The following is a 115,343-nucleotide window of genomic DNA, read 5'->3' on the forward strand; positions in this document are numbered from 1 at the left end:
GTTATCCCAATGGGAAAGTTAAATGACAGGTAAGAAGCGTTCTGCCAGCTCCAGCCGCTGGCTTCAGGAACACTTTAGCGATAAATATGTTCAACAGGCACAGAAAAAGGGGTTACGTTCCCGTGCCTGGTTTAAACTTGATGAAATACAGCAAAGTGACAAACTCTTTAAACCGGGAATGACGGTTGTCGACCTTGGTGCTGCGCCGGGTGGTTGGTCACAATATGTGGTCACCCAAATTGGCGGCAAAGGCCGTATCATCGCTTGCGATCTTTTACCTATGGATCCTATCGTTGGTGTGGACTTTCTTCAGGGCGATTTTCGTGATGAACTGGTGATGAAAGCACTGCTGGAGCGCGTTGGCGACAGCAAAGTCCAGGTTGTCATGTCCGATATGGCACCAAACATGAGCGGAACACCGGCGGTGGATATCCCCCGTGCCATGTATCTGGTGGAACTGGCGCTAGAAATGTGTCGTGATGTATTAGCGCCAGGTGGCAGTTTTGTAGTGAAGGTGTTCCAGGGCGAAGGTTTCGATGAGTATCTAAGGGAAATTCGCTCCCTGTTTACGAAGGTCAAAGTTCGTAAGCCGGACTCTTCTCGTGCACGTTCGCGGGAAGTGTATATTGTAGCGACCGGGCGTAAACCCTAACCGGGAGATTTCAGACGAAAGTTTGAAAGATGCTGGATATAGAGTATCCTGACGCTGTTTTTAACACAGTTGTAATAAGAGGTTAATCCCTTGAGTGACATGGCGAAAAACCTAATACTCTGGCTGGTCATTGCCGTTGTGCTGATGTCAGTATTCCAGAGCTTTGGGCCCAGCGAGTCTAATGGCCGTAAGGTGGATTACTCTACCTTCCTACAAGAGGTCAATAACGACCAGGTTCGTGAAGCGCGTATCAACGGACGTGAAATCAACGTTACCAAGAAAGATAGTAACCGTTATACCACTTACATTCCGGTTCAGGATCCGAAATTACTGGATAACCTGTTGACCAAGAACGTCAAGGTTGTCGGTGAACCGCCTGAAGAACCAAGCCTGCTGGCTTCTATCTTCATCTCCTGGTTCCCGATGCTGTTGCTGATTGGTGTCTGGATCTTCTTCATGCGTCAAATGCAGGGCGGCGGTGGCAAAGGTGCCATGTCGTTTGGTAAGAGCAAAGCGCGCATGCTGACGGAAGATCAGATCAAAACGACCTTTGCTGACGTTGCGGGCTGCGACGAAGCAAAAGAAGAAGTTGCTGAACTGGTTGAGTATCTGCGCGAGCCGAGCCGCTTCCAGAAACTCGGCGGTAAGATCCCGAAAGGCGTCCTGATGGTCGGTCCTCCGGGTACCGGTAAAACGCTGCTGGCGAAAGCGATTGCAGGCGAAGCGAAAGTTCCGTTCTTTACTATCTCCGGTTCTGACTTCGTCGAAATGTTCGTCGGTGTGGGTGCATCCCGTGTTCGTGACATGTTCGAACAGGCGAAGAAAGCGGCACCGTGTATCATCTTTATCGATGAAATCGACGCCGTAGGCCGCCAGCGTGGCGCAGGCCTGGGCGGTGGTCACGATGAACGTGAACAGACTCTGAACCAGATGCTGGTTGAGATGGATGGCTTCGAAGGTAACGAAGGTATCATCGTTATCGCCGCGACTAACCGTCCGGACGTTCTTGACCCGGCGCTGCTGCGTCCTGGCCGTTTCGACCGTCAGGTTGTGGTTGGCTTGCCAGATGTTCGCGGTCGTGAGCAGATCCTGAAAGTTCACATGCGTCGCGTACCATTGGCACCCGATATCGACGCGGCAATCATTGCCCGTGGTACTCCTGGTTTCTCCGGTGCTGACCTGGCGAACCTGGTGAACGAAGCGGCACTGTTCGCTGCTCGTGGCAACAAACGCGTTGTGTCGATGGTTGAGTTCGAGAAAGCGAAAGACAAAATCATGATGGGTGCGGAACGTCGCTCCATGGTGATGACGGAAGCGCAGAAAGAATCGACGGCTTACCACGAAGCGGGTCACGCGATTATCGGTCGCCTGGTGCCGGAACACGATCCGGTGCACAAAGTGACGATTATCCCACGCGGTCGTGCGCTGGGTGTAACTTTCTTCTTGCCTGAGGGCGACGCAATCAGCGCCAGCCGTCAGAAACTGGAAAGCCAGATTTCTACGCTGTACGGTGGTCGTCTGGCAGAAGAGATCATCTACGGGCCGGAACATGTTTCTACCGGTGCGTCCAACGATATTAAAGTTGCGACCAACCTGGCACGTAACATGGTGACTCAGTGGGGCTTCTCTGAGAAATTGGGTCCACTGCTGTACGCGGAAGAAGAAGGTGAAGTGTTCCTCGGCCGTAGCGTAGCGAAAGCGAAACATATGTCTGATGAAACTGCACGTATCATCGACCAGGAAGTGAAAGCACTGATTGAGCGTAACTATAATCGTGCGCGTCAGCTTCTGACCGACAATATGGATATTCTGCATGCGATGAAAGATGCTCTCATGAAATATGAGACTATCGACGCACCGCAGATTGATGACCTGATGGCACGTCGCGATGTACGTCCGCCAGCGGGCTGGGAAGAACCAGGCGCTTCTAACAATTCTGGCGACAATGGTAGTCCAAAGGCTCCTCGTCCGGTTGATGAACCGCGTACGCCGAACCCGGGTAACACCATGTCAGAGCAGTTAGGCGACAAGTAAGTTCCCGCATCAGATGACTGTATTTGTACCGAAAACCCCGGGGCGTGCTCCGGGGTTTTTTCTTATCAATTCATACCAGGGATAACACCATGAAACTCTTTGCCCAGGGCACTTCACTGGACCTTAGCCATCCTCACGTAATGGGGATCCTCAACGTCACGCCTGATTCCTTTTCGGATGGTGGCACGCATAACTCGCTGATAGATGCGGTGAAACATGCGAATCTGATGATCAACGCTGGCGCGACGATCATTGACGTTGGTGGCGAGTCCACGCGCCCAGGAGCGGCGGAAGTTAGCGTTGAAGAAGAGTTGCAACGTGTTATTCCTGTGATTGAGGCAATTGCTCAACGCTTCGAAGTCTGGATCTCGGTCGATACATCCAAACCAGAAGTCATCCGTGAGTCAGCGAAAGTTGGCGCTCACATTATTAACGATATCCGCTCCCTTTCCGAACCAGGGGCTCTGGAGGCAGCTGCAGAAACCGGTTTACCGGTTTGTCTGATGCATATGCAGGGAAATCCAAAGACCATGCAGGAAGCCCCGAAGTATGACGATGTCTTTGCGGAAGTGAATCGCTATTTTATTGAGCAAATAGCACGTTGCGAGCAGGCGGGTATCGCAAAAGAGAAATTGTTGCTCGACCCCGGATTCGGTTTCGGTAAAAATCTCTCCCATAACTATTCATTACTGGCGCGCCTGGCTGAATTTCACCATTTCAACCTGCCGCTGTTGGTGGGTATGTCACGAAAATCGATGATTGGGCAGCTGCTGAACGTGGGGCCGTCCGAGCGTCTGAGCGGTAGTCTGGCTTGTGCGGTCATTGCCGCTATGCAAGGCGCGCATATCATTCGTGTTCATGACGTCAAAGAAACGGTAGAAGCGATGCGGGTGGTGGAAGCCACTCTGTCTGCAAAGGAAAACAAACGCTATGAGTAATCGTAAATATTTCGGTACCGATGGGATTCGTGGTCGTGTAGGGGATGCGCCGATCACCCCTGATTTTGTGCTTAAGCTGGGTTGGGCCGCGGGTAAAGTGCTGGCGCGCCACGGCTCCCGTAAAATCATCATTGGTAAAGACACGCGTATTTCTGGCTATATGCTGGAGTCAGCACTGGAAGCTGGTCTGGCGGCTGCGGGCCTTTCCGCACTCTTCACTGGTCCGATGCCCACACCGGCCGTGGCTTATCTGACGCGTACCTTCCGCGCAGAGGCCGGCATTGTGATTTCTGCATCGCATAACCCGTTCTACGATAACGGCATTAAATTCTTCTCTATCGACGGCACTAAACTGCCGGATGCAGTTGAAGAGGCCATCGAAGCGGAAATGGAAAAAGAGATCAGCTGCGTTGATTCGGCAGAACTGGGTAAAGCCAGCCGTATCGTTGATGCTGCGGGTCGCTATATCGAGTTTTGCAAAGCCACGTTCCCAAACGAACTTAGCCTCAGTGAACTGAAGATTGTGGTGGATTGTGCAAACGGTGCGACTTATCACATCGCGCCGAACGTGCTGCGTGAACTGGGAGCGAACGTTATCGCTATCGGTTGTGAGCCGAACGGTGTAAACATCAATGCCGAAGTGGGGGCTACCGACATTCGCGCGCTACAGGCTCGTGTGCTGGCTGAAAAAGCGGATCTCGGTATTGCCTTTGACGGCGACGGCGATCGCGTGATTATGGTTGACCATGAAGGCAATAAAGTCGATGGCGATCAGATCATGTATATTATCGCGCGTGAAGGTCTTCGTCAGGGCCAGCTGCGTGGTGGCGCTGTGGGGACATTGATGAGCAACATGGGGCTTGAACTGGCGCTGAAGCAGTTAGGTATTCCATTTGCGCGCGCGAAAGTGGGTGACCGCTACGTACTGGAAAAAATGCAGGAGAAAGGCTGGCGTATCGGTGCAGAGAACTCCGGTCATGTGATCCTGCTGGATAAAACCACTACCGGTGACGGTATCGTTGCTGGCTTGCAGGTGCTGGCGGCGATGGCGCGTAACCATATGAGCCTGCACGACCTTTGCAGCGGCATGAAAATGTTCCCGCAAATCCTGGTAAACGTGCGTTACACCGCAGGTAGCGGCGATCCGCTGGAGCATGAATCAGTCAAAGCTGTGACCGCAGAAGTTGAAGCGGCGCTGGGTAGCCGTGGACGTGTGCTGTTGCGTAAATCCGGCACCGAACCGTTAATTCGCGTGATGGTGGAAGGCGAAGACGAAGCGCAGGTGACTGAATTTGCACACCGCATCGCCGATGCAGTAAAAGCCGTTTAAAACGATAAATAACTGGCTAAAAAGGCGGCGATAGTCGCCTTTTTTCTCAGCGAACACATCGATTTTGCTGTTTTTTTCCGCAGTTGATACAATGCAATAAAATTGCCCTTGCGAAGGTCATTCGCTTTGGTTAGTATTCACACCCGCTTCAGTGGGAAAGATTAAAAACTCCCGCTTTATTGGTTGAAGCATTGGTACGCGGCAACTCCGCAAGGAACAGGTTGATTATGTACGAAGCTCTTTTAGTAGTTTTCCTTATTGTGGCAATTGGCCTTGTTGGTCTGATCATGCTGCAGCAAGGTAAAGGCGCTGATATGGGAGCCTCCTTCGGAGCAGGCGCTTCCGCTACGCTGTTTGGTTCAAGTGGTTCTGGTAACTTCATGACCCGCATGACGGCGCTGCTGGCAACGTTATTCTTCATCATCAGTCTGGTGCTGGGTAACATCAATAGCAATAAAACCAATAAAGGTAGCGAATGGGAAAACCTGAGTGCGCCGGCGAACACCGAACAAACTCAGCCAGCTGCTCCGGCTAAGCCGACCAGCGATATCCCGAACTAAAAAGTAGTATCCGTGCCGAGGTGGTGGAATTGGTAGACACGCTACCTTGAGGTGGTAGTGCCCAATAGGGCTTACGGGTTCAAGTCCCGTCCTCGGTACCAAATTCCAGAAAAGAGACGCTGAAAAGCGTCTTTTTTCGTTTTGGTCCTGGTCTGAGGAATGGTTGTCAGGTATCTGTATCTCGTCCAGTTGCTTTACTCGTAGCTGGTACTTTGAAACGATGGTGCCGGTACGCCTTAGTTATAAACTTTTCCCTACTGCTGACATAATTGGCACTTTATTGTGTCAACTCCAGTTCCGGTACGAATACGGATATGTTTACTTCTCGATAAACCATCCTGCTCCTGTCAGTATAACTACTGATGGCTACGTTCTGCGTAATGTTTAGAGACGCATTGATAATGTTATTTAATTACTGAGAACGCAATGGCCGCATCATTTAAAAAGAAAAAACTAACAGTGTTTCGGTCTGATATGGATCAGAGTTGAAAAACATGTCTGATATAAAATTGAACATTGTTGATAATTGTTTATATTGGTTGTGAACTTGGATTTCTGGATGACAGTATTCAACAAATTTGTTAGAAGTTTTAAATCTCATTGGTTGTTGTATCTTTGTGTTATTGTTTTTGGTATTACGAACTTAGTCGCCTCTTCCGGAGCGCATATGGTTCAGCGATTGCTGTTCTTCGTTCTGACCATCCTGGTTGTTAAACGTATATCATCCCTTCCGCTTCGCCTGCTTGTTGCCGCACCATTTGTGTTACTGACAGCGGCAGACATGAGTATTAGCCTCTATTCATGGTGTACCTTTGGTACAACTTTCAATGATGGATTTGCGATTAGCGTGCTGCAGAGTGATCCGGATGAAGTTGTCAAAATGCTGGGGATGTATATCCCTTATCTATGTGCTTTTGCCTTTTTATCCCTTCTTTTTTTTGCAGTAATAATAAAATATGATGTTTCCTTGCCGACGAAAAAAGTGACAGGAATATTATTGCTGATTGTCATTTCGGGCAGTTTATTTTCCGCTTGTCAATTTGCTTATAAAGATGCAAAAAATAAAAAAGCGTTCAGTCCATATATACTAGCGTCGCGATTTGCTACCTATACGCCGTTTTTCAATCTCAATTATTTTGCTTTAGCAGCGAAAGAGCATCAAAGATTACTCTCAATTGCAAACACGGTGCCGTATTTTCAATTATCAGTCAGGGATACAGGTATTGATACCTACGTGTTGATTGTGGGGGAGTCTGTACGTGTCGACAATATGTCTTTGTATGGATATACACGCTCTACGACACCGCAAGTCGAAGCACAAAGAAAACAGATCAAACTGTTTAATCAAGCAATAAGCGGTGCACCTTACACTGCGCTGTCGGTTCCCCTTTCTTTAACTGCTGATTCTGTTTTGAGTCATGACATTCATAATTACCCGGACAACATTATTAATATGGCTAATCAAGCAGGATTTCAGACTTTCTGGCTAAGCTCGCAATCCGCTTTTCGGCAGAATGGTACAGCAGTTACCAGTATCGCCATGCGCGCCATGGAAACAGTCTATGTCAGAGGATTTGATGAATTGTTGTTGCCGCATTTATCGCAAGCATTACAGCAAAATACGCAGCAAAAGAAACTGATTGTTCTTCATTTAAATGGAAGCCATGAACCGGCTTGTAGCGCCTATCCGCAATCCAGCGCCGTGTTTCAACCGCAGGACGATCAGGATGCCTGCTATGACAACTCCATTCATTACACAGATAGTTTGCTAGGTCAGGTTTTTGAATTATTAAAAGATCGCCGCGCCTCGGTCATGTATTTTGCCGACCACGGCCTGGAACGTGACCCTACGAAGAAGAACGTCTATTTTCATGGAGGCAGGGAGGCTAGCCAGCAGGCATATCATGTCCCGATGTTTATCTGGTATAGCCCCGTTCTTGGGGATGGCGTGGATCGCACAACGGAAAACGATATCTTTTCCACTGCGTACAATAATTACCTGATTAATGCGTGGATGGGGGTAACAAAGCCGGAACAACCGAAAACGCTGGAGGAAGTGATTGCACACTATAAAGGAGACTCACGGGTTGTGGATGCAAACCATGATGTTTTCGATTATGTGATGCTCAGAAAGGAGTTTACAGAGGATAAGCAAGGTAACCCCACCCCTGAAGGGCAGGGTTGATGTCGAATTACTGGCCTTTATTTTCCAGATTCTCCACCTGCGGCACGCCTGAAGCGGCAGAGGAGGAGAGCAGGCCAGTTTTGGCATAACCGAAAAGTTTCTCGCGGGTATCGGTGATATCCAGGTTACGCATGGTCAATTGACCGATACGATCATCTGGCGAGAACACCGAGTCGCCTTTTTCCATCGTCAGACGCTCTGGCTTGTAGGTCAGGTTCTCTGAGACGGTATTCAGGATTGAATAATCGTTCCCGCGGCGCAGCTCCAGAGTAACTTCACCAGTGATCTGGCTGGCAACCCAGCGTTGCAGAGAGTCCCGCAGCATCAGCGCCTGGGAGTCAAACCAACGTCCCTGGTACAGCAGACGACCCAACTGACGACCATGCGCGTGATACTGCTCAATGGTGTCTTCGTTGTGAATACCGGTCAACAAACGTTCATACGCAATGTGCAGCAGTGCCATCCCAGGGGCTTCATAAATGCCGCGGCTTTTTGCTTCGATGATACGGTTTTCAATCTGGTCGCTCATGCCCAGGCCGTGACGACCGCCGATGCGGTTAGCTTCCAGCATCATTTCTACGTCGTCGCTAAAGGTTTTACCGTTCAGCGCCACCGGATGACCTTGCTCAAAGCGTACTGTGACTTCTTCTGCCGGGATTTTCACGCTCTCATCCCAAAACTTCACGCCCATAATTGGATTGACGATTTTGACGCTGGAGTTGAGGTATTCCAGATCCTTCGCTTCATGCGTTGCACCAAGCATGTTGGAGTCCGTGGAGTAGGCTTTTTCGACAGACATTTTGTAGTCGAAACCGCAGGCAATCATAAATTCAGACATCTCATGACGGCCGCCCAGTTCATCAATAAAGTCAGTATCAAGCCACGGTTTGTAAATCTGCAGTTCAGCATTGGTCAGCAGACCATAACGATAGAAACGTTCGATATCGTTTCCTTTATAGGTGCTACCGTCACCCCAGATATTCACGCCATCTTCTTTCATGGCAGCAACCAGCATGGTACCAGTCACGGCGCGGCCCAGCGGCGTCGTGTTGAAATAGGTCAGGCCGCCGGTGGTGTTATGAAATGCGCCACACTGAATAGCGGCAATACCTTCGGCCACCAGTTGTTTGCGGCAGTCGATCAGACGTGCGTTCTCCGCGCCGTATTCCATGGCACGACGAGGGATCGCATCATAATCCTCTTCGTCTGGCTGGCCCAGGTTTGCAGTATATGCATAAGGAACCGCTCCCTTTTGTCGCATCCACAGCAGTGCGGCACTGGTGTCCAGACCGCCGGAAAAAGCGATACCAATACGTTGACCTACCGGGAGATGCTTGAGAATCGTCGTCATAAAATAACACCCTGCTTAATTAACTGATGATGAGCCTGGATTTCCGCTCTCACTGAATTTTTATGCAAAATAAATGAGTTTTCATTTAATCATCTTTTATCGGAGACAGGAAGAGTTTAGTGTGTTTTTTGTAAAATAATGCGCTTAAGGGAGAGCAGGAGAAGGCAAAAGTATTCAACAAATGAAAGTGAACCGGATATTCATTCACGTGATTAGCAATAAACGTTGACAAAATGTGGCATGGATCACTATAATGCCTGCAGATTTTACGTCCCGTCTCGGTACACCAAATCCCAGCAGTATTTGCATTTTTTACCCAAAACGAGTAGAATTTGCCACGTTTCAGGCGCGGGGTGGAGCAGCCTGGTAGCTCGTCGGGCTCATAACCCGAAGGTCGTCGGTTCAAATCCGGCCCCCGCAACCACTTTCCCTTAGAGTCCTTTTTCAAATATACTGTGAAGACTTCGGCCTTCGTAGTGGGATTTGAAAAAATCCTTCTGGAAAGTGCTCCAGACCGCAGTTGCGGTTATAGGGTTCAGTTATATAAAGCCCCGATTTATCGGGGTTTTTTGTTATCTGACTACAGAATAACTGGGCTTTAGGCCCTTTTTTTATGTCTTGGGGGTGGGCTTGTCCACATTAGAGCAAAAATTAACAGAGATGATTACTGCGCCAGTTGAGGCCCTGGGTTTTGAACTGGTTGGCATCGAATTTATTCGCGGTCGCACATCCACACTGCGCATCTATATTGATAGTGAAGATGGCATCAATGTTGATGATTGTGCTGATGTGAGCCACCAGGTAAGTGCTGTGCTGGATGTTGAAGATCCCATCACCGTTGCTTATAACCTGGAAGTCTCCTCACCGGGTCTCGATCGCCCACTGTTCACGGCTGAACACTACGCCCGTTTCGTCGGAGAAGAGGTGACTCTGGTTCTCCGCATGGCGGTACAAAACCGTCGTAAATGGCAGGGCGTTATCAAAGCGGTAGACGGTGAAATGATCACAGTTACCGTCGAAGGTAAAGATGAAGTGTTCGCGCTGAGTAATATCCAGAAGGCGAACCTGGTTCCCCACTTTTAATAGTCTGGATGAGGTGAAAAGCCCGCGATGAACAAAGAAATTTTGGCTGTAGTTGAAGCCGTATCCAATGAAAAGGCGCTACCTCGCGAGAAGATTTTCGAAGCATTGGAAAGCGCGCTGGCGACAGCAACAAAGAAAAAATATGAGCAAGAGATCGACGTCCGTGTACAGATCGATCGCAAAAGCGGTGATTTTGACACCTTCCGTCGCTGGTTAGTTGTTGATGAAGTCACCCAGCCGACCAAGGAAATCACCCTTGAAGCCGCACGTTATGAAGATGAAAGCCTGAACCTGGGCGATTACGTTGAAGATCAGATTGAGTCTGTTACCTTTGACCGTATCACCACCCAGACGGCAAAACAGGTTATCGTGCAGAAAGTGCGTGAAGCCGAACGTGCGATGGTGGTTGATCAGTTCCGTGAACACGAAGGTGAAATCATCACCGGCGTGGTGAAAAAAGTAAACCGCGACAACATCTCTCTGGATCTGGGCAACAATGCTGAAGCCGTGATCCTGCGCGAAGATATGCTGCCGCGTGAAAACTTCCGTCCTGGCGACCGCGTTCGTGGCGTGCTCTATTCCGTTCGCCCGGAAGCGCGTGGCGCGCAACTGTTCGTCACCCGTTCCAAGCCGGAAATGCTGATCGAACTGTTCCGCATTGAAGTGCCGGAAATCGGCGAAGAAGTGATTGAAATTAAAGCAGCGGCTCGCGATCCGGGTTCTCGTGCGAAAATCGCGGTGAAAACCAACGATAAACGTATCGATCCGGTAGGTGCTTGCGTAGGTATGCGTGGCGCGCGTGTTCAGGCGGTTTCTACTGAACTGGGCGGCGAGCGTATCGATATCGTCCTGTGGGATGATAACCCGGCGCAGTTCGTGATTAACGCAATGGCACCGGCAGACGTTGCTTCTATCGTGGTGGATGAAGATAAACACACCATGGATATCGCCGTTGAAGCCGGTAACCTGGCGCAGGCGATTGGCCGTAATGGTCAGAACGTGCGTCTGGCTTCGCAGCTGAGCGGTTGGGAACTCAACGTGATGACCGTTGACGACCTGCAGGCTAAGCATCAGGCGGAAGCGCACGCAGCGATCGACACCTTCACCAAATATCTCGACATCGACGAAGACTTCGCGACTGTTCTGGTAGAAGAAGGCTTCTCGACGCTGGAAGAACTGGCCTATGTGCCGATGAAAGAGCTGTTGGAAATCGAAGGCCTTGATGAGCCGACCGTTGAAGCACTGCGCGAGCGTGCTAAAAATGCACTGGCCACCATTGCACAGGCCCAGGAAGAAAGCCTCGGTGATAACAAACCGGCTGACGATCTGCTGAACCTTGAAGGGATAGATCGTGATTTGGCATTCAAACTGGCCGCCCGTGGCGTTTGTACGCTGGAAGATCTCGCCGAACAGGGCATTGATGATCTGGCTGATATCGAAGGGTTGACCGACGAAAAAGCCGGAGCACTGATTATGGCTGCCCGTAATATTTGCTGGTTCGGTGACGAAGCGTAATAAACTGTAGCAGGAAGGAACAGCATGACAGATGTAACGATTAAAACGCTGGCCGCAGAGCGACAGACCTCCGTGGAACGCCTGGTACAGCAATTTGCTGATGCAGGTATCCGGAAGTCTGCTGACGACTCTGTGTCCGCACAAGAGAAACAGACTTTGATTGACCACCTGAATCAGAAAAATTCAGGCCCGGACAAATTGACGCTGCAACGTAAAACACGCAGCACCCTTAACATTCCTGGTACCGGTGGAAAAAGCAAATCGGTACAAATCGAAGTCCGCAAGAAACGCACCTTTGTGAAACGCGATCCGCAAGAGGCTGAACGCCTTGCTGCGGAAGAGCAAGCGCAGCGTGAAGCGGAAGAGCAAGCCCGTCGTGAGGCAGAAGAATCGGCTAAACGCGAGGCGCAACAAAAAGCTGAACGTGAGGCCGCAGAACAAGCTAAGCGTGAAGCTGCTGAACAAGCGAAACGTGAAGCTGCGGAAAAAGACAAAGTGAGCAATCAACAAGACGATATGACTAAAAACGCCCAGGCTGAAAAAGCCCGCCGTGAGCAGGAAGCTGCAGAGCTCAAGCGTAAAGCCGAAGAAGAAGCGCGTCGTAAACTCGAAGAAGAAGCACGTCGCGTTGCTGAAGAAGCACGTCGTATGGCGGAAGAAAACAAATGGACTGATAACGCGGAACCGACTGAAGATTCCAGCGATTATCACGTCACTACTTCTCAACATGCTCGCCAGGCAGAAGACGAAAGCGATCGTGAAGTCGAAGGCGGCCGTGGCCGTGGTCGTAACGCGAAAGCTGCGCGTCCGAAGAAAGGCAACAAACACGCTGAATCAAAAGCTGATCGTGAAGAAGCACGCGCAGCAGTACGTGGCGGTAAAGGCGGAAAACGTAAAGGTTCTTCGCTGCAGCAAGGCTTCCAGAAGCCTGCTCAGGCCGTTAACCGTGACGTTGTGATCGGCGAAACCATCACCGTTGGCGAACTGGCGAACAAGATGGCGGTTAAAGGCTCTCAGGTCATCAAAGCGATGATGAAGCTGGGCGCAATGGCGACCATCAACCAGGTCATCGACCAGGAAACCGCACAGCTGGTTGCCGAAGAGATGGGCCACAAAGTTATCCTGCGTCGTGAAAACGAGCTGGAAGAAGCGGTAATGAGCGACCGTGACACGGGGGCAGCGGCTGAACCGCGCGCGCCGGTTGTGACCATCATGGGTCACGTTGACCACGGTAAAACCTCTCTGCTGGACTACATTCGTTCAACGAAAGTGGCCTCTGGCGAAGCGGGCGGCATTACCCAGCACATTGGTGCATACCACGTTGAAACTGAAAACGGCATGATCACCTTCCTGGACACCCCGGGGCACGCCGCGTTTACTTCAATGCGTGCTCGTGGTGCGCAGGCAACGGACATCGTAGTCCTGGTTGTTGCTGCCGACGACGGCGTAATGCCGCAGACCATCGAAGCAATCCAGCACGCGAAAGCGGCGCAGGTTCCGGTGGTCGTTGCAGTGAACAAGATCGATAAACCAGAAGCCGATCCGGATCGCGTTAAGAACGAACTCTCCCAGTACGGCGTCCTGCCGGAAGAGTGGGGCGGTGAAAGCCAGTTCGTACATGTGTCTGCGAAAGCGGGTACTGGTATCGATGAGCTGCTGGACGCTATCCTGCTGCAGGCGGAAGTTCTGGAACTGAAAGCGGTACGTAAAGGTATGGCGAGCGGTGCGGTTATCGAATCCTTCCTCGATAAAGGTCGTGGTCCGGTTGCTACCGTTCTGGTACGTGAAGGTACTCTGCACAAGGGCGATATCGTTCTGTGTGGCTTCGAATACGGTCGTGTTCGTGCGATGCGTAACGAACTGGGTCAGGAAGTGCTGGAAGCGGGTCCGTCCATTCCGGTGGAAATCCTCGGCCTGTCCGGCGTTCCGGCTGCGGGTGATGAAGTTACCGTTGTACGTGACGAGAAGAAAGCGCGTGAAGTTGCACTCTATCGTCAGGGTAAATTCCGCGAAGTTAAACTGGCGCGTCAGCAGAAATCTAAACTCGAGAACATGTTCGCCAACATGACCGAAGGCGAAGTTCACGAAGTGAATATCGTCCTGAAGGCAGACGTACAGGGTTCTGTGGAAGCTATCTCCGACTCCTTGCTGAAACTGTCTACTGACGAAGTTAAAGTGAAGATCATCGGTTCTGGCGTAGGTGGTATCACCGAAACCGACGCTACCCTGGCTGCGGCGTCCAACGCCATCCTGGTTGGCTTCAACGTACGTGCTGATGCCTCTGCACGTAAAGTGATTGAAGCGGAAAGCCTGGATCTGCGTTACTACTCCGTCATCTATAACCTGATCGACGAAGTGAAAGCGGCAATGAGCGGTATGCTGTCTCCGGAACTGAAACAACAGATTATCGGTCTGGCGGAAGTTCGTGACGTATTCAAATCACCGAAATTTGGTGCCATCGCAGGTTGTATGGTTACCGAAGGTGTGGTTAAACGTCACAACCCGATCCGCGTTCTGCGCGACAACGTGGTTATCTACGAAGGCGAGCTGGAGTCCCTGCGCCGCTTCAAAGATGACGTTAACGAAGTCCGTAACGGTATGGAATGTGGTATCGGCGTTAAGAACTACAACGATGTCCGCACTGGCGATGTGATCGAAGTATTCGAAATCATCGAAATCCAACGTACCATCGCTTAAGGTTTTTAGGGTTCCATGCGGGATAAGGCGTTTACGCCGCATCCGGCATGGATTGCCTGATGCGACGCTGGCGCGTCTTATCAGGCCAACGTGAACAGCCCTTCCACCTGAAATTAATTTTAAAAAGGGGCTAACAGCCCCTTTTTTGTCAGGAGAATTTATTATGGCGAAAGAATTTGGTCGCCCGCAGCGCGTAGCGCAGGAAATGCAAAAAGAGATCGCTCTCATCCTGCAGCGTGAAATTAAAGATCCTCGCCTGGGCATGATGACCACCGTTTCCGGTGTCGAAATGTCTCGCGACCTGGCGTATGCCAAAGTATATGTGACGTTCCTCAACGACAAAGATGAAGACGCGGTTAAAGCGGGCATCAAAGCGCTGCAGGAAGCTTCTGGTTTCATCCGCAGCCTGTTGGGGAAAGCGATGCGCCTGCGTATCGTGCCGGAACTGACCTTCTTCTACGACAACTCGCTGGTTGAAGGGATGCGCATGTCAAACCTGGTGACCAGCGTGGTCAAACATGACGAAGAACGTCGTGTTAACCCGGACGACAGCAAGGAGGACTAATGAGTCGTCCTCGTCGTCGCGGTCGCGACATTAACGGCGTGTTGTTGCTGGATAAACCGCAGGGTATGTCCAGCAACGATGCGCTGCAAAAAGTGAAACGGATTTATAACGCCAACCGTGCCGGGCATACCGGTGCGCTGGACCCGCTGGCAACTGGCATGTTGCCAATTTGCCTCGGGGAAGCGACGAAGTTTTCCCAGTATCTGCTGGACTCCGACAAACGCTATCGGGTGATTGCGCGTCTTGGACAGCGTACCGATACGTCTGACGCCGATGGACAAATCGTTGAAGAACGTCCGGTAACCTTTAGCGCAGAGCAACTGGCGGCGGCACTGGATACTTTCCGTGGCGATATCGAACAGATCCCATCGATGTATTCAGCACTGAAATACCAGGGCAAAAAACTGTACGAATATGCGCGTCAGGGCATTGAAGTACCGCGTGAAGCGCGCCCGATTACCGTTTATGAATTGCTGTTTATTCGCCACGAAGGCAATGAGCTGGAGCTGGAAATTCACTGCTCAAAAGGCACTTATATCCGCACCATTATTGATGACCTGGGTGAAAAACTCGGTTGTGGCGCGCATGTTATTTACCTGCGTCGTCTGGCGGTAAGTAAATATCCGGTTGAACGGATGGTGACCCTGGAACATCTGCGTGAACTGGTTGAACAAGCCGAACAGCAGGATATTCCAGCCGCGGAGTTACTTGATCCATTACTGATGCCAATGGACAGTCCAGCTTCGGACTACCCGGTGGTGAATCTTCCGTTAACGTCTTCTGTTTACTTCAAAAATGGTAACCCGGTTCGTACATCCGGTGCGCCGCTGGAAGGACTGGTTCGCGTTACAGAAGGTGAGAACGGCAAGTTTATCGGTATGGGCGAAATTGACGATGAAGGCCGCGTCGCGCCTCGTCGCCTGGTGGTTGAATACCCGGCGTAATGTTAACCGTCTTGCGATAACAGGTCGCTACGAGTAGAATACTGCCGCTTAACGTCGCGTAAATTGTTTAACACTTTGCGTAACGTACACTGGGATCGCTGAATTAGAGATCGGCGTCCTTTCATTCTATATACTTTGGAGTTTTAAAATGTCTCTAAGTACTGAAGCAACAGCTAAAATCGTTTCTGAGTTTGGTCGTGACGCAAACGACACCGGTTCTACCGAAGTTCAGGTAGCACTGCTGACTGCACAGATCAACCACCTGCAGGGCCACTTTGCAGAGCACAAAAAAGATCACCACAGCCGTCGTGGTCTGCTGCGCATGGTTTCTCAGCGTCGTAAACTGCTCGACTACCTGAAACGTAAAGACGTAGCACGTTACACCCAGCTCATCGAGCGCCTGGGTCTGCGTCGCTAATTCTTGCGAGTTTCAGAAAAGGGGGCCTGAGTGGCCCCTTTTTTCAAGCTGACGGCAGCAATTCACTGGAAACTAATGTATTGTTGCTATGAATGATCTTCCGTTGCAGAGGTTCGCGCGGCTAATGAGAGGCTTTACCCACATTGGGCTGGGTTAGGGTTGTCATTAGTCGCGAGGATGCGCAGAAGATCGGGTATTAACACCAGTGCCGTAAGGTACTGTCTAAGAAAGAGAAAGGATATTACATTGCTTAATCCGATCGTTCGTAAATTCCAGTACGGTCAACACACCGTGACTCTGGAAACCGGCATGATGGCTCGTCAGGCTACTGCTGCTGTTATGGTTAGCATGGATGACACCGCGGTATTTGTTACCGTTGTTGGCCAGAAAAAAGCCAAACCAGGTCAGGACTTCTTCCCACTGACCGTTAACTATCAGGAGCGTACCTACGCTGCTGGTCGTATCCCGGGTAGCTTCTTCCGTCGTGAAGGCCGCCCAAGCGAAGGCGAAACCCTGATCGCGCGTCTGATTGACCGCCCGATTCGCCCGCTGTTCCCGGAAGGCTTCGTCAACGAAGTTCAGGTTATCGCCACCGTGGTTTCTGTTAACCCGCAGGTTAACCCGGATATCGTCGCGATGATTGGTGCTTCCGCAGCACTGTCTCTGTCTGGTATTCCGTTCAATGGTCCGATTGGTGCTGCCCGCGTAGGTTACATCAATGACCAGTACGTACTGAACCCGACTCAGGACGAGCTGAAAGAGAGCAAACTGGATCTGGTTGTTGCGGGTACTGAAGCCGCTGTACTGATGGTTGAATCTGAAGCTGAACTGCTGAGCGAAGACCAGATGCTGGGCGCAGTAGTGTTCGGTCATGAACAACAGCAGGTTGTTATTCAGAACATCAATGAACTGGTGAAAGAAGCCGGTAAACCGCGTTGGGACTGGCAGCCGGAGCCGGTAAACGAAGCGCTGAACGCGCGCGTTGCTGCACTGGCTGAAGCTCGTCTGAGCGATGCTTACCGCATCACCGACAAACAAGAGCGTTATGCTCAGGTTGATGTCATCAAATCTGAAACCATCGCGACGCTGCTTGCTGAAGATGAAACCCTGGACGAAAACGAACTGGGTGAAATTCTGCACGCTATCGAGAAAAACGTTGTTCGTAGCCGCGTACTGGCAGGCGAACCGCGTATCGACGGTCGTGAAAAAGATATGATTCGTGGTCTGGATGTGCGTACTGGCGTGCTGCCGCGTACTCACGGTTCTGCGCTGTTCACCCGTGGTGAAACTCAGGCGCTGGTTACCGCAACGCTGGGTACTGCACGTGACGCGCAGGTTCTTGATGAACTGATGGGCGAACGTACTGACACCTTCCTGTTCCACTACAACTTCCCTCCGTACTCCGTAGGCGAAACCGGCATGGTCGGTTCTCCGAAGCGTCGTGAAATTGGTCACGGTCGTCTGGCGAAGCGCGGTGTGCTGGCAGTCATGCCGGATATGGACAAATTCCCGTACACCGTACGTGTGGTGTCTGAAATCACCGAATCCAACGGTTCTTCTTCTATGGCTTCCGTGTGCGGCGCGTCTCTGGCGCTGATGGACGCAGGTGTGCCGATCAAAGCTGCTGTTGCGGGTATCGCAATGGGTCTGGTGAAAGAAGGCGACAACTACGTTGTACTGTCTGACATTTTGGGCGACGAAGATCACCTGGGCGATATGGACTTCAAAGTTGCGGGTTCCCGCGACGGTATCTCTGCATTGCAGATGGATATCAAAATTGAAGGTATCACCAAAGAGATCATGCAGGTTGCACTGAACCAGGCTAAAGGTGCGCGTCTGCATATCCTGGGCGTAATGGAACAGGCGATCAACGCGCCGCGCGGCGATATCTCTGAGTTCGCTCCGCGTATCCATACCATCAAGATCAACCCGGACAAGATCAAAGACGTTATCGGTAAAGGCGGCTCTGTTATCCGTGCCCTGACCGAAGAAACTGGCACCACCATCGAAATCGAAGATGACGGTACTGTGAAGATCGCAGCGACCGACGGCGAGAAAGCGAAACATGCTATTCGTCGTATCGAAGAGATCACTGCAGAAATCGAAGTGGGCCGCGTCTACAATGGTAAAGTGACCCGTATCGTTGACTTTGGCGCATTTGTTGCCATCGGCGGCGGTAAAGAAGGTCTGGTACACATCTCTCAGATCGCTGACAAACGCGTTGAGAAAGTGACCGATTACCTGCAGATGGGTCAGGAAGTACCGGTGAAAGTTCTGGAAGTTGATCGCCAGGGCCGTATCCGTCTGAGCATTAAAGAAGCGACTGAGCAGTCTCAACCTGCTGCAGCACCGGAAGCTCCGGCTGCTGAACAGGGCGAGTAAGGTTGCCATTTGCCCTCCGCTGCGGCGGGGGGCTTTTAACCGGGCAGGACGCCTTGTTAGCAACCGGGAACAGGACGTTCATTCAACCGTGGTCTTCGGGAGTGGGAAATGAAGCCTTTTTTGCGCTGGTGTTTCGTTGCGACAGCACTTACGCTTGCAGGATGCAGTAATACTTCCTGGCGTAAAAGTGAAGTCCTCGCGGTACCATTGCAACCGACTTTACAGCAGGAAGTGATTCTGGCACGTATGGAACAAATCCTTGCCAGTCGGGCTTTAACCGATGACGAACGCGCACAGCTTTTATATGAGCGCGGAGTGTTGTATGATAGTCTCGGTCTGAGGGCATTAGCGCGTAACGATTTTTCGCAAGCGCTGGCAATCCGACCGGATATGCCTGAAGTATTCAATTACTTAGGCATATATTTAACGCAGGCAGGCAATTTTGATGCTGCCTATGAAGCGTTTGATTCTGTACTTGAGCTTGATCCAACTTACAACTACGCGCACTTGAATCGCGGGATCGCATTATATTACGGCGGTCGTGACAAGTTAGCGCAAGATGATCTGCTGGCGTTTTATCAAGACGATCCCAATGATCCTTTCCGTAGTCTGTGGCTTTATCTCGCCGAGCAGAAGCTCGATGAGAAGCAGGCTAAAGAAGTGTTGAAACAGCACTTCGAAAAATCGGATAAGGAACAGTGGGGATGGAACATTGTCGAGTTCTACCTGGGCAACATTAGCGAACAAACGTTAATGGAAAGGCTCAAGGCGGACGCAACGGATAACACCTCGCTCGCTGAGCATCTCAGTGAAACCAACTTCTATTTAGGTAAGTACTACCTAAGTCTGGGGGATTTGGACAGCGCCACGGCACTGTTCAAACTGGCGGTTGCCAACAACGTTCATAACTTTGTTGAGCACCGATACGCATTGTTGGAATTATCGCTCCTGGGCCAGGACCAAGATGACCTGGCAGAATCGGACCAGCAATAGCTGACGTACACATCAGCCCGTAATCTTTTTTGATTGCCATCACCTTAACGGGTGAGGGCGTTGTTGTTCGTTAATACACCTACTTTGAGCCGGTTCACACTTTTCAATGAAAATTGCTGATCAATTTCATGATGAGTTATGTAGACTGGCCGCCATTAATTTTGAGGCACACGTACTACATGGCTGAATTCGAAACCACTTTTGCAGATCTGGGCCTGAAGGCTCCTATCCTTGAAGCCCTTAACGATCTGGGTTACGAAAAACCATCTCCAATTCAGGCAGAGTGTATTCCACATCTGCTGAATGGCCGCGACGTCCTGGGTATGGCCCAGACGGGGAGCGGAAAAACTGCAGCATTCTCTTTACCTCTGCTGCAGAATCTTGATCCTGAGCTGAAAGCACCACAGATTCTGGTGTTGGCACCGACCCGCGAACTGGCGGTACAGGTTGCTGAGGCAATGACGGATTTCTCTAAACACATGCGCGGCGTAAACGTGGTTGCCCTGTACGGCGGCCAGCGTTATGACGTGCAATTACGCGCCCTGCGTCAGGGGCCGCAGATCGTTGTCGGTACTCCGGGCCGTCTGCTGGATCACCTGAAACGTGGCACTCTGGACCTTTCTAAACTGAGCGGTCTGGTTCTGGATGAAGCTGACGAAATGCTGCGCATGGGCTTCATCGAAGACGTTGAAACTATTATGGCGCAGATCCCGGAAGGTCATCAGACCGCTCTGTTCTCTGCAACCATGCCGGAAGCGATTCGTCGCATTACCCGCCGCTTTATGAAAGAGCCGCAGGAAGTGCGCATTCAGTCCAGCGTGACTACCCGTCCTGACATCAGCCAGAGCTACTGGACTGTCTGGGGTATGCGTAAAAACGAAGCACTGGTACGTTTCCTGGAAGCGGAAGATTTTGATGCGGCGATTATCTTCGTTCGTACCAAAAACGCGACTCTGGAAGTGGCAGAAGCTCTTGAGCGTAACGGCTACAATAGCGCCGCGCTGAACGGTGACATGAACCAGGCGCTGCGTGAGCAGACACTGGAACGACTGAAAGATGGTCGTCTGGACATCCTGATTGCGACCGACGTTGCGGCCCGTGGCCTGGACGTTGAGCGTATCAGCCTGGTAGTTAACTACGATATCCCGATGGATTCTGAGTCTTACGTTCACCGTATCGGTCGTACTGGTCGTGCGGGCCGTGCTGGCCGTGCGCTGCTGTTCGTTGAGAACCGTGAGCGTCGTCTGCTGCGTAACATTGAACGCACCATGAAGCTGACCATTCCGGAAGTTGAACTGCCGAACGCAGAACTGCTGGGCAAACGTCGTCTGGAAAAATTCGCCGCTAAAGTACAGCAGCAGCTGGAAAGCAGCGATCTGGATCAATACCGTGCACTGCTGAGCAAAATTCAGCCGACGGCAGAAGGTGAAGAGCTGGATCTCGAAACTCTGGCCGCCGCACTGCTGAAAATGGCACAGGGTGAACGTACTCTGATTGTTCCGCCAGATGCGCCGATGCGTCCGAAACGTGAATTCCGTGACCGTGATGACCGTGGTCCGCGCGATCGTAACGACCGTGGCCCGCGTGGTGACCGTGAAGATCGTCCGCGTCGTGAACGTCGTGATGTTGGCGATATGCAGCTGTACCGCATTGAAGTGGGCCGCGATGATGGTGTTGAAGTTCGTCATATCGTTGGCGCGATTGCTAACGAAGGTGACATCAGCAGCCGTTACATTGGTAACATCAAGCTGTTTGCTTCTCACTCCACCATCGAACTGCCGAAAGGTATGCCGGGTGAAGTGCTGCAACACTTTACGCGTACTCGCATTCTCAACAAGCCGATGAACATGCAGTTACTGGGCGATGCACAGCCGCATACTGGCGGTGAGCGTCGTGGCGGTGGTCGTGGTTTCGGTGGCGAACGTCGTGAAGGCGGTCGTAACTTCAGCGGTGAACGCCGTGAAGGTGGTCGTGGTGATGGTCGTCGTTTTAGCGGCGAACGTCGTGAAGGCCGCGCTCCGCGTCGTGATGACTCTACCGGTCGTCGTCGTTTCGGTGGTGATGCGTAATCATCGCTAAACAGCGAACACAATCTGTAAAATAATATATACAGCCCCGATTTTTACCATCGGGGCTTTTTTTCTGTCTTTTGTACTCGTGTACTGGTACAGTGCAATACATAACAACGCAGTCGCACTATTTTTCACTGGAGAGAAGCCCTCATGGCAACACTAACCACCACCCAAACGTCACCGTCGCTGCTTGGCGGCGTGGTGATCATCGGCGGCACCATTATTGGCGCAGGGATGTTTTCTCTGCCTGTGGTCATGTCCGGGGCGTGGTTCTTCTGGTCAATGGCGGCGCTGATCTTTACCTGGTTCTGTATGCTGCATTCTGGCTTGATGATTCTGGAAGCTAACCTGAATTACCGAATCGGTTCGAGTTTTGACACCATCACCAAAGATTTGCTGGGCAAAGGTTGGAACGTAGTCAACGGCATTTCCATTGCCTTTGTGCTCTATATCCTGACTTACGCCTATATTTCTGCCAGCGGTTCGATTCTGCATCACACCTTCGCGGAGATGTCGCTGAACGTCCCTGCACGGGCAGCTGGATTTGGTTTTGCACTACTGGTGGCGTTTGTGGTGTGGTTGAGCACCAAAGCGGTCAGCCGGATGACGGCGATTGTGCTGGGGGCGAAAGTCATTACGTTTTTCCTCACCTTCGGTAGCCTGCTGGGACATGTGCAGCCTGCGACATTGTTCAACGTCGCCGAAAGCAATGCGTCTTATGCACCGTATCTGCTGATGACGCTGCCATTCTGTCTGGCATCGTTTGGTTATCACGGTAACGTGCCGAGCCTGATGAAGTATTACGGCAAAGATCCGAAAACCATCGTGAAATGCCTGGTGTACGGTACGCTGATGGCGCTGGCGCTGTATACCATCTGGTTGCTGGCGACGATGGGCAACATCCCTCGTCCGGAGTTTATCGGCATCGCCGAGAAGGGCGGTAATATTGATGTGCTGGTACAGGCATTAAGCGGCGTGCTGAACAGCCGTAGCCTGGACCTTCTGCTGGTCGTGTTCTCAAACTTTGCGGTAGCAAGTTCGTTCCTCGGCGTAACGCTGGGTTTGTTTGACTATCTGGCAGATCTGTTTGGTTTTGATGACTCTGCCCTGGGCCGCTTTAAAACGGCGTTGCTGACCTTTGCCCCGCCTGTTGTGGGTGGTCTGCTATTTCCGAACGGATTCCTGTATGCCATTGGTTATGCTGGCTTAGCAGCTACTATCTGGGCGGCAATTGTACCGGCGCTGTTGGCCCGCGCATCGCGTAAACGCTTTGGCAGCCCGAAATTCCGCGTCTGGGGCGGCAAGCCGATGATTGCGCTGATTCTGGTGTTTGGCGTTGGCAACGCACTGGTGCATATTTTATCGAGCTTTAATTTGCTGCCGGTGTATCAGTAATCAGCGGTGCCTTATCCGACATTTCTGCTGCCTACACAATGCCTGATGCGCTTCGCTTATCAGGCCTACGTAGGACAGCGTTGCCAGCTCGGATAAGGCTTCCCGCGTTAAGACACACTATCCCAACAACTCTTCCTTAGCATCCATCGCCAGTTCAAACGAATGCAGGCGCGCCTGGTGATCGAAAATCTGCCCGTTAACCATAATCTCATCGGCGTCGGTTTCGCGCAGGATCGACTGCAAGCCATGACGCACTTTCGCTTTATCACCCACCAGCGACATACTCAGTGCCTGCTGCACGCCATACTGCTCGGACGGTGACCAGAACTGATCCATATTTTGAATCGGCGGCGGTAGTTGCCCGGTTTCGCCACGGCGCAGCTTCACAAAGGCTTGCTGCATTGAGGTAAAGAGAAATTCAGCGTCGCGGTTGCTGTCGGCGGCGATAATATTGATGCACACCATCGCATACGGTTTTTCCAGCCGTGCCGACGGTTTGAAGTTGCTGCGATAAAGATGCAGCGCCTGGAACAACATATCCGGCGCGAAGTGTGAGGCAAACGCAAACGGCAGACCAAGCTGCGCCGCCAGTTGCGCGCTGTAAAGGCTGGAGCCTAACAACCACACGGGGATTTTTTCGCCATAGCCTGGTACCGGGCGCACATGTGGATTGGGATCGCGGGCGTCAAACCAGTCCACCAGCTCCGCGACATCGCGGGGGAAATTATCAATATCGCCGCTCATATGACGACGTAGAGCCATCATGGTTCGCTGGTCACTACCCGGAGCACGACCCAGCCCCAAATCGATTCGCCCCGGATAGAGCGTATTAAGCGTGCCGAACTGTTCGGCGATCACCAATGGTGAGTGATTAGGCAACATCACGCCGCCAGACCCCAGATGCAGCGTAGTGGTATTCGCCGCCAGATAGCCAATCAAAACTGATGTTGCAGCACTGGCAATGCCAGTCATATTGTGGTGTTCTGCCAGCCAGTAGCGATGATAGCCGCGCTTTTCAGCCAGACGGGCGAGATCGAGAGAGTGGGAGAATGCTTCTCGCGCTGAAGAACCTTCGGGAATGGGGGCCAGATCGAGTAGCGAAAACGGAATGGTTTTATCAGTCATAACAGCTCACTTTGTTACCGATTAATCTTTAATACTGCATTAAAGAGTAGTTAAAGTTGTTAACAAAGTGAGCTATATACTTACGCTTGCAGCTCCAGCCCGGCCAGCCGCCGCCAGTAGCCGTTACAATCGCTGTTTGCCGTCAACGGCAGTGGTGCAGCGCCATTTTCATTGGCGCGGAAGGCGTCGAGCATTGCGAAAGTGTCAGTACCCTGCGGTGACAGGCGGACCACATCGACCAGCCCCTGCATGGATGTCAGCTCGTTACCGAGGTTGTAAACGTAGCCGCTCATGGTCTGAATGCCATTGAGTACAAACACTTGTTGGTTTTCCTGCGATAGCACGTTGCGCCCGTTCGGATACTTAATGCAGCAGGTTTCACACTCATCTTTCGGGCGGTCTTCCGAACGCGCGGTAAAGCAGCGGGCGGAGTAGGCCAGCGGCAGATGACCGTAGCTCAGGACTTCCACTTCAAACTGGTTGCGAATGCCCAGCTCATCGCACTGATTAAGCAGATTCACCAGCCAGTCGCGGGATAGCTCCACCGGCATACACCAGCGCATCATGCCCTGTTTAAGCAATATTTTCAGCGTCACCGCGTTGTAGCAGTTCAGCGCATGTCCGGCGACGAACGGCAGTTTGCGTTCAGCGCACATATTCACCACGCCGAGATCGCTGGCTTCAATCAGAAACTCACCGTTCTCAACATAGCGTTTCAGTTCGCCCAGTTCAGAGGATGCCTGCACCAGCGCCAGCGTGGAGAGCACAATCTGCTTACCACTTCCGGCGAGTGATTTTGCCATCTCCAGCCAGTCGCCAACTTTGGTTGCCCGGCGCTTGCTGCATACCGCTTCACCAAGATAAATCACGTCGGCGCTGCTGGCGGCGGCCTGCTGATAAAATTCTTCCAGCGTCTCTTTTGGCCAGTACCACAGCACTGGCCCTAAGGAATATTTCATTGCTTTTCTCACTGCCATTTACGGTGATACGCGCCAAGGGTGGTCTGCGTGCCTTCGGACATCGACCCGAGCGTCTCCATCCACGCGCTTTGCGGTACGAAGTTTTGCGGATCGGCCTTACAACGGTCGATAGCCTGACGCCAGACTTTCGCCACCTGGCTGACATACGCCGGGCTACGCTGGCGGCCTTCAATTTTCACCGAAGCAATATTCGCTGCCATTAACTCCGGCAGCAGTTCCAGGGTATTGAGACTGGTGGGTTCTTCCAGCGCGTGATAGCGCTCGCCGTCCACCAGATAACGCCCTTTACACAGCGTCGGATAACCTGCGTTTTCGCCGTCCTGATAACGGTCGATCAGCACTTCGTTCAGGCGGGATTCCAGCCCCTGCGGCGTTTGCTGCCAGCGCACGAAGCGAGCCGGAGAACATGCACCGACGGTGTTGGGCGATTCACCCGTCAGATATGACGACAGATAGCAACGGCCTTCCGACATAATGCACAGGCTGCCGAAAGCAAAGACTTCCAGTGGTACAGGCGTGACCCGCGCCAGTTGTTTCACCTGATGAATCGACAACACGCGCGGCAGCACCACGCGGGCAACGTCAAAATGGCGATGATAAAAGTTAATCGCCTCTTCATTGGTCGCCGAAGCCTGCACTGACACATGACGCTCAATATGCGGGTAACGCTCGGCGGCGTACTCCAGCATGGCGAGGTCGGCGAGGATCAGCGCGTCGGCACCCAGCTGCGCCGCCATATCCACGGCGCGCTGCCAGCGGGCGTAACCGTCCGGGTGCGCAAAAGTGTTAATCGCGATGTGAAGTTTGCGGCGATGTTGATGGACAAAACTCACCGCTTCCTGCAATTTTTTCTCGGTAAAGTTAAGGCCGGCGAAGTGACGGGCATTGGTATCATCTTTTAGCCCGATATAAACAGCATCTGCGCCGTTTTCGATGGCCGCCTTAAGCGCCGGGAGATTTCCGGCAGGGCAGAGCAGCTCCATAATTTTTCCTGAAGGTTGCGCTATCAAAGCGCAAAAATGTTAACGAACTGGGATTTTAGTTAACCTTGCTGCGACAATTTTTGATTTAAGGCAGTTAAAGTTGTATTGGTGGTAGCAGCAATTTCATATGGAATTGTTGATTTATACCGCTATGTTATTTTTCTGATATGGCAAAATAGGATGATTGTTGAAACAGGGAGTAAAACTCGTGTTGGATAAACTGCGTTCCCGTATTGTGCATTTGGGGCCATCTCTGTTGAGTGTACCGGTAAAACTGACGCCATTTGCGCTAAAACGCCAGGTTCTTGAGCAGGTCTTAAGCTGGCAATTCCGTCAGGCGCTGGATGATGGCGAGCTGGAGTTTCTTGAAGGCCGCTGGTTAAGTATTCATGTGCGTGATATTGACCTGCAATGGTTTACCTCGGTGGTGAATGGCAAACTGGTCGTTAGCCAGAACGCGCAAGCTGATGTGAGTTTTAGTGCCGACGCCAGCGATCTGCTGATGATTGCGGCGCGTAAACAAGATCCGGATACGCTCTTCTTCCAGCGTCGGCTGGCGATTGAAGGCGATACGGAGCTGGGGCTGTATGTGAAAAACCTGATGGACGCCATTGAACTGGAGCAAATGCCGAAAGCCTTACGCATGATGCTGCTGCAACTGGCGGATTTTGTTGAGGCGGGAATGAAAACCGCGCCTGAAACCAAACAGACATCGGTAGGTGAACCATGCTAATTCGAGTAGAAATTCCCATTGATGCGCCGGGTATTGATGCCCTGCTGCGTCGTTCATTCGAAAGTGATGCGGAAGCGAAGCTGGTTCACGATCTGCGTGAAGATGGCTTTCTGACGTTGGGGCTGGTGGCGACAGATGACGAAGGTCAGGTCATTGGCTATGTGGCATTTAGTCCGGTTGATGTGCAGGGCGAAGACCTGCAATGGGTCGGCATGGCACCGCTGGCGGTAGATGAAAAATACCGTGGACAGGGGCTGGCACGCCAACTGGTCTATGAAGGACTCGATTCGCTCAATGAGTTCGGCTATGCCGCAGTGGTGACGCTGGGCGATCCGGCGCTGTACAGTCGTTTCGGCTTTGAACTGGCGGCTCATCACGATCTGCGTTGCCGCTGGCCGGGCACTGAAAGCGCCTTCCAGGTACATCGTTTAGCGGATGACGCGCTGAACGGCGTAACCGGTCTGGTTGAGTATCACGAGCATTTCAATCGCTTTTAATCTCCGGGGTTTGCAGGCTGCTCAACAGCTCTGCAAACCCTGCGCCTTCCGCTACCAGACGCTCTTTTTGCCGTTTGGTCAGTTGCTTAACGCGATATTCCGCCCGTAGTGCCAGCGAACGATCGCCCACTGGCGCGGAAAACGCCAGCGTTAGTTCTCCTTTCCCGCGCAGTGCTTTCGCCCCTTTGCCGCTTTGGTGCTGCTGATAGCGGCGTTCGACATCCGTGGTGATCCCGGTATAAAGCTTATTGTCGGCGGTACGGATCAAGTAAAGAAACCAGGGTGTCATCGTCTGCGTCGCATGTTAAGGTCAGGCCCACAGTATAAAAGAGAACAGCAATGGAAACACTCACCGCCATCAGCCGTTGGCTGGCAAAACAACATGTTGTCACCTGGTGTGTGCAGCAGGAAGGGGAATTGTGGTGCGCCAATGCCTTTTATCTTTTTGATGCGCAGAAAGTCGCCTTCTACATTTTGACGGAAGAAAAAACGCGCCACGCGCAGATGAGTGGGCCGCAGGCGGCAGTTGCCGGAACTGTAAACGGTCAGCCGAAAACGGTAGCGTTAATTCGCGGCGTGCAATTTAAAGGCGAGATCCGCAGGCTTGAAGGTGAGGAAAGCGACCTCGCACGCAAGGCGTACAACCGTCGCTTTCCGGTTGCCAGAATGCTGTCGGCCCCGGTATGGGAAATCCGGCTTGATGAAATCAAATTCACCGACAACACGCTGGGCTTTGGTAAAAAAATGATCTGGCTACGTAACTCAGGCACCGAGCAGGCGTAACGCCTCGCGGTTAAACGCTGGCAGATCGTCCGGCGTTCGGCTGGTAACCAGCTGATCTTTATCGACCACCACTTCCTGATCGTAAAATTCCGCGCCCGCGTTTTTAACATCAATAATGATCGGTTTAACTGCAGTCAGTTTGCGCCCCCGAATCACATCGGCACTGATCAGCAACTGCGGGCCGTGACAGATGGCGAAAACTGGTTTGCCGCTATTCACAAAATCACGGGTGAAAGTGACAAAACGGTTGTCGCCACGCAGATAATCCGGTGAATGGCCGCCCGGTAGCAGCAGGGCATCAAACTCCGCTGGCGTCACTTCATCGATGGATTTATCGATGGTCACACTGGCTTCTCCTTTTTTGCCTTTCACCGTTTTACCCGCTTGCTTTTCAATGGTAATCACTTCGTGTCCGGCTTTACGGAACTCGTCTGCGGGTGAAGTAAATTCTGAATCCTCAAATTCATCACTGATTAAAACGGCAATTTTCTTACTCATGCTTCCTCCGCGATGTTGCATTGGATGAGGCGAATTTCCCACAATCGGGGATAATTACCTCATGGTCTATTAAGCCTGGTGCATGAGCCGTGGAGCGCAAGGCAGACAATTCTGTAAAGGAGCGAAGATGAGTCAGGTACTGATTACAGGCGCAACGGGGCTGGTGGGCGGTCACCTGCTGCGGATGTTGATTAACGAACCGAAAGTTAACGCCATAGCCGCGCCGACGCGACGTCCGTTGGGCGATATGCCAGGGGTGTTTAATCCCCATGATCCGCAACTGACCGACGCGCTGGCGCAGGTCACCGATCCCATCGACATTGTGTTTTGTTGTCTCGGCACCACGCGGCGAGAAGCGGGGAGTAAAGAGGCGTTTATTCATGCCGATTACACGCTGGTTGTGGACACCGCATTAACCGGGCGGCGGTTGGGCGCACAGCATATGCTGGTAGTCAGTGCTATGGGTGCTAATGCCCACTCGCCGTTTTTCTATAACCGCGTGAAAGGGGAGATGGAAGAGGCCTTAATTGCCCAGAACTGGCCGAAACTGACCATCGCTCGCCCGTCGATGTTGCTGGGCGATCGTAGTAAACAGCGGATGAACGAAACGCTTTTTGCGCCGCTGTTCCGTCTACTGCCAGGTAACTGGAAATCCATTGATGCGAGAGACGTGGCGCGGGTCATGCTGACAGAGGCGATGCGGCCCGAGCATGAAGGTGTGACGATTTTAAGCTCTTCAGAATTACGCAAAAGAGCTGAATAATTATTCCCAAGAATTGATAGTGAGCGTAATATTCACGCGCTCAATTATCATAACTTATTCCTGGGGAATGCTATGACTGGTCAGTCTTCATCTCAGGCGGCAACGCCCATTCAGTGGTGGAAACCCGCGCTTTTCTTTCTCGTTGTCATTGCTGGTCTCTGGTATGTGAAATGGCAACCTTACTACGGCAAAGCGTTTACTGCTGCCGAAACCCACAGTATCGGTAAATCTATCCTTGCGCAGGCAGATGCTAATCCGTGGCAGGCGGCGTTGGATTACGCGATGATCTATTTCCTCGCGGTATGGAAAGCGGCGGTGCTGGGGGTGATCCTCGGTTCGTTGATTCTGGTGCTGATCCCGCGTGACTGGTTGCTGCGTACGCTTGGGCAATCGCGCTTTCGCGGCACGCTGCTGGGAACGCTGTTTTCGCTGCCGGGTATGATGTGTACCTGCTGTGCGGCTCCGGTCGCGGCGGGAATGCGTCGCCAACAGGTATCGATGGGCGGGGCGCTGGCATTCTGGATGGGGAATCCGTTGTTAAACCCGGCGACGCTGGTGTTTATGGGGTTTATCCTCGGCTGGGGCTTTGCTGCGATTCGTCTGGTGGCGGGGTTGGTGATGGTGTTGCTGATTGCGACGCTGGTGCAAAAATGGGTACGTGAAACACCGCTAACGCAGGCACCGGTCGAAATTGACATACCGGAAGCGCAGGGCGGATTTTTTAGCCGCTGGGGCAGGGCGCTATGGACGCTTTTCTGGAGTACGATCCCGGTTTACATCCTTGCCGTACTGGTGTTGGGTGCCGCTCGCGTCTGGTTATTCCCCCATGCTGATGGTGCTGTCGATAACAGCCTGATGTGGGTGATTGCGATGGCGGTAGCGGGATGCTTGTTTGTCATTCCCACGGCGGCAGAAATTCCAATTGTACAAACGATGATGCTGGCAGGCATGGGAACCGCTCCGGCGCTGGCATTGTTGATGACGCTCCCGGCGGTGAGTTTGCCGTCACTGATTATGCTGCGCAAAGCGTTCCCGGCGAAAGCCTTATGGCTGACGGGGGCGATGGTGGCAGTATCTGGTGTGATTGTCGGCGGGTTGGCGCTGTTGGCCTAAGATGTTGGATGCTCCTGAATACAGCACTGGACGGTCCCCTCTCCCCTTTGGGGAGAGGGTTAGGGTGAGGGGAACAGGTCGGCTAAGGTGTGAATATTTACTTCAACGACCGATCAATGGCTTATTTAATAAACGTAAACGCTGTGGTTACCCGCTTCACGCCGCTTACCCGGCTGGCAATATCTGCCGCCGCTTTCGCTTCACGTTCAGTCACCAGCCCCATCAGGAACACTTCACCGTTTTCGGTGGTCACTTTCACGTTGGACGATTTCACCAGGTCGCTGGTTAAGAGCTGCGAACGCACTTTGGTGGTGATCCACGTATCGTTAGACGCTTCGCCCAGACCAATCGGCTGGCCCTGACGAATCTCGTTATACACTTCGTTGGCACCGTCTACGCCCATCGCAATTTGTTTAGCGCGAGCCGAAAGTTCAGAGTTTGGTGACTGCCCTACCAGCAGCACTTTGCCCTGATACGCCGTGACATTAATACGGGTTTCTTTCTTAATCTGTTCGTCTTTCGACAATGCGCTGTTTACGCGCACTTCCAGGGTACCATCGTCCACCTGGGTGCCGACACTGCGTGGGTCAGTTGCGGCTTTGGTACCCACAGCAGCAGTACCCACTACGGCAGCGGCAACACAACCTTGCAACAGCAGCGCGGAAATAAGGACTGCGATTGGCGATAATGCCTTCATGTATTCTCCTTAAACATCCTGGTGAGGGAAAAGCGTGTTATCGATCAGATCGCACAGGCAATTTACCGTCAGCATATGCATTTCCTGAATGCGAGCACTACGATGCGAAGGAATGCGGATCTCCACATCCTGTGGCCCTAACAAACCTGCAAGTTCACCGCCGTCATAGCCGGTTAATGCCACAATGGTCATATCACGCGTAACGGCAGCTTCTACCGCTTTTACAATATCGCGGCTGTTGCCACGGGTGGAAATGGCTAACAATACATCTCCCGCATGACCCAGCGCCCGCACCTGTTTTGCATACACTTCATCATGTAAGCGATCGTTGGCAATCGCCGTTAAGACAACATTATCAGTATTTAGTGCAATGGCAGGTAAGCTGGGCCGCTCCGTTTCGAAACGGTTGATCATGCTGGCAGCAAAATGCTGTGCATTGGCAGCGGAAGTTCCATTACCACAACAGAGGATTTTGTTGCCATTGAGCAGAGACTGAACCAGCGTCATAGCTGCACGCGAGATGGCATCCGGAAGCGCCTCTGCCGCCGCAATTTGAGTTTGAATGCTTTCAGTGAAGCAAGCTTTAATTCTTTCTTGCACGCTAATCCTTAAACCTTAATTATGAGTGGTCATTAAAGGCATCCTTAATCCACTCAACCTCATTCCCGGTGAAGGCTACCACATCGAACCGGCAATCCACAGTATCAAAACTCCCATTATGACGCGCGAGCCACAAGCGGGCAGTCTGTAATAATTTGTGTTGTTTGCTGCGGGTCACACTGGCTGCCGCGCCGCCATAAAGCGCAGAGCGGCGGTAACGCACCTCGACAAAAACGGTGATCCGGCCTTCACGCATTATCAGATCGATCTCGCCGCCACGCTCGTTCACGTTAGCGGCGATAAACCGCAGTCCTTTGCCTTCCAGCCAGCGACGCGCTTGTGCTTCCCACGCATCGCCGGTCTGTTTGGTGGTTAACTGGCGGGGACTACCTGACCTTGTTGGTACTGTAGCCATGATAACTTCCTGTTAATCACGCAATCCGGGTTAGCCGTCAGACTTCCGGTATTACCGTTGATTTCAAAACCCTGAACCTGGCGCATTTGTGAGAAATGATTTGCCAACGACCAGGCATCGACGCCCATCGCATACATGCGAGCCAGCGAATAATCGTTGTTCACCGCGCTGAGCGCCTGCTGCATTAACGGCAGATTACCGCCTGCCAGCATCGGGATTTCGCTGTACTGCAAGCCTTCCATCTCCAGGCGGAAATCCGGGCCAGCGGTCCCTTGCGCACTGCGGGAGCTGGCGTACAGCGTTGCACCGCTCTGGCTACCGTTACGCATGGCGATCATTGGTTTGATAAAAGCGATTTCACCCGGCGTTGCCACAATGTACACCGCATCGACACGACCGCCATTATTGGTGAACTGATCATCGGTTGGCGTGGTTTGCAGCGTTGGATTGTTGGTCGTCATGCCGGAGTCGGTTGTTTCTCTGGGAGTAATCGGGCTACCCGTTAAAGCGATACCCGAACCGCCGTTAACACCCGCGCGTAATTCGCTGGTGGAACCAAATTTTTGTTGCAGAACGGGGCCGCCGCCCAGTTTCTGCCACTCTTGCGCAAACGCATTGGCTACGCGATCGCCCAATGAACTGCGTGGGATCAGCACCAGCGGCGCTTGTTTACCCTGGTCACGAATATGACGCGCTGCATCGCGCGCTTCGTCTTCCGGTGAAAGCGCGAAGTAACAAATATTGACGCGGTTTTCGATGTTCTCCGGCTGGTTCAGTGCCAGCACGTTCAGCGGAGTGTTGCTCTTCAGCAACTCTTCAACGTTATTTTTCAGCAACGGACCGACCACAATACTCGCGCCATCCTGCTGAACCTGGCTTAAGATCTGGCTAAGTGGTTGTGATGAGGTATCGTAGATTTTCAGCTCTGCGGATGGATTTGCGGGTGCGCTTACCGCTGCGGTGCTTGTCGCCGGGGCGCTTACAGGCACCGGCTGGGCCGCAGGCTGTTCACCGGTCAGATCGCTAACCGAGGCTTGTGCCGGGCTGGCAACGCCATCCACGGTTTGCGGCTGAGGTTGTTCTGCTACGTCTGCGGCAGGTGCGGCAGCTACCTGGGCCGCCACTGGCTGAGTGCCGATATTTTTCGCCGCTTCAAAGCCTTGCTGAATAGTGCGACCAAATACCGCTGCCTGGCCATTCAGTGGCAACAGCAGGGCGATTTTGTTGGTCGATGCGGGTTTAAACGCTTTTACGTTAACCAACTGCGTTGGCAGCATTTTCGCGCCCGGGTTGTTCGGATAACGTTTCTGCCAGTCGGCGATCCCGGCTTTCATCATGTCGGGATCGTTACGGTTATCAAACCAGATGCGCTGCAGATCCAGCCAGCCTTGCAGAATATTTTCGTCGGCATTGATCACCAGCGTATTCGCCTGTTCCTGAGTCATGGAGGAGAGCGCCTGCCAGGTGGCGTCAATATTCTGCTGCTTTTCTTTCGCGCCGAGCAGCGGTTCCTGAGCAATTAACGCGCGCAGTAAATCAATGGAAGGACGCCCCTGGCTGGCATCGATTTTTGCCTGCCAGTAACGCGCTTGCTGGTTTTGTTCTAAATCTGCAGGTGTGATTTTCGCCAGCAAGTTTTGCGCGCCAGCAAAATCTTTCTGCGCCAGTTTAATCTCTGCCGCCAGCAGTGTTTTCTCGCGACGCTGAGAATCGTTCAGTTCTTGCGGTAGTTGGTTAAACAACTCCACCGCCTGTCCGGTTTTACCTTCTTTCACCAGTGCACGAATGGCGAGTAATTGCCAGTTGATCCTGGTATCATCAGAACTTTGCTGCATCTGTTGCAGGTAAAAGGCAGAATCAGCCTGCGCCGTGCCCTGCATATAAGCAGTGGACTGATCGGGAGTATGGGTGCCACAACCGGCGAAAATCAGGGCTGCCAGAACAACAGGCAGACAACGCGCGGCTTTCAAACGAGAAAATGTTGAGGGTACCATAATGTATCCAGTGATATTTTTTTTACGCAATGCTCAATATTAAATCGGCAATACGGACGACACAATGAAACAACACCAATCGGCGGATAATTCTCAGGGCCAGCTTTACATTGTACCGACGCCAATCGGCAATCTGGCGGATATCACCCAGCGTGCGTTGGAGGTATTACAGGCCGTTGATCTGATTGCCGCCGAGGATACGCGTCACACCGGTTTATTGCTGCAACATTTTGGGATTAATGCTCGGTTGTTTGCGCTGCACGACCATAACGAACAACAAAAAGCCGAAACGCTGCTGGCGAAGCTGCAAGAGGGGCAAAACATTGCGCTGGTTTCCGATGCCGGAACGCCGCTAATTAACGATCCTGGCTACCATCTGGTGCGTACCTGCCGTGAAGCGGGGATTCGCGTGGTGCCGCTACCCGGGCCGTGTGCTGCTATCACTGCGTTAAGCGCCGCGGGTTTACCATCCGATCGTTTTTGTTATGAAGGCTTTTTACCTGCCAAATCAAAAGGCCGCCGTGATGCGCTAAAAGCCATTGAAGCGGAGCCGCGCACGCTGATTTTTTATGAATCTACCCACCGTCTGTTAGATAGCCTGGAAGATATCGTTGCGGTATTAGGCGAATCCCGCTACGTCGTTCTGGCGCGTGAGCTGACCAAAACCTGGGAAACCATTCACGGCGCGCCCGTTGGCGAGCTGCTGGCGTGGGTCAAAGAAGATGAAAACCGTCGCAAAGGCGAAATGGTGCTGATTGTCGAAGGCCATAAAGCGCAGGAAGATGACCTGCCTGCTGATGCCCTGCGCACGCTGGCGCTGCTACAGGCAGAACTGCCGCTGAAAAAAGCGGCAGCGCTGGCCGCAGAAATTCACGGCGTGAAGAAAAATGCGCTGTATAAGTATGCACTGGAGCAGCAGGGAGAGTGATTACAGGCGTCGCAGCAGGAATAGCGTTGCAACGCCTGTAGCAGGCGAGTTAACGACGACACATCTCATCAATCATGCATGTGAAATAGTTATGCAGCCATAAAAACGAAGCCGGGATAGCGGTGGAGACTTTAGCCGTGAGAAAACGTTCTGTCGCATCCTGCTTTCCTTCGCCAGTCACCAGTAACAAAACTTCGCGGGCATTGAGAATATCCTTCAGGCCTAAGGTGATCCCACGAGTCACGGGACGGCCCGCGGTTTTTAACATCTCATGTTGCTGTGTTCTGGCATCAAGTTGACTGATATGGCAGGCCGGTTGCAGGCTTTCTCCCGGTTCGTTCAGCCCAAGATGACCGTTTTTCCCCAACCCGAGAACGCATAAATCCAGACCGCCTTTGCGCGCAATCAGGTTCGTTACCCGTTCGCACTCTGTCTCATTTATCTCTTCGGAGCGAAAGCTGATGAGTTGGTCTTCACGCAGCCCCAGCGGCTGCACGATATGCTGTTGTAGGAAAGTTTCGCAGGTGCCAGGCATCGTTAATGGCAGATCCACCCATTCGTCGAGCTTCACGAAGGTGAGCTGGCTGACATCAACCTGCTGCTGGTGGATTTTTTCTACCAGATAATGATACGTCAGTAATGGCGTGGCTCCGGTCGCCAGGCAAATCACGGCATCCGGTTTGCTTCGGATCACGGCCAATAAATATTCGCTGGCACGTTCACTTAACGCCGTATAGTTTTCAACTTGTTGAAGGGTTTGCACAGGATGAAATTCCTTAAGTAAAGAGGCACCGCCAGACGCGGTGCCTCGTTCCATTTACAAAATGCCGAATGCAGAACAAACAATAGAAAGAACAAACGTCACGCCGATTAACAGCACCGGATGCGCTTTTTTCACCCGCAGGAAGTAATACATCAGCAGGGTGTAGGCCATCGGTAAAATATTCGGGAAGACTTTATCGAAGAAATCCTGCTGCAGCGCGACGCTGTGGGTACTGTCGATGGCAAACGATGTCACCACGTTAATATGCACATACGAAGCGATCAGCCCGCCGATTACCGTGATCCCGAGGATGGTTGCCGAACGAGCAATCATCTGCGAGTTCTCTCGCACTTTATCGATCGCCTTCACGCCGACTGAATAACCGACGTGGGTCCAGCCGACGCGCAGGAAGAAGATAAGCAGGTAAACGGCGAAAAATAGAATCGGCCCCAGCAAGTTTCCCTGGCTGGCAAATGATGAGCAAATTCCCGCCATAATCGGCAATAAGGTAAACCAGAAAATCGCATCGCCAATCCCGGCGATTGGGCCAAACAGTGCCACTTTGAGGCCTTTAATGGTGTCGCGGTTTTCTCCTTTTTCTTCCATCGAAATTAATAACCCCATCAGGAATCCGACCAGATTCGGGTGGGTATTAATAAATTCGAGGTTATCTTTCATCGCCGCGCTTAGGCCCGGTTTGTCGTCCTTATAAATCTTTTTCAGGATCGGCAACATCGCCCAGGTAAAACCGCCCGCCTGCATCCTTTCGTAGTTAAAGCTCGCTTGCAGCAGTGACGAACGAAAGCCCAGACGGGTGATATCTTTTTTACTGATTTCAGATCCCATTGCTGTAGTCCTCTTCTTCATTTTTACTGGCAACGGGCTGCGGTTGCGCTTGCTGCCGGGATTTCGCATTGAAAAACTCATACACCGCAAAGCCTGCGCCCAGTACGGCAACCGGCAACAGGTTGCTGACCTGGATGTAGCAAACAAACAGGAAACCGGCGATCAGGTAAGGGATATATTGCGCTTTGAACATTACGCGCAGCAGCAAGCCAAAACCAACGGCAGGCAGAATACCGCCAGCCACTTCAAAGCCGTGGGTCAGCCAGGCGGGCATCGCTTTCACCAGCGCCTGCATCGCCCCTTGTGCCAGGTAAGTACAGAGGAAAGCAATCACCGCATACGCTGAAGCAACGATGAGCATCGTTGTCCAGTTAAGTCGGGAAAACGCTGCCGTATCCGCTTCTTTCGCGCATTTATCGGCTTTGGTCATAAATAATGAGAAAGCAGAATAGAAGAACAGAATGACGTACTGCATTAACAAACTAAACGGCAGGCCAAGACCAATTGCCGTTTTGGCATCAACGCCCGTAGACCATGCAATGACGGTGGTCATCAGACCCGCCATAATCGGGTTGGGCGGCTGAACACCACCTGCAGGGGTTAATCCGGCGAAAGCCAACTCTGTCAGACCACCGGTAATTAAGCCAGTCTGAATATCACCGAGAATAGCGCCAGTTAGGGTACAAACGATTATCGGGCGGAATAAAAATAAGGCTTCCAGCCAAAAATCAATCCCCAGAAAGAAAACTAACGCCGCCAGGGATAATCCCTGGAGTAGGGTTATTTCATGCATTTTTATTACCTCAAACCAATATTAAGGCGATTTTAGATTTAGTCAGGGATTTGTTCTTTTTGATCGCCAGGGACGTCCTGAATGAAAACATTCACGCCACGTTGTTTAATAAAACGTAAGTCCGTGAGATCCTGGTCATCGACATAAACTTTACTGCTGATTTGCTTTTTCCCTTCCGAGAAATGCATATTGCCGACGTTGACATCTTTCAGGTCAATGCCACCTTCTACCAATTTACGTACCGTTTGTGGCGTACGGCAAATCAGGAAGATCTTTTGATGCGGTGCAGCTTTGCCGATGACATTAATGGTTTTTTCGATAGTAAAGAAACGAATGCCAAAGCCGTAGGTTTCCGCGGTAATACCCATTAATTTCTGTTGAATATCATCGTTAGCGACAACATCATCCACGACTACCAGCAGATTTGCACCGATGGTAGATGTCCAGGTCACGCCAACCTGACCGTGAACCAGACGGTTATCAATACGGGTTAAGAGAATATTTGGACTGCTCATTGTGTAATCCTCACCATAAAGTTGAATAATATAATTTTTTTAAATATATTATTGTTGCGATATTGTACTGATGTATTTATTAAGGTTTAGTTATCTCCTTTACCATTAAGGCACTCCCCGATATTAATCGGGAAGTACATTGGGATAAATCATAAAAAACTAATGATTATGCTGAAATTCGATTCGCTGAACCACAGACATTAATTTTATTTCTGACAACTTCTTTCATCGCATCCATACCGACGCGCATATAATAACGAGGATCATTACCCTGCGGATTTTCCGCAAACCAGGCTTTAACCGCGCCAGCGAAGGCTATTTTTAATTCTGTGGCAACGTTCACTTTTGTGACGCCAAGTTCAATAGTGCGACGGACAAATTCATCCGGAACATCGCTGGCACCATGCAGCACCAGAGGAACATCCACCACTTCACGAATTTCCGCCAGCCGCTGGAAATCAATCTTCGGCGTTTTGCTGTATAAGCCGTGCGCCGTACCAATCGCTACCGCCAGGCTGTCGACGCCAGTCAGTTCGACAAAGCGTTTAGCTTCTTGTGGATCGGTCAGGAATGCACTTTCGGCGTCAACGCTCATGTCATCTTCAACACCGCCCAGGCGGCCCAGTTCTGCTTCCACGCTGCAATCCTGTGAGTGGCAGAAGTCGACAACCGATTTCACCAGCTTTACGTTCTCGGCAAACGGGAAGTGGCTGCCGTCGATCATCGCACTGCGCACGCCTGCGTGGACTTTACGGCGAATATCATCCAGCGATTCGTGGTGGTCGAGATGCAGCGCCAGTGGCATGTTGTAGGTTGTGGAATAGGCGCTACACAGGGCGTAGATCTCTTCCAGCGCGATATGTTTAAAGGTCCCCGGCGTTCCGGCGAGGATCACCGGCGATCGCATTTCACTGCACACTTCGAGGATCGCCTGGATCGTCTCGGCGTTATGAATGTTAAAGGCAGGCACCGCGTAGCCATTGGCCTGGGCGTCCTGTAACAGATATTTGGTGGAGATAATGCTCATAATGCGATCCTCTTATGCCTGCCACGGATGAATGATTACGCCTTGCACCACGCGGTTAACGGTGCCACTGGCTGATGGGGTATCCGGCGTATTGCCCATGTGCAGCGACTGCATCAGTGCAAACGTCTGGGCGTACATCAGGAAGCAAAATGCCTGCTCAACGTCGATAAAGTGACGTGACGGCGGCAGGATAATATGTGGACCGGCAGCAACGATGTCTGTGCTTTCCGCGGCGATGGCGATTACGCGCATCGCCTGGTTATCGCGGCGAAGTTCAGCCAGTAGATCAAGATCATACTGACGGGTGTAGGGGTGGCTGGAGATAAATACCACCACCAGCGTTTCGTCATCGACCAGCGATTTTGGTCCATGACGGAATCCGGTTGGGGAATCATAAAAGGCCGCCAGTTTACCCGCCGTCAGTTCCAGCACTTTCAGCGCCGACTCGCGTGCTGCGCCCTGTAAGCCACCGCTGCCGAGATAAACGATCCGTTTCCACGGTGCGTAACCAAACACACCTTCGCTGAAATCGCCCAGTGAGGTCAGGATCGCCTGGCAACGTTCCGCCACGTCGCGGAAGCTCTGGCTGTTGATCGTCTCAGGTGCGAAAACCGCGAGGCAGCTGGCCATCATGGTGGTAATGCTGCTGGTCATCGCAAAGCCGCGATCGTGCGTTTCTGCGGGCATCAGCAGGGCAAACGCGTTATCGCTGTTGATCGCGTTTTGGTAAAGAGCGCCCGCTTCGTTGCAGGTGATCGGCAGGTGATAGCACTCGGGTACAAATTGATTTGCCAGTTCCACGGCGGCGACGCTTTCCGGGCTGTTGCCGGATCGACCGAAGGAGATCAACAGCAGTGGATGAGCTGGGTTCAGGTAGTCCATCGGATTAGTGACCAGATCGGTGGTCGGTACGGCGCTGAAGTTTTTACCGGTATGGCTGGCGAGCCACGGCGCGATGATGTCACCGATAAATGCCGAGGTTCCGGCTCCGGTCAGGATTACCCGCAGATTCTCTTTGCGCAGTAACGGTTCAAGGAAGTTATTGAGCGCGGAACGTAGCGCGTCGATGTTGGTGAGTGAACGGATCCATGCGCGAGGCTGATGGCGGATCTCTTCTTCAGTCCATGTACCGGTTGCGGCAGCAGCAGGGGTGTAATTTTCTGGCATAACTCAATCCTTAGTCTGATGAACTTGACGTCGGGCGTTGTCGCTTTCGCTTACCTTTCGTTTCATTTCACTTGGTGATGTCTTTCGTTGATTAAAATCTATAGAAAAGAAACTGAAAGTTCAATGGAGAAAAAAGAAATAAAACGAAATTTGTGATCGTTGAAAGAAAAGACAAGGGAAGATTAAAGAATTGCATGATGACGTTGCTATGTGCACCGATTGCCGGATGCGGCGTACCGTAGGTCGCATAAGACGCGTCAGCGTCGCATCCGACACCGCTGCACAGATCAAAAAGAAAGAAAAAGAAAGGCCTTACGGGGGAAGTGAAGGCCCAATAAAGGAGCAAACCATCAAAACGAAGCTAATTGACCCTGAATCCAGATTTGTTGCACATGCAGCCCGCTATCCAGCGCAACGACGCTGGCGCGTTTGCCCGGTTTAAGCGATCCCAGAACATCATCAACACCCAGCATACGCGCCGGATGCAGCGACGCCATATGGATGGCTTCCGCAGGCGTTACGTCCGTCAACTCGACCATATTGCGCACTGCCGCATCAACAGACAGCGTACTGCCCGCCAGTCCACCGGACGCGGTACGGACAACGCCACCGTGCATCTGCACTTCTTCGCCACATAACGTATAGCGACCATCCGGCATCCCGGCTGCCTGCATCGCGTCGGTGATCAGCACGATTCTCTCTTTCGCACAGCAACAACACAGCGACATCGCCGCCGGATGCACATGATGACCATCGGCTATCAGTTCCAGCCAGGCGCGCTTGTCCGTTAATCCCGCGCCAACCATTCCCGGTTCGCGGTGATGTAAACCTGTCATCCCGTTATAGCAATGCACCAGACCGTCGGCACCAGCGTCAAACGCGGCACGGGTTTGTTGCCAGGTCGCCGCGCTATGCCCCAGCATCACCCGTACGTTTTGCTGTTTAAGATGGCGGATGGCCTGCAATGCCCCTTCTTTTTCCGGTGCCAGCGCTACCACGCGCAAGGTGTGCTGAGAAACGGCAATCAATTGATCCAGCTCGGTAATTTCCAGCTCGCGAAACAGCTTCGGCGGATGCGCGCCTTTATTCTGCGGCGTGAAGTACGGTCCTTCGAGATAACTCCCCAGCACTTGCGCACCAGGTCCGCCGCGTTGGCAACGTTGAGCAATACGTTTCAGCGCCGCATGAATGGTATTAAGCGGCGCGGTTACGGTGGTCGGTAACCAACTGCCGACACCTTCGCGTGCCTTGTGCATTGCCAGCTTGTCGAGCACATCCGGCGCGTCATCCATTACATCAACGCCCGCACCACCGTGTACATGGATGTCGATGTAAGCGGGGCAGAGCAGTTCCGCATCGCGTTCAGTCACGCCCACTGGAATCGGTTCGATTGCTGCGATGACACCGTCAGCAATACGCAACTGATGGTCATCGAGCCATCCCTCTTCAGTCAGCAGCCTTCTGGCGCGCAGAACGTGTGTCATATTCCTTCCTCGACCGGACATTCTTCATGGCAGCGGCCTAACTCGTCCACCAAACTGGTCAGCCCACGGTGTCCACACTCCAGCGCCTGCACACGGAACTCTTCACCGCTTAACCCTTCGCGCTCCAGCACCATCTCCAGTAGCAGTTGCAAATTGGTGCCGGTGATCACTTCACAGCCCGGTTTTTGTATCGCCAGCGTTGAAGCTACGCGAAACGGCGTGCCGCCCAGCAAATCCGTCAGAAAAACAATGCCGTCTTCACAATCCAGTTGGGCGAAGGCCTCTTCAAGCTGCGATGTAAGCAGCGCGGTGCTTGAGGTTTCCGGAAAATCGATGGCGATAAACTGCGATTGCTCGCCGAGGATTTGCTTCATTGCTTTTTCCATGCCGCTGGCAAATCCGCCATGCCCTGTCAAAATAATACTTAACATCTAATACCTCATTGTATTTAAAGGAAATGACAGAATTTACCGACGATGCCGAGAACCACGGTCACTGCAATCAGGCGCAGCGGACTCCAGCCGCGGCGTACCAGCCAGAACATGGTCAGGGTGTAGACCAGCGGTAAGAAGGCAGGCATCAGTTTGTCGATAACATCAGCCTGTAACTTAACCACTGCGTCGCCCGCTGTGATTTCCAGCGTGGTGCTTAAACGAACATAGGTTGCCACCAGCGCGCCGATTACCGTCATCCCAACGATAGACGCAGCATGGCCGACTTTTTTGGTATTCGCTTTAATGAGTGGAATCGCCGCCACGCCCATGCGGTAAGCATAATGCGCCAGACCAAAACGCAGCCCCAGGTGTACCACGTTGAACAGCACAATAAAGACGACTGCGCCAAGAATGGAGCCTTGCAATGCCAGACTGGCTCCAATCCCGCCACAAATCGGCAGTAGCGTTAGCCAGAACATTGCATCGCCAATCCCGCCAAGCGGCGCACCGACGGCAATTTTGGTGCTCTGAATACTGTTAACGTCCTGCTTAGAACGCTCCATCGCAAGGATAATGCCGATAACAAACGTCACCAGAAACGGATGGGTATTGAAGAAACCCATATGCCCCTTCATGGCGCGCGCCAGGTCGCGTTTATTAGTGTGGATCTTTTTCAGAGCAGGCAGCAGACCGTACAACCAGCCAGAAGCCTGCATACGTTCGTAGTTAAAAGACGCTTGTAACAGCATGGAACGCCAGGCGACGCGGTTGATATCTTTTTTCGTCAGCTCCGCGCCAATGCTCTGATCTTCATACACGTTTTCATTGACGCCAGTCAGCAATGTTTCTTCGTTTTCACTGACGTTCGGCAGGGTGGTTTGATTAGATGCCATCTTCAAATTCCTCTTTCTGTGCCGCAGGTTGAGTCGGTTCAGGAGATTTACGCAGCAGATCGATCAGCGCCATCGCCAGCGCGGCGGCAGCAATAGCCAGCACCGGTAACTTGAGCCAGGCGGCGGCAACAAAGCCCAGGATGAAGTAGGGGATGTAGACGTTTTTCATCATGATTTTCAGCAGCACGGCAAAACCGATTGCTGGCATGATGCCGCCCGCGACGCCGAGGCCGTCGATTAATCGTTGCGGCAGGACATCAATGATGGTTTTGGCATGTTCTGCGCCGAAGTAGATAGGCAGGAAAGCGCAGAGAAAATAGAAAGTGCCGAGTGCCAGCAATGCCAGATAGTTCACGCGTTCAATGCCGCGTGTATCGGCGTTCTCCGCCATCCGGTCGCAGCGAGACATCACGCCAGACATCACCGAGAACAGGAAGGTAATCCCCATCTGTACTGCAACAGCGAAAGGTACGGCGACACCGACCGCGACATCGGGTTTCACGCCAGTAGTAATGGCAAACGCCGTGCCGACGATAGTACCGATAATCACGTTAGGCGGTTGTGCGCCTGCCAGCGGGGCCAGCCCCATCCACACCAGTTCCAGCGTACCGCCGGTTAAAATACCGGTATGCAGATCGCCAAGTACCAGCCCGACCAACGGGCCGAGGACCACCGGGCGGTGCATATGGGTTAGGCCGTTAAACATATCCAGGCCAGCGATAAAGGCGATAATGCCCAACGCGAATGCCTGCAACAGACTGATTTCCATGATGAATCCCTCAAAGTAATTTAAAGAGGTCCACAGCAGGCTCTGTCGGGACGCCCTGAACGAAGCATTCCACCCCAGCGGCTTTCAGGTCGTTAAATGCTGCGATATCGCCCGCATCTACAGAAACCGTTTTGGCGATTTGTTGCTTGCCATTGGCGTAGTGCATATTGCCAACGTTAATGCGATTCACCGGAACGCCACCTTTCACCAGCGTCAGGAAATCGGCAGGTGTTTTACAAACCAGCAGGATTTTCTGTCGATCGGCGGCGCGATGAATGTTGTCGATGACTTTTTGCAGCGTCCAGAAACGTACGGCGATCCCTTCTGCCAGTACCATTTCCATCAGGTTTTGTTGTACCGGATCTTCGGCAACCTCATCGTTGGCTACCAGCACCAGATTTGCCCCCGCAAATCCGACCCACTGAACGCCGACCTGACCGTGAATCAAGCGTTCATCAATCCGGCTTAAAACAATATTTGGCATAGCGTGTTCCTCTTTGTTTTGCTTATTGGCCTTCACAGGCTGTGTGGTACTGCGCCAGGATGTCCTGAATATGGTTGATAATGAGTTCCCGTGGCGTCGGTTGTAGCTTGCCGGAGCGAACTTTCACGTATTGCAGCGGCAGATACTGGCTGATGAGCGGTAGCGGAATTGGTGAATCCGCCAGATTACGAACCAGATGAGCGAAAGCGTCATCAATCTGGCTGTCTGGCCAGTAATAGCGCACGCGGTCCGAGTAGCTATAACCACGCGCCAGACGACGCGCGTTACCGTCACCGTGGTAGTGGCTTTGCCAGTATTCCGGGCGGTCGAGCATCACGTTTTCCAGCACCTGACGCAGACCAGAACAGGCTTTTGCTGGCACCAGTTCTTCTTCAATCGCTGCCAGAGAGAACAGAGCTTCACGCAGGGCGAAGGTCAGCGCCGGGCCAACTTTCAGAATGGCAAAGTGGTCAATCACCAGCTGGCGCAGCGATTGCGGCGTTTGATAATCGGTAGAGTGCGCTTCGAAAATCAGCGTTTCGTAGTTTTCGACCATCTGGCTTAAGGCGGTCGCTTTAGCTGGCTGATAATCAATAACGTTGGTGTGATCGAATTCGACGCCGGGTTGAACCACCAGGGCAATGATGCGTGACCAGATGGCATTCAAACCTTGCTTTTCAAAGGCGTGACGATGGGCTTCCAGCGTGGCGCGGGCGGCATCCGGCGTGGTGACCGCCAGCTCGCTTAAGGTTTCATGCGCGCCGCCAGGTACCGGTACTTCGGTACCAATGACATACTCCAGATCGGCTTCGCCAAAGTGTTCAAGACAGGTTTCTTCCGCCACTTTCGCCAGACGTGCGGCGCGTTCAGCCACGATGTCATCAGTTAAGGGAATTGGATCGTCCTGACAGGACATGCTGCAATCAAGGTGAATTTTTTTGAATCCTGCCGCCACGTAGCTTTTAATCAAATCATCGGCATTGGCCATTGCCTGAGCGGCTGGCAGGTTTTGCCAGCGGTTTGGCCCCAGATGGTCGCCTCCCAAAATCAACGCATCCTGTGGGAAATTCAACGAGTCGGCGAGCTGACAAACAAAGCCGCGAAAATCGGCGGGCGTCATTCCAGTATAACCGCCGAACTGGTCTACCTGATTGGAGGTTGCTTCAATCAGTAACGGCGTTTGGTTTGCACTGGCGTAGCGGATTGCAGCTTCCAGCACCAGCGGATGTGCGGAACAAACGGCATAAATTCCATTTGTTTTGCCCTCTTTGTGCTGTCTCACCATTTCTGTCAGATGTTTCACTTTCCTCTCCAGTTCAGATTACTGCGATATTAATCTTTCGTTTTGTTTCAGTTGATACTGCGCCATGGTGAGATAAAAATAAAACGAAAGATAATGGTTTTCTGATCTGATTCACAAAAGAAACATAATGAAAGCCACTGAAACGAGAGTAGCTTGCGCCAATGGGCAAGGTGGGCTTGCATTTGCTTAATAGAAAGGCGTTAATAGGCAAAACGAAATGAAACGAAAGTTTTACGAAAGGACTTACTATGAGTAATACCGACGCTACAGGTGAGAAGCGAATGACAGGCACCAGCGAGCGACGAGAACAGATCATTCAGCGTCTGCGACAGCAAGGGAGTGTGCAGGTTAACGATCTGTCGGCATTGTATGGCGTATCTACTGTGACGATCCGCAACGATCTGGCGTTTCTGGAAAAGCAGGGGATCGCTGTGCGTGCCTATGGCGGCGCGTTGATCTGCGATAGCACGACGCCGTCAGTCGAGCCATCAGTGGAAGATAAAAGCGCGCTGAACACTGCGATGAAACGCAGCGTTGCGAAAGCTGCCGTTGAGTTGATTCAGCCAGGTCATCGGGTGATCCTCGATTCTGGGACCACCACTTTTGAGATTGCTCGTCTGATGCGCAAGCACACTGACGTAATTGCGATGACCAACGGTATGAACGTGGCTAATGCGTTGCTGGAAGCGGAAGGCGTTGAGCTGCTGATGACCGGCGGGCATTTGCGCCGTCAGTCGCAATCTTTTTACGGCGATCAGGCTGAACAATCGCTGCAAAATTACCACTTCGATATGCTGTTTCTTGGCGTAGATGCGATCGATCTGGAGCGCGGCGTCAGCACGCATAATGAAGATGAAGCTCGTTTAAACCGTCGGATGTGCGAAGTTGCGGAACGGATCATCGTGGTCACCGATTCCAGTAAGTTCAATCGTTCCAGTTTACATAAGATCATTGATACTCAACGTATCGACATGATCATTGTTGATGAAGGCATTCCTGCGGATAGTCTGGAAGGCCTGCGAAAGGCTGGGGTTGAAGTGATTCTGGTCGGGGAGTGAGAAAGGGTGCCCGCTGGTCAACACGAATGCGTTCGGCGGGCATTGTGAACACCATCAATGGGTTTCTTCTGCCTCTCGGGTGAGGGTTTCCCAGTCGGCAGGAGGATGTCCTCTTTTTAACATTTTGCTGAATACGGTATAAGCATCTGTTTTTTTACCGTAGGTGCGCAGAGTGTTTTCATCGTTCATCCATCCCAGAATGATGACTTTCTCTTTTTCACTATAACGAAAGAAGAGACGATAACGACCAGCACCAAATTTTACCCGTGACCAGTCTTTATTTTTCCCAGAGCCTAACGACTTGCCATGACGGAATGCCGGTGATGATGGATTGACCGTGATATGCTCCTCAATCACTTTATGGACTACCGCCAATAACTTTGTGGCGGCTTTTCTCTGATAATTTTCAGGATCTTTTCCCTTTAATATCTCGACTTCGGCAACTAAAGCGTCGTAGGTTTCCTGAAAACAGGGATGAGCATATAGCGCCCAACCATTAACCCTTTGTGGAAAATCCATTATTCGTCGTCGCCAATCTCATCATCAATGTTGACGTCCATGCCAGCGACAAGTTTCTTTCCTTGTTGAATGTTGAATGGATGAGTTTTTTGCGGGGTGTTCTGGATATCTGCATCCAGAAAACGCAAAAATGCATTCATAGTATGATCCTCCTGTTCATCTCCCAGTCGGCACATAAATACTTGCCCACCAGGCAGAATTTCGTAATGAATGCTGTCCTGGCCTGGCTTCAGTTTTAAGGCCTCACGCACTGGCGCGGGGATAGTTGTTTGTCCGCGTATCGTGACCTTTGATTCAGTGGTCAGTACAGCGTGAGAGCGAGCATTAGCGGGCATGATTCACTGTCCTTTTACAGCCTGTTTTCTGCTCAAATTATAAGCTTGAACTAAGGTAATGCAAATGCATTATTAATGGACGTGGGGGCTTTAAACAATAAAAACATGGCACTAAGGCCATGTTTTGCGAGGGACGTTCCAAAAGAAATCAGGTCACCGGTGCCGGGTTAAACACCGCCAGCTGGTTATGCAGTCCCCATTGATCTGAGAAGGTTTTCTTCTTCCCGCTGGCGACGTCGAGAATAAAGTGGAACAACTTCCAGCCCACCTCTTCAATAGTTTCTTCGCCGGTAGCGATGGTGCCCGCATTAATATCCATTAAATCAAACCAGCGGTTCGCCAGCTCGGTGCGGGTTGCCATTTTAATGACGGGTACCGCCATCAGGCCGTACGGCGTACCACGGCCGGTCGTAAACACTTGCACGGTGATACCCGAAGCCACCTGTTGCGTGCCACAGACAAAATCGCTGGCTGGCGTCGCGGCGTAAATTAATCCGCGTTTAGTCGGGCGTTGACCGGGCGACAGCACTTCAACAATTGCACTTTTACCCGATTTAGCAATGGAGCCGAGCGCTTTCTCCACCACATTTGCCAGACCGCCTTTCTTGTTGCCCGGCGAAGGGTTGGCGCTGCGGTCGGTTTTTCCCATATTGAGATAGTTATCGTACCACTCCATCTCCTCCAGCAGCCGTTTGCCGACCTCTTTGTTCACTGCGCGTGGTGTCAGCAGATGGATCGCGTCACGCACTTCCGTGACTTCTGAAAACATCACCGTTGCGCCGCAGCGCACTAGTAGATCAGACGCATACCCAACCGCCGGGTTTGCCGTTACGCCAGAAAACGCATCGCTACCGCCGCACTGCATGCCGACAACCAGTTCTGAAGCCGGACAGGTTTCTCGCTGCCGTTGATTCAGTTTGTGCAAATGGCGTTCGGCGACCTGCAAAATATCCTCGACCATGGACTGAAAACCGACATGCTTTTCATCCTGCAAACTGACAATGCTGGCGCTTTCTACTGGAATAGCTTGCACATCATCCGTTCCAGTCAGCAGGCGTTCAGGCTGCAACTTTTCACAACCCAGACCAATCACCATTACTTCGCCGCCAAAGTTAGGGTTCAGCGAAATATTGTGAATGGTACGGATAGGCACAACTGCCGCCGGTGCGTTAATCGCCACGCCACAACCGTACAAATGATTCAGCCCCACCACGCCATCGACGTTCGGGTATTTCGGTAGCAGATCGCGTTCAATGATTTTTACTACGTAGTCCACCACGCCTGCCACACAGTGGACGCTGGTGGTGATGCCGAGCAGGTTTTTAGTGCCCACGCTGCCATCGGCATTGCGATAGCCCTCAAAGGTGTATCCTTCCAGCGGCGGTAAGGGTTCCGGGACTTTGGTTGCCAGTGGCAGCGTGTGTAACGGTGGCGCTTCCGGTAGTACAACCATTGATTCGTCGATCCAGCTTCCGCGTGGGATTGCGCGCACGGCGTAACCAATCACTTCGCCATAACGAATAATTTCACCATTAGCCGGAATGTCCAGCAATGCGACTTTATGCCCCTGGGGAATATGTTCAATTAATTCCAGCCCATCCGGAAAACGCGTTCCTGCTTTCAGGCCATTATCATTAACAATAATTGCCACATTATCTGTGTCGTGAACTTTTATATAAAACGCAGTTGGCGTTTCTTGTCTGATTTCGATGTTGGCCATTGTGCAATATTCTCCAGCCAGGGGTTATTAAAATGAGGACCTGGTCTCATTTAAAAATAAATGACTTCATTGGGTGAAATAAGAATGTCAGGAGTTTAAACGCAGAAATGTGATCAATGTCAATCATTTCAGGGATTGCAGTGCCGCCCGGTAAGGTAAAGCGCAAATCTGTGCTTTAGCGCGCAACCTTATGTGCATATGCTCAAAATAATATTTAAATAGTACTGATTAAATTAGCATTTGCACAATGATTATTATTCTCCCGCTGCTTATACTAATTCCCGAGTTCATTGTCGTAACGGCATAAATAAAACTCATAAATAACACCTTCCCCATAATAATAAAAATCAGCATAAGTACCCGAGGTAAATAAAATGATTCTGGACACCGTTGACGTAAAAAAGAAAGGCGTGCATACCCGCTATTTAATATTACTGATTATTTTTATTGTTACCGCCGTTAACTACGCCGATCGTGCAACGCTGTCTATTGCTGGTACCGAAGTGGCAAAAGAGTTGCAGTTAAGTGCGGTTTCGATGGGTTACATCTTCTCTGCTTTTGGCTGGGCCTACTTGCTGATGCAAATCCCCGGCGGCTGGCTGCTTGATAAGTTTGGTTCGAAAAAAGTTTACACCTACAGCCTCTTTTTCTGGTCGCTATTCACCTTCCTGCAAGGCTTTGTTGATATGTTCCCGCTGGCCTGGGCAGGGATCTCCATGTTCTTTATGCGCTTTATGCTGGGGTTCTCGGAAGCGCCATCATTCCCGGCGAACGCCCGTATTGTCGCCGCCTGGTTCCCAACGAAAGAACGTGGTACTGCCTCCGCCATCTTTAACTCGGCGCAATATTTCTCGCTGGCGCTCTTTTCGCCGCTGCTTGGCTGGCTGACTTTCGCCTGGGGCTGGGAGCACGTCTTTACCGTTATGGGGATAATTGGTTTTGTGCTGACGGCTCTGTGGATCAAGTTGATTCATAACCCGACAGATCACCCACGTATGTCTGCGGAAGAGCTGAAGTTTATCTCAGAAAATGGCGCGGTGGTCGATATGGACCACAAAAAGCCGGGCAGTGTGGCAGCAAGCGGTCCCAAACTGCATTACATCAAGCAATTGCTCTCTAACCGCATGATGCTGGGCGTATTTTTCGGACAATATTTTATCAACACCATCACCTGGTTCTTCCTCACCTGGTTCCCAATTTATCTGGTGCAGGAAAAAGGCATGTCGATTCTGAAAGTGGGTCTGGTCGCCTCGATTCCGGCACTGTGTGGCTTTGCGGGCGGCGTGCTGGGAGGTGTCTTCTCGGATTATCTGATCAAACGCGGTTTGTCCCTGACCCTGGCACGTAAGCTACCGATTGTGCTGGGAATGTTGCTGGCTTCCACCATTATCTTATGTAACTACACCAACAACACCACGCTGGTGGTCATGCTGATGGCGCTGGCTTTCTTTGGCAAAGGATTTGGTGCGCTGGGCTGGCCGGTAATTTCTGACACCGCGCCGAAAGAGATTGTTGGCCTCTGCGGCGGCGTCTTTAACGTCTTTGGCAATGTTGCCTCCATTGTCACTCCACTGGTGATTGGCTACCTGGTAAGTGAACTGCACTCCTTCAATGCAGCACTGGTTTTCGTGGGATGTTCAGCGCTGATGGCGATGGTCTGCTACCTCTTCGTAGTTGGCGACATTAAACGTATGGAATTGCAGAAATAAGCAAAGGTATAAGCGATGAATAACGATGTTTTCCCGAATAAATTCAAAGCCGCACTGGCTGCGAAACAGGTACAAATTGGTTGCTGGTCAGCACTCTCTAACCCGATTAGCACTGAAGTTCTTGGTTTGGCTGGGTTTGACTGGCTGGTGCTGGATGGCGAACATGCGCCAAACGATATCTCCACGTTTATTCCGCAGTTAATGGCCCTGAAAGGCAGCACCAGCGCGCCAGTAGTGCGAGTGCCGACCAACGAGCCGGTAATTATTAAGCGTCTTCTGGATATCGGTTTCTATAACTTTCTGATTCCTTTTGTAGAAACAAAAGAGGAAGCAGAGCAGGCCGTGGCATCGACGCGTTATCCGCCAGAAGGCATTCGCGGCGTCTCCGTTTCTCACCGCGCCAATATGTTTGGCACCGTGGCGGATTATTTCGCTCAGTCGAACAAGAACATCACTATTCTGGTCCAGATAGAAAGTCAGCAGGGCGTAGATAACGTCGATGCCATTGCCGCTACCGAAGGTGTAGACGGCATCTTCGTCGGTCCCAGCGATCTGGCTGCGGCATTGGGCCATCTCGGCAATGCCTCACACCCGGATGTACAAAAAGCAATTCAGCACATTTTTAACCGTGCCAGTGCGCACGGCAAACCCAGCGGTATCCTCGCACCGGTCGAAGCCGATGCGCGTCGTTATCTGGAATGGGGTGCGACGTTTGTGGCTGTCGGCAGCGATCTCGGCGTCTTCCGCTCTGCCACTCAGAAACTGGCTGATACCTTTAAAAAATAACCACCACCGCAACAAGAGAGATGATTGATATGACTATGAAAGTTGGTTTTATTGGCCTGGGGATTATGGGTAAACCAATGAGTAAAAACCTTCTGAAAGCAGGTTACTCGCTGGTGGTTGCTGACCGTAACCCAGAAGCTATTGCTGACGTGATTGCTGCAGGTGCAGAAACAGCCTCTACGGCTAAAGCGATCGCTGAACAGTGCGACGTCATCATAACCATGCTGCCAAACTCCCCTCATGTGAAAGAGGTGGCGCTGGGTGAGAATGGCATTATTGAAGGCGCGAAGCCTGGTACGGTATTGATCGATATGAGTTCTATCGCACCGCTGGCAAGCCGTGAAATCAGCGAAGCGCTGAAAGCGAAAGGCATTGATATGCTGGATGCTCCGGTGAGCGGCGGTGAACCGAAAGCTATCGACGGTACGCTGTCAGTGATGGTGGGCGGCGACAAGGCTATTTTCGACAAATACTATGATTTGATGAAAGCAATGGCGGGTTCCGTGGTGCATACCGGGGAAATTGGTGCAGGTAACGTTACCAAACTGGCGAATCAGGTCATTGTGGCGCTGAATATTGCCGCGATGTCAGAAGCGTTAACGCTGGCAACTAAAGCGGGCGTTAACCCGGATTTGGTGTATCAGGCAATTCGCGGTGGACTGGCGGGCAGTACCGTGCTGGATGCCAAAGCGCCGATGGTGATGGACCGCAACTTCAAGCCGGGCTTCCGCATTGATCTGCATATTAAGGACCTGGCGAATGCGCTGGATACTTCTCACGGCGTCGGCGCGCAACTGCCGCTCACAGCTGCGGTTATGGAGATGATGCAGGCACTGCGAGCAGATGGTTTAGGAACGGCAGATCATAGCGCCCTGGCGTGCTACTACGAAAAACTGGCGAAAGTCGAAGTTACTCGTTAATGACGTCGTGCCCGGATGGCGTATTGCAATCCGGGCCTGGAATCCAGGCCGAATAAGAGAAACGCCCTCCGGCGTCATGTGGTAACAGGCATAGGTATGAAAATCGTAATCGCCCCAGACTCTTATAAAGAAAGTTTATCTGCCAGCGAGGTTGCGCAGGCGATAGAAAAAGGATTTCGGGAAATTTTTCCTGATGCACAGTACGTTTCTGTTCCTGTTGCCGACGGTGGCGAAGGAACGGTGGAAGCGATGATTGCAGCCACCCAGGGTTCCGAACGTCACGCCTGGGTTACAGGGCCGCTGGGCGAGAAAGTGAATGCCAGTTGGGGGATCTCCGGCGATGGCAAAACCGCGTTTATTGAAATGGCGGCGGCCAGTGGGCTGGAGCTGGTACCTGCGGAAAAACGTGATCCACTCGTGACCACTTCACGCGGCACAGGCGAGTTAATTCTGCAGGCGCTGGAGAGCGGCGCGACAAACATTATTATCGGCATTGGCGGTAGCGCTACAAATGATGGCGGTGCAGGCATGGTACAGGCGCTGGGGGCGAAATTATGCGACGCCAACGGCAATGAAATTGGTTTTGGCGGCGGTAGTCTTAATACTCTGAATGATATTGATATTTCCGGCCTCGATCCGCGCTTAAAAGATTGCGTCATTCGCGTCGCTTGTGATGTCACCAATCCGCTGGTGGGCGATAACGGTGCATCGCGCATCTTTGGCCCACAAAAGGGAGCCAGTGAAGCGATGATTGTTGAGCTGGACAATAACCTCTCTCACTATGCCGATGTCATTAAAAAAGCGCTGCATGTTGATGTGAAAGATGTCCCCGGCGCAGGAGCTGCGGGTGGTATGGGCGCGGCGCTAATGGCGTTTCTTGGTGCGGAACTGAAAAGTGGTATTGAAATCGTCACTACGGCGCTGAATCTGGAGGAACATATTCACGATTGTACGCTAGTGATCACCGGTGAAGGGCGTATTGACAGCCAGAGTATACACGGCAAGGTTCCGATTGGCGTCGCAAACGTGGCGAAAAAGTACAATAAACCGGTGATTGGCATTGCGGGTAGCCTGACCAATGATGTTGGCGTTGTACATCAGCATGGCATTGATGCGGTCTTCAGCGTATTGACCAGTATTGGTACGTTGGACGAAGCATTCCGCGGGGCTTATGACAATATTTACCGTGCTTCACGTAATATCGCCGCGACACTGGCGATTGGAATGCGCAACGCGGGGTGACAAGGGCGCGCAAACCCTCTATACTGCGCGCCGAAGCTGACCAGACAGTCGCCGCTTCGTCGTCGTCCTCTTCGGGGGAGACGGGCGGAGGGGAGGAAAGTCCGGGCTCCATAGGGCAGGGTGCCAGGTAACGCCTGGGGGGGAAACCCACGACCAGTGCAACAGAGAGCAAACCGCCGATGGCCCGCGCAAGCGGGATCAGGTAAGGGTGAAAGGGTGCGGTAAGAGCGCACCGCGCGGCTGGTAACAGTCCGTGGCACGGTAAACTCCACCCGGAGCAAGGCCAAATAGGGGTTCATAAGGTACGGCCCGTACTGAACCCGGGTAGGCTGCTTGAGCCAGTGAGCGATTGCTGGCCTAGATGAATGACTGTCCACGACAGAACCCGGCTTATCGGTCAGTTTCACCTGTTTTACGTAAAAACCCGCTTCGGCGGGTTTTTGCTTTTTGGAGGGGCAGAAAGATGAATGACTGTCCACGACACTATACTCAAAAGAAAGCGGCTTATTGGTCAGTTTCACCTCTTTTAACGAAAACCCGGCAGCGTAAACTGGCGGGTTTTTGCTTTTTGGAGCATAGTGTAAGATGAATAAATATCTACGGTATTAATAATAGACTTTGTAAGAAATTATTAAGTCTATATTGCATTTAAAAGGTCGTAATCATACGTATAGTCCTCTCTGGTAAAATATTGCTTCTCTGAGTTATAAGCTTCATATGTGTTATATTTTACGACCTCAAAGCCATTGTCTGGAGAATTTTCGTCTTTCTCGAGTGTATTATCTGGAAGGAATTCCTCTGAGCTAGAGTCCTCTATGTTTAAATCTGTATTGTAATTAATTTTTGGAACGATTAGATAAGCATTTTCTTTGACGCTTTCATAATCTTTAATGATTATATCGATGTAATAATCTATTTTTTCTAATGAGAACACTTTCATCTCTGGTAATTTAATTCTGTTCAAGTAATTGTTAATTTTCGATGAGCTTTTATATATTTCTTTTGTTAATTCATTTTCTAATTCATCAGTTAGAGTTGCTCTTGGTATAGATTCTATAATTGCAAGTCTCATAATTTTTAATTGTTCTTCGGTAATATCTCCAAGCGCATTTAAACAACTTTCGACAAGCTTAATTTTTTCTTCAGAATACATATCGTTAATGCTTGTTATAACAGGCGTTATTTTTAGTAAATAATCCCATGAGATTGTGGCGTTTTGTTTTGAACTAACGAAATTTACCTGAAACATGTTGGCATTAGTAAAATCTGTGTCATCCAATTTAAAAGGATTTAAAATTGTATTGGCCATATGTTTATCTGTAAAATCATAAAGTTCTAAATCGACATTCCGTAAGTCCAGAGAGGATAGATCAACTATACCTCCAGTCCCACAACTAAAGATTACGTTCAATCTCCTGATTTCATTGTAAATGTCTTTCAATGGGCAATTAACATTGATATTGCCTGTGGATATTTCCTGGTTTTTTAACGGTTCATTAATTGTAAGTTCACAGGTATTGTCTGATCGTTGAATAATTCGGGCGTTATAACCAAAAAAATCCAGACGAAGAGAGGAGTCATTATAAAGAATTACATTTTGTAAGTACGCTAATTCTTTTTGAAAATCACCAGTGATAATGCATTTCCCACCTGGTTGTAACGCGTTAAGTAAAGTGACCATTTCAATAGAGGTCTGTTTTAGTTTTTCTATGCCTGGTGCTAGTGCTTCGAGGTTATTTCCTATGGGGCTTTCAGGAAGGTCATTCATTTTTCGACGGGCTAAATCACTACTAATATCATTACCAATTGATGAAACAGGGGACATTATTTTATCCTTTATAAATAATCAATAAAAATCATTATTAAAATGATCGGGTGAAAAAAAGAGAATTTGCCAACAATCTGAAGGAATGGCGGTTTTATTAAAGTACGTAGGGGGGGTTAAGATGGCTTCTTTTCGGGTGAATTTTGCACAATACTTAGAAATCGTCTCCTTAATACACTCCAGCTCTTTTTTATTGACGGCTGAGCAAGTACATTGTTCGCCAAAAGGTGCAAAAGTGCCTACATCTAATGTTTGTATGATATAATCGTCATGTTCTCCTGTAGAAATATCTATGATGAATGGACTCATATTTTCCGGTTGGATTCGAATCATGACAGAAGGAACATCGCCTTGATAGAAATTCAATGCAGTAATTGCAGATAATACTCTCCGCAGTTCATTACTTATACTGTATATTTTATTAACGTCATTGGTGGAGACAATTTCTGCAAACTTTCTTTTTACCGTCCAATAATCAATATTTCTGTTGTGATTGTTAACCACTGCGTGCATTGGCGGGATTGAAGGGTGAAAAATATGTGCAATTGGGAAGCCTTTCATTGATGCCTGCCTTGTCATCATGACAAACAATAATAGATGCTTATTTTCCTCGCAGGGTTCTTTCGCACTATCAAAAAACGCTCATTTATCCGGCGTTACAGTAAACGAAGCAACATTCTGTGGCCTACGCCGATCAAAAGCTCTGTGAAAATTCCCCTTGTTGTCTTTGGCTGACCTTATCGCGGCGACCAGCAATTATTCGTTTTGTGATCCTCAACACAAAATGCTATTCGTCACCTATGAGGGGAGAAGAATTTATGGAAAACGATTGCATTCACAAAATGACGTCCTGTCATGAGGGAGAAAGTTGACGTTAATCAATTGTTCGAGATGATCAATACCTGTATTCGAAATTTTAACATATTGATAAAATAAATGTTTGTTCTCCAACAAATAGCGTGAAAAAATGTGACGTGCCGCATTATTTATCGCTGAAAATGATTTATTTATAATAAAATTTGAGAACTTGCTCATTAAATTTAACTCAAAATTTGCCTGGTAATTATCCGGTAATTGCTTGAAATATGGTCTCAGCCCCTTTTTTGTATTAACCACATAACGAATGATGTTATCGCCATAAAATATGGTTATCCCCGTCATTTTTTTTGACAAAAATCAGGGTTTATGCTGATTTTTATACTTTAACTTATTGATATATAAAGATATTTAATTGGAATAACGATACCATGGAAAGTATTGAAAGTTAATTTGTGAGTGGTCGCACATATCCTGTTCATTTCATTTTGATACACTTCATGCCGTCAATGAGGTAATTAACGTAGGTCGTTATGAGCACTATTCTTCTTCCGAAAACGCAGCACCTGGTAGTCTTTCAGGAAGTCATTAGAAGTGGTTCTATCGGCTCGGCTGCAAAAGAATTAGGGTTAACTCAACCGGCTGTCAGTAAAATCATTAACGATATTGAAGATTATTTTGGCGTGGAATTAGTGGTGCGGAAAAATACCGGTGTAACATTAACACCTGCCGGTCAATTGTTACTCTCCCGTTCCGAATCCATTACCCGTGAAATGAAAAATATGGTTAATGAGATAAGCGGTATGTCTTCTGAGGCGGTGGTGGAAGTCTCATTTGGTTTTCCTTCATTGATTGGTTTTACTTTTATGTCCGGGATGATCAACAAGTTCAAAGAGGTGTTCCCGAAAGCGCAGGTTTCTATGTATGAAGCGCAACTGTCTTCGTTCTTACCGGCAATCCGCGACGGTCGACTGGATTTTGCGATTGGTACGTTAAGCGCAGAAATGAAGCTTCAGGATTTACATGTTGAGCCGCTGTTCGAGTCCGAGTTTGTGCTGGTAGCCAGTAAGTCCCGAACATGCACCGGCACCACCACGCTGGAGTCGTTGAAGAACGAACAGTGGGTGTTGCCACAAACCAATATGGGGTACTACAGCGAGCTGCTCACCACGTTACAAAGAAATGGCATCAGTATTGAAAACATCGTTAAAACCGACTCAGTCGTGACAATTTATAATCTTGTTCTCAATGCTGATTTCTTAACTGTAATTCCTTGTGATATGACATCACCTTTTGGTTCAAATCAATTTATTACTATTCCGGTTGAAGAAACATTACCTGTGGCACAATATGCCGCGGTATGGTCGAAAAATTATCGTATTAAAAAAGCAGCATCGGTTTTGGTGGAATTAGCCAAAGAGTATTCATCTTATAATGGGTGTAGACGAAGGCAATTAATTGAAGTTGGTTAGTTATTTGTTTTTATTTAAACATAAATAATCCACCTGTCTGTTTTGCAGGTGTCGGTTACGGTTACCTACATATTTAATTCAGGCTAAGAGGTTTTATAATGCATATTACATACGATCTCCCGGTTGCTATTGATGACATCATTGAAGCTAAACAACGACTGGCTGGGCGAATTTATAAAACAGGCATGCCTCGCTCCAACTATTTTAGTGAACGTTGCAAAGGTGAAATATTCCTCAAATTCGAAAACATGCAGCGTACCGGTTCATTTAAAATTCGTGGCGCATTTAATAAATTAAGTTCACTGACCGATGCGGAAAAACGTAAAGGTGTAGTGGCCTGCTCTGCGGGCAACCATGCGCAAGGGGTTTCGCTCTCCTGCGCGATGCTGGGTATCGACGGTAAAGTGGTGATGCCAAAAGGCGCGCCGAAATCCAAAGTAGCGGCAACGTGCGACTACTCCGCAGAAGTCGTTCTGCATGGTGATAACTTCAACGACACTATCGCTAAAGTGAGCGAAATTGTCGAAATGGAAGGCCGTATTTTTATCCCACCTTACGATGATCCGAAAGTGATTGCTGGCCAGGGAACGATTGGTCTGGAAATTATGGAAGATCTCTATGATGTCGATAACGTGATTGTGCCAATTGGTGGTGGCGGTTTAATTGCTGGTATTGCGGTGGCAATAAAATCTATTAACCCGACCATTCGTGTTATTGGCGTACAGTCAGAAAACGTTCACGGCATGGCGGCTTCTTTCCACTCCGGAGAAATAACCACGCACCGAACTACCGGCACCCTGGCGGATGGTTGTGATGTCTCCCGCCCGGGTAATTTAACTTACGAAATCGTTCGTGAATTAGTCGATGACATCGTGCTGGTCAGCGAAGATGAAATCAGAAACAGTATGATTGCCTTAATTCAGCGCAATAAAGTCGTCACCGAAGGCGCAGGCGCTCTGGCATGTGCTGCATTATTAAGCGGTAAATTAGACCAATATATTCAAAACAGAAAAACCGTCAGTATTATTTCCGGCGGCAATATCGATCTTTCTCGCGTCTCTCAAATCACCGGTTTCGTTGACGCTTAATTAATTCGTTGAGGATAGGATATGAGTACTTCAGATAGCATTGTATCCAGCCAGACAAAACAATCGTCCTGGCGTAAATCAGATACCACATGGACGTTAGGCTTGTTTGGTACGGCAATCGGCGCCGGGGTGCTGTTCTTCCCTATCCGCGCAGGTTTTGGCGGACTGATCCCGATTCTTCTGATGTTGGTATTGGCATACCCCATCGCGTTTTATTGCCACCGGGCGCTGGCGCGTCTGTGTCTTTCTGGCTCTAACCCTTCCGGCAACATTACGGAAACGGTGGAAGAGCATTTTGGTAAAACTGGCGGCGTGGTTATCACGTTCCTGTACTTCTTCGCGATTTGCCCACTGCTGTGGATTTATGGCGTTACTATTACCAATACCTTTATGACGTTCTGGGAAAACCAGCTCGGCTTTGCACCGCTGAATCGCGGCTTTGTGGCGCTGTTCCTGTTGCTGCTGATGGCTTTCGTCATCTGGTTTGGTAAGGATCTGATGGTTAAAGTGATGAGCTACCTGGTATGGCCGTTTATCGCCAGCCTGGTGCTGATTTCTCTGTCGCTGATCCCTTACTGGAACTCTGCAGTTATCGACCAGGTTGACCTCGGTTCGCTGTCGTTAACCGGTCATGACGGTATCCTGATCACTGTCTGGCTGGGGATTTCCATCATGGTTTTCTCCTTTAACTTCTCGCCAATCGTCTCTTCCTTCGTGGTTTCTAAACGTGAAGAGTATGAGAAAGACTTCGGTCGCGACTTCACCGAACGTAAATGTTCCCAAATCATTTCTCGTGCCAGCATGCTGATGGTTGCAGTGGTGATGTTCTTTGCCTTTAGCTGCCTGTTTACGCTGTCTCCGGCCAACATGGCGGAAGCCAAAGCGCAGAATATTCCAGTGCTTTCTTATCTGGCTAACCACTTTGCGTCCATGACCGGTACCAAAACAACGTTCGCGATTACACTGGAATATGCGGCTTCCATCATCGCACTCGTGGCTATCTTCAAATCTTTCTTCGGTCACTATCTGGGGACGCTGGAAGGCTTGAATGGCCTGATTCTGAAGTTCGGTTATAAAGGTGACAAAACCAAAGTGTCGCTGGGTAAACTGAATACTCTCAGCATGATCTTCATCATGGGCTCCACCTGGGTTGTTGCCTACGCCAACCCGAACATCCTCGACCTGATTGAAGCCATGGGCGCACCGATTATCGCATCCCTGCTGTGCCTGTTGCCGATGTATGCCATCCGTAAAGCGCCGTCTCTGGCGAAATACCGTGGTCGTCTGGATAACGTGTTTGTTACCGTGATTGGTCTGCTGACCATCCTGAACATCGTATACAAACTGTTTTAATCCGTAACTCAGGATGAGAAAAGAGATGAATGAATTTCCGGTTGTTTTGGTTATTAACTGTGGTTCGTCTTCGATTAAGTTTTCCGTACTCGATGCCAGCGACTGTGAAGTATTAATGTCAGGTATTGCCGACGGTATTAACTCGGAAAATGCATTCTTATCCGTAAATGGGGGAGAGCCAGCACCGCTGGCTCACCACAGCTACGAAGGTGCATTGAAGGCAATTGCATTTGAACTGGAAAAACGGAATTTAAATGACAGTGTGGCCTTAATTGGCCACCGCATCGCTCACGGCGGCAGTATTTTTACCGAGTCCGCCATTATTACCGATGAAGTCATTGATAATATCCGTCGCGTTTCTCCACTGGCACCCCTGCATAATTACGCCAATTTAAGTGGTATTGAATCGGCGCAGCAATTATTCCCGGGCGTAACTCAGGTGGCGGTATTTGATACCAGTTTCCACCAGACGATGGCTCCGGAGGCTTATTTATACGGCCTGCCGTGGAAATATTATGAAGAGTTAGGTGTACGCCGTTATGGTTTCCACGGCACGTCGCACCGCTACGTTTCCCAGCGCGCGCATTCTTTGCTGAATCTGGCGGAAGATGACTCCGGCCTGGTCGTGGCGCATCTTGGCAATGGCGCGTCAATCTGCGCAGTTCGCAACGGTCAGAGTGTTGACACTTCAATGGGAATGACGCCGCTGGAAGGCTTGATGATGGGTACCCGCAGTGGTGATGTCGACTTCGGGGCGATGTCCTGGGTCGCCAGCCAAACCAACCAGAGCCTGGGTGACCTGGAACGCGTAGTGAATAAAGAGTCGGGATTATTAGGTATTTCCGGTCTTTCTTCGGATTTACGTGTTCTGGAAAAAGCCTGGCATGAAGGTCACGAACGCGCGCAACTGGCAATTAAAACCTTTGTTCACCGAATTGCCCGTCATATTGCCGGACACGCAGCCTCATTACGTCGCCTGGATGGAATTATATTCACCGGCGGAATAGGAGAAAATTCAAGTTTAATTCGTCGTCTGGTCATGGAACATTTGGCTGTATTAGGCGTAGAGATTGATACAGAAATGAATAATCGCTCTAACTCCTGTGGAGAGCGAATTGTTTCCAGTGAAAATGCCCGTGTCATTTGCGCCGTTATCCCAACCAACGAAGAAAAAATGATTGCTTTGGATGCCATTCATTTAGGCAAAGTTAACGCGCCCGCAGAATTTGCATAATTTAGTTGAAGTATTGTAGAGAGATTATTTTTCATGAAGGTAGATATTGATACCAGCGATAAGCTGTACGCCGACGCATGGCTTGGCTTTAAAGGTACGGACTGGAAAAACGAAATTAATGTCCGCGATTTTATTCAACATAACTATACACCGTATGAAGGCGATGAATCTTTCCTCGCTGAAGCGACGCCAGCCACCACGGAATTGTGGGAAAAAGTGATGGAAGGCATTCGTATCGAAAACGCAACCCACGCGCCGGTTGATTTCGATACTAATATTGCTACCACCATTACCGCTCATGATGCGGGATATATTAACCAGCCGCTGGAAAAAATAGTGGGCCTGCAAACGGATGCGCCATTAAAGCGTGCGCTGCATCCGTTCGGTGGCATTAATATGATTAAAAGTTCATTCCACGCCTATGGCCGTGAAATGGACAGTGAATTTGAATATCTGTTTACCGATCTGCGTAAAACCCATAATCAGGGCGTATTTGATGTTTACTCACCGGATATGCTGCGCTGCCGTAAATCGGGTGTACTGACTGGTTTGCCAGATGGTTATGGCCGTGGGCGCATTATCGGTGACTACCGCCGCGTGGCGCTGTATGGCATCAGTTATCTGGTGCGTGAACGCGAACTGCAATTTGCCGATCTCCAGTCCCGTCTGGAAAAAGGCGAAGATCTCGAAGCCACTATCCGTCTGCGTGAGGAGCTGGCAGAGCATCGTCATGCGCTGTTGCAGATTCAGGAAATGGCGGCGAAATATGGCTTTGATATCTCTCGCCCGGCGCAGAATGCGCAGGAAGCGGTGCAGTGGCTCTACTTCGCTTACCTGGCGGCAGTGAAATCGCAAAATGGCGGCGCGATGTCGCTGGGTCGCACGGCATCGTTCCTCGATATCTACATTGAGCGCGACTTTAAAGCTGGCGTACTCAATGAGCAGCAGGCACAGGAACTGATCGATCACTTCATCATGAAGATCCGTATGGTACGCTTCCTGCGTACACCGGAATTTGATTCGCTGTTCTCCGGCGACCCAATCTGGGCGACGGAAGTGATCGGCGGGATGGGGCTGGACGGTCGTACGCTGGTGACCAAAAACTCCTTCCGCTATTTGCACACCCTGCACACTATGGGGCCGGCACCGGAACCTAACCTGACCATTCTTTGGTCGGAAGAATTACCGATTGCCTTCAAAAAATATGCCGCGCAGGTGTCGATCGTCACCTCTTCCTTGCAGTATGAAAACGACGATCTGATGCGTACTGACTTCAACAGCGACGATTACGCGATTGCCTGCTGCGTCAGCCCAATGGTGATTGGTAAGCAAATGCAGTTCTTTGGTGCACGCGCTAACCTGGCGAAAACGCTGCTGTACGCAATTAACGGCGGGGTGGACGAGAAGCTGAAGATTCAGGTCGGGCCGAAAACAGCACCGCTGATGGACGACGTGCTGGATTACGACAAAGTGATGGACAGCCTCGATCACTTCATGGACTGGCTGGCGGTGCAGTACATCAGTGCGCTGAATATCATTCACTACATGCACGACAAGTACAGCTACGAAGCTTCGCTGATGGCGCTGCACGATCGTGATGTCTATCGCACTATGGCATGCGGCATCGCGGGCCTGTCGGTGGCGACGGACTCCCTGTCTGCCATCAAATATGCCCGCGTGAAACCAATCCGTGACGAAAACGGCCTGGCGGTGGACTTTGAAATCGACGGCGAATATCCGCAGTACGGTAACAACGACGAGCGCGTAGACAGCATTGCCTGCGATCTGGTTGAACGCTTTATGAAGAAAATTAAAGCGCTGCCAACCTATCGCAACGCCGTCCCTACCCAGTCGATTCTGACTATCACTTCTAACGTGGTGTACGGCCAGAAAACCGGTAATACGCCGGACGGTCGTCGCGCCGGAACACCGTTCGCGCCGGGCGCTAACCCGATGCATGGTCGTGACCGCAAAGGTGCCGTGGCCTCATTGACGTCGGTGGCGAAACTGCCGTTCACCTACGCCAAAGACGGGATCTCGTACACCTTCTCGATTGTGCCTGCGGCGCTGGGCAAAGAAGATCCAGTACGTAAAACCAACCTTGTCGGCCTGCTGGATGGGTATTTCCACCACGAAGCGGATGTCGAAGGCGGTCAACACCTCAACGTCAACGTAATGAATCGGGAAATGCTGCTGGATGCCATCGAGCACCCGGAAAAATATCCTAACCTGACAATCCGTGTCTCTGGCTACGCCGTGCGCTTCAACGCACTGACCCGTGAACAGCAACAGGATGTTATTTCACGTACTTTTACCCAGGCGCTCTGACGCCGGAGGATGTATGAAAAAGATTATCGAAACGCAACGTGCCCCAGGCGCAATCGGCCCTTATGTTCAGGGCGTTGATTTAGGCAGCATGGTCTTCACCTCCGGTCAAATTCCGGTTTGCCCACAGACCGGTGAGATACCGGCTGATGTGCAAGATCAGGCGCGTTTAAGCCTCGAAAACGTCAAAGCGATCGTGGTTGCTGCCGGGCTGAGCGTGGGCGATATCATCAAGATGACCGTGTTCATCACCGATCTGAATGATTTTGCCACCATCAATGAAGTCTATAAGCAGTTCTTCGATGAGCATCAGGCGACCTACCCGACCCGGAGCTGTGTGCAGGTCGCGCGTTTGCCGAAAGATGTGAAGCTGGAAATTGAAGCCATCGCAGTACGTAGTGCGTAAAGCCTCGTGAGCGGGACGGTCGCAAGGTCGTTCCGCTCCACTTCACTGAACGGCAATCCGAGGGTGTGGATATGATTAGTGCATTCGATATTTTCAAAATTGGGATTGGTCCCTCCAGTTCGCATACCGTGGGGCCAATGAATGCCGGAAAAAGTTTTATTGATCGGCTGGAAAGTAGCGGCTTATTAACCGCGACGAGCCATATTGTGGTCGATCTGTACGGGTCGTTGTCACTGACGGGCAAAGGCCATGCCACGGATGTCGCCATTATCATGGGACTGGCAGGAAACAGTCCGCAGGATGTTGTCATTGATGAGATCCCTGCATTTATAGAGTTAGTAACGCGCAGCGGGCGGCTGCCAGTGGCATCTGGTGCGCATATTGTTGATTTTCCTGTAGCAAAGAACATTATCTTCCATCCCGAAATGTTGCCTCGCCATGAGAACGGAATGCGGATCACTGCCTGGAAGGGACAGGAAGCGCTATTAAGTAAAACCTATTACTCTGTCGGCGGCGGGTTTATTGTCGAAGAAGAACACTTCGGCCTGTCGCACGATGTCGAAACGTCCGTACCTTACGATTTCCACTCAGCAGGTGAACTGCTGAAAATGTGTGATTACAACGGCCTGTCTATATCTGGCCTGATGATGCACAACGAGCTGGCGCTGCGCAGCAAAGCGGAAATTGACGCAGGGTTTGCCCGTATCTGGCAAGTGATGCATGACGGTATTGAACGCGGGATGAACACTGAAGGCGTGCTGCCTGGTCCGCTCAATGTGCCGCGCCGTGCCGTAGCGCTGCGTCGTCAGCTGGTTTCCAGCGATAACATCTCTAACGATCCGATGAATGTCATCGACTGGATCAACATGTATGCGCTGGCGGTTAGTGAAGAAAACGCAGCTGGCGGGCGTGTGGTAACGGCACCGACTAACGGTGCGTGCGGCATTATTCCGGCAGTGCTGGCTTATTACGATAAGTTCCGTCGTCCGGTAAACGAGCGGTCAATTGCCCGCTATTTTCTGGCAGCGGGGGCTATTGGCGCGCTGTATAAAATGAACGCCTCCATCTCTGGCGCGGAAGTCGGCTGTCAGGGGGAGATTGGCGTGGCCTGTTCAATGGCGGCGGCAGGGTTAACTGAACTCCTGGGCGGCAGTCCGGCGCAGGTATGCAATGCGGCGGAAATCGCGATGGAGCATAATCTTGGGCTGACCTGCGATCCGGTTGCCGGACAGGTACAAATCCCGTGCATTGAACGTAATGCCATTAATGCCGTGAAAGCAGTAAACGCCGCGCGGATGGCGATGCGCCGCACCTCGGCACCGCGTGTTTCACTCGATAAAGTGATCGAGACGATGTATGAAACCGGCAAAGATATGAACGATAAATACCGCGAAACATCACGCGGAGGACTGGCCATTAAAGTGGTCTGCGGCTGACATTGCTGTCAGCTTTCATCCTTGGGTGCACAAATGTGCACCTTTTTTTTGTGATCTGCCGCAAATAGAGAATGAATATTCTCTTGTGATTAATTTAGTAGAAAATTCTTATCCATCTCCGTTATTTCAAAGTCTTGATTGTGAAGATTTTCTCTGACCTCGCGCGTATCATTTCTTTATTCTAATAACTCGCCTGCAAAAACGTAGACCGCATATCGCCTTGATGCGGCTCGGAAAAAAATAATAAGCCCTACAAAATATTGAGCGAGAAATTATGGAAATTGCATCGAATAAAGGCGTCATTGCAGACGCTTCGACCCCGGCGGGTCGTGCTGGAATGAGTGAGAGCGAGTGGCGAGAAGCGATCAAATTCGACAGTACTGACACCGGCTGGGTGATTATGAGTATCGGGATGGCGATTGGCGCGGGGATTGTTTTTCTCCCGGTGCAGGTCGGTTTGATGGGATTGTGGGTATTTTTGCTCTCATCGGTGATTGGTTACCCGGCAATGTATCTGTTTCAGCGGTTGTTTATTAATACGCTGGCAGAATCACCAGAATGTAAAGATTACCCGAGCGTCATTAGCGGTTATTTAGGTAAAAACTGGGGCATCCTGTTAGGTGCACTCTATTTCGTAATGCTGGTGATTTGGATGTTCGTCTATTCCACCGCCATCACCAACGATAGTGCTTCCTACCTGCATACCTTCGGCGTGACGGAAGGGTTGCTGTCAGACAGTCCCTTTTATGGTCTGGTACTGATTTGCATTCTGGTGGCGATCTCCTCACGCGGCGAGAAATTGTTATTCAAAATTTCGACGGGGATGGTGCTGACCAAGCTGCTGGTGGTCGCGGCGCTGGGCGTGTCGATGGTGGGAATGTGGCATCTGTATAACGTCGGTTCGCTACCGCCGCTGGGGCTGCTGGTGAAAAACGCCATTATTACGCTGCCGTTTACCCTGACGTCGATTCTGTTTATCCAGACGTTAAGCCCGATGGTGATCTCTTATCGCTCGCGGGAAAAATCGATTGAAGTGGCGCGGCATAAAGCATTGCGGGCAATGAATATCGCGTTTGGTATTTTGTTTGTCACCGTCTTTTTCTACGCCGTGTCGTTCACGCTGGCGATGGGACATGACGAAGCGGTAAAAGCCTACGAGCAGAATATTTCCGCGCTGGCAATTGCGGCGCAGTTTATTAGCGGTGACGGCGCAGCGTGGGTGAAAGTGGTCAGCGTCATTCTCAATATCTTTGCAGTAATGACCGCGTTTTTTGGCGTCTATTTAGGCTTTCGCGAAGCAACGCAAGGGATCGTAATGAACATCCTGCGTCGCAAGATGCCTGCCGAGAAGATTAACGAAAATCTCGTTCAGCGCGGCATCATGATTTTCGCCATTTTGCTGGCCTGGAGCGCCATCGTACTGAACGCACCGGTGTTGAGCTTCACCTCTATCTGTAGCCCGATTTTCGGCATGGTAGGGTGCCTGATCCCGGCGTGGCTGGTTTACAAAGTACCGGCATTGCACAAATACAAAGGGATGTCTCTGTACCTGATTATCGTCACTGGTTTGTTGCTTTGTGTTTCTCCGTTCCTGGCATTTTCTTGATTTACCTGAAATTTTAAGGTTTTTAATATGTTTGATTCGACTTTAAATCCGTTATGGCAGCGTTACATCCTCGCCGTTCAGGAGGAAGTAAAACCGGCGCTGGGATGTACTGAACCGATTTCACTGGCGCTGGCGGCGGCGGTTGCTGCGGCAGAACTGGAAGGTCCGGTTGAACGTGTAGAAGCCTGGGTTTCGCCAAATCTGATGAAGAACGGTCTGGGTGTCACCGTTCCCGGTACAGGAATGGTGGGGCTGCCAATTGCGGCGGCGCTGGGAGCGTTAGGTGGAAATGCTAACGCCGGGCTGGAAGTGCTGAAAGACGCAACTGCGCAGGCAATTTCCGATGCCAAAGCACTGCTGGCGGCGGGGAAAGTCTCAGTTAAGATCCAGGAACCTTGCGATGAAATCCTCTTCTCACGCGCCAAAGTCTGGAACGGTGAGAAGTGGGCGTGTGTCACCATCGTCGGCGGGCATACCAACATTGTGCATATTGAGACGCACAATGGTGTGGTGTTTACCCAGCAGGCGTGTGTGACAGAGGGCGAGCAAGAGTCGCCGCTGACGGTGCTTTCCAGGACGACGCTGGCTGAGATCCTGAAGTTCGTCAATGAAGTCCCGTTTGCGGCGATCCGCTTTATTCTCGATTCTGCGAAGTTAAATTGTGCGTTATCGCAGGAAGGTTTGAGCGGTAACTGGGGGCTGCATATTGGTGCGACGCTGGAAAAACAGTGCGCGCGCGGTTTGCTGGCGAAAGATCTCTCTTCATCCATTGTGATTCGTACCAGCGCGGCATCCGATGCGCGTATGGGCGGTGCTACGCTTCCGGCGATGAGTAATTCAGGCTCGGGTAACCAGGGGATCACTGCAACAATGCCTGTGGTGGTGGTAGCAGAACACTTCGGGGCCGATGATGAACGGCTGGCGCGTGCGCTGATGCTTTCGCATTTGAGCGCGATTTACATCCATAACCAGTTACCGCGTTTGTCTGCGCTTTGTGCCGCAACGACCGCAGCAATGGGGGCCGCCGCCGGGATGGCATGGCTGGTGGATGGGCGTTATGAAACCATCTCGATGGCGATCAGCAGTATGATCGGCGATGTCAGCGGCATGATTTGCGATGGTGCGTCGAACAGCTGCGCGATGAAGGTTTCGACCAGTGCTTCGGCTGCGTGGAAAGCGGTGTTAATGGCGCTGGATGATACCGCCGTGACCGGCAATGAAGGGATTGTGGCGCATGATGTTGAGCAGTCGATTGCCAACCTGTGTGCGTTAGCAAGCCATTCGATGCAGCAAACGGATCGGCAGATTATCGAGATTATGGCGAGCAAGGCCAGATAAACGCCAGGTTTTGGGTATCGTGCCGGATAAGGCGTTTACGCCGCATCCGGCACCTGTCTTTACGCGGTAGCTTCATCCTCGGCTAAACGCGTTTCAGCATCCGCGACGATGGCTTCCAGCTCGCTCAACATCTCTTCATAGCCAAAATTATTGGCGGTGCGAGCAGGTTCTTTCGCCACCACGGGCTTCACTGGCTGACGCTTTTTGGCCGATTTTTTACTCATCATCATCTCCCTGTAAAAACAACTAGACAGGCAAATCTATCAGCAAAGCGCGCAGTGGGGAATCGGCAACCAGCGTAATGTTAGCCTCGTCACGAATAAACGCCCCATCACCGCAGGTCAGCGCCGCTTTCTCTTCATGATGCGTAAGTGCATGAAATTTCCCGTGAATCGATTGCAAATACGCGCGTGGCCCATGCAACTGGAAATTTGCACTTTCGCCTTTGTCGAGCACAATATGATGCAGCCACACTTGCTGGCGCAATTGCAGGCTTCCCATCGCACCCTCTGGCGAGGCGATTAATTGCTGCTTGTCCATATTAAGCGCCAGCTTTTGAATCAGTGGATTCTCTCGCTGCGGGCAGGCATCCAGCCAAAGCTGCATTCGCGTTAACGGTTTGTCTTTGCTGAGATTGTGTTCGCTATAGCTGACACCCGGCTGGGTAGAGAGCAGCAACACCTCACCAGCGCTGGCCTGAACATGATTGCCTTCGCTGTCGCGATACTCAGCTTCTCCATCCAGAATCACATTTAAAATATCGACTTTGGGATAGGTTCGCGGCTGAAAGGCGGCACCTGGGGCCAGCACTTCCTGGTTAAGCACGCGCAGGGAGGCATAGCCTAACAATTTCGGGTCGAAGTAGTGTCCAAAGGAAAAAGTATACCGGGCCTGCAACCATCCGTAGTCTGCTTGTCCACACTGCCTGGCAGTTCGGGTAGTAATCATAATTCTTGACCTCTCTTTACTTCCTTTTATGGTAAGGGGCTGGACGCTACATTGTTAGCCAGATATTCTGCCCGGTATGTTCAAATTTCCTGAATGAGAACGAAATGGCCAAAGAAAGGGCATTAACGCTGGAAGCACTACGGGTTATGGATGCGATCGATCGCCGGGGCAGTTTTGCGGCGGCGGCGGATGAGCTGGGACGCGTGCCTTCCGCACTTAGCTACACCATGCAAAAACTGGAAGAAGAGCTGGATGTGGTGCTGTTTGACCGCTCGGGCCATCGCACCAAATTCACCAATGTCGGGAGGATGTTGCTGGAGCGAGGGCGCGTTTTGCTGGAAGCCGCAGATAAACTGACTACCGATGCGGAAGCCCTCGCGCGCGGTTGGGAAACGCATCTCACCATTGTGACCGAGGCGCTGGTACCGACACCTGCCTTTTTCCCGTTAATTGACAAACTGGCGGCAAAAGCCAATACCCAACTGGCAATCATCACCGAAGTGCTGGCGGGGGCGTGGGAACGACTGGAGCAGGGGCGGGCGGATATCGTTATCGCGCCGGATATGCATTTTCGTTCCTCGTCGGAGATCAACTCGCGCAAGCTCTATACGTTAATGAACGTCTACGTTGCCGCGCCTGATCACCCGATTCATCAGGAGCCGGAACCGTTATCTGAAGTGACGCGCGTGAAATATCGTGGAATTGCGGTGGCGGATACCGCTCGTGAGCGCCCGGTGTTGACCGTACAGCTGCTGGACAAACAGCCGCGCTTAACGGTGAGCACGATTGAAGATAAACGTCAGGCATTACTGGCGGGGCTTGGCGTGGCGACGATGCCGTATCCGATGGTCGAAAAAGATATCGCGGAAGGGCGGTTGCGTGTCGTCAGCCCAGAATCGACCAGCGAGATCGATATTATTATGGCCTGGCGTCGTGACAGTATGGGGGAAGCGAAATCCTGGTGTTTGCGGGAAATTCCCAAACTTTTTAGCGGAAAATAATATTTGTTATTGTTAATAAAAAGGGGCGAAATATCGCCCCAATTTTAATATTAATTTGAACCAAACTTCGGATCGTTTCCGTAACGATTGCTGCCAGAATTGCCCTCTAAACAGGCAAATACAAACAGAACTAACCAGCCAATGACCGGTACCAGATAGAGAAGCGCCCACGCACCTGAACGGTCAGTATCGTGCAGACGACGAACGCACAGAGCAATGACCGGAATGATTGTTGCTGCCAGGTAAATGAGAGAAAGGAATGGAAACTCTAAACCTAAAATCAATTGAATGACATTGATAATAGCGCCGACGATGGCGTTAATCAGAGTAAACATCCAGTACTCTTTACGACGTGCGCGACCAGAGAAACCAACATAATTTTTTAATACGGCTAAATACCACTGCATAAAAACATCCCTTTAATTAAAAGTTGCGAAAGTCTATTCCGGGGATGGAGTAAATGCTATTCGTATCTTTCTTTTTCGGATGTTATAAAGGTTTTGATATTTAAGATAAATATATGGTTATTTTTTATAGGTAATTTATATAACGACATTGAAATATTTTAAATAAACATTAGTAAATTATTCATTCATCAACATAATGATAAAAGCCGGATGAGTCAGACATCCGGCGAGTAGATTTGTTTTAAGGTTCCAGTTTTGGATCAGGTCCAAAGCGGTTTTCGCCTGGCGTACCCGCCTGGCAGTTAAAGACGATGATAATAAGCCAGCCGATAAACGGGATTAAGAATAGCAGTGCCCACCACGCCGAGCGGTCGGTGTCGTGCAGGCGGCGGAACTGAACTGCCCACCATGGTAAAAACACCAGAATACCGTAGATTGTCGTCAGGATGCCTTCGCCACCGGCACGTTGCCAGCCTAACATTTTATCCAGTAGCCCCAGCACGAACGTAAAGATGATGTTGACCAGAATAAACATCCAGTACTCTTTGCGCCGCGCACGACCCCGGAAACCGACATAATTTTTTAGTACTTTCAGATACCAGTCCATTTTTGCCTCAATTTTGCTCAATCACTTGTTTTTAAAGCAGCAAATTAAGAATAGACGTGAATGAAATGGCAGTAAATATTCGTTCAATGAATTAATAAGGTGCTTTGAAGGCGCGCTAAAACTGATGACAAGTGCAAAATTGCCAGATGCACTACGCTTATCTGGCTTACGCTGTCCTTGCAACATATTGAATATAAAAAGTTTTGTGGGTTGAATAAGGCGTTCACGCCGCATCCGACATGCACAACATGCACTTAGCTAATAATCAGAGGCACCTCGTAAGGTGCCTTTTTTTAACCGAAGCGAACATCTCGTCCATGCGGTTCATCGAGATCCTGCCACGGACCAATTGAAATAATCCCCGTAGGGTTGATGGTCTTATGGCTGCGGAAGTAATGATTACGGATGTGATCGAAATTGACTGTTTCGGCGATCCCCGGCATCTGGTAGATATCGCGCAGGAAGCCATACAGATTCAGGTAATCGCTGATGCGGTGCTTATCACACTTGAAGTGGGTGACATACACCGGATCAAAACGCACCAGCGTGGTCCACAGGCGAATATCGGCTTCGGTTAGCTGGTTGCCGGTCAGGTAACGATGCTGGCCTAAAATCTGTTCCAGTCGCGCCAGCGATTCAAACACTTTCACTACCGCCTCGTCGTAGGCTTGCTGGCTGGTGGCAAAACCGGCTTTATACACGCCGTTGTTAACGGTGTCATAAATCCAGCCGTTAAGTTCGTCAATTTTCGGTTGCAGGGCTGGTGGGTAGTAATCTCCAGCTTTCGCACCCAGCGCATCAAACGCGGTATTGAACATGCGGATGATTTCCGCTGATTCGTTGCTGACGATGGTGTGGTTCTTTTTGTCCCACAGCACGGGAACAGTAACTCGTCCGCTGTAGTGTGGATCGGCGTGGAGATAAAGCTGATACAGAAATTCATGTTGATAGAGCGTATCTCCGGTTGCTCCCGGAAAACTGTCATCAAAGGTCCAGCCGTTTTCCAGCATCAGCGGGTTCACTACGGAAACGGAAATAAACGGTTCCAGTCCTTTGAGTTTACGCATGATCAGCGTGCGGTGCGCCCACGGGCAGGCGAGTGAAACATAGAGATGATAACGATCTTTCTCTGCGGTAAAACCGCCTATGCCAGTGGGGCCAGGAGTGCCATCGGCAGTGAGCCAGTTACGAAATGCGGAAGCTGAACGTTGAAATTTACCGCCGGTGGATTTGGTATCGTACCAGGTGTCATGCCAGACGCCGTCAATCAGTTGACCCATTTTTCTCTCCTCCAATAGCAAAAACGAGGAGCTTCCTCCTCGTTTTTTATCGTTAAGTATAGCGCGTGCTTACCACTTTTTATTCAGCAGGCGGTCGATGCTATACGCGCCCGGACCGGTAATTGCCAGTAGCAGGAATCCGCCAGAAATTGTCAGGTTTTTCATGAACATCAGCGAGTTGACGCCTTCAGCAAAGTTGCTGTGAAATAAAAATGCCGTCAGCAGCGTAAAGCCCGCAGTAAACAGGGCTGTGGTGCGAGTCAGGAAACCAAACAGGATTGCCAGACCACCACCAAACTCAAGCAGAATCACCAGCGGCAGCATAAAACCCGGGACGCCCATCGCTTCCATATATTGTTGCGTACCCGCGTAGCCAGTAATTTTTCCCCAGCCGGCCGTAATGAACAGAATCGGCATTAAAATGCGCGCTACCAGTACACCAACATCTTCTAATTTTTTCATCATACTCTCCACTGCGCCACTCAGGCTGCTGATTGTTTTTTTGTGCAAGGGCGCGGTATTAGCGTCGTTGCTGTCGATGGAGAGAATCATAAACGTGGTGAATGATGATTGTTAGCAAGGAAAACTGTCAAAAATCTTCAAAAAATTTGAGGGATAAGGCCGGAATGGCTCCGGCCAGAGGGAAGTTAACCGCGAAGCTGTTGCTGCTTGAGGGTCGTTTTAACCAGACGCCAGGCGCTCCATACGCCAAAACCGCGTCTGGCCCAGCGGACCAGCATATTAGGATGGCGAATCGTCCAGATCGCCATCACGCTACTGCCAACCAGCGCCCAGGAGCGCAGACTTAGCAGCATATTCCAGCGACGATCGTAAGCGCCTGTTGCCTCCAGCCATTCACGACGACTGGCGGAAAGATCCAACCGTTGTTGCTGGATCTGGCTAAGCAGTTGCGCCTTACGTCGTTCACGTTCGACTTTACTGCTCACGGGACTCCTCCTCGAGCAGCTGCCGATCGTTTGCCAGCTCATGGCGTGTATGGCGCAGCAGGGTGGATTTACGCGATTTACGTAACGTCCAGATGCCGCCAATCAGTGCCAGTAGCAGCAACACCACGGTGGTGGCAATCATCGCATTCAGGCGATATTGCGGATCAACCGCCCAAATAATCAGCACCATCAGGCTCATAAGACCAAATGCAGCGAAAAGCATCGTCAGGCCCAGCATCAGTAAAAGTTGAAAGAGATTCGCTTTTTCCTCTTCCAGCTCCACCACCGCCAGCCGCAGACGTGTTTCCACCATTTCAACCATGATGGAAACAATTCGCTGCCCGATGCCCAGAACGCTTTTACCGGGCCCTTGCGCGTGATGAGTGTCCGCCATAATTAACGACGCGACAGCAGAACGCCGAGCACTACACCGATTGCAGCGCCAATGCCCACGCCCGTCCACGGGTTTTCACGCACATACTCATCGGCACGCGCTGCCGCAACACGGGTTTGTTTGGCGATGGCATCACCGGTTTCACCCAGGCGATAACGGCTCTGTTTCAGTGCCTGCTCCGCTTTGCTACGAATCTTACTCAACTCTTCTTTCGACTTCTCGCCAGATGAGCTAAGCACCTCTTCCAGCGTATCGGAAAGGGATTTCAACTCAGCACGCAGATGTTCCGTAGTGTGTTCTTTCGACATAGTTTTCTCCAGGTGAGTAAGTAGTGACTATTGTGAGTTAGTAGTCGCGCGCTTCCAGCTTTTTCAGCTCTTCCTGCGCTTCTGCCAGTTTCCGTTCGCGTTTGGCAATCTTATCGGCATCGCCTTTTTGCTTCGCCTCGGTTAAATCTTGCTGGCGTTCCGCCACCTCATCTTTCTGCTTTGCGATTTTCTTCTGATGATCGGCACGCAGCTGGCTATCTGAACAGTTGGCCCGGACTTCACTCAGGGCTTTATTCAGACCGTCAATACGATTCTGGTTTTGGTGTTTTTCGGCATAGCTGATCTCCTTAAGGATATTTTGCTCCTTTTCCTGACACAGGGTAGTGGCATAACTACCGGCACTAAGAGCAAAAAGAGAAACAGCTAAAGCGATGCGGTATTTCATTCTTGAACCTTCCATTGTGATTCGGACCTATTACAAAGGAACGATTGTCCAGACAACGAAGCGGTAGTGTTAACCACCGCCTCATTAATCATAGACAGTTACGGTGAAATCACCAAAGTCAGTGATATGTTTCGGATAACAGGAAGTTATCCGAAGCGATGAGAGTTATCCCGCAACCGGGTCAGCCACTGCATAGCCTGACTATTATTGTCCTGCTGCGCGATGATGTAGCCATGGGGCAATGTTCTGTCGAGGACCGCTTTTGCGGCGGCACTCTGGTCGCTGGAGTCAAAGGTAATTAACAGAGTGTCATTTTTGGGGGTGATACTTTTGAAAGGAATGCCGTGAGCGTCAAGGTGATGCCAGATTGAAAAACCGTCTGGCATCGTTGTCCCTTGATGAACGGCACGAATCGCCAGCGTAGACTCTTGCTGGCGAACCGCGGACCAGGCCAGCAACAGTGTGCCGACCAGAAGTAAAACAGCGCCGGACCAGGCTAGCTGGCGAAGCGACATGCGAGGTATTTGCATCCCTTACCCCCGATTTCCATATTTCTTTTTCCATAACACGACCAGAGAACCTGCCAGGCCAAACACCAGCAGCACCACCGGGAGCAGCATCAGGCATGACATCAGCTGGTCCTCGTACTTTAAAAATACCGGCGTTTTGCCGAGCATGTAACCCAGAGTTGTCAGGATCAATACCCACAGCAGACCGCTCATCCAGTTGAAGAACTGAAAGCGCGCGTTATTCAGCCCTGATAATCCGGCAATCGTCGGCAGCAGTGTTCTGACAAATGCAATAAAGCGACCAATTAACAGCGCCGATAAACCGTGTTTATGAAAAAGATGGTGTGCGCGTTGATGATAATGCGCGGGTAAATGAGATAGCCAGTTTTGTACTGTGCGGGTATTGCCCAGCCATCGCCCCTGAATATAGCTGACCCAGCAACCGAGGCTGGCGGCAACGGTCAGCAGCAGAATCGTTTGCGGATAGCCCATCGCGCCTTTCGCAATCAATACGCCGACCAACACCAGTAAACTGTCGCCCGGTAAAAAGGCCGCCGGAAGCAAGCCGTTTTCAAGGAACAAAATTACAAACAAGACAAAATACAACATGCCAATCATCGACGGATTGGCCAGGGTTTCAAAATCCTGCGCCCACAGGGCTTGCAGCAATTGGGTCAAAAGTTCCATTCATTATTCCTGGTGAATCGGTTAACGCCACGCTGGTTTTAAAAGATGCACTACCGCAATGTTATTGCTGTTTTGGTATGTTTTGCGGGTTTGATACATCAACACAGCCTGAACTATTCCCTGTTAAATCGTGAGATAAGAAAGCATTCAAAAGCATAAATTCAAATTGAATCTAATTGTAACAAAGGTGAACGTTGTTCGTTATCAAAATTACATGTCCGTGGAGTCTGATTTTGCTGATTGCAGGGGAGGGTGGCGAGAGGATTTACACAGGCTGACACTTTATACTTTTCGCTTACCGACGAAGCAAACAGGCGCATTGCAGCGCCTGTCGGATGGAAATTTCATTTGCTGCCGCTGGCGGCCGTATCGAGATGCACTACCGGGTTTTCTGCGAACAGATAGCGGTCGGCATTGAACTCGAAATCGTCGCTGGTTTCGTTAAATAACATGATTTTGGTGTTTTCCAGATGCTGCCACATTGCCAGCTTAGCAGCATGAGGATCTTTGCGAATTAACGCCTTGAGGATCTGATCGTGGTCATCGCACCAGTTATCGACAGTACGGGCATCAATGTGTTCGTGTAGTTTTTTCCAGTACGGGTTATGGCTACGTTGGGTCCACATTTTTTCAACGATAGCCGCCAGGGCGGAGTTCTGCGTCGCCAGGGCTACCTGAATGTGGAACTGCAAATCCCACTCGGAATCACGGAAGCATTGTTCGCCGCGCGCCTGCTCCTGGATGGCCATCAGTTTCATGATGTCCTGTTTCGTTACCTGAGTTGCCGCGAACTCGGCAATATTACTTTCGATGAGCTGGCGAGCCTGGAGCAACTCAAACGGACCGTAATTGGCGAATTCCATATTATTGTCCGCCGCCTGCTGATGACGCGGCTGGTTGGAAACCACGTGAATACCTGAACCTTTACGCACCTCCACATAGCCTTCAACTTCCAGCATGATGATGGCTTCACGAACTACCGTACGGCTGACGTTCTTTTCATCGGCAATAAAGCGCTCAGCAGGCAGTTTATCACCCACCAGATAGACGCCCTGTTCGATGCGCTCTTTCAGATCAGCGGCAAGTTGTTGATACAAACGGCGTGGTTCAGTGATTTCCATATGCGCTCCAGGCATGATACGGCAGACTATATTTGTTATACCACTTTTGCGAGTTTAGCTCTACTCACAGTGATGAAAAAGCCGCCTGAGAAGGCGGCTTTGAAGGGAAACTAAAACTTACACGAAGCCTTAATGTTGCGGTGCAGGATCGTTATGTGTTTCCTGCGCCACCTCAATCGCCGGTTTGTTCTGCAACACCGTCCAGATAACCAGCGCACCCAGCAGGTCAAATACTGCCAGAACTGCGAACAGCGGGCTGAAGCCGATGGTGTCAGCCAGTGCACCGACAACCAGCGCAAACAGCGTACTTGCCAGCCATGCGGACATCCCGGTTAAACCGTTCGCCGTTGCCACTTCGTTACGACCAAACACGTCGGAAGAGAGCGTAATCAGCGCGCCAGACAGTGCCTGGTGGGCAAAACCACCGATACACAGCAGCATAATTGCGACATACGGGTTGGTGAACAGACCGATCATACCCGGGCCAATCATCAGCACTGCACCCAGCGTTACGACCATCTTACGAGAAACGATCAGGTTCACACCAAACCAACGCTGGAACAGCGGCGGCAGGTAACCACCGAGGATACAACCGAGGTCAGCAAACAGCATCGGCATCCAGGCGAACATCGCAATCTCTTTCAGGTTAAAGCCGTAAACTTTAAACATGAACAGCGGGATCCACGCGTTAAAAGTACCCCAGGCCGGTTCTGCCAGGAAACGCGGCAGCGCGATACCCCAGAACTGACGGTTACGCAGGATCTGACCAACGGACATTTTCTTCGCCGTGCTCACCTGGTGCTGGGCTTCCTGACCATTAATAATGTAGTCGCGTTCTTCATCGGTCAGATGCTTCTGGTCGCGCGGATGTTTATAGAAAATCAGCCATGCCATTGCCCAGATAAAGCTCAATGCACCGGAGATGATAAATGCCATCTGCCAGCTGTGCATCACGATTGCCCATACCACCAGCGGCGGTGCAATCATCGCACCAATCGAAGAACCTACGTTAAAGTAACCTACCGCGATGGAACGCTCTTTCGCCGGGAACCATTCGGAGCTGGCTTTCAGACCCGCCGGGATCATCGCTGCTTCCGCGGCACCGACCGCACCACGAGCAACAGCCAGGCCGCCCCAGCTACCTGCCAGCGCGGTTGCACCACAGAACACGGCCCACAGCACAGCAAACATTGCATAACCGATTTTCGTACCCAGCACATCCAGTACATAACCTGCTACCGGTTGCATGACCGTATAAGCAGCAGAATAGGCTGCGATGATATAGGAATACTGTTGGGTGGAGATGTTTAACTCTTCCATCAGAGTTGGCGCAGCTGCCGCCACAGTGTTACGCGTCAGGTAACCAAGCACGGTGCCGAGCGTCACCAGTGCGATCATATACCAACGTAACCCTTTAATTTTACGCATGTAAAACCTCATCGTTTTGTTATATCCGCAGGAAGCGCGGCCATCATCCCGCCAGAGGCTGAAGATGTTAGTTACGACCGGGTAACCGAAAAAAAACCGGCACGCCCCGAACGTTGCCATGAAAGTTTCGTGCTAATTCGGCTTCCGTACCGGTTAACCCGATTCATCTAACAAATGAATGAATCGGCAATTTGCATTCCGTCGACTTATGATTTGCGACGGCAGAAAGATAACTTGTCATACAACTTTAAAAGGTGAGAGCCATCACAAATGTGCGAATATTTGTAGGGACATTACCTGACGGCTACGAGGCCAGTACTGGCGCGGCCTGCAGCGAGATTTACCACTTTGAGAGTAATTTTTTTAACTACGTTTATTGATCTAACTCACGAAAATATCTTCGGACTCTGGAAATTGGTGTGATAACTTTGTCAGCATCGCACCATAAGCAAGCTAGCTCACTCGTTGAGAGGAAGACGAAAATGACTCCGTTTATGACTGAAGATTTCCTGTTAGATACCGAATTTGCCCGCCGTCTGTATCACGACTACGCAAAAGACCAGCCGATTTTCGATTACCATTGCCATTTGCCGCCGCAGCAGATTGCGGAAGACTATCGTTTTAAAAACCTGTATGACATCTGGTTGAAGGGCGATCACTACAAATGGCGCGCTATGCGTACCAACGGTGTGGCTGAGCGTCTGTGTACTGGTGATGCGTCTGACCGTGAAAAATTTGACGCCTGGGCGGCGACTGTTCCGCACACTATCGGCAACCCGTTATACCACTGGACGCACCTCGAACTGCGTCGTCCGTTCGGTATCACTGGCAAATTGCTTTCTCCGTCAACTGCCGATGAAATCTGGAACGAATGTAACGAACTGCTGGCGCAGGATAACTTCTCCGCGCGCGGCATCATGCAGCAAATGAACGTGAAAATGGTCGGCACCACCGATGACCCGATCGATTCTCTGGAGCATCACGCAGAGATCGCCAAAGACGGCTCTTTCACCATCAAAGTGCTGCCGAGCTGGCGTCCGGACAAAGCCTTTAACATCGAACAGGCGACCTTTAACGACTACATGGCGAAGCTGGGTGAAGTCTCTGATACCGACATCCGCCGCTTTGCTGATCTGCAAACTGCCCTGACCAAACGTCTGGATCACTTCGCCGCTCACGGCTGTAAAGTGTCTGACCACGCGCTGGATGTGGTGATGTTTGCTGAAGCGAACGAAGCGGAACTGGACAGCATTCTGGCGCGTCGTCTGGCTGGCGAAACCCTGAGCGAGCACGAAGTGGCACAGTTCAAAACTGCGGTGCTGGTGTTCCTTGGTGCCGAATATGCGCGTCGCGGCTGGGTACAGCAGTACCACATTGGCGCGCTGCGTAATAACAACCTGCGTCAGTTCAAACTGCTGGGGCCGGATGTAGGTTTTGATTCCATCAACGACCGTCCGATGGCGGAAGAGCTGTCTAAGTTGCTGAGCAAGCAGAACGAAGAAAACCTGCTGCCGAAAACCATTCTCTACTGCCTGAACCCGCGCGATAACGAAGTGCTGGGCACCATGATCGGTAACTTCCAGGGCGAAGGTATGCCGGGCAAAATGCAGTTCGGTTCCGGCTGGTGGTTTAACGACCAGAAAGACGGTATGGAACGTCAGATGACCCAACTGGCGCAGCTCGGTCTGCTGAGCCGCTTTGTCGGTATGCTGACTGACAGCCGTAGCTTCCTGTCATACACCCGTCACGAATACTTCCGCCGCATTCTGTGCCAGATGATTGGTCGCTGGGTGGAAGCGGGCGAAGCGCCGGCGGATATCAACCTGCTGGGCGAGATGGTGAAAAATATTTGCTTTAACAATGCGCGTGACTACTTCGCCATTGAACTGAACTAAGGTCTGGGGTTGATATGCAATACATCAAGATCCATGCGCTGGATAACGTCGCGGTCGCTTTAGCAGATTTGGCTGAAGGCACAGAAGTCAGTGTCGATAACCAGACTGTTACGCTGCGCCAGGATGTTGCTCGTGGACATAAATTTGCGTTAACGGATATCGCAAAAGGGGCCAACGTCATCAAATATGGCCTGCCGATTGGTTATGCATTGGCGGATATTGCGGCGGGGGAACACGTTCACGCCCACAATACGCGCACGAATCTGAGCGATCTGGATCAGTATCGCTATCAACCTGATTTTCAGGATCTGCCTGCGCAAGCGGCAGATCGTGAAGTGCAGATCTATCGTCGCGCTAACGGCGATGTCGGGGTGCGTAATGAGCTGTGGATCCTGCCAACCGTGGGCTGTGTCAACGGCATCGCGCGGCAGATCCAGAACCGTTTCCTGAAAGAGACCAACAACGCCGAAGGTACTGACGGCGTGTTCCTCTTCAGCCACACCTACGGCTGCTCGCAGCTGGGCGACGATCACATCAATACCCGCACCATGCTGCAAAATATGGTGCGCCACCCGAACGCGGGCGCAGTGCTGGTGATTGGCCTGGGTTGTGAAAACAACCAGGTTGCCGCATTCCGTGAAACGCTGGGCGATATCGATCCTGAACGCGTTCATTTCATGATCTGCCAACAGCAGGATGATGAGATCGAAGCCGGGATCGAGCATTTGCATCAGCTGTATAGCGTGATGCGCAACGATAAACGCGAACCGGGCAAACTCAGCGAACTGAAGTTTGGTCTGGAGTGCGGTGGTTCTGACGGTCTTTCTGGTATTACTGCTAACCCGATGCTGGGGCGTTTCTCTGACTACGTGATTGCTAACGGCGGTACTACCGTACTGACCGAAGTGCCGGAGATGTTTGGCGCAGAGCAGTTGCTGATGGACCATTGCCGCGACGAAGCAACGTTTGAAAAACTGGTCACCATGGTCAATGACTTCAAGCAGTACTTTATTGCCCATGACCAGCCGATCTATGAAAACCCATCGCCGGGGAACAAAGCGGGCGGTATCACCACGCTGGAAGATAAATCACTTGGCTGTACCCAGAAAGCGGGTTCCAGCGTCGTGGTTGACGTGCTGCGTTACGGCGAGCGTCTGAAAACGCCGGGGCTGAACTTGTTAAGTGCGCCGGGTAACGATGCCGTAGCGACCAGCGCCCTGGCGGGTGCGGGCTGTCATATGGTGCTGTTCAGTACTGGTCGTGGAACGCCGTATGGTGGATTTGTGCCGACGGTGAAAATCGCCACCAACAGTGAACTGGCGGCGAAGAAAAAACACTGGATCGACTTTGACGCGGGTCAGCTGATCCACGGTAAAGCGATGCCGCAGTTGCTGGAAGAATTTATCGACACCATCGTTGAGTTTGCCAATGGTAAACAAACCTGCAACGAGCGTAACGACTTCCGCGAACTGGCGATCTTCAAAAGCGGCGTAACGCTATAAAGTCGAAATGAGTTGTTAATAAAAAACGGCGTTTCATAATGTGAAGCGCCGTTTGCTTTTCCATACCTGCTAAGGATTTATCATGACCGCGTATTGGCTGGCCCAGGGCGTGGGTGTCATCGCCTTTCTGATTGGTATCACAACATTTTTCAACCGTGACGAACGTCGCTTCAAAAAGCAGCTTTCGGTCTATAGCGCCGTTATTGGCGTACATTTTTTTCTTCTGGGCACCTATCCCGCCGGTGCCAGTGCCATCCTTAATGCCATTCGTACATTGATTACCTTACGCACGCGCAGCTTATGGGTAATGGCGATTTTTATTGTGCTGACTGGCGGAATTGGCCTCGCGAAGTTCCATCATCCTGTCGAACTATTGCCGGTTATCGGCACGATTGTCAGTACCTGGGCGCTATTCCGCTGTAAAGGGCTGACCATGCGCTGCGTAATGTGGTTTTCAACGTGTTGCTGGGTGATTCACAACTTCTGGGCGGGGTCGATAGGCGGCACGATGATTGAGGGGAGTTTTCTGCTCATGAATGGCCTGAATATCATTCGTTTCTGGCGGATGCAGAAAAGGGGAATTGATCCGTTTAAAGTAGAGAAAACCCCTTCCGCCGTAGACGAAAGGGGTTAAACAATTAATTACGCAGGGCGCTATTTGCCAGACGATCGTCTTCTGCCTGGCAAGCTGCCGCAGTGAACAGCACGTCAGTTGAAGAGTTCAGCGCGGTTTCGCAAGAGTCCTGCAATACGCCGATGATAAAGCCGACGGCAACCACCTGCATGGCGATATCGTTCGAAATACCGAACATATTACAGGCCAGTGGGATCAGCAGCAGAGAACCCCCCGCCACGCCGGATGCGCCACAGGCACACAGAGAAGCCACTACGCTCAACAGCAGCGCTGTGGGCAGATCGACCGGAATACCCAGCGTATTAACCGCAGCCAGCGTCAACACGGTAATGGTGATTGCTGCGCCCGCCATATTGATGGTGGCACCCAGCGGAATAGAAACGGAATAGGTATCGCGATCCAGATTCAGCTTTTCACACAGCGCCATATTCACCGGAATGTTCGCCGCAGAGCTGCGGGTGAAGAAGGCGTACACGCCGCTTTCGCGCAGGCACAGCAGCACCAGCGGGAACGGGTTACGACGAATTTTCCACCACACCAGCAATGGGTTAACCACCAGCGCCACCAGTAACATACAGCCAACCAGCACGACCAGCAGTTGCGCGTAGCCCCACAGTGTGGAGAAACCGGTGGTTGCCAGGGTAGAAGAAACCAGACCAAAAATACCGATCGGTGCGAAGCGAATGACCAGTTTCACCATAAAGGTGACGGCATTCGACATATCGTTGACCAGGTTTTTGGTGGTCTCGTTACCGTGACGCAGTGCGAAACCGAGGCCAATTGCCCACACCAGAATCCCGATGTAGTTACCTTTCAGCAGCGCGTCGATGGGGTTGGAAACCATGCTCATTACCAGCCCGCGCATCACTTCTACAATGCCTGACGGTGGCGAAATATCACCCGCGCTACTGGACAAGTGCAGGGTAGAAGGGAAGGCAAAGCTGAAGACTACCGCGGCCAGAGCAGCAGAGAAGGTGCCCAGTAGATAGAGGAACAGAATAGGGCGAATGTTGGTTTTCTGCCCGTGCTGGTGGTTAGCAATAGATGCCATTACCAGCATCAGCACCAGAATTGGCGCTACAGCTTTCAGTGCGCCGACGAACAAAGTGCCTAACAGACCAACAGCTTCTGCCGCCGGTTTTGATATCCATGCCAGAAGAATCCCCAGAACAAGGCCGACCAGGATTTGTTTTACCAGGCTGCCATGAGCCAGACGCCGGAATAGCCCCGGTGAACGTTGCGTAGTCATTTTTCGATCCTTTCATTGTGTTGTCGCACATCCCTGGTGCGTTCTGTCGACGCATCTTTCAGGATGTAACAAAGTGTTTGCAAGGTCGAGTATAAGGAAAGTTACAGCTTCGGGAAGCGAAAAATGCTGGATTTTAAAGAGAGGTCATATTTTGCAACTTAATGGTTACATTTATTTGACATAAAAATAAAGCCAACGTGCGGCTTCCAGACTGATGACAACGTCAAAAAAGTACTCGGTCAGTCCCCTCTCCCCGGAAGGGAGAGGGAGAAAACGGTGCTCATGTTGATGACAGGGTACACGGCTTAGGCAGATTAAAAATCATCCAGCCCGCTGCTTATCATGCCGATAATTCACCCAGGCGTTGATAATAAACGTCATCACCAGAATGCCAAAAACCACGCCCAGCGAGACGGCGATTGGAATATGGTAGAAGTCGACAATCAGCATCTTGATACCGATAAACACCAGAATCACCGCCAGGCCATATTTGAGCATCGAGAAACGTTCTGCTACGCCCGCCAGCAGGAAATACATCGCACGCAGGCCGAGGATCGCAAACAGGTTTGAGGTCAGCACAATGAACGGGTCAGTGGTCACGGCGAAGATAGCCGGAATGCTATCCACGGCGAAAATCACGTCGCTCAATTCCACCAGAATCAGCACCAGCATCAGCGGCGTGGCATACAGCAAGCCATTCTTACGCACAAAGAAATGCTCGTTGTCGATGGTGTCGGTCATTCGCAAATGACCGCGCAGCCAGCGCACCAGCGGCTTGTCGCCAATGCCTGATTCATCTTCATGGGCCAGCGCCATCTTCACGCCGGTAAACAGCAGGAAGGCACCGAAGATATACAGGATCCAGTCGAACTGCGAAATCAGCCAGCTGCCAGTGAAGATCATGATGGTACGCAGAACAATCGCCCCGAGCACGCCATACACCAGCACGCGCCGTTGTAATGCCGCCGGAACAGAGAAATAGCTGAACAACATCAGCCAGACAAAGACGTTATCGACCGCCAGCGATTTCTCAATCAGATAACCCGTGAGAAAGGCCAGTGCCTGTGGATCGGCAACGGCGCGACCTTCGGTTTGCACCAGATACCACCAGAAAGCGGCGTTAAACAGTAACGACAGCGTCACCCAGACCAGCGACCAGGCCGCAGCCTGTTTCATGGTCATGGCATGTGCCCCACGACGCCCCTGCAACAACAGGTCGATAGCCAGCATAATGGCGACAACAACAGCGAATCCGCCCCATAGCAACGGCGTGCCGACAGTATTCATAGAAGTTCCTTACACATAAAAAAACGGCCAACGTCGGAAGACGTCAGCCGCTGCTTTTTATGCATAGACCTCGCCTTCCGGCAAGGTCTCACTTACAACAAAAAAGGAATACGTCTGCGTATTCCTTTCGGGTTGCCCGGTGACCGGATGTGGTTTTTCACACATCGTAATGACGATCGACCGGCAATGAAGTTACTCCCCTTTGCAGGTAACAAAGTATGACAGACCATTCAGCCAGTCAATGGTCTGTTACATACCTTTTACACTGTTTTACTTTGGCAATTATAGTTTTACGCTATCTGCCGGAAAAATCACCCCAGTCTGGCGGCGGATCTCGGTCAGCAGTTTGGCGGTGATGCGACTGACCGCCAGCCCTGGATGATCCACCAGATGCTCATCCACCAGTTCAGCAAACAGCTCTGCTTCGTAGAGCATGGTATTAATATGCTGCGGCTGGGTGAGATCCTGCATCTGGCTGCCACGCGGAACAAAGCAAACTTTCTGGCATTCAGACAGTTTTTCAATCACCAGCGATCCCGCTTCGCCCTGAATCTCGCTTGCCAGGACAGAATCACTCACTTTTGAGTGCTGCAACGTAACGCTGAAATCACCGTAATCCATCACCACCACGCCGTGGGCATCTACACCGCTTGCCAGCAAACTGGCGGTTGCCTGCACGCTTTTCGGTTCACCGAATAATGCCACCGCCGACGCCAGGCAGTAAAAGCCGATATCCATAATTGAACCGTTAGAGAATGCCGGATTAAAGGTGTTGGGATTCTCACCATCCAGGTAACGTTGATACCGCGAGGAATACTGGCAATAGTTGAAAAAGACTTTACGCAGTTTGCCGACTTTCGGCAGTGCCTGGCGTAACAGATGAAAGTTCGGCAGGCTGGCGGTTTTAAATGCCTCAAACAGCACCACCTGATTTTCCCGCGCACAGGCAATGGCGGCATCCACTTCCGCCAGATTCGATGCCAGCGGCTTCTCGCAAATCACATGAATTTTGTGGCTAAGGAAAAGTTGTGTCTGGGAAAAGTGCAGGGCATTCGGGCTGGCAATATACACCGCGTCAATGGCATCGCTTTCTGCCATCGCTTCCAGCGAGGTAAACAGATGCTCGACAGAAAAATCATTGGCAAAGTGCTGGGCCTGTTCAAGGCTGCGGGAATATACGGCGGTTAACTTGTATTTACCGCTCTCATGGGCGGCCTCGACGAACTGGCGAGTGATCCAGTTCGTACCAATCACAGCGAAACGTATCATAACGCGTGGATACTCCATAAAGGGATTCTGCCGTCAATGTAGCACGCCTTTTTCATCTTCGACGTGCGCAGATACGCATTATTTCTGCGCCGGACAGCCATGCTCACTAAACGGCCCAATCATGACCGATGGCCCGAGATATTTCGGCTGGCGATGGAGGATTTTGGCGTCAATCACCGCGCTGACTCTGGCGAGTTTCTCCCGTAACTGAGTATAAAAACCGTGCTTCATATTGAGGTCTGGCGCGTTAAAGCCGATAGCGTCGATGCCGTACTGTTTTGCCAGCCAGATGGCGCGTTGGTTATGAAATTCTTGCGAAATAATGGTGATATGGTTTTCCCCAAACACCTTTTTGGCACGCACCACCGAATCAAGCGTTGAGAATCCGGCATAGTCGCAGAAGATCACTTTCGCCGGTACGCCTTTAGCGATCAAAGCCTGCTGCATACCTGAGGCTTCATCGTAATTTTTACGTCCGTTATCGCCACTTACCAGTAGCCATTTCACTTTTCCGGCGTGGTACAACGCTGCTGCGGTATCAATACGTCGGGTAAAGTAGCGATTACCCGGCCTGGCTCCCAGCAATAAACCCACGTTACGCGCCGGAACTGCGTTGACATCGCTCCAGGTCAGCTGCTTGCTGGTGTTGACCATAACGCGATCGGCAATAAAAAGGGTCGCTCCTGCTATAAGCAACAATAAACAGCCAATCTTAAGAGTCCGGCGAGAAAAACAAATACGGAGAAGAAGGCGGGGCTGCATGGTCGTTATCCTTAACGAAAGGGGGGAGGTCGATTTTAGGCGCTATAGGAAGAAAAGATAACGCCTGACATCATTTTCAGATTTTGTTCTGCCCAAGCGACAACTGCGTTAGCCACAGCCGGGTGTCGAACTCAAGCTGGTGGTACTGCGGTTCCATATGACAGCACAACTGGTAAAACGCTTTGTTATGCTCTTTCTCCTTCAGGTGCGCCAGCTCGTGCACCACGATCATGCGCAAAAACGGTTCCGGCGCGTTGCGAAACACGGTAGCGACGCGGATCTCTGCTTTTGCTTTCAGCTTGCCGCCCTGCACACGCGAAACGGCGGTATGTAACCCGAGCGCGTTTTTCAGCACGTGGATCTTATTGTCATACATCACCTTATTGATCGGCGGGGCATTGCGCAGAAACTGATTTTTAAGATCCTGAGTATATTGCCAGAGGGCTTTATCGGTGGCGTAGTCGTGTGTTCCCGGATAGCGTTTTGCCAGCACATCGCCCAGACGCTGTTCGTTAATCAGCGTTCGCACCTGGGAAAGTAGCTGGTCGGGATAACCCTGAAGATAAGTAAGATTGCTCATAACCGCCCACGAAAAAGAGAAAAAGGGTATACTCACGCACCCTTTTCAGGGGCAACGTCGAAATTTTATCATTCAGGAGGGCCGATGAGCCACTTAGACAACGGTTTCCGTTCACTGACACTACAACGTTTTCCGGCGACGGATGACGTTAACCCACTACAGGCGTGGGAAGCGGCGGATGAATATTTGCTGCAACAGTTGGACGACACAGAAATCCGCGGCCCGGTGTTGATCCTGAATGATGCCTTTGGTGCGTTAAGTTGTGTGCTGGCGGAACATAAGCCATACAGCATTGGCGACTCATACATCAGCGAACTGGCGACGCGCGAGAATTTACGCCTCAACGGGATTGATGAGTCGAGCGTGAAGTTTCTCGACAGCACCGCCGACTACCCGCAACAGCCGGGCGTGGTACTGATCAAAGTACCGAAAACACTGGCGTTGCTGGAACAACAACTGCGTGCGCTGCGCAAAGTGGTCACGCCGGATACACGTATTATTGCCGGTGCCAAAGCCCGTGACATCCACACTTCCACGCTGGAACTGTTCGAAAAAGTGCTCGGCCCGACCACCACCACGCTGGCATGGAAGAAGGCACGCTTAATTAACTGTACTTTCAACGAGCCGCCGCTGGCCGATGCGCCGCAGACCGTTAGCTGGAAACTGGAAGGTACTGACTGGACTATCCACAACCATGCGAATGTCTTCTCCCGCACCGGGCTGGATATTGGCGCGCGCTTCTTTATGCAGCATCTGCCAGAGAATCTCGAAGGTGAGATTGTCGATCTCGGTTGTGGTAATGGCGTTATTGGTCTGACGCTGCTTGATAAAAACCCGCAGGCGAAAGTGGTGTTTGTCGATGAATCGCCGATGGCGGTTGCTTCCAGCCGTTTGAACGTTGAAACCAACATGCCAGAGGCGTTGGATCGCTGCGAGTTTATGATCAACAACGCGCTCTCCGGCGTGGAGCCTTTCCGCTTTAATGCTGTGCTCTGCAACCCGCCGTTTCATCAGCAACATGCGCTGACCGATAACGTCGCCTGGGAGATGTTCCACCACGCCCGCCGCTGTCTGAAAATCAACGGCGAGCTGTATATCGTTGCCAACCGTCACCTGGATTACTTCCATAAACTGAAGAAGATTTTCGGCAACTGCACCACCATCGCCACGAATAATAAATTTGTGGTGCTGAAAGCAGTGAAGCTGGGGCGTCGTCGGTAAGATTGGCAGCTACCTGCCAGATAAGGCGTAAACGCCTTATCTGGCATACGTTCAGCACATTACCCCCAGGTCGGATAAGACGCGGCAAGCGTCGCATCCGGCGCTTCAAATAACGATTTAAATCTCCAGCGCCAGCCGTGTTCCCTGGGCAATTGCCCGTCGTGCGTCCAGCTCCATAGCCACATCGCAGCCGCCAATTAAATGCACAGTTTTCCCGCTATCAATCAGCGGTTGCGCCAGCGCGCGGTTTGGCTCTTGCCCTGCGCAGATCACCACATTGTCCACTGCTAATACCTGCGTTTCGCCGTTGATCACCACATGCAGCCCGTCATCGTCAATCTTCTGATAACTTACGCCTGGGATCATTTTCACACCCCGCGAGAGCAGGGTGGTGCGATGGATCCAGCCGGTGGTTTTGCCTAACCCCTGTCCCGGTTTGCTGGCTTTGCGCTGGAGCATCACAATCTGCCGTGGGCTACGCGGGATCTGCATTCCCTGCGGGCTTAAGCCACCAGCCTGTTGCAGGCTGCTGTCGATCCCCCACTCATTACAGAACTCGGCAATGTTCTGGCTGGTGGACTCACCCGGCTGACTTAAAAACATCGCCGTATCAAAACCAATCCCGCCACAACCGATGATTGCTACCTTTTTGCCCACAGGCGCTTTGTCGCGCAGTACGTTGAGATAACTCAACACCTTCGGATGATCGATTCCGTCGATAGGTGGAATGCGCGGTACGATCCCGCTAGCGAGGATCGTTTCATCGAACGACTGTAACTGATCCGCCGTCACGGTGTGATTGAGTTTCAGCGTCACGCCTGTTACTTCGATCATCCGGCGGTAATAGCGCAGCGTTTCGTAAAACTCCTCTTTGCCTGGGATCTGTTTGGCGATATTAAACTGCCCGCCGATCTCGTTGTGTGCATCAAACAACGTTACCTGATGACCACGCGCCGCCGCGTTAATGGCAAACGCCAGCCCAGCCGGACCTGCGCCGACCACCGCCAGATTTTTTTTCTGCACGGCAGGAAGGATCGGCATTTTGGTTTCGTGGCAGGCGCGAGGATTCACCAGGCACGAGGTGACTTTGCCAACGAAGATCTGATCGAGGCAGGCTTGATTGCAGCCAATACAAGTGTTGATCTCATCGGCTCGCCCTGATTGCGCTTTTGACAGCAGCTCCGCATCAGCAAGAAACGGTCGCGCCATCGATACCATATCGGCATCACCGCGCGAGAGAATGTCGTCGGCAACCTGCGGATCGTTAATCCGGTTGGTGGTCACCAGCGGCAGCGAGACGTGGCCTTTCAGTTTGCGCGTGACCCAGCTAAAGGCACCGCGCGGCACGGGCGTGGCAATGGTCGGAATACGTGCTTCATGCCAGCCAATGCCGGTGTTGATAATGGTCGCGCCCGCCGCTTCAATGGCCTGCGCCAGCCCTACCGTTTCGGCAAAAGTACCGCCGCCTTCTACCAGGTCGAGCATCGACAGACGGTAGATAATAATGAAGTCATTGCCGACGCGTTCGCGCACTGCTCGCACCACTTCAACTGCAAAGCGCATCCGGTTAGGGTAATCGCCGCCCCACTGGTCGTTACGCTGGTTAGTGCGCAGGGTCAGAAATTCGTTGATCAAATACCCTTCGGAACCCATCACCTCTACGCCATCGTATCCGGCCTCCCGCGCCAGTTGCGCGCAGCGGGCGAAATTGTCGATCAGTTGCAGGATCTCTTCATGGCTTAACTCATGGGGCACGAAACGGTTGATGGGAGCCTGCAATGCGGAAGGAGCGACCAGATGCGGTTGGTAGCTGTAGCGCCCGGTATGCAAAATTTGCAGGGCGATTTTGCCGCCTTCCTGATGTACGGCTTCGGTTATGGTGCGATGGTGCGGGATCTGGCTTGCGTCATTGAGCATTGCGCCGCCTTCCATGCCAACGCCTGTTAAATCTGGTGCAATACCGCCGCTGACAATCAACGCCACGCCGTGACGGGCGCGTTCAGCATAAAACGCTGCCAGCCGTTCAGCGCCGTCCGGGTATTCCTCCAGTCCCGTGTGCATTGAACCCATCAGTACTCGGTTTTTTAACGTGGTGAAGCCTAAATCCAGCGGGGCGAACAGCGACGGGTAGCTCATAAAATTGTCCAGTATGTAAAATAATTGTTATGTGGTCGGATGAGTTCTAATTTAGCCATCGCCAGAGAAAAGGGAAAAGGGGAGTGCGGGGTTTGTGATGGGATTCAAAAAGAATACGCCCTTTGGAAATGCCGGATACGACGCTTGTCGCGTCTTATCTGTATATGGACACCTCTCGTTGTGCAAGTACGGTGTTCGAAAAATTAATAGGTAACGTGGTGGTCGTCCTGACAGAACGGCAGGCTACGGAGATAGTAAATCACGCTATCTTTAGCCCGCTCATCCGGGGGCATCTTCGACCATTTCAGGATGACTTCGTCGATAATGGGGGCTTTTTAGTCCCTTTCTGTCTTGCCCGGACGGAGGGCAATTGCGGGCCATGCTCATGTTCCGCACTCTGATTTCCATCTATCAGTAAGGGCTGTGAAGACCTGAAACTTCGGATGTTTTTGACGTGGGGGCTGGCCCTTTTGGCCACTTTCCGCCTTACCTGGACGCGGGGGCGGGTGGGCAGTGGCGGGGTAGCCTCATTTTCCGTGCTCAGGTTTCCTTCCGCCAGGAAGGGGAGGGAGGATCTGAAATCAAGTGTTCCTTGCTGGTTGCTTGATACCAGTGCTGCGGCAATGGTGTGAAACAGAGTACGGTCAGCTGTTGCACAAGCTGGCACCCCGCCCCCACAGACCTTAAGGTTCACAGAGCGACTATACCTTCCCGGCGTGACGGTGATGGTATGGCCGGAAAACCCGAAACTGAACGATTCAGGGATTATCTGCTTATCACCCCTCACCGTCTGGTACCGATATAGTGCGTTCGTCATGGCAACTGCCAGTTCGTTAACCCGGTCAGGAACAGCTATGCTGCGGTCCGTATCCGCGTTGATTAATTTTATCATCAGCTTCAGAATTACCCGACTGTGCAGGGTCTGCTGCAGGGCCAGGGAAGTTGCAGCGGCCTCACTGATACGGCATGACACCATTGCCGCGGCAATGGTGCGAAACCGGGCACTGCCAACACATTCACGGACCGTCACCCCGCCCCTACTGACCTCAATCTGCACTAATTTGCTATTACTCTCCGCCTTCGTAAAGGTGATGGTGTGGCTGGAAAAAAAGAAACTGAACCTGAACGGCTCAGTGAATGGCTCAGTGCGTTGCAGCTCAGTCCTCACCACCGTCTGATACAGAAACAGCGCGTTCGTCATGGCAACTACCAGTTCATTAACCTCGTCCGTATCCGCGTTGATTAAATTTATCATCTCTTCCAGACGTGTTCTGCAGCTCTCCTGGTTCTCCAGGGCCAGGGGCAATGTCATACCTGCACTGGCTTTGATGTGGCATGGTGTTACCATGTAATGAATTCCTTTCTCTCAGGGGGGCCAGATAGTGCCGTGTTTGCTCACAGGCCCCCGGAGAGCGGCTGACCCGTTTGTTCAACTCAACAGCTCCAGCACCAGTCAGTGAACAGGGCGCATAACCGTCGGACCATTAAACGTCAGACGGCAAATCAGTATTATTTTATTAATTTCGGTCAGTTGCATTCCGGTTTTTACCGCAGTTTAAAAGAAAAGAGTGCGTATACCCCCGATGCCGCGGGCCAGGGCGGATAAGGCGTTCACGCCGCATCCGCCAGCTGTTGCAAATTACTGCTTACGGAAAAAACCGTTATACAACATATACAAATGCGCGGCGCTCCAGGAGAAATTTGGTGCTCCTTGCTGTGCGCCGGTCAGCGGGTTGTAATTTTCCTGAATCGGGCCGTCGGCGGTTAACCCTTTGGCGTGCCGGAAGAACGTATCCGCCAGTTTCAGGGCATCATCGCGATAACCGTAACGTTCCATCCCTTTCAGACCAAACCAGAACTGATCCACCCATACGCGCCCGCGCCAGTAGATATCAGCGCCAAAAGCCGGATTGGTTAACGCCGCCGTTCCCAGCGGAACAAAGGTGTTGAACTCTTTAGGATCGAGCATCACCTTCACCACCGCGTCTGCGTTGGCCTGCGTTGCCGCACCGTTAAACAGCGGTGACCAGCCTTCTGGCCCTTTACCGCGCTCGACAATCGGTTTGCCCGCGCAGCCGTTCGCCAGTGGTTTATCTTCAATGCGCACGTCATAGTAGAACTGTGTAGTCGGGTCGAACATACAGGTGTTGATGTAGTCCGCGAGCTGCTGTGCCAACTGGCGATAGCGTTTGGCCTCTTCCGGCTTACCGAGTATGGTTGCCATCTCCGCCAGATAATGGTTATCGCTGTACATATAGCTGGCTTGATCCACCGACTCCTGCAATAGCGAGTAGCCCAGCAACGTTCCGTCCTGACTGCGGTTTTCGGCGAATTTCACCGTCCAGTCGCTACGTTTGCCGCCATTAGCGACATATTTATCCAGCTGTTCTTTGTCGATAAACCCAAAGACGGCGGCGTCATCACGACCTGATTCCCACGACGCAGCAACCTGTGCCGGAATTTCCAGACTGTCGTACTGGCCTTTCTCCACCACGCGGGCGTAGTTGTTCAGCCCAGACTGCGTCTCTTCTTTGTCACCTTTTTTCACCGTAAACAGCATCTCGCCGCTCTCAGTGTTGTGGGCTTTGTCGCGGGTCGCGCCATATTCCGGCACGCCGTTGCTGTTATGATCGCGGTTACGTAACCACCAGTCGTGATAGGCCACCAGTTTCGGGTACATCTCTGCCAACCAGGCTTTATCCTGGGTGACGTTGTACACTTCCATCACCGACCAGGCGGCAAGGCTGGGTTTGGTATTACGTTCGTTCCAGTTGCCGCCATCGCCGCCACGCTCGGGGCTAAGGTTCCACGCTATCAGGTCGGGGACAAAGCCCACATCCTGCGGACGCACGCGGTCGCCGGGCTGGATCTGCCAGGAGAAGACCGCGCGGATATTCTCTTTGGCGATGTCCGGATTGAAATGCGCCATCGCAAACGCCTGCTTCCAGGTATCCCACGGCCAGGTCTGGTTGCCGGAGAACCAGCGTCCGGTCACCGACGGCGTGACGGTGTTATATTTCACCGCCCCCCCAGGCGAGCGCCAGTTACCGTTGAGCGTTTCGATTGCTTTTACTGCGACGCGCGTCTGTTCCGGCGTCGCATCCGGATTGGTTAACCCTTTCTTCAGGTATTCTTCCCAGCGTTGCTGCGAGGCGGTGAGATAAAACGCCGGACGCGCCAGAATATCGCGGATCTGCATTTGCTCTTTGCTAACTTCCTGAGCGGTCAGCAGGTGGGAGTAGGTGGTATAGAGCGTGGTCGAACCGTTGATATGCGCCTTACTGGTAAAGCGATTGCCGTTGATTTCAGTCTGCACTGGCAGGGATTTATGCACCTGATATTCTGATTCACCGGAGGTCAGCAGATCCCAGGTGGCGCGCACTTTGCCAAAGGTGACTTTCAGGCCATCACGGGTGGCGCTGATTTTGCGCTGATAGTCAGGGTACTCGCCAGCAATGGTTTTATCGGAAAGCGGTTTCCCTTCTTTCGCTTCCAGTTTTTCCAGCAGCTCGCCGTCCCACACCAGATCCAGCGGTTTATTGCTGATGATTTTAGTTTCCAGTAGTGATGTGCGCGGCGTGGCGAAGCGCAGAGTCATTTCAACCTGCACATCTTTTGCTGTCAGTTTTTGCACCAGCGCGCCGGGAATACTGTATGCCTCCAGCGTGAAGTCGACTTTCTTACCGTCCTGCCAGACGGTCAGGCGGTCGAAATTGCTGGCCATAAAGTTGATGTACTCTTCCGTCAGCAGCGCAACGCCCGGAAAGCCGCCCATGGTGTTCGGGCCGTCTGGCAACAGATGACCATGCCAGGCTCCGAGATCGAAAAACGGATTAAAACGCTGGTGATCGTCGTAATCGTAATCCTTCATGTACTGCGGCGCGCCAGTACGGTTAATCACGTTTTTATAATTGTCGGCGTTAGCGGCATGGGCGGAAAAACTTATCAGCAGAGCGCAGGTTACTGGTGTTAAAATAGTTTTGATTTTCATGAGATTACAGTCCTTATTACCAGTAGAAATATTGCATCAGGAAGAGTTGGTCGCTGGGATCGTGAGAGGCATTTTTCATGTAGAAGCGGCTATCAAAAGCCGTTGCGAAACGTCCGCCGCCGTATTCGTACCAGATACCAAACTGCATGAAAGAGGTGGTTTCATCGTCAGCGTGGTCAGGGCGATGTTTGGCGTAGGTGTAAGCGGTGGAGAGATAAACGCCTTTTAACGCTTCATACATGGCGCTCGCCATTATCCCGCTTTCACTTCCCGGTACGTCCAGCCCGTCGGCGCGTCCGGTATGGTGCCAGGCGCGAGCGGCAAAGTTAGGGGTAAGCAGTCCCGTCAGATAGAGTTGCCCTGTGCCGTCGGTGATTTCCAGACCGTTCATCCAGGTGATGCCTTCGGCAAGGTCATACTGGATGTAACCGTTCATCATTGCCGGGTAGGTGTATTTGTCGTCGTAGCGATCGTACTTGCCAAAATGTAGCCAGGCTTTGCTTTCGTCATGATGTCCGGCAGGTGTGGCGGTGACGCTATAACGAAAGTTGCCGCTTAAGTTCTGCACCTTCAGCGCAGTCATAATGTCGCGGGTATTGGGAATGACGTAGCCCAGATCGGGCGTGAAATCGCCCCACCATTGCAGGTCATCCAGCGAGGAATCCTGACGCAGACTGAGCATGATTTCGGTGCCATCATTGGTACGATAACCGCCATAGAAACGGTTAATCCCGCCCTCGAAACCGCCCCAGCTATGGTCAGGCACCCAGGCATTACCGTCGTGGTCGGCCTGCACGGTCCAGCCTTCGCCGTAAATCAGGCCGAACCAGGAGCCGTACTTCATCTCCAGGCCACCTTCAATATAGGTGCCGTCGCTGTATTTATGTTTATTCTCACCCTCTAAATCCATATATCCACCAACCCCTAATTCGCCGTAAAAACGAAATGAAGGAGAAGATGTCGAGGTAATGGCGGGTGTTTTTGTGTCGTCATGTTCTGCCGGACGTGCTTCTTCAGCGGCCGCAGAAAAGGCGTAGCAAAACGGCAGAGCAAGTAATGCTCTGCATGGTGCAGTGATTAATTTCATTGTGTTAATCCATGAGCTAAAGAAAAAGTACAGCCTTTTATCGTTGTAATTATAAAGATATAAAGGCAGAAACTATTTTCCCTCTCCCCATCCAGGAAGAGGGAAAATGCCTGCTCATTTTTTATTAGTCTGCTTAATCAACATTGCTGGCTGGCGTCGCTTCAATATGGCGCTCTTCAGCCGTTAATCCCTTTATATATTTACTGTATTTCCACCACGCAAAGCCAAGGAAGATAACAATACCGCCGACGTTATAAAAAATGATGGTCAGAATATTCGCGCCAGTCGGGAATGTCGAAGCGACAAACCCTACGGCAAATATCGCAATCAGCATTGAAACAACGATAATACCGGTGCGGCGGGAACCCATACGGAAATCACGTGGCAGGTGATCTAATTTGGCGCGTAAATTCAGGTAAGCCAGCATGATGAATAACGGCGGAAGCATGGACGCTGCGGCGGTCATATTAATAATGGTATTCATCAGATCCTGCACGGTATTGGAACCGAGCATCGGGATAATCATCAGCGGGATGACGATCAGGAATTGGATCCACGCTGCACGCGCCGGAACGCCATTTTCGTTCAGTTCGACGGTTTTCTTACCAAAGATGCCTTCCGGGATTTCGGAGAAGAAAATTTTCACCGGCGTTGCGGTCCACATCAGCAGGGAACCGAACATAGCGGTAAAGGATACCAGACCGACAAAGCGATTCATCAACGCTTCCGGCAGACCAAAATACGCCGCCATGCCGTGGAATACCTGTACCGAGCCGCCAGTAAATTTCAACTCTTTGCTGCTGACGAAGACGTTAATCAGCACCGAGGAGACGGAATACAGCACACCGATAAAAATCCCGGCGAGGATGATCACTTTAACGAACGATTTCGAACCGCCTTTGACGTCGTTAACGTACACCGCGACGGACTCCGCGCCACCTGCGGCCATAAAGATCCAGGTGGTAACGCCGAGGAACGCCCAGTTGAAGTTCGGGATCATCGCGTCAACGGTGATCGGATCGGCAGGCTGTACGCCGCCAACCAGTGCCGTACCTGCCAGTAAAATGTAGGAGAGCGTTAACAGCAGCATCAGCGTTGAAGTGACGGAGGTAATTGGCCCCAGCATTTTCGCCCCGTTGGTGGAAACCCAGGTGGAGAAGGCGAACAGCACCATACTGATAATGGTGGTGGCAACCGGCGTCATAATATATTCGTAGCCGAGGAAGGCATACGAAGCATAAGCAATAACGCGCGGCAACAGTGAGGTGAAAAAGAACAGGTTTACGAACCAGTAGGTATAGGCAGTAATAAATGCCCAACGCCCGCCCAGCGAACTTTTTACCCACGCGTATACACCAGCTTCTGAGTTTTTATTTAACGAAACAAATTCTGCGATGATCAGACAGAAGGGAATAAAATAAAAAATCGTCGCGAGGAAAAACATCGGTGCCGAGGCCAGTCCAAGCTCAATATTATTATTGATAACGTTGTTAAAGCTGTAAACGGCGGCAAAAGTCAGCGAGAGTAAGCCGAATTTGCCGATTGTATTACGTTTGGTATCAGACATAACACATCTCCGAAAATGTGTAGGGTAGCGGTGGCGGCAAACTCCTTTTGCCGCCGTAGTTGTTATTTGTTATGGAAATAACCATCTTCGATGGTGACTTTGAGAACCACTTTTTTGACCGCGTTATTGCAGATAAACCGATACGCTTCATGGATATCGCAAATAACGATTTGCCCTTCGTGGACCTCAACGGTTTCTCCGCAGCCTTTTAAATATTCACGGTCAGTTTCATCACGATAATATTCCACTACCTGTAATGTCTCTTTCGGCGCATATTCAATTTTTTGCTGCCCTTGCAGGTAGTAATGCACTTCAAAATAGCGTCGATGCCCGGTAAATAGCGCATCGGTCGCGGAGTCATTTTCCACACGGTAGGTCAATGAATCACCGATGGAGTGGGCGACGCCAGGCTGAATGTTGTCGATATTTTCAATCGCTTCAACGCAGCGTTGCCACTTCTTGCCAGAGGCGTAAATCTGGCGGAACTGTTCTAAGTTATCGATGATCCTCATTGCTTATTCTCGCTGTGCAAATTCGTGGAAAAGAACCCTGCGCCGAACTCATACGACGCCAGGCTTTGCGCGGTAGCTTCTCCGCCAGAAACCGGCAGCAACGTAAAGCCGTAGCTGAAGTCACGGAACCAGACGCGCCAGGAGTCCAGCACCTCGCTGCCCCAGGAGTTAGAGCCGAGGCCAAGCAGCTGGTGGTCGAGATTCAGGGTGATATCATCACTGCGCTGCAGCTCGTTACAGTGCTGGGCAGCGTGGATGTTTTCCTGGGTATAGTGCCAGGCGCTGAAGTTAATTGGGCGCTGCGGAACCACCAGCAGACCGTTGCCGTGGCGGTTAGTGAGTGCCGTCCAGCGGACATGCTGACGGTTGCCGTTGTTCTGCGGGAAGGGATAGTTCTCGAACATGGCATCGACGGTGCTGCGCCAGATTTCGATGATGTTAGCTTGCTGGCTGTCGGCGTAGTTTTCGCCCGGTCCACGACCGTAATACGCCACCTGGTCGTATTCGCCGTTAATCCCCATGGTGAAACCGATACACGGAATGATGTGCGGATAGTCGCCGTAACGCTCGCCGGAAAGCGCCACGTTAACCTGGCCATCGGCAGCGATGCGCCAGATGTAGGTGCAGCGCATCCCGAAGTCAAACACCGGTGGGGCAATAACCGTGCGGCTGATGATCAACACTTCACCATCGCTCTGTTCTACGGCAAAGTCGCGCAGATGTTCCTGCATGATCTGCAAATGATTCGGCTGCCACAGCCCTTCGTACTCCTGCTTGTGGTTGTCGATCATCGGCTTGAAGAAGTTGATCTTTGGCTCGCGGGTCAGCAGCGATTCGCCATTTACCTGCCAGGATGTCGGTTTACCACTCGTTTTTGAGAAGGTGATCGCAAAGTTGTAGCCGCGAACGGTGCAGCTCAAACGATCGTCTTCCAGCGTCAGCGGACGGGCGTTATTTGGTGCGAAAGGTACAGGCTGCGCGGTGTTTTCCTTCAGCGGGAACTGATAAGTGGCTATAGGGTGTCCGGCTTCGCTGTAGCGGGTGCGGGAATCTTTGGTCACCGTAATGTTGAGGAACGCTTCGCGGGCGTCCAGCTGTGGCAGCGTGATCTGCAAGGGGGCTTCGCTGTTCGGCGCAACGTCGCGCAGTTTAATCTGCTGCGTCGCGAGCGTTTCACCTTCGGCGCGCACCTCTGCGTGCAGGGTGTAGTCATCAAGCGTGGTAAACCACAGTTTATTTTCGACTTTCAGCTCGCCGCGAGTCAGATCCAGTGCGTGGATTTTTACCGGCGCGATAACCTGTTTGTACTCTTTCAGGCCCGGTCCCGGCGTCTGATCGGAATAGATCAAACCATCAAGACAGAAGTTATAGTTGTTGGGATAGTCGCCGTAGTCGCCGCCGAATTTATACCAGACATTGCCGTTGTCATCCTGCGCCTGGATCCCGTGGTCGCACCATTCCCAGACATAATGTCCCTGAATGCAATCGTGCTTATAGAAGACGTTCTGGTACTCCGTCAGCCCGCCCGGTCCGTTCCCCATCGCATGAGCATATTCACAGATGATGCGCGGCTTCGGATGCGGGTATTCACCAAACTCATTCATCAGCGGCACGCGGGTGTACATGGTGGAAATAATATCGACCACTTCAGCATCGCGATCTTCTTCGTAATGCACCAGTCGCGTGTCATCCAGCGCCTTCGCTGCATGGTACATCGCGCGGATGTTACAGCCATAGCCGGATTCATTGCCCAGCGACCAGATGATGATCGACGGATGGTTTTTCTGCGCGTGAATATGGCGAACAATGCGCTCGACGTAGACTTTTTCCCACTGCGGATCGTCGGTAATACGGCTGATATCGCCGACATTAGCAAAGCCGTGCGATTCGACGTCGGTTTCCGCCATCACAAACAGGCCGTAGATATCACACAGTTCGTAAAAACGCGGATCGTTCGGGTAGTGAGCGGTACGCACGGAGTTGATGTTGTGCTGCTTCATCAACTGGAGATCTTTCTCGACGCGATCCATCCCAACGGCGCGGCCTTTGCGATGATCGTTGTCGTGACGGTTGACGCCGTGCAGCATCACATAACGGTTATTGATCCAGAACAGACCGTCGCGCACTTTGATATCACGGAAGCCAACGCGTTGTGGCACCACTTCCAGAACGTTGCCGTCGGCGTCTTTCAGCGTCATGACCAAATGGTAAAGATAAGGGGATTCTGCTGACCATTGCTGCGGCTGTTCGACAGTAAAAGCAAAGCTGGCGCTGGTCAGTTTTTCAATTGCCAAATGATCAATGGCGCTACTGTGCACCACGCGTTCGCCATCAAACAGGGTATATTCCAGCGTCGTGACGACAGGGGAGGCGGCGAGATTTTCCAGCACCACTTCGCAGGAAAGCGTGGCATCGCAATAGGCTTCGTCAAAGTCGGTGCGCACGGTGAAATCGTTAATATGCGTGAGTTGTTTTCCGATCAGATAAACATCGCGAAAGATCCCCGCCGACCACCACATATCCTGGTCCTCTACGTAGGTGGAGTCCGCCCACTGCATCACGCGCACACACAACAGGTTGTCGCCGGTTTTAACCATCGCGCTGATGTCAAACTCTGCGGTCAGGCGACTGCCCTTGCTGAACCCCACATACTGACCGTTAACGTAGACTTCAAAATAGGTTTCGACGCCGTCAAATTTGATCAGCGTCTGTTTACCCTGCCAGCCGTCGCTGAGGGTGAAAATACGTTGATAGGCACCGGTTGGGTTATCGCTGGGGACAAACGGCACATCGATAGGGAACGGAAAACCTTCGTCGGTATATTGCAGTTTGCCGTGACCTTCCATTTGCCACATGGCGGGGACGGTAATATGCCCCCAGTCAGCCATTAACTCAGAGGTGAAGGCTTCTGGCACTTGCAGCGGATGGTCAAAAAAGTGGAAATTCCACTGACCGCTTAAGGGCAGAAACAGGCTGCTCGTTTCGCGGGCAAAGGTACGCGCCTGCGCAACAGAATCATATGAAAAAAAGTACGCACGCGGCGCAAGTCGGTTTTCGTGGGTGAGCTGAATGTTTTCCCAGCGATTCATAGGGCCTCCCGGTAGAGAGATATCGGAACCATTCATGGTGATGGTAGTTTGTGTAATTGCTGGGGAGTTTAGTAAAATTTTTACTAAAAAGTAGCGAGTAAATGCATTTACTTTAACTGGATCACGAAAATAAACGGCAGCACCGTCCGGCAAAAACGATTGCCGGACAGTGTGTAAGGGGAATTAGCGGGTTGTACCGCGCAGTTTTAATTTGCTGGGAACGAAGACTAACAGCGGCAGCGCACGACCATCGCGGGCTTTTTCATACACCAGATTAACGCCCTGACTTCCCATCATTTCGGAATGGATGCGCACGGTGGAGAGCGGCGGAAAGGTAAATCGCGCGGTGGGGATGTCGTTCACGCTGATAAGCGAAATATCCTGTGGGATGTTCAGGCCACGTTCATGAATTGCCCGCAGTACGCCAATAGCAATGGAATCGGAAGCAACAAACAGTGCCTTCGGATAGTCTTCCTGCGCCAGCATCTGTTTTGCCAGTTCATAGCCCGACGAACTGGAAAAACCGCCGCGCCAGATATCCTCTTCGCGTACCACTTGTTTCAGTCGGCCATATTCCGCAAAGGCGACCTCACGAATATCCGCCTTGCCTGGCTCATCTTCACCGCCAATAAAACCAATACGATTAACGCCCTGGTTGATATAGAAGTCGATGATTTCTTTACTGATGCGTGCCAGATCGATATCCACCGCATCGTAACCGCTGCCGGGTTCGTGAAAGTCGATAAAACAGATATTGTCGGTCAACGCACAGGCGGCGGCGCGCAGGGCGGGCGTGGGTTTGCCGACAATTAAAATACCGGTGACGTTTTTAATGTCTGGTAATCCGCTGTGTTCATAACAGTTGGTCAGTTCGATCGCCAGCTTTTCGCACTGAGTTTCAATGCCGTGGCGGATCGCCAGATAGTAAGGATCGTTGATCTCCAGCTCCTGTTGGTAGCTGTAGATAGCCAGAATATGGTGTTGGTTGACTGCACCTGTCTGGAGTTTACGGGCACTACTGGTCTTGTACTCCAGCTTTTCGGCGATCTCCAGAATGCGATGTTTCGTCTCTTCTTTCACATTCAATGTCGGATCGTCATTTAAGACCCTGGATACTGTCGCCAGGGATACGCCAGCTTCGATTGCGATGTCTTTTAGTGTTGCCATGTTTACCTTTTTTACTTTCCCTGATGTGCGCCTCCATTGTAGAGGAAGTGCTTATCGGATCACCTGTTTTCAGTAAATAAAGCGCGTTTCTTTGACGCTGTAACGGTAACACAGCGGCTTGCGAATGTGATCACGCCTGCATTCTCCATTTTTAGCCTACAGGATTGAGAAAAACTTTTGCTATAGTTTAGTAAAATTTTACCCGAAGGGAGGAAACAATGGAAACCGTGGCTTACGCTGATTTTGCACGTCTGGAAATGCGCGTCGGAAAGATTGTGGAAGTGAAACGTCATGAAAACGCCGACAAGCTGTACATCGTACAGGTTGATGTGGGGGAAAAAACACTGCAAACCGTGACTAGCCTGGTGCCGTACTACAGCGAAGAAGAGTTGATGGGGAAAACGGTGGTGGTCTTATGCAATCTGCAAAAAGCGAAAATGCGTGGTGAAACGTCGGAATGCATGCTGTTGTGTGCGGAAACCGATGACGGCAGTGAAAGCGTGTTGTTAACGCCGGAGCGGATGATGCCTGCGGGCGTTCGTATCGTATAAAACAATCGGATGGCGACGTCGAATCGCCATCCGATTTGATATTACGCTTCTTCGACACTTACTCGCATGGCCGCCAGCGCCTTACGCGCCGCTTTGATCACCAGTTCACACTGTTCAATGGTCAGTGTCAGTGGCGGTTCAATGCGGATCGTTTTGGCGTTATTGAGCGTTCCGGCCACCAGGACGCGCTGACGGAACATCTCGCTGGCAAAGTTATAGCCGATTTCGTTATCAACAAACTCAATCGCCATCAACATTCCTTTACCACGCGCCTCTTGCACCAGATCGGGATATTCCCGCGTCAGTTGACGGAAACCGTCCAGCAACATATCGCCTTTTTGTTCAGCCTGAGCCGGTAAGTTCTGCTCCAGCAACACATTGATGGTCGCCAGCGCCGCCGCACAGGCCAGCGGGTTGCCGCCAAAGGTGGTGGTATGCAGGAACGGATTGTCGAACAGGACTGAGAACACCTCTTCAGTGGCGATGGTTGCGCCAATCGGCATCACGCCGCCGCCGAGCGCTTTGGCAAGGCAGAGGATATCCGGCTGTACGTTCTCATGCTCGCAGGCGAACATCTTGCCCGTGCGCCCCATGCCCGTTTGCACTTCATCGAGGATCATCAGTGCGCCGAACTCATCGCACAGCTTACGCACGGCGGTGAGATAGCCCGGCGGCGGCAGAATTACGCCACCTTCACCCTGAATCGGTTCGAGGATCACTGCAGCCACATCATCACCGGTTTTTTTGCACTCGTTAAGAGCCGTGCGCATGGCTTCGATATTGCCAAACGGCACATGACGGAACCCTGGCAGCAGCGGCATAAATGGTTTGCGGAAGGTCGATTTCGCCGTGGCTGACAGCGCGCCAAGTGATTTACCGTGGAACGCGCCGCTGGTGGCAATAAAAGTAAACTTGCCGCGCGGTGACTGGTAAGCCTTCGCCAGTTTCAGCGCTGCTTCAACGGACTCGGTGCCGCTATTACAAAAGAAGCTGTATTTCAGTTTACCGGGCGTCAGTGCAGCAAGTGTTTTTGCCAGCATCGCCCGTAACGGATCGAGCAGCTCCTGGCTGTGCAGCGGTTGTTTCGCAAGTTGATTCTGTACGGCGGAAACCACAACTGGATTACGGTGCCCCACGTTGAAAATTCCAAAACCTCCAAGGCAGTCGATAAACTCCTGTCCCTGGGTGTCGACAAGCGTATTTAAACCTCCCGCTTGCCACTCTACGGCTCCGTAATCCCCGCCGGCGGTAACAGATTTGCGATACTCTAAAAACCCCGGATTGACATGCTCTTTAAAGTATTCAATCACCTCTCGGTTAAGTGCTTTCATCTCCTCATGATCCAGAGTTCGCTTCTCAATGAGATTCAGGGCGTGGGCGCTGCACGCTAAAGCCGATGCGCTCGAAGGTAACCTGTTCAAAATATGCTCCGGAGGCTCGCGTATCACATGATACCGATTTAAGTATTGCAGGGATTACGCCACTCCGGCTGCGATCGCGAAAATCGGGATAAACACAAATGTGGTCATCATTTGCGCAATATTTAATGCTATTTGTTAACATCTGTTGTTATTTTGCACGGTTTTTGTCGGGTATGGATTTGGCGATTGCTTCACAAATGCACACTTTCAGGGCAACAACTGCCTGATTTTTGGGCAAGATAATTAACGTTTTCGTATAGTAACAGAGTGAAAGTATTTTAAATCAAGGGATTAGATTTATGCTTTAATCGCAAATTGCGATCTAAATCAAATTAATCAGTTAAAGATAACCGCAGCGGGGCCGACATAAACTCTGACAAGAAGTTAACAACCATATAACCTGCACAGGACGCGAACATGTCTTCTCATCCGTATGTCACCCAGCAAAATACTCCGCTGGCGGACGATACCACTCTGATGTCCACTACCGATCTGCAAAGCTATATCACTCATGCTAATGACACTTTTGTGCAGGTGAGCGGCTTTACCTTGCAAGAGTTACAAGGGCAGCCGCACAACATGGTGCGTCACCCGGATATGCCAAAAGCGGCGTTTGCAGATATGTGGTTCACCCTGAAAAAAGGGGAGCCCTGGAGCGGCATCGTGAAAAATCGCCGCAAAAATGGCGACCATTATTGGGTGCGGGCCAATGCGGTACCGATGGTGCGCGAGGGAAAAATCAGTGGCTATATGTCGATTCGTACCCGGGCGACGGATGAAGAGATCGCGGCGGTGGAGCCGCTGTACAAAGCGTTGAACGCCGGACGTACCAGTAAGCGTATTCATAAAGGCCTGGTGGTGCGTAAAGGCTGGCTGGGTAAACTGCCTTCATTACCGCTTCGCTGGCGGGCGCGTGGCGTGATGACCCTGATGTTTATCTTGCTGGCGGTCATGCTTTGGTTTGTTGCTGCCCCGGTGGTGACGTATATCCTCTGTGCGTTAGTGGTATTGTTGGCAAGCGCCTGTTTTGAATGGCAGATTGTCCGCCCGATAGAAAATGTCGCCCGTCAGGCACTGAAGGTGGCGACCGGAGAGCGTAATAGTGTTGAGCATCTGAATCGCAGCGATGAGCTGGGGCTGACATTACGCGCGGTAGGGCAGCTTGGCCTGATGTGCCGTTGGCTAATTAACGATGTCTCAAGCCAGGTGTCCAGTGTCAGAAATGGCAGTGAGACGCTGGCGAAAGGCACCGATGAACTGAACGAACATACCCAGCAGACAGTTGATAACGTTCAGCAAACGGTGGCGACCATGAACCAAATGGCGGCGTCGGTGAAACAGAACTCTGCCACGGCGTCGGCTGCCGATAAACTTTCTATCACTGCCAGTAATGCGGCAGTGCAGGGCGGGGAGGCGATGACCACGGTGATCAAGACAATGGACGATATCGCCGACAGTACCCAGCGCATTGGCACCATTACTTCGCTGATTAACGATATTGCGTTTCAGACCAATATTCTGGCCCTGAATGCGGCGGTGGAAGCGGCGCGAGCCGGCGAACAAGGCAAAGGTTTTGCAGTCGTGGCAGGGGAAGTGCGTCATTTAGCCAGCCGCAGCGCCAGTGCCGCCAACGATATTCGCAAGCTGATCGATGCCAGTGCTGATAAGGTGCAATCCGGTTCGCAGCAGGTACACGCAGCCGGACGGACGATGGAAGATATTGTGGCACAGGTGAAAAACGTCACCCAGTTGATCGCCCAGATTAGCCATTCAACGCTGGAACAGGCCGATGGGCTTTCCAGCCTGACCCGTGCAGTGGATGAGCTTAACCTCATCACCCAGAAAAATGCCGAGCTGGTGGAAGAGAGTGCGCAGGTGTCGGCGATGGTGAAACACCGCGCCAGCCGACTGGAAGACGCGGTGACGGTGCTGCATTAATCGGTATGTCGCATCCGGCAATCGGTGATTAATCCAGTTGCGTAATATCAAAAGCGGCGCGGTCGATCACCGCAATGATCTTTTTTATCTGCACATCAGTGATATCGCTCTGGTTGACGCGTAAATCCAGCACCGCTTTAAAATTATCCAGTGCCCGCTTCATTTGCGGGTTCTGGCGGAGTGCAGCACCAATGCAACGCGCTTTGATGCGTTCTTCGATCATCTCCACCTGTTCGCGGTTTTCTTCCAGCCACTGCGCGCCCTGTTCGGTCAGCGCAATCTGCTTCTTACCACCTTCCTCTTCGCGGATGGTAATCAGCGACTGCTCCTGGAGAAAATCCAGCGTCGGGTAGATGACGCCCGGGCTTGGGGTGTAATTCCCCTGGGTTAGATTCTCAATCGCTTTAATCAACTCGTAACCGTGGCTGTCATCGCGCGAGAGAATATCCAGAATCACCAGACGCAATTCACCGTGACCAAAGAAACGCTGCCGACGACCGCCGCCGCGACCGTGGCGACCACCGCAGCATTGACCGTGTTCATGCTGGTGACCGTGTCCGCAGTGCTCATGTTCTGACTTCTCACCTTTGCAGCAGCCTTCATGGCGTGGCTGGCCTTCATGTTTACAACACCCTTCGTGATGATGGCTCATATCAGCCTCCTTTTGCTTGATTAGATATATCTAATTTATATCTGATATGAGCGCTCTTGCAAGTATAAAAATGATTTTTAAACGTGGATGCACCTCACATCCAGGCCGGATAATGCGTTCACGCCGCATCCGAAAGCCTTGCTACGACGCTGAATGTCTTCTCATACTTCAGATATATCAGTTCTACAAATCGCTTGCATTTATCATGATTAACAATCATTATCATTTGCGAAATTTATTTAGATATATCTGATTACTATCACGAAGGCGATAACAATGAATAACTCCCCCCGCTACCCGCAGCGCGTTCGCAATGATCTGCGCTTCCGTGAACTGACTGTGCTACACGTTGAGCGTATTAGCGCCGGTTTTCAGCGCATTGTCCTTGGCGGCGAGGCGCTGGACGGTTTTACATCGCGCGGCTTTGACGATCACAGCAAACTCTTCTTTCCTCAATCTGATGCTCACTTTGTGCCGCCAACAGTAACGGAAGAGGGCATCGTCTGGCCGGAAGGACCACGCCCACCGTCGCGTGACTATACACCGCTGTATGACGAACTACGCCATGAACTGGCGATTGATTTCTTTATTCACGAAGGTGGCGTCGCCAGCAGCTGGGCAATGCAGGCGCAACCGGGCGATAAACTCACGGTGGCAGGTCCGCGCGGTTCGCTGGTGGTGCCGGAAGATTACGCGTATCAGCTGTATGTCTGCGATGAATCCGGAATGCCCGCACTGCGCCGCCGCCTGGAAACGTTGAGCAAACTTGCCGTTAAACCGCAAGTTAGCGCGCTGGTTAGCGTGCGGGATAACGCCTGTCAGGATTATCTCGCGCACCTTGATGGTTTTAATATCGAATGGCTGGCACATGATGAGCAGGCAGTAAATGCGCGTCTGGCGCAGATGCAAATCCCTGCCGATGATTACTTCATCTGGATAACCGGCGAAGGCAAAGTCGTTAAGAATTTAAGCCGCCGCTTTGAAGCGGAACAGTATGACCCACAGCGGGTACGTGCAGCGGCTTACTGGCACGCAAAGTAACTGATATATAAAAAGAAAAAGGCTGACGATTTCTCGTCAGCCTTTGCTATATCTGGTGGCCCCTGCTGGACTTGAACCAGCGACCAAGCGATTATGAGTCGCCTGCTCTAACCACTGAGCTAAGGGGCCATGGTAGCGGATTATAAAGTAACTCCGTGTCGCAATCCAGCCATTACCGCGCGCCTGCTGTTTTTATAAACAATGTATTTTCAATCCGTTATACTTTTCCTGGTGATGTTAGAAAGGAGTAAATATGGTTGAGGATATTTTGGCTCCAGGGTTACGGGTCGTGTTTTGCGGTATCAACCCTGGGCTTTCATCCGCCGGGACTGGTTTTCCCTTTGCTCATCCGGCAAATCGCTTCTGGAAGGTGATATATCAGGCCGGGTTTACCGACCGTCAGTTGAAGCCGCAGGAGGCACAGCATCTGCTGGATTATCGTTGTGGCGTCACCAAACTGGTAGACCGTCCAACGGTGCAAGCCAATGAAGTTTCAAAGCAGGAGCTACACGCAGGCGGGCGTAAGCTGATTGAAAAAATTGAAGATTATCAGCCGCAGGCGTTGGCGATTCTGGGCAAACAAGCATATGAACAGGGATTCAGCCAGCGCGGTGCACAGTGGGGGAAACAAACGCTCACCATTGGTTCGACGCAGATTTGGGTGCTGCCAAATCCCAGCGGTTTAAGTCGCGTTTCACTGGAGAAACTGGTTGAAGCGTATCGCGAGCTGGACCAGGCGCTGGTAGTGCGTGGGCGATAAAAAACGCCACCGAAAAGGTGGCGTTTGTGCAGAGGGCCTAGTGCCGGGTGCGGCGTAACGCCTGATCCGGCCTACCGATTAATCGTCCAGGAAGCTACGCAGCACTTCAGAACGGCTCGGGTGACGCAGTTTGCGCAGCGCCTTCGCTTCGATCTGACGGATACGTTCGCGGGTAACGTCGAACTGTTTACCCACTTCTTCCAGCGTGTGGTCGGTGTTCATATCGATACCGAAGCGCATACGCAGAACTTTCGCTTCACGCGCGGTCAGGCCAGCCAGCACGTCGTGCGTTGCCGCACGCAGGCTTTCGGTGGTCGCAGAATCCAGCGGCAGCTCGAGGGTGGTATCCTCGATGAAATCCCCCAGATGCGAATCTTCATCATCACCGATCGGCGTTTCCATGGAGATTGGCTCTTTGGCGATCTTCAGCACTTTGCGGATCTTATCTTCCGGCATAAGCATACGTTCAGCCAGTTCTTCCGGCGTCGGTTCACGGCCCATCTCTTGCAGCATCTGGCGAGAAATACGGTTGAGTTTGTTGATAGTCTCAATCATATGCACCGGAATACGGATGGTGCGCGCCTGATCCGCGATAGAACGGGTGATCGCCTGACGGATCCACCAGGTTGCGTAGGTGGAGAACTTGTAACCACGACGGTATTCGAATTTATCAACCGCTTTCATCAGGCCGATGTTACCTTCCTGAATCAGGTCAAGGAACTGCAAGCCACGGTTGGTGTATTTCTTGGCGATAGAAATAACCAGACGTAAGTTCGCTTCAACCATCTCTTTCTTCGCACGGCGGGCTTTCGCTTCACCGATGGACATACGACGGTTGATATCTTTAACCTGCTCGATGGTCAGGCCCGTTTCTTCTTCAATCTGCTGCAGTTTCTGCAGGGCGCGATGCACTTCTTCAGAGACATCGTGCAGTTTTTCCGACCACGGCTTGTTCATTGCAATTGCCGCGTTGAACCAGGTATCGCTGGTTTCGTTGCCGGTAAACAGGGTAATGAAGTTTTTCTTCGGCATTTTGCACTGCTCAACGCAGAGCTTCATGATCAGACGTTCTTGCGTACGAACGCGGTCCATCATGACGCGCATGCTGTTGACCAGGTAGTCAAACTGCTTCGGCACCAGGCGGAACTGTTTGAATACTTCAGACAGTTTCAGGATCTCTTCCTGAGCGGCAGCGTGACTGCGACCTTTCGCTTTGATGGTGTCACGCGTTACAACGTACTGAGCGCGCAGTTCCGCAAATTTTTCACGAGCCAGTTCCGGGTCGATGCTGTTGTCATCATCGGCGCTGTCGTCATCGCCATCTTCTTCGTCTTCATCTTCGTCATCGTCCAGATCTTCCTGGGAAAGCTCAGAACCGACGTGAGTGGCGGTAGGTGCCAGATCTTCTTCTGCGTTCGGGTCAACAAAGCCGGTGATCAGATCGGACAGACGCGCTTCTTCTGCTTCAACACGATCGTACTGTTCCAGCAGATAGGTGATCGCTTCCGGATATTCAGCAACGGAGCATTGAACCTGGTTGATCCCGTCTTCAATACGCTTAGCGATGTCAATTTCGCCTTCGCGGGTCAACAGTTCAACGGTGCCCATTTCACGCATGTACATGCGTACCGGGTCAGTCGTGCGCCCGATTTCAGATTCCACGCTGGAAAGCACCTGCGCGGCGGCTTCGGCAGCATCTTCGTCCGCGGTGTTTTCAGCCAGCATCAGATCATCGGCATCCGGTGCTTCTTCCATCACCTGAATGCCCATGTCGTTGATCATTTGGATGATGTCTTCGATCTGATCTGAATCGACGATATCTTCCGGCAGATGGTCATTGACCTCGGCATAGGTCAGATAGCCTTGCTCCTTACCACGGGTGACAAGAAGTTTCAGCTGTGACTGCGGGTTTTGCTCCATAAGACGGTATCCACACTTATTTCATGAGGTTGGTGTTGGGCGATTGACCCGATGTCCTTCAGCCGTTAACGCTGAAATCCAACGGTTGTTTACCGCCAACGATAATTACGAGGGCGTACTTATATATTTGCCGCTGCCTCTCAGTGCGGCTGTCGGGGGCTTCCCGATCGCTCTTCGGCACTTAAGCCGTTAAATCACTTTTTCGCCAGCTCCTGGTTTAATGTCCAGAGCTCCAGGCGTTCTTCGTTGCTTAAACCATGCGTGCGCTCACGAGCGATTAACTCTTCCTGGCGCAGTTCAAGCAGCGAATCAAACATATGGTTGAGTGAGTCGGTGAAGGTTTGCTCAGCAATATTCTTATCTGCTATATCGTCCCACATCGACAGTTTTTCAAGGGTGGCAGCATTATTTGTACCACGATAGTGCTCTAAAAGTTGCCCGGTGGTCAGACCTGGCTGGGAGAGACAAGTGTTGACCAGTTCTCTGAATAAGCCAAGTCCAGGGAGCTTATTTTCATCCAGATTCTCAAGCGGCGGGACCAACGTCGCTAATTCTGGATTTTGCACCAGCAACCCTATAAGTATACGCATGGTCGTGCGTTTTAGCTGCGGAACAGGGCGAGAAACGCCGCTCTCTGCCGCTTTTGGCATTAATCGTTCAAGCTGGCTGTCATCAAGTATGCCTAATTTGTTGCCTAATTCCTGACGAAGATATATTCGCAGCGTTTCGCCCGGCACTTGCGATATCAGTGGCAGTGCCAGCGTACTCAAACGTGCGCGCCCGTCAGGGGTACTCAGATCAACTTGCGGCATCAGACTGTTAAACAGAAATGCGGAGAGTGGCATCGCCTGCTCCATCCGCGCTTCAAACGCTTCTTTACCTTCTTTTCGTACCAGCGTGTCAGGGTCTTCGCCATCAGGCAAAAACATAAAGCGTAGCTGACGACCGTCTGTCATGTAAGGCAACGCCGTTTCCAGCGCTCGCCATGCGGCATCGCGGCCTGCACGGTCGCCGTCATAACAGCAAATGACATTGTTGGTCGCGCGGAACAACAGTTGTATGTGATCGGCGGTGGTTGACGTACCTAACGACGCAACGGCGTAATTAATACCGTATTGCGCCAGCGCCACCACGTCCATATAGCCTTCGACCACAAGCAGACGATTGGGTTCAGCGTTATCCTGCTGCGCTTCATAAAGACCGTAAAGCTGGCGGCCTTTATGGAAAATGTCCGTTTCCGGCGAGTTTAGGTATTTGGGGGTATCGTTGCCCAGCACGCGTCCGCCAAAACCAATCACCCGACCGCGTTTATCACGAATGGGGAACATCACCCGCTCGCGGAAACGATCGTAACTGCGACCCTGATCGTTAGTGACCAACATGCCCGCATCAATCAATGACTGGCGATTTTCTGGATTGCCGCCAAACCGCTTCAGGACGTTGTCCCAGCCAGGGGGGGCAAAACCAATCGCAAAGCGGGCGATAACCTCGTGGCTTAATCCGCGTTTTTCCAGATACTGGCGCGCAGACGTGGCAACAGGTTGCTGTAAAGATTGTTGGTAAAACGTATTCAGACCGTCCATCAACTGATAAAGCGTTTGCCGCTGATGGCGCTCGATCTGGCTGGGGCCGCTGCCTGCTTCAAATGGCACTTCAAGATTGTGCATTGCTGCCAGCTCTTCGACCGTTTCGACGAACTCGAGCTTGTCGTAGTTCATCAGGAAGTCGATCGCGTTGCCGTGCGCGCCACATCCAAAGCAGTGGTAAAACTGTTTCTCACCGTTAACGGTGAATGACGGGGTTTTCTCGTTGTGGAATGGACAACACGCGTGGAAATTCTTGCCCTGCTTTTTCAGCTTCACACGGGCATCGATCAGATCGACGATGTCAGTGCGTGCCAGCAGATCATTAATGAATACGCGTGGGATTCGTCCAGCCATAGGCCCCGATTTTTAGCAATTCATAAACGAAAATAAGCCGCGCATTCCTTTCGGAAGCACGGCCTTACAACTACAACTCGGTCTGATCGGAGAGCAACGCTCTCGGGGAATTAGTACAGACGAGTGCGGCGTGCGTTTTCGCGAGCCAGTTTCTTCGCGTGACGTTTCACTGCAGAAGCTTTAGCGCGCTTACGTTCGGTAGTCGGTTTTTCATAGAACTCACGACGACGAACTTCCGCCAGAACACCTGCTTTTTCGCAGGAACGCTTGAAGCGACGCAGAGCTACGTCGAACGGCTCGTTTTCACGTACTTTAATTACCGGCATGTGCCTCTCACCTTTGATTAATTCGGTTTGCCGCTGGCATCAACGCCAGCTTATTTCAAAATGGTGCGGAATTTTACTGCAATTGCTGCTGCTTTGTAAAGCACCGCGGCCTTTTTTGAAAGGGACTTTTATAAGGGTGAGGAGTATACACGAGGCTTTCTCCAGGGGCGAACAAAGTTTTACATCAACCCGCATTGGTCCTACACTGCGCGGTAATAAAGCGAGGTAAAACAAGTCATGCGTGTACTGGGTATTGAAACTTCCTGCGATGAAACCGGCATCGCCATTTACGACGATGAAAAAGGTTTGTTAGCCAACCAATTGTATAGTCAGGTGAAATTGCACGCTGACTACGGCGGCGTCGTGCCTGAACTGGCCTCCCGCGATCACGTGCGTAAAACCGTACCGTTGATCCAGGCGGCGCTAAAGGAGTCTGGTTTAACGGCAAAAGACATTGATGCTGTGGCCTATACCGCAGGCCCTGGATTAGTCGGCGCGCTGCTGGTTGGCGCGACCGTGGGGCGTTCTCTGGCGTTTGCCTGGGACGTTCCGGCGATCCCTGTACACCATATGGAAGGGCATCTGTTAGCGCCGATGCTGGAAGATAACCCACCGGAATTTCCGTTTGTCGCGCTGCTGGTTTCCGGCGGTCATACGCAGTTAATCAGCGTCACTGGCATTGGTCAGTACGAGCTGCTCGGAGAGTCTATCGATGATGCGGCTGGTGAAGCGTTTGATAAAACCGCGAAGCTGCTGGGGCTGGATTATCCTGGCGGGCCATTACTGTCGAAAATGGCGGCGCAGGGTACAGCCGGGCGCTTTGTCTTCCCGCGCCCGATGACCGACCGTCCAGGGCTGGATTTCAGCTTTTCTGGTCTGAAAACCTTCGCGGCAAATACCATTCGTGATAACGGCACCGACGACCAGACGCGTGCTGATATCGCCCGCGCCTTTGAAGATGCGGTGGTCGATACGTTGATGATTAAGTGTAAGCGAGCGCTGGATCAGACGGGCTTTAAGCGACTGGTAATGGCAGGCGGCGTGAGTGCTAACCGCACGTTACGGGCGAAGCTGGCTGAAATGATGAAAAAACGCCGTGGCGAAGTGTTCTACGCGCGTCCGGAATTTTGTACTGATAACGGCGCGATGATCGCCTATGCCGGAATGGTGCGGTTTAAAGCAGGCGCGACGGCGGATCTCGGCGTTAGCGTGCGTCCGCGCTGGCCGCTGGCGGAGTTACCGGCTGCGTAAAACTATTGGGTGCCGGAGAGTCACTTCCGGCACCGTCCTCACTTAAAGCAACACCACGGGCATCCACAGTAAGCCGGTAATCACCAGCAATACGAGGAATATCAGCCCAAAAATCGCCCCCAGTCGCCAGTAATCCGCCGTTGGCAGATAACCACTGCCGTAGTAAATCGGACTGGGGCCGGTGGCGTATGGTGTAAGAATGCTCCCCAGACCAATTGCCGCACCAACCATCAGGCAGAACACCGGCAGCGGGATTTCCGGCATCGCCAGCGCAGCGGCAATCATCATCGGCGCGAGAGCGGAGGTATACGCCGTGGCGCTGGCAAAGAAGTAGCGCAGCAGATAAAAGACCACAATCAACGCCACCATCACCATCGTTGGCGAATAACCGTTTAAGCTGCCTGCTAACAGTTTGCCAAACCAGCTAATAAAACCGGTGTTGTTGAGTCCGGTAGCGAGGGTGATAAGCGAGGCCAGCCAGAAGAAAACGTTCCACGCCGCTTTATTACTGACAATATCGTCCCAGCAGATAATGCGCAGAAGCAGCATCAGTGCCACCACGCTGTAACCGACCATCGCGGCATCGATATAATCACCGCCAAAAATCCACAGCACCAGTGCGCCTACCATCAGCCCCAGCATCCGTTTTTCACGCGAACAGAG

Annotated in this window: 108 protein-coding genes, 3 tRNA genes, 1 other RNA gene and 1 pseudogene (1 of these 113 only partly in view); 50 read left to right on the forward strand and 63 right to left on the reverse strand. The window is 51.5% G+C overall.

The window, feature by feature from the left end; genetic code table 11:
* The first annotated feature begins 22 nt into the window (after positions 1-22).
* From rlmE to ACK8NJ_RS02725, 7 genes are all read left to right on the forward strand, one after another.
* Positions 23-652 carry a 23S rRNA (uridine(2552)-2'-O)-methyltransferase RlmE gene (rlmE, locus tag ACK8NJ_RS02695; protein WP_000145975.1) on the forward strand — a complete coding sequence of 210 codons (630 nt, stop codon included), beginning with the start codon at positions 23-25 and terminating at the stop codon, positions 650-652.
* Positions 653-751: 99 nt separating this feature from the next.
* Positions 752-2,686 (forward strand): ATP-dependent zinc metalloprotease FtsH, encoded by a 1,935-nt coding sequence (gene ftsH, locus ACK8NJ_RS02700; RefSeq protein WP_001107467.1) that lies wholly within the window; start codon positions 752-754, stop codon positions 2,684-2,686.
* An 89-nt stretch (positions 2,687-2,775) separates the two neighbouring features.
* A complete protein-coding gene (gene folP / locus ACK8NJ_RS02705; RefSeq protein ID WP_000764722.1) occupies positions 2,776-3,624 on the forward strand; it encodes a dihydropteroate synthase in 849 nt (282 codons plus the stop codon).
* A complete protein-coding gene (glmM, locus tag ACK8NJ_RS02710) occupies positions 3,617-4,954 on the forward strand; it encodes a phosphoglucosamine mutase (RefSeq protein ID WP_000071130.1) in 1,338 nt (445 codons plus the stop codon). The genes folP and glmM overlap by 8 nt, the downstream gene beginning before the upstream one ends.
* Positions 4,955-5,181: 227 nt before the next feature.
* A complete protein-coding gene (gene secG, locus ACK8NJ_RS02715; RefSeq protein WP_001316672.1) occupies positions 5,182-5,514 on the forward strand; it encodes a preprotein translocase subunit SecG in 333 nt (110 codons plus the stop codon).
* A 14-nt stretch (positions 5,515-5,528) separates the two neighbouring features.
* A tRNA-Leu gene (locus ACK8NJ_RS02720) sits at positions 5,529-5,615 on the forward strand.
* Positions 5,616-6,073: 458 nt separating this feature from the next.
* Complete coding sequence (locus ACK8NJ_RS02725) at positions 6,074-7,699, forward strand: phosphoethanolamine transferase (RefSeq protein WP_170898202.1); 1,626 nt, start codon at positions 6,074-6,076, stop codon at positions 7,697-7,699.
* A 7-nt stretch (positions 7,700-7,706) separates the two neighbouring features.
* Here the strand turns inward: ACK8NJ_RS02725 and argG are convergent, their stop codons facing one another.
* A complete protein-coding gene (gene argG / locus ACK8NJ_RS02730) occupies positions 7,707-9,050 on the reverse strand; it encodes an argininosuccinate synthase (protein ID WP_000207680.1) in 1,344 nt (447 codons plus the stop codon).
* Positions 9,051-9,397: 347 nt separating this feature from the next.
* On the opposite strand from argG, the gene ACK8NJ_RS02735 reads away from it, so the two are divergent.
* The 12 genes from ACK8NJ_RS02735 (at position 9,398) to mtr (ending at position 23,114) form a co-directional block, all read left to right on the forward strand.
* A tRNA-Met gene (locus ACK8NJ_RS02735) sits at positions 9,398-9,474 on the forward strand.
* Between the two features lie 206 nt (positions 9,475-9,680).
* Positions 9,681-10,133: a ribosome maturation factor RimP gene (rimP, locus tag ACK8NJ_RS02740; protein WP_001300397.1), complete on the forward strand. Its 453-nt coding sequence runs from the start codon at positions 9,681-9,683 to the stop codon at positions 10,131-10,133.
* Positions 10,134-10,160: 27 nt separating this feature from the next.
* Entirely contained in the window at positions 10,161-11,648 is a 1,488-nt protein-coding gene (nusA, locus tag ACK8NJ_RS02745; protein WP_001031055.1) for a transcription termination factor NusA, read from the forward strand.
* A gap of 24 nt (positions 11,649-11,672) precedes the next feature.
* Positions 11,673-14,345, forward strand: coding sequence for a translation initiation factor IF-2 (gene infB / locus ACK8NJ_RS02750; RefSeq protein WP_411962091.1), 2,673 nt, complete (start codon positions 11,673-11,675; stop codon positions 14,343-14,345).
* A gap of 163 nt (positions 14,346-14,508) precedes the next feature.
* Positions 14,509-14,910: a 30S ribosome-binding factor RbfA gene (gene rbfA / locus ACK8NJ_RS02755; protein WP_001040205.1), complete on the forward strand. Its 402-nt coding sequence runs from the start codon at positions 14,509-14,511 to the stop codon at positions 14,908-14,910.
* Complete coding sequence (truB, locus tag ACK8NJ_RS02760) at positions 14,910-15,854, forward strand: tRNA pseudouridine(55) synthase TruB (protein WP_000089698.1); 945 nt, start codon at positions 14,910-14,912, stop codon at positions 15,852-15,854. Before rbfA ends, truB begins: the two co-directional genes overlap by 1 nt.
* A 148-nt stretch (positions 15,855-16,002) precedes the next feature.
* Positions 16,003-16,272 carry a 30S ribosomal protein S15 gene (gene rpsO / locus ACK8NJ_RS02765; protein ID WP_000059466.1) on the forward strand — a complete coding sequence of 90 codons (270 nt, stop codon included), beginning with the start codon at positions 16,003-16,005 and terminating at the stop codon, positions 16,270-16,272.
* A 246-nt stretch (positions 16,273-16,518) separates the two neighbouring features.
* A complete protein-coding gene (gene pnp / locus ACK8NJ_RS02770) occupies positions 16,519-18,654 on the forward strand; it encodes a polyribonucleotide nucleotidyltransferase (protein ID WP_001298330.1) in 2,136 nt (711 codons plus the stop codon).
* Between the two features lie 108 nt (positions 18,655-18,762).
* Complete coding sequence (gene nlpI, locus ACK8NJ_RS02775) at positions 18,763-19,647, forward strand: lipoprotein NlpI (RefSeq protein WP_000802080.1); 885 nt, start codon at positions 18,763-18,765, stop codon at positions 19,645-19,647.
* A 106-nt stretch (positions 19,648-19,753) separates the two neighbouring features.
* Positions 19,754-19,834 (forward strand): protein YrbN, encoded by an 81-nt coding sequence (yrbN, locus tag ACK8NJ_RS02780; protein WP_010723222.1) that lies wholly within the window; start codon positions 19,754-19,756, stop codon positions 19,832-19,834.
* The gene (gene deaD, locus ACK8NJ_RS02785; protein WP_001295553.1) at positions 19,827-21,716 is read left to right on the forward strand and encodes an ATP-dependent RNA helicase DeaD; all 1,890 of its coding nucleotides are present in this window, start codon (positions 19,827-19,829) and stop codon (positions 21,714-21,716) included. The genes yrbN and deaD overlap by 8 nt, the downstream gene beginning before the upstream one ends.
* 153 nt (positions 21,717-21,869) lie before the next feature.
* Entirely contained in the window at positions 21,870-23,114 is a 1,245-nt protein-coding gene (gene mtr / locus ACK8NJ_RS02790) for a tryptophan permease (RefSeq protein WP_000224337.1), read from the forward strand.
* Positions 23,115-23,231: 117 nt separating this feature from the next.
* Here mtr and ACK8NJ_RS02795 read toward each other — a convergent pair whose 3' ends face one another.
* The 3 genes from ACK8NJ_RS02795 to ubiU form a co-directional block, all read right to left on the reverse strand.
* Positions 23,232-24,239: a luciferase-like monooxygenase gene (locus ACK8NJ_RS02795; RefSeq protein ID WP_034173256.1), complete on the reverse strand. Its 1,008-nt coding sequence runs from the start codon at positions 24,237-24,239 to the stop codon at positions 23,232-23,234.
* Positions 24,240-24,319: 80 nt separating this feature from the next.
* Complete coding sequence (locus ACK8NJ_RS02800; protein ID WP_001361201.1) at positions 24,320-25,198, reverse strand: U32 family peptidase; 879 nt, start codon at positions 25,196-25,198, stop codon at positions 24,320-24,322.
* Between the two features lie 8 nt (positions 25,199-25,206).
* Entirely contained in the window at positions 25,207-26,202 is a 996-nt protein-coding gene (ubiU, locus tag ACK8NJ_RS02805; protein ID WP_000421305.1) for a ubiquinone anaerobic biosynthesis protein UbiU, read from the reverse strand.
* Between the two features lie 208 nt (positions 26,203-26,410).
* Here ubiU and ubiT point away from each other — a divergent pair, with 208 nt between their 5' ends.
* Both ubiT and ACK8NJ_RS02815 read left to right on the forward strand, forming a co-directional pair.
* Positions 26,411-26,935 carry a ubiquinone anaerobic biosynthesis accessory factor UbiT gene (gene ubiT / locus ACK8NJ_RS02810; protein ID WP_001306019.1) on the forward strand — a complete coding sequence of 175 codons (525 nt, stop codon included), beginning with the start codon at positions 26,411-26,413 and terminating at the stop codon, positions 26,933-26,935.
* Positions 26,929-27,432 (forward strand): GNAT family N-acetyltransferase, encoded by a 504-nt coding sequence (locus tag ACK8NJ_RS02815; protein ID WP_000908554.1) that lies wholly within the window; start codon positions 26,929-26,931, stop codon positions 27,430-27,432. The genes ubiT and ACK8NJ_RS02815 overlap by 7 nt, the downstream gene beginning before the upstream one ends.
* Here the strand turns inward: ACK8NJ_RS02815 and yhbQ are convergent.
* Positions 27,419-27,721: a DNA damage response exodeoxyribonuclease YhbQ gene (yhbQ, locus tag ACK8NJ_RS02820; protein WP_000189314.1), complete on the reverse strand. Its 303-nt coding sequence runs from the start codon at positions 27,719-27,721 to the stop codon at positions 27,419-27,421. The two genes, ACK8NJ_RS02815 and yhbQ, sit on opposite strands and share 14 nt — an antisense overlap.
* Before the next feature lie 50 nt (positions 27,722-27,771).
* On the opposite strand from yhbQ, the gene ACK8NJ_RS02825 reads away from it, so the two are divergent.
* Positions 27,772-28,215 (forward strand): YhbP family protein, encoded by a 444-nt coding sequence (locus ACK8NJ_RS02825; protein ID WP_000449453.1) that lies wholly within the window; start codon positions 27,772-27,774, stop codon positions 28,213-28,215.
* Here ACK8NJ_RS02825 and yhbO read toward each other — a convergent pair.
* A complete protein-coding gene (gene yhbO, locus ACK8NJ_RS02830) occupies positions 28,195-28,713 on the reverse strand; it encodes a protein/nucleic acid deglycase (protein ID WP_000037593.1) in 519 nt (172 codons plus the stop codon). The two genes, ACK8NJ_RS02825 and yhbO, sit on opposite strands and share 21 nt — an antisense overlap.
* A 127-nt stretch (positions 28,714-28,840) precedes the next feature.
* Between yhbO and ACK8NJ_RS02835 the strand changes: the two genes are divergently transcribed.
* On the forward strand, positions 28,841-29,476 hold the full coding sequence (locus ACK8NJ_RS02835) for an NAD(P)H-binding protein (RefSeq protein WP_072648553.1): 636 nt from the start codon (positions 28,841-28,843) through the stop codon (positions 29,474-29,476).
* A gap of 72 nt (positions 29,477-29,548) precedes the next feature.
* Positions 29,549-30,589, forward strand: a complete 1,041-nt coding sequence (locus ACK8NJ_RS02840) for a permease (protein ID WP_411962092.1) — start codon at positions 29,549-29,551, stop codon at positions 30,587-30,589.
* A 121-nt stretch (positions 30,590-30,710) separates the two neighbouring features.
* Here ACK8NJ_RS02840 and dolP read toward each other — a convergent pair whose 3' ends face one another.
* Genes dolP through lpoA form a run of 4 tightly spaced genes read right to left on the reverse strand, consistent with a single transcriptional unit; the run spans position 30,711 to position 34,295 of the window.
* The gene (dolP, locus tag ACK8NJ_RS02845) at positions 30,711-31,286 is read right to left on the reverse strand and encodes a division/outer membrane stress-associated lipid-binding lipoprotein (RefSeq protein ID WP_000646044.1); all 576 of its coding nucleotides are present in this window, start codon (positions 31,284-31,286) and stop codon (positions 30,711-30,713) included.
* 9 nt (positions 31,287-31,295) lie between these two features.
* Positions 31,296-31,886 carry a DnaA initiator-associating protein DiaA gene (gene diaA / locus ACK8NJ_RS02850; protein WP_001158035.1) on the reverse strand — a complete coding sequence of 197 codons (591 nt, stop codon included), beginning with the start codon at positions 31,884-31,886 and terminating at the stop codon, positions 31,296-31,298.
* Positions 31,887-31,905: 19 nt separating this feature from the next.
* Positions 31,906-32,301 carry a YraN family protein gene (locus ACK8NJ_RS02855; RefSeq protein WP_000246828.1) on the reverse strand — a complete coding sequence of 132 codons (396 nt, stop codon included), beginning with the start codon at positions 32,299-32,301 and terminating at the stop codon, positions 31,906-31,908.
* Entirely contained in the window at positions 32,259-34,295 is a 2,037-nt protein-coding gene (gene lpoA, locus ACK8NJ_RS02860) for a penicillin-binding protein activator LpoA (protein WP_085459872.1), read from the reverse strand. Before lpoA ends, ACK8NJ_RS02855 begins: the two co-directional genes overlap by 43 nt.
* A gap of 64 nt (positions 34,296-34,359) precedes the next feature.
* Here lpoA and rsmI point away from each other — a divergent pair, with 64 nt between their 5' ends.
* Positions 34,360-35,223: a 16S rRNA (cytidine(1402)-2'-O)-methyltransferase gene (rsmI, locus tag ACK8NJ_RS02865; protein ID WP_000809258.1), complete on the forward strand. Its 864-nt coding sequence runs from the start codon at positions 34,360-34,362 to the stop codon at positions 35,221-35,223.
* Positions 35,224-35,272: 49 nt separating this feature from the next.
* On the opposite strand, the gene ACK8NJ_RS02870 is transcribed toward rsmI, so the two are convergent.
* From ACK8NJ_RS02870 to kbaZ, 12 genes are all read right to left on the reverse strand, one after another.
* A complete protein-coding gene (locus ACK8NJ_RS02870; protein ID WP_001346705.1) occupies positions 35,273-36,040 on the reverse strand; it encodes a galactosamine-6-phosphate isomerase in 768 nt (255 codons plus the stop codon).
* The gene (gene agaD, locus ACK8NJ_RS02875) at positions 36,041-36,832 is read right to left on the reverse strand and encodes a PTS galactosamine transporter subunit IID (protein ID WP_000534351.1); all 792 of its coding nucleotides are present in this window, start codon (positions 36,830-36,832) and stop codon (positions 36,041-36,043) included.
* On the reverse strand, positions 36,822-37,625 hold the full coding sequence (agaC, locus tag ACK8NJ_RS02880; RefSeq protein ID WP_000544474.1) for a PTS galactosamine transporter subunit IIC: 804 nt from the start codon (positions 37,623-37,625) through the stop codon (positions 36,822-36,824). The genes agaD and agaC overlap by 11 nt, the downstream gene beginning before the upstream one ends.
* A gap of 38 nt (positions 37,626-37,663) precedes the next feature.
* A complete protein-coding gene (gene agaB, locus ACK8NJ_RS02885) occupies positions 37,664-38,140 on the reverse strand; it encodes a PTS galactosamine transporter subunit IIB (RefSeq protein ID WP_000098025.1) in 477 nt (158 codons plus the stop codon).
* Between the two features lie 166 nt (positions 38,141-38,306).
* The gene (kbaY, locus tag ACK8NJ_RS02890; protein WP_000022766.1) at positions 38,307-39,167 is read right to left on the reverse strand and encodes a tagatose-bisphosphate aldolase subunit KbaY; all 861 of its coding nucleotides are present in this window, start codon (positions 39,165-39,167) and stop codon (positions 38,307-38,309) included.
* Between the two features lie 12 nt (positions 39,168-39,179).
* A complete protein-coding gene (locus ACK8NJ_RS02895) occupies positions 39,180-40,334 on the reverse strand; it encodes an AgaS family sugar isomerase (protein WP_089703959.1) in 1,155 nt (384 codons plus the stop codon).
* 350 nt (positions 40,335-40,684) lie between these two features.
* A complete protein-coding gene (gene nagA, locus ACK8NJ_RS02900) occupies positions 40,685-41,818 on the reverse strand; it encodes an N-acetylglucosamine-6-phosphate deacetylase (protein ID WP_411962095.1) in 1,134 nt (377 codons plus the stop codon).
* The gene (gene agaF / locus ACK8NJ_RS02905) at positions 41,815-42,249 is read right to left on the reverse strand and encodes a PTS galactosamine/N-acetylgalactosamine transporter subunit IIA (RefSeq protein ID WP_089703953.1); all 435 of its coding nucleotides are present in this window, start codon (positions 42,247-42,249) and stop codon (positions 41,815-41,817) included. Before agaF ends, nagA begins: the two co-directional genes overlap by 4 nt.
* A 17-nt stretch (positions 42,250-42,266) precedes the next feature.
* The gene (gene agaE, locus ACK8NJ_RS02910) at positions 42,267-43,145 is read right to left on the reverse strand and encodes a PTS N-acetylgalactosamine transporter subunit IID (protein WP_001295548.1); all 879 of its coding nucleotides are present in this window, start codon (positions 43,143-43,145) and stop codon (positions 42,267-42,269) included.
* On the reverse strand, positions 43,135-43,914 hold the full coding sequence (agaW, locus tag ACK8NJ_RS02915) for a PTS N-acetylgalactosamine transporter subunit IIC (RefSeq protein ID WP_000406214.1): 780 nt from the start codon (positions 43,912-43,914) through the stop codon (positions 43,135-43,137). Before agaW ends, agaE begins: the two co-directional genes overlap by 11 nt.
* 10 nt (positions 43,915-43,924) lie before the next feature.
* A complete protein-coding gene (gene agaV, locus ACK8NJ_RS02920; RefSeq protein ID WP_001295547.1) occupies positions 43,925-44,398 on the reverse strand; it encodes a PTS N-acetylgalactosamine transporter subunit IIB in 474 nt (157 codons plus the stop codon).
* Between the two features lie 22 nt (positions 44,399-44,420).
* A complete protein-coding gene (gene kbaZ, locus ACK8NJ_RS02925) occupies positions 44,421-45,701 on the reverse strand; it encodes a tagatose-bisphosphate aldolase subunit KbaZ (RefSeq protein ID WP_001559983.1) in 1,281 nt (426 codons plus the stop codon).
* 248 nt (positions 45,702-45,949) lie between these two features.
* Here kbaZ and agaR point away from each other — a divergent pair, with 248 nt between their 5' ends.
* Entirely contained in the window at positions 45,950-46,759 is an 810-nt protein-coding gene (gene agaR, locus ACK8NJ_RS02930) for an aga operon transcriptional regulator AgaR (RefSeq protein WP_089703948.1), read from the forward strand.
* 54 nt (positions 46,760-46,813) lie between these two features.
* On the opposite strand, the gene yhaV is transcribed toward agaR, so the two are convergent.
* From yhaV to garD, 3 genes are all read right to left on the reverse strand, one after another.
* Positions 46,814-47,278 carry a type II toxin-antitoxin system ribonuclease toxin YhaV gene (yhaV, locus tag ACK8NJ_RS02935; protein ID WP_089703945.1) on the reverse strand — a complete coding sequence of 155 codons (465 nt, stop codon included), beginning with the start codon at positions 47,276-47,278 and terminating at the stop codon, positions 46,814-46,816.
* On the reverse strand, positions 47,278-47,613 hold the full coding sequence (gene prlF, locus ACK8NJ_RS02940; protein ID WP_089703942.1) for a type II toxin-antitoxin system antitoxin PrlF: 336 nt from the start codon (positions 47,611-47,613) through the stop codon (positions 47,278-47,280). The genes yhaV and prlF overlap by 1 nt, the downstream gene beginning before the upstream one ends.
* A 148-nt stretch (positions 47,614-47,761) precedes the next feature.
* The gene (gene garD, locus ACK8NJ_RS02945) at positions 47,762-49,333 is read right to left on the reverse strand and encodes a galactarate dehydratase (protein WP_001273757.1); all 1,572 of its coding nucleotides are present in this window, start codon (positions 49,331-49,333) and stop codon (positions 47,762-47,764) included.
* 374 nt (positions 49,334-49,707) lie between these two features.
* On the opposite strand from garD, the gene garP reads away from it, so the two are divergent.
* The 5 genes from garP (at position 49,708) to rnpB (ending at position 54,399) form a co-directional block, all read left to right on the forward strand.
* Positions 49,708-51,042: a galactarate/glucarate/glycerate transporter GarP gene (garP, locus tag ACK8NJ_RS02950; protein ID WP_024046198.1), complete on the forward strand. Its 1,335-nt coding sequence runs from the start codon at positions 49,708-49,710 to the stop codon at positions 51,040-51,042.
* Positions 51,043-51,057: 15 nt separating this feature from the next.
* Positions 51,058-51,828, forward strand: a complete 771-nt coding sequence (gene garL / locus ACK8NJ_RS02955) for a 2-dehydro-3-deoxyglucarate aldolase (protein WP_001723934.1) — start codon at positions 51,058-51,060, stop codon at positions 51,826-51,828.
* A 29-nt stretch (positions 51,829-51,857) separates the two neighbouring features.
* Complete coding sequence (garR, locus tag ACK8NJ_RS02960; protein WP_001303675.1) at positions 51,858-52,748, forward strand: 2-hydroxy-3-oxopropionate reductase; 891 nt, start codon at positions 51,858-51,860, stop codon at positions 52,746-52,748.
* 96 nt (positions 52,749-52,844) lie between these two features.
* The gene (gene garK / locus ACK8NJ_RS02965; RefSeq protein WP_001521378.1) at positions 52,845-53,990 is read left to right on the forward strand and encodes a glycerate 2-kinase; all 1,146 of its coding nucleotides are present in this window, start codon (positions 52,845-52,847) and stop codon (positions 53,988-53,990) included.
* A 32-nt stretch (positions 53,991-54,022) separates the two neighbouring features.
* An RNA gene (gene rnpB / locus ACK8NJ_RS02970) (RNase P RNA component class A) lies at positions 54,023-54,399 on the forward strand.
* Positions 54,400-54,627: 228 nt separating this feature from the next.
* On the opposite strand, the gene ACK8NJ_RS02975 is transcribed toward rnpB, so the two are convergent.
* The 3 genes from ACK8NJ_RS02975 to tdcR all read right to left on the reverse strand — a co-directional run bounded on the left by ACK8NJ_RS02975 (position 54,628) and on the right by tdcR (position 56,850).
* Entirely contained in the window at positions 54,628-55,815 is a 1,188-nt protein-coding gene (locus ACK8NJ_RS02975) for a YhaC family protein (protein ID WP_097336434.1), read from the reverse strand.
* Positions 55,816-55,836: 21 nt separating this feature from the next.
* A complete protein-coding gene (gene yhaB / locus ACK8NJ_RS02980; RefSeq protein WP_000675749.1) occupies positions 55,837-56,376 on the reverse strand; it encodes a protein YhaB in 540 nt (179 codons plus the stop codon).
* 255 nt (positions 56,377-56,631) lie between these two features.
* Positions 56,632-56,850, reverse strand: coding sequence for a transcriptional activator TdcR (tdcR, locus tag ACK8NJ_RS02985; protein WP_001309776.1), 219 nt, complete (start codon positions 56,848-56,850; stop codon positions 56,632-56,634).
* Between the two features lie 314 nt (positions 56,851-57,164).
* On the opposite strand from tdcR, the gene tdcA reads away from it, so the two are divergent.
* From tdcA to cyuA, 9 genes are all read left to right on the forward strand, one after another.
* The gene (gene tdcA, locus ACK8NJ_RS02990) at positions 57,165-58,103 is read left to right on the forward strand and encodes a transcriptional regulator TdcA (RefSeq protein WP_000104211.1); all 939 of its coding nucleotides are present in this window, start codon (positions 57,165-57,167) and stop codon (positions 58,101-58,103) included.
* Between the two features lie 98 nt (positions 58,104-58,201).
* On the forward strand, positions 58,202-59,191 hold the full coding sequence (gene tdcB / locus ACK8NJ_RS02995; RefSeq protein ID WP_000548347.1) for a bifunctional threonine ammonia-lyase/L-serine ammonia-lyase TdcB: 990 nt from the start codon (positions 58,202-58,204) through the stop codon (positions 59,189-59,191).
* Positions 59,192-59,212: 21 nt separating this feature from the next.
* A complete protein-coding gene (gene tdcC, locus ACK8NJ_RS03000) occupies positions 59,213-60,544 on the forward strand; it encodes a threonine/serine transporter TdcC (protein ID WP_000107721.1) in 1,332 nt (443 codons plus the stop codon).
* Positions 60,545-60,569: 25 nt separating this feature from the next.
* Positions 60,570-61,778 carry a propionate kinase gene (tdcD, locus tag ACK8NJ_RS03005; protein WP_001297162.1) on the forward strand — a complete coding sequence of 403 codons (1,209 nt, stop codon included), beginning with the start codon at positions 60,570-60,572 and terminating at the stop codon, positions 61,776-61,778.
* Between the two features lie 33 nt (positions 61,779-61,811).
* Positions 61,812-64,106 (forward strand): 2-ketobutyrate formate-lyase/pyruvate formate-lyase, encoded by a 2,295-nt coding sequence (tdcE, locus tag ACK8NJ_RS03010; RefSeq protein WP_000861734.1) that lies wholly within the window; start codon positions 61,812-61,814, stop codon positions 64,104-64,106.
* 13 nt (positions 64,107-64,119) lie between these two features.
* Positions 64,120-64,509, forward strand: a complete 390-nt coding sequence (locus tag ACK8NJ_RS03015; protein WP_000719990.1) for an enamine/imine deaminase — start codon at positions 64,120-64,122, stop codon at positions 64,507-64,509.
* Between the two features lie 71 nt (positions 64,510-64,580).
* Positions 64,581-65,945 carry an L-serine ammonia-lyase gene (gene tdcG / locus ACK8NJ_RS03020; protein WP_000622115.1) on the forward strand — a complete coding sequence of 455 codons (1,365 nt, stop codon included), beginning with the start codon at positions 64,581-64,583 and terminating at the stop codon, positions 65,943-65,945.
* Positions 65,946-66,219: 274 nt separating this feature from the next.
* On the forward strand, positions 66,220-67,551 hold the full coding sequence (locus tag ACK8NJ_RS03025; RefSeq protein ID WP_000401598.1) for an amino acid permease: 1,332 nt from the start codon (positions 66,220-66,222) through the stop codon (positions 67,549-67,551).
* A 27-nt stretch (positions 67,552-67,578) separates the two neighbouring features.
* Positions 67,579-68,889, forward strand: coding sequence for a cysteine desulfidase (cyuA, locus tag ACK8NJ_RS03030; protein ID WP_000460529.1), 1,311 nt, complete (start codon positions 67,579-67,581; stop codon positions 68,887-68,889).
* A gap of 59 nt (positions 68,890-68,948) precedes the next feature.
* Here cyuA and yhaL read toward each other — a convergent pair whose 3' ends face one another.
* Positions 68,949-69,113, reverse strand: coding sequence for a protein YhaL (gene yhaL / locus ACK8NJ_RS03035; protein ID WP_001306007.1), 165 nt, complete (start codon positions 69,111-69,113; stop codon positions 68,949-68,951).
* A gap of 22 nt (positions 69,114-69,135) precedes the next feature.
* Positions 69,136-69,837: a pirin family protein gene (locus ACK8NJ_RS03040; protein WP_000633586.1), complete on the reverse strand. Its 702-nt coding sequence runs from the start codon at positions 69,835-69,837 to the stop codon at positions 69,136-69,138.
* A 104-nt stretch (positions 69,838-69,941) separates the two neighbouring features.
* Here ACK8NJ_RS03040 and yhaJ point away from each other — a divergent pair, with 104 nt between their 5' ends.
* Positions 69,942-70,838: a DNA-binding transcriptional regulator YhaJ gene (gene yhaJ / locus ACK8NJ_RS03045; RefSeq protein WP_001041010.1), complete on the forward strand. Its 897-nt coding sequence runs from the start codon at positions 69,942-69,944 to the stop codon at positions 70,836-70,838.
* Between the two features lie 50 nt (positions 70,839-70,888).
* Here the strand turns inward: yhaJ and ACK8NJ_RS03050 are convergent, their stop codons facing one another.
* The 13 genes from ACK8NJ_RS03050 to exuT all read right to left on the reverse strand — a co-directional run bounded on the left by ACK8NJ_RS03050 (position 70,889) and on the right by exuT (position 78,932).
* Positions 70,889-71,245: a DUF805 domain-containing protein gene (locus ACK8NJ_RS03050; protein WP_001198783.1), complete on the reverse strand. Its 357-nt coding sequence runs from the start codon at positions 71,243-71,245 to the stop codon at positions 70,889-70,891.
* Positions 71,246-71,486: 241 nt separating this feature from the next.
* Positions 71,487-71,852 (reverse strand): DUF805 domain-containing protein, encoded by a 366-nt coding sequence (locus ACK8NJ_RS03055; protein ID WP_000384145.1) that lies wholly within the window; start codon positions 71,850-71,852, stop codon positions 71,487-71,489.
* Positions 71,853-72,145: 293 nt separating this feature from the next.
* Positions 72,146-73,132, reverse strand: coding sequence for a glutathionyl-hydroquinone reductase YqjG (yqjG, locus tag ACK8NJ_RS03060; protein ID WP_000531217.1), 987 nt, complete (start codon positions 73,130-73,132; stop codon positions 72,146-72,148).
* A gap of 69 nt (positions 73,133-73,201) precedes the next feature.
* A complete protein-coding gene (locus ACK8NJ_RS03065) occupies positions 73,202-73,594 on the reverse strand; it encodes a DoxX family protein (RefSeq protein WP_000732240.1) in 393 nt (130 codons plus the stop codon).
* 185 nt (positions 73,595-73,779) lie between these two features.
* Complete coding sequence (locus ACK8NJ_RS03070; protein ID WP_000096086.1) at positions 73,780-74,079, reverse strand: YqjK-like family protein; 300 nt, start codon at positions 74,077-74,079, stop codon at positions 73,780-73,782.
* Positions 74,069-74,473, reverse strand: coding sequence for a phage holin family protein (locus tag ACK8NJ_RS03075; RefSeq protein ID WP_000785722.1), 405 nt, complete (start codon positions 74,471-74,473; stop codon positions 74,069-74,071). Before ACK8NJ_RS03075 ends, ACK8NJ_RS03070 begins: the two co-directional genes overlap by 11 nt.
* Before the next feature lie 2 nt (positions 74,474-74,475).
* The gene (locus ACK8NJ_RS03080; RefSeq protein WP_000031415.1) at positions 74,476-74,781 is read right to left on the reverse strand and encodes a DUF883 family protein; all 306 of its coding nucleotides are present in this window, start codon (positions 74,779-74,781) and stop codon (positions 74,476-74,478) included.
* Positions 74,782-74,818: 37 nt separating this feature from the next.
* Positions 74,819-75,187, reverse strand: coding sequence for a DUF1090 family protein YqjC (yqjC, locus tag ACK8NJ_RS03085; protein ID WP_001306004.1), 369 nt, complete (start codon positions 75,185-75,187; stop codon positions 74,819-74,821).
* 146 nt (positions 75,188-75,333) lie between these two features.
* A complete protein-coding gene (gene mzrA, locus ACK8NJ_RS03090; protein ID WP_001166760.1) occupies positions 75,334-75,717 on the reverse strand; it encodes an EnvZ/OmpR regulon moderator MzrA in 384 nt (127 codons plus the stop codon).
* Between the two features lie 3 nt (positions 75,718-75,720).
* Positions 75,721-76,383: a DedA family general envelope maintenance protein YqjA gene (yqjA, locus tag ACK8NJ_RS03095; protein WP_000422149.1), complete on the reverse strand. Its 663-nt coding sequence runs from the start codon at positions 76,381-76,383 to the stop codon at positions 75,721-75,723.
* A gap of 21 nt (positions 76,384-76,404) precedes the next feature.
* Positions 76,405-76,488, reverse strand: coding sequence for a hypothetical protein (yqiM, locus tag ACK8NJ_RS03100; RefSeq protein ID WP_212735802.1), 84 nt, complete (start codon positions 76,486-76,488; stop codon positions 76,405-76,407).
* A 239-nt stretch (positions 76,489-76,727) separates the two neighbouring features.
* Positions 76,728-77,504, reverse strand: coding sequence for a transcriptional regulator ExuR (gene exuR, locus ACK8NJ_RS03105; protein ID WP_001559976.1), 777 nt, complete (start codon positions 77,502-77,504; stop codon positions 76,728-76,730).
* 129 nt (positions 77,505-77,633) lie between these two features.
* Positions 77,634-78,932 carry a hexuronate transporter ExuT gene (gene exuT / locus ACK8NJ_RS03110; RefSeq protein ID WP_001226465.1) on the reverse strand — a complete coding sequence of 433 codons (1,299 nt, stop codon included), beginning with the start codon at positions 78,930-78,932 and terminating at the stop codon, positions 77,634-77,636.
* Between the two features lie 482 nt (positions 78,933-79,414).
* On the opposite strand from exuT, the gene uxaC reads away from it, so the two are divergent.
* From uxaC to ACK8NJ_RS03125, 3 genes are all read left to right on the forward strand, one after another.
* On the forward strand, positions 79,415-80,827 hold the full coding sequence (gene uxaC, locus ACK8NJ_RS03115) for a glucuronate isomerase (RefSeq protein ID WP_000187442.1): 1,413 nt from the start codon (positions 79,415-79,417) through the stop codon (positions 80,825-80,827).
* Between the two features lie 14 nt (positions 80,828-80,841).
* Complete coding sequence (gene uxaA, locus ACK8NJ_RS03120; protein WP_001199382.1) at positions 80,842-82,329, forward strand: altronate dehydratase; 1,488 nt, start codon at positions 80,842-80,844, stop codon at positions 82,327-82,329.
* A gap of 82 nt (positions 82,330-82,411) precedes the next feature.
* Positions 82,412-82,963, forward strand: coding sequence for a YgjV family protein (locus tag ACK8NJ_RS03125; RefSeq protein ID WP_000128138.1), 552 nt, complete (start codon positions 82,412-82,414; stop codon positions 82,961-82,963).
* Positions 82,964-82,967: 4 nt separating this feature from the next.
* Here the strand turns inward: ACK8NJ_RS03125 and sstT are convergent, their stop codons facing one another.
* The 5 genes from sstT to ACK8NJ_RS03150 all read right to left on the reverse strand — a co-directional run bounded on the left by sstT (position 82,968) and on the right by ACK8NJ_RS03150 (position 88,110).
* On the reverse strand, positions 82,968-84,212 hold the full coding sequence (gene sstT, locus ACK8NJ_RS03130) for a serine/threonine transporter SstT (protein WP_000211655.1): 1,245 nt from the start codon (positions 84,210-84,212) through the stop codon (positions 82,968-82,970).
* A 321-nt stretch (positions 84,213-84,533) separates the two neighbouring features.
* On the reverse strand, positions 84,534-85,499 hold the full coding sequence (gene alx, locus ACK8NJ_RS03135) for a TerC family membrane protein Alx (RefSeq protein WP_089618790.1): 966 nt from the start codon (positions 85,497-85,499) through the stop codon (positions 84,534-84,536).
* A gap of 282 nt (positions 85,500-85,781) precedes the next feature.
* Positions 85,782-86,768, reverse strand: coding sequence for a Gfo/Idh/MocA family protein (locus tag ACK8NJ_RS03140; RefSeq protein WP_001377074.1), 987 nt, complete (start codon positions 86,766-86,768; stop codon positions 85,782-85,784).
* A gap of 78 nt (positions 86,769-86,846) precedes the next feature.
* Positions 86,847-87,530 carry a SanA/YdcF family protein gene (locus tag ACK8NJ_RS03145; RefSeq protein WP_034173492.1) on the reverse strand — a complete coding sequence of 228 codons (684 nt, stop codon included), beginning with the start codon at positions 87,528-87,530 and terminating at the stop codon, positions 86,847-86,849.
* 76 nt (positions 87,531-87,606) lie between these two features.
* Complete coding sequence (locus ACK8NJ_RS03150) at positions 87,607-88,110, reverse strand: M48 family metallopeptidase (protein WP_034173491.1); 504 nt, start codon at positions 88,108-88,110, stop codon at positions 87,607-87,609.
* A gap of 84 nt (positions 88,111-88,194) precedes the next feature.
* On the opposite strand from ACK8NJ_RS03150, the gene rlmG reads away from it, so the two are divergent.
* Entirely contained in the window at positions 88,195-89,331 is a 1,137-nt protein-coding gene (rlmG, locus tag ACK8NJ_RS03155) for a 23S rRNA (guanine(1835)-N(2))-methyltransferase RlmG (protein ID WP_000018703.1), read from the forward strand.
* Between the two features lie 117 nt (positions 89,332-89,448).
* Here rlmG and fadH read toward each other — a convergent pair whose 3' ends face one another.
* From fadH to ebgR, 8 genes and pseudogenes are all read right to left on the reverse strand, one after another.
* Complete coding sequence (gene fadH / locus ACK8NJ_RS03160; protein ID WP_411962101.1) at positions 89,449-91,467, reverse strand: NADPH-dependent 2,4-dienoyl-CoA reductase; 2,019 nt, start codon at positions 91,465-91,467, stop codon at positions 89,449-89,451.
* 304 nt (positions 91,468-91,771) lie between these two features.
* Positions 91,772-92,830: pseudogene (locus tag ACK8NJ_RS03165) on the reverse strand (hypothetical protein); the annotation flags it as partial.
* A gap of 276 nt (positions 92,831-93,106) precedes the next feature.
* Positions 93,107-95,458 (reverse strand): alpha-glucosidase, encoded by a 2,352-nt coding sequence (ygjK, locus tag ACK8NJ_RS03170; RefSeq protein WP_411962102.1) that lies wholly within the window; start codon positions 95,456-95,458, stop codon positions 93,107-93,109.
* A 16-nt stretch (positions 95,459-95,474) separates the two neighbouring features.
* Positions 95,475-96,545, reverse strand: a complete 1,071-nt coding sequence (ygjJ, locus tag ACK8NJ_RS03175; RefSeq protein WP_411962103.1) for a protein YgjJ — start codon at positions 96,543-96,545, stop codon at positions 95,475-95,477.
* 133 nt (positions 96,546-96,678) lie between these two features.
* Complete coding sequence (locus ACK8NJ_RS03180) at positions 96,679-98,112, reverse strand: amino acid permease (protein WP_001285446.1); 1,434 nt, start codon at positions 98,110-98,112, stop codon at positions 96,679-96,681.
* Positions 98,113-98,174: 62 nt separating this feature from the next.
* Positions 98,175-98,624, reverse strand: coding sequence for a beta-galactosidase subunit beta (locus ACK8NJ_RS03185; RefSeq protein ID WP_001219943.1), 450 nt, complete (start codon positions 98,622-98,624; stop codon positions 98,175-98,177).
* The gene (ebgA, locus tag ACK8NJ_RS03190) at positions 98,621-101,713 is read right to left on the reverse strand and encodes a beta-galactosidase subunit alpha (RefSeq protein WP_411962107.1); all 3,093 of its coding nucleotides are present in this window, start codon (positions 101,711-101,713) and stop codon (positions 98,621-98,623) included. Before ebgA ends, ACK8NJ_RS03185 begins: the two co-directional genes overlap by 4 nt.
* 183 nt (positions 101,714-101,896) lie before the next feature.
* Positions 101,897-102,880, reverse strand: coding sequence for a transcriptional regulator EbgR (ebgR, locus tag ACK8NJ_RS03195; RefSeq protein ID WP_000212456.1), 984 nt, complete (start codon positions 102,878-102,880; stop codon positions 101,897-101,899).
* A gap of 218 nt (positions 102,881-103,098) precedes the next feature.
* On the opposite strand from ebgR, the gene ACK8NJ_RS03200 reads away from it, so the two are divergent.
* The gene (locus ACK8NJ_RS03200) at positions 103,099-103,431 is read left to right on the forward strand and encodes a tRNA-binding protein (protein ID WP_000450588.1); all 333 of its coding nucleotides are present in this window, start codon (positions 103,099-103,101) and stop codon (positions 103,429-103,431) included.
* A gap of 41 nt (positions 103,432-103,472) precedes the next feature.
* Here the strand turns inward: ACK8NJ_RS03200 and ygjG are convergent, their stop codons facing one another.
* The gene (gene ygjG, locus ACK8NJ_RS03205; protein WP_089703920.1) at positions 103,473-104,852 is read right to left on the reverse strand and encodes a putrescine aminotransferase; all 1,380 of its coding nucleotides are present in this window, start codon (positions 104,850-104,852) and stop codon (positions 103,473-103,475) included.
* 417 nt (positions 104,853-105,269) lie between these two features.
* On the opposite strand from ygjG, the gene aer reads away from it, so the two are divergent.
* Positions 105,270-106,790 (forward strand): aerotaxis sensor receptor Aer, encoded by a 1,521-nt coding sequence (aer, locus tag ACK8NJ_RS03210; protein WP_001600514.1) that lies wholly within the window; start codon positions 105,270-105,272, stop codon positions 106,788-106,790.
* Between the two features lie 28 nt (positions 106,791-106,818).
* Here the strand turns inward: aer and nfeR are convergent, their stop codons facing one another.
* On the reverse strand, positions 106,819-107,442 hold the full coding sequence (gene nfeR / locus ACK8NJ_RS03215) for a DNA-binding transcriptional regulator NfeR (RefSeq protein ID WP_411962108.1): 624 nt from the start codon (positions 107,440-107,442) through the stop codon (positions 106,819-106,821).
* 276 nt (positions 107,443-107,718) lie between these two features.
* On the opposite strand from nfeR, the gene nfeF reads away from it, so the two are divergent.
* On the forward strand, positions 107,719-108,483 hold the full coding sequence (gene nfeF, locus ACK8NJ_RS03220) for an NADPH-dependent ferric chelate reductase NfeF (RefSeq protein ID WP_411962109.1): 765 nt from the start codon (positions 107,719-107,721) through the stop codon (positions 108,481-108,483).
* Positions 108,484-108,536: 53 nt separating this feature from the next.
* Here nfeF and ACK8NJ_RS03225 read toward each other — a convergent pair.
* Positions 108,537-108,612: transfer RNA gene (locus ACK8NJ_RS03225), tRNA-Ile, on the reverse strand.
* Between the two features lie 124 nt (positions 108,613-108,736).
* Here ACK8NJ_RS03225 and mug point away from each other — a divergent pair.
* The gene (mug, locus tag ACK8NJ_RS03230; protein WP_000228937.1) at positions 108,737-109,243 is read left to right on the forward strand and encodes a G/U mismatch-specific DNA glycosylase; all 507 of its coding nucleotides are present in this window, start codon (positions 108,737-108,739) and stop codon (positions 109,241-109,243) included.
* Between the two features lie 78 nt (positions 109,244-109,321).
* Here mug and rpoD read toward each other — a convergent pair whose 3' ends face one another.
* From rpoD to rpsU, 3 genes are all read right to left on the reverse strand, one after another.
* Positions 109,322-111,163, reverse strand: a complete 1,842-nt coding sequence (rpoD, locus tag ACK8NJ_RS03235; protein WP_000437371.1) for an RNA polymerase sigma factor RpoD — start codon at positions 111,161-111,163, stop codon at positions 109,322-109,324.
* A 194-nt stretch (positions 111,164-111,357) separates the two neighbouring features.
* Positions 111,358-113,103, reverse strand: a complete 1,746-nt coding sequence (gene dnaG / locus ACK8NJ_RS03240; RefSeq protein WP_000918827.1) for a DNA primase — start codon at positions 113,101-113,103, stop codon at positions 111,358-111,360.
* Between the two features lie 110 nt (positions 113,104-113,213).
* Positions 113,214-113,429, reverse strand: coding sequence for a 30S ribosomal protein S21 (gene rpsU / locus ACK8NJ_RS03245; protein WP_001144069.1), 216 nt, complete (start codon positions 113,427-113,429; stop codon positions 113,214-113,216).
* A gap of 237 nt (positions 113,430-113,666) precedes the next feature.
* Here rpsU and tsaD point away from each other — a divergent pair, with 237 nt between their 5' ends.
* Entirely contained in the window at positions 113,667-114,680 is a 1,014-nt protein-coding gene (gene tsaD, locus ACK8NJ_RS03250; protein ID WP_001264352.1) for a tRNA (adenosine(37)-N6)-threonylcarbamoyltransferase complex transferase subunit TsaD, read from the forward strand.
* Between the two features lie 42 nt (positions 114,681-114,722).
* Here tsaD and ttdT read toward each other — a convergent pair whose 3' ends face one another.
* Positions 114,723-115,343 carry the 3' end of an L-tartrate/succinate antiporter gene (gene ttdT, locus ACK8NJ_RS03255; protein WP_220417937.1) on the reverse strand. Its footprint extends 843 nt past the window's final position, so only the last 621 of its 1,464 coding nucleotides appear in the window; its start codon lies beyond the right edge, outside the window; the stop codon is at positions 114,723-114,725.

The organism is Escherichia sp. F1 (assembly GCF_046764225.1).
Classification (GTDB): Bacteria; Pseudomonadota; Gammaproteobacteria; order Enterobacterales; family Enterobacteriaceae; genus Escherichia; species Escherichia coli.

Coding starts and splice junctions, on each gene's coding strand:
- rlmE (WP_000145975.1), top strand. CDS start 23: ATGACAGGTAAGAAGCGTTCTGCCAGCTCCAGCCGCTGGCTTCAGGAA.
- ftsH (WP_001107467.1), top strand. CDS start 752: ATGGCGAAAAACCTAATACTCTGGCTGGTCATTGCCGTTGTGCTGATG.
- folP (WP_000764722.1), top strand. CDS start 2,776: ATGAAACTCTTTGCCCAGGGCACTTCACTGGACCTTAGCCATCCTCAC.
- glmM (WP_000071130.1), top strand. CDS start 3,617: ATGAGTAATCGTAAATATTTCGGTACCGATGGGATTCGTGGTCGTGTA.
- secG (WP_001316672.1), top strand. CDS start 5,182: ATGTACGAAGCTCTTTTAGTAGTTTTCCTTATTGTGGCAATTGGCCTT.
- ACK8NJ_RS02725 (WP_170898202.1), top strand. CDS start 6,074: ATGACAGTATTCAACAAATTTGTTAGAAGTTTTAAATCTCATTGGTTG.
- argG (WP_000207680.1), bottom strand. CDS start 9,050: ATGACGACGATTCTCAAGCATCTCCCGGTAGGTCAACGTATTGGTATC.
- nusA (WP_001031055.1), top strand. CDS start 10,161: ATGAACAAAGAAATTTTGGCTGTAGTTGAAGCCGTATCCAATGAAAAG.
- infB (WP_411962091.1), top strand. CDS start 11,673: ATGACAGATGTAACGATTAAAACGCTGGCCGCAGAGCGACAGACCTCC.
- rbfA (WP_001040205.1), top strand. CDS start 14,509: ATGGCGAAAGAATTTGGTCGCCCGCAGCGCGTAGCGCAGGAAATGCAA.
- truB (WP_000089698.1), top strand. CDS start 14,910: ATGAGTCGTCCTCGTCGTCGCGGTCGCGACATTAACGGCGTGTTGTTG.
- rpsO (WP_000059466.1), top strand. CDS start 16,003: ATGTCTCTAAGTACTGAAGCAACAGCTAAAATCGTTTCTGAGTTTGGT.
- nlpI (WP_000802080.1), top strand. CDS start 18,763: ATGAAGCCTTTTTTGCGCTGGTGTTTCGTTGCGACAGCACTTACGCTT.
- yrbN (WP_010723222.1), top strand. CDS start 19,754: ATGAAAATTGCTGATCAATTTCATGATGAGTTATGTAGACTGGCCGCC.
- deaD (WP_001295553.1), top strand. CDS start 19,827: ATGGCTGAATTCGAAACCACTTTTGCAGATCTGGGCCTGAAGGCTCCT.
- mtr (WP_000224337.1), top strand. CDS start 21,870: ATGGCAACACTAACCACCACCCAAACGTCACCGTCGCTGCTTGGCGGC.
- ACK8NJ_RS02795 (WP_034173256.1), bottom strand. CDS start 24,239: ATGACTGATAAAACCATTCCGTTTTCGCTACTCGATCTGGCCCCCATT.
- ACK8NJ_RS02800 (WP_001361201.1), bottom strand. CDS start 25,198: ATGAAATATTCCTTAGGGCCAGTGCTGTGGTACTGGCCAAAAGAGACG.
- ubiU (WP_000421305.1), bottom strand. CDS start 26,202: ATGGAGCTGCTCTGCCCTGCCGGAAATCTCCCGGCGCTTAAGGCGGCC.
- ACK8NJ_RS02815 (WP_000908554.1), top strand. CDS start 26,929: ATGCTAATTCGAGTAGAAATTCCCATTGATGCGCCGGGTATTGATGCC.
- yhbQ (WP_000189314.1), bottom strand. CDS start 27,721: ATGACACCCTGGTTTCTTTACTTGATCCGTACCGCCGACAATAAGCTT.
- ACK8NJ_RS02825 (WP_000449453.1), top strand. CDS start 27,772: ATGGAAACACTCACCGCCATCAGCCGTTGGCTGGCAAAACAACATGTT.
- yhbO (WP_000037593.1), bottom strand. CDS start 28,713: ATGAGTAAGAAAATTGCCGTTTTAATCAGTGATGAATTTGAGGATTCA.
- ACK8NJ_RS02835 (WP_072648553.1), top strand. CDS start 28,841: ATGAGTCAGGTACTGATTACAGGCGCAACGGGGCTGGTGGGCGGTCAC.
- ACK8NJ_RS02840 (WP_411962092.1), top strand. CDS start 29,549: ATGACTGGTCAGTCTTCATCTCAGGCGGCAACGCCCATTCAGTGGTGG.
- dolP (WP_000646044.1), bottom strand. CDS start 31,286: ATGAAGGCATTATCGCCAATCGCAGTCCTTATTTCCGCGCTGCTGTTG.
- ACK8NJ_RS02855 (WP_000246828.1), bottom strand. CDS start 32,301: ATGGCTACAGTACCAACAAGGTCAGGTAGTCCCCGCCAGTTAACCACC.
- lpoA (WP_085459872.1), bottom strand. CDS start 34,295: ATGGTACCCTCAACATTTTCTCGTTTGAAAGCCGCGCGTTGTCTGCCT.
- rsmI (WP_000809258.1), top strand. CDS start 34,360: ATGAAACAACACCAATCGGCGGATAATTCTCAGGGCCAGCTTTACATT.
- ACK8NJ_RS02870 (WP_001346705.1), bottom strand. CDS start 36,040: ATGGAACGAGGCACCGCGTCTGGCGGTGCCTCTTTACTTAAGGAATTT.
- agaD (WP_000534351.1), bottom strand. CDS start 36,832: ATGGGATCTGAAATCAGTAAAAAAGATATCACCCGTCTGGGCTTTCGT.
- agaC (WP_000544474.1), bottom strand. CDS start 37,625: ATGCATGAAATAACCCTACTCCAGGGATTATCCCTGGCGGCGTTAGTT.
- agaB (WP_000098025.1), bottom strand. CDS start 38,140: ATGAGCAGTCCAAATATTCTCTTAACCCGTATTGATAACCGTCTGGTT.
- kbaY (WP_000022766.1), bottom strand. CDS start 39,167: ATGAGCATTATCTCCACCAAATATCTGTTACAGGACGCCCAGGCCAAT.
- ACK8NJ_RS02895 (WP_089703959.1), bottom strand. CDS start 40,334: ATGCCAGAAAATTACACCCCTGCTGCTGCCGCAACCGGTACATGGACT.
- nagA (WP_411962095.1), bottom strand. CDS start 41,818: ATGACACACGTTCTGCGCGCCAGAAGGCTGCTGACTGAAGAGGGATGG.
- agaF (WP_089703953.1), bottom strand. CDS start 42,249: ATGTTAAGTATTATTTTGACAGGGCATGGCGGATTTGCCAGCGGCATG.
- agaE (WP_001295548.1), bottom strand. CDS start 43,145: ATGGCATCTAATCAAACCACCCTGCCGAACGTCAGTGAAAACGAAGAA.
- agaW (WP_000406214.1), bottom strand. CDS start 43,914: ATGGAAATCAGTCTGTTGCAGGCATTCGCGTTGGGCATTATCGCCTTT.
- agaV (WP_001295547.1), bottom strand. CDS start 44,398: ATGCCAAATATTGTTTTAAGCCGGATTGATGAACGCTTGATTCACGGT.
- agaR (WP_089703948.1), top strand. CDS start 45,950: ATGAGTAATACCGACGCTACAGGTGAGAAGCGAATGACAGGCACCAGC.
- yhaV (WP_089703945.1), bottom strand. CDS start 47,278: ATGGATTTTCCACAAAGGGTTAATGGTTGGGCGCTATATGCTCATCCC.
- prlF (WP_089703942.1), bottom strand. CDS start 47,613: ATGCCCGCTAATGCTCGCTCTCACGCTGTACTGACCACTGAATCAAAG.
- garD (WP_001273757.1), bottom strand. CDS start 49,333: ATGGCCAACATCGAAATCAGACAAGAAACGCCAACTGCGTTTTATATA.
- garP (WP_024046198.1), top strand. CDS start 49,708: ATGATTCTGGACACCGTTGACGTAAAAAAGAAAGGCGTGCATACCCGC.
- garL (WP_001723934.1), top strand. CDS start 51,058: ATGAATAACGATGTTTTCCCGAATAAATTCAAAGCCGCACTGGCTGCG.
- garR (WP_001303675.1), top strand. CDS start 51,858: ATGACTATGAAAGTTGGTTTTATTGGCCTGGGGATTATGGGTAAACCA.
- garK (WP_001521378.1), top strand. CDS start 52,845: ATGAAAATCGTAATCGCCCCAGACTCTTATAAAGAAAGTTTATCTGCC.
- ACK8NJ_RS02975 (WP_097336434.1), bottom strand. CDS start 55,815: ATGTCCCCTGTTTCATCAATTGGTAATGATATTAGTAGTGATTTAGCC.
- yhaB (WP_000675749.1), bottom strand. CDS start 56,376: ATGAAAGGCTTCCCAATTGCACATATTTTTCACCCTTCAATCCCGCCA.
- tdcR (WP_001309776.1), bottom strand. CDS start 56,850: ATGAGCAAGTTCTCAAATTTTATTATAAATAAATCATTTTCAGCGATA.
- tdcA (WP_000104211.1), top strand. CDS start 57,165: ATGAGCACTATTCTTCTTCCGAAAACGCAGCACCTGGTAGTCTTTCAG.
- tdcB (WP_000548347.1), top strand. CDS start 58,202: ATGCATATTACATACGATCTCCCGGTTGCTATTGATGACATCATTGAA.
- tdcC (WP_000107721.1), top strand. CDS start 59,213: ATGAGTACTTCAGATAGCATTGTATCCAGCCAGACAAAACAATCGTCC.
- tdcD (WP_001297162.1), top strand. CDS start 60,570: ATGAATGAATTTCCGGTTGTTTTGGTTATTAACTGTGGTTCGTCTTCG.
- tdcE (WP_000861734.1), top strand. CDS start 61,812: ATGAAGGTAGATATTGATACCAGCGATAAGCTGTACGCCGACGCATGG.
- ACK8NJ_RS03015 (WP_000719990.1), top strand. CDS start 64,120: ATGAAAAAGATTATCGAAACGCAACGTGCCCCAGGCGCAATCGGCCCT.
- tdcG (WP_000622115.1), top strand. CDS start 64,581: ATGATTAGTGCATTCGATATTTTCAAAATTGGGATTGGTCCCTCCAGT.
- ACK8NJ_RS03025 (WP_000401598.1), top strand. CDS start 66,220: ATGGAAATTGCATCGAATAAAGGCGTCATTGCAGACGCTTCGACCCCG.
- cyuA (WP_000460529.1), top strand. CDS start 67,579: ATGTTTGATTCGACTTTAAATCCGTTATGGCAGCGTTACATCCTCGCC.
- yhaL (WP_001306007.1), bottom strand. CDS start 69,113: ATGAGTAAAAAATCGGCCAAAAAGCGTCAGCCAGTGAAGCCCGTGGTG.
- ACK8NJ_RS03040 (WP_000633586.1), bottom strand. CDS start 69,837: ATGATTACTACCCGAACTGCCAGGCAGTGTGGACAAGCAGACTACGGA.
- yhaJ (WP_001041010.1), top strand. CDS start 69,942: ATGGCCAAAGAAAGGGCATTAACGCTGGAAGCACTACGGGTTATGGAT.
- ACK8NJ_RS03050 (WP_001198783.1), bottom strand. CDS start 71,245: ATGCAGTGGTATTTAGCCGTATTAAAAAATTATGTTGGTTTCTCTGGT.
- ACK8NJ_RS03055 (WP_000384145.1), bottom strand. CDS start 71,852: ATGGACTGGTATCTGAAAGTACTAAAAAATTATGTCGGTTTCCGGGGT.
- yqjG (WP_000531217.1), bottom strand. CDS start 73,132: ATGGGTCAACTGATTGACGGCGTCTGGCATGACACCTGGTACGATACC.
- ACK8NJ_RS03065 (WP_000732240.1), bottom strand. CDS start 73,594: ATGAAAAAATTAGAAGATGTTGGTGTACTGGTAGCGCGCATTTTAATG.
- ACK8NJ_RS03075 (WP_000785722.1), bottom strand. CDS start 74,473: ATGGCGGACACTCATCACGCGCAAGGGCCCGGTAAAAGCGTTCTGGGC.
- ACK8NJ_RS03080 (WP_000031415.1), bottom strand. CDS start 74,781: ATGTCGAAAGAACACACTACGGAACATCTGCGTGCTGAGTTGAAATCC.
- yqjC (WP_001306004.1), bottom strand. CDS start 75,187: ATGAAATACCGCATCGCTTTAGCTGTTTCTCTTTTTGCTCTTAGTGCC.
- mzrA (WP_001166760.1), bottom strand. CDS start 75,717: ATGCAAATACCTCGCATGTCGCTTCGCCAGCTAGCCTGGTCCGGCGCT.
- yqjA (WP_000422149.1), bottom strand. CDS start 76,383: ATGGAACTTTTGACCCAATTGCTGCAAGCCCTGTGGGCGCAGGATTTT.
- exuR (WP_001559976.1), bottom strand. CDS start 77,504: ATGGAAATCACTGAACCACGCCGTTTGTATCAACAACTTGCCGCTGAT.
- exuT (WP_001226465.1), bottom strand. CDS start 78,932: ATGCGTAAAATTAAAGGGTTACGTTGGTATATGATCGCACTGGTGACG.
- uxaC (WP_000187442.1), top strand. CDS start 79,415: ATGACTCCGTTTATGACTGAAGATTTCCTGTTAGATACCGAATTTGCC.
- uxaA (WP_001199382.1), top strand. CDS start 80,842: ATGCAATACATCAAGATCCATGCGCTGGATAACGTCGCGGTCGCTTTA.
- ACK8NJ_RS03125 (WP_000128138.1), top strand. CDS start 82,412: ATGACCGCGTATTGGCTGGCCCAGGGCGTGGGTGTCATCGCCTTTCTG.
- sstT (WP_000211655.1), bottom strand. CDS start 84,212: ATGACTACGCAACGTTCACCGGGGCTATTCCGGCGTCTGGCTCATGGC.
- alx (WP_089618790.1), bottom strand. CDS start 85,499: ATGAATACTGTCGGCACGCCGTTGCTATGGGGCGGATTCGCTGTTGTT.
- ACK8NJ_RS03140 (WP_001377074.1), bottom strand. CDS start 86,768: ATGATACGTTTCGCTGTGATTGGTACGAACTGGATCACTCGCCAGTTC.
- ACK8NJ_RS03145 (WP_034173492.1), bottom strand. CDS start 87,530: ATGCAGCCCCGCCTTCTTCTCCGTATTTGTTTTTCTCGCCGGACTCTT.
- ACK8NJ_RS03150 (WP_034173491.1), bottom strand. CDS start 88,110: ATGAGCAATCTTACTTATCTTCAGGGTTATCCCGACCAGCTACTTTCC.
- rlmG (WP_000018703.1), top strand. CDS start 88,195: ATGAGCCACTTAGACAACGGTTTCCGTTCACTGACACTACAACGTTTT.
- fadH (WP_411962101.1), bottom strand. CDS start 91,467: ATGAGCTACCCGTCGCTGTTCGCCCCGCTGGATTTAGGCTTCACCACG.
- ygjK (WP_411962102.1), bottom strand. CDS start 95,458: ATGAAAATCAAAACTATTTTAACACCAGTAACCTGCGCTCTGCTGATA.
- ygjJ (WP_411962103.1), bottom strand. CDS start 96,545: ATGAAATTAATCACTGCACCATGCAGAGCATTACTTGCTCTGCCGTTT.
- ACK8NJ_RS03180 (WP_001285446.1), bottom strand. CDS start 98,112: ATGTCTGATACCAAACGTAATACAATCGGCAAATTCGGCTTACTCTCG.
- ACK8NJ_RS03185 (WP_001219943.1), bottom strand. CDS start 98,624: ATGAGGATCATCGATAACTTAGAACAGTTCCGCCAGATTTACGCCTCT.
- ebgA (WP_411962107.1), bottom strand. CDS start 101,713: ATGAATCGCTGGGAAAACATTCAGCTCACCCACGAAAACCGACTTGCG.
- ebgR (WP_000212456.1), bottom strand. CDS start 102,880: ATGGCAACACTAAAAGACATCGCAATCGAAGCTGGCGTATCCCTGGCG.
- ACK8NJ_RS03200 (WP_000450588.1), top strand. CDS start 103,099: ATGGAAACCGTGGCTTACGCTGATTTTGCACGTCTGGAAATGCGCGTC.
- aer (WP_001600514.1), top strand. CDS start 105,270: ATGTCTTCTCATCCGTATGTCACCCAGCAAAATACTCCGCTGGCGGAC.
- nfeR (WP_411962108.1), bottom strand. CDS start 107,442: ATGAGCCATCATCACGAAGGGTGTTGTAAACATGAAGGCCAGCCACGC.
- nfeF (WP_411962109.1), top strand. CDS start 107,719: ATGAATAACTCCCCCCGCTACCCGCAGCGCGTTCGCAATGATCTGCGC.
- mug (WP_000228937.1), top strand. CDS start 108,737: ATGGTTGAGGATATTTTGGCTCCAGGGTTACGGGTCGTGTTTTGCGGT.
- rpoD (WP_000437371.1), bottom strand. CDS start 111,163: ATGGAGCAAAACCCGCAGTCACAGCTGAAACTTCTTGTCACCCGTGGT.
- dnaG (WP_000918827.1), bottom strand. CDS start 113,103: ATGGCTGGACGAATCCCACGCGTATTCATTAATGATCTGCTGGCACGC.
- rpsU (WP_001144069.1), bottom strand. CDS start 113,429: ATGCCGGTAATTAAAGTACGTGAAAACGAGCCGTTCGACGTAGCTCTG.
- tsaD (WP_001264352.1), top strand. CDS start 113,667: ATGCGTGTACTGGGTATTGAAACTTCCTGCGATGAAACCGGCATCGCC.